Below are 110562 nucleotides of genomic sequence, written 5' to 3'. Positions count from 1 at the left end.
GCCCGCTCTTGGCTCGGCTCGTGACGAAGCCACCCCACCAACGCGCCCCACAAAGCAACGCGCCTCCGCCCAAAGCAACAGGCGTGCCATCTACCCACGCATGGCGTAGACCCCGGCTTTTGATCAGATTGGCGGGGTCTGGGGCGGAGCCCCAGGAATCAGCCGCCACATCCCCTCGCAGGGCGACCACCTACGAACTCGCAACGCGCAGCCGCCAACGCAACCGGGGGACGACCTACGGCCCCGGCGCGCGCACCAACGGCGGATACAACACCTCAGCATCCCCACGCCGAAACAAAGCAGCCGGCCGCCCCCCATCCCGAGAGGTGCTCTCCCCGGTAGCCACCAACAACCCACCCACCCCAGTCACCTTCCGATGAAAGTTCCGAGGATCCAACGAAACCCCCCAAACAATCTCGTAAACCCTCCTCAACTCGGCCACCGTGAACTCGTCTCCACAAAACGCAGTCCCCAACGCCGTGTACTCCAACTTGGCCCGGGCCCTCTCCACCCCGTCCCCCAAGATCCGGTCATGGTCGAAGGCCAGCGAAACAGCCTCCCCCACCGGAACCCAAGACGCAGCAGCAGCATCAGTCCCAGCCACCGGAACCGGCAAATCAGGCGCCAACGCCAGATAGGCCACAGAAACAACCCGCATCCGAGGATCCCGAAGAGGCTCCCCATAAGTCCCCAACTGCTCAAGATGCAGCCCGGACACCCCAGTCTCCTCAGCCAACTCCCGCCCAGCCGCGGCATCCACGGACTCGGCCGGCAACACGAACCCGCCAGGCAACGCCCACCGCCCCCGATAAGGCGCCTCCCCACGCCGAACCAGCAGGGCACACAACGCATCCCCCCGAACGGTCAACACCACCAGGTCGACCGTGACAGCAAAGGGAGGGAAATCACTTGGCGTGTACACCCCACGAAGTATAGGCTTATCGTCAGAACGACGACAAGCCGCAGAACGACCAGCCGAACGAACAGGGAGCCCCAACCGTGGCCGACATCAGCACCTACCCAGGACTCCGCCACCTCAGGGGCGCCCCCACCGTCCACATCCGACACGTGAGCAAGGGCAAGCTGATCCACGAGGGCACCGGCCTGAGCTTCTGGTTCCGCCCAAGATCGGCAGTCCTCAGCGAAGTCCCGGTGGACGACCGAGAACTCCCCATGCTCTTCCACGCCAGAACGAACGACTACCAGGACGTGACAGTCCAACTGACCGTCACCTACCGCTGCACCAACCCGGAAACGGCAACGAACAGGATCGACTTCTCGATCGACCCGGACACGGGAGTCTGGCGCCAGGACCCGCTGAGCCAGATCGCGAACACCCTCACCGAGAGCACCCAGCAACACGCTCTGAAAATCCTCGGCACCCTGCCCCTGGACACGGCCATCAAGACCGGCGTGGCACGCGTCAAGCAGGAGATCCAGGAGAACCTGACGGCAGACCACATCGGCCTGGAGATCATCGACATCCGCGTGGTCGCCATCCGCCCGGACGCGGACATGGAGAAGGCACTCCAGACCACGGTCAGGGAGAAGGTCCAGCAGGAGGCCGACAAGGCCACCTACGAACGCCGAGCCATGGCGGTAGAACGAGAACGCTCGATCAGCGAGAACGAACTCCAGAACCAGATCGAACTGGCGAAGCGAGAGGAACTCCTGGTTGTCCAACGAGGCGCGAACGCCCTGAAAACGGCTGAGGACCGCGCCAGGGCAAGCCGGGTCGCCGACGAGGCCAAGGCGGACGGCATCCGCAAACTGGCCGAAGCCGAAGCCGCAGGCGAGAAGGCCAGGCTGGACGCGTACAAGGAGATCCCACAAGAAACCCTCTACGCCCTGGCGGCAAAGGAACTGGCCGGCAACCTCCCGGAGATCGGCAGCATCACCCTGACCCCGGACATGCTCCAGCCCATCCTGCAGAGACTGGCCCGATGAGCCTCGCCCCGCGAATTGTGCTGGTGCACAGGCGCACCGAGCTGACAGAGTTGCTGGCACGACACGGGACGAGAGGACAGGTCGAGTTCTTCCTCAAGTCCCGCAACAGAACTCTGGACGAGGTGGTGGACCGTGACCAGCAGGCCCGCAGGGCGTTGGGAGACGTCAGCGCCGCCATCCCGCTCGACTGGCGCCGCGGCGTCGTCGAGCGGGAAGACCTGTCGCGGTTCCTGTTCGCGCCCGAGGACGTAGTCGTCATCGTCGGCCAGGACGGCCTGGTCGCGAACGTCGCGAAGTACCTCGACGGCCAACCGGTGATCGGCATCAACCCGGAACGGGGCGTGCTCGCCACGCACGCCCCCGCCCAAGCCGCCGAACTACTGCACAACACCACCAACACCGAAGACCGCACGATGGTCGAGGCCAGATCAGACGACGGCCAGACCCTCTACGCCCTCAACGAGATCTACGTCGGCCACCCGAGCCACCAGACCAGCCGCTACCGCATCCGCGACGAACGCCAGGCCTCGTCCGGCATCCTGATCGGCAGCGGCACCGGAGCAACGGGCTGGTGCAGCTCGGCCCATCGCGAACGAAAGAGCCCGCTGGCCCTCCCCACGCCGACCGAGCGCAAGCTCGTGTGGTTCGTAAGAGAAGCCTGGCCGTCACCAAGCACCGGAATCGAACACACCGAAGGCGAAATCACCGACGCACCACTGGACATCGACGTCGAATCCGACGGCCTGGTGGCCTTCGGCGACGGCATCGAAAGCGATGCGCTACGACTGGGCTGGGGCCAACGGCTGAGCATCGGACTCGCCACCCGCCGGCTCCGCCTCGTGCGCTGACCCGATCACCAGCAGACAAACCCCGGACAACACCGCACCCGCAACCAGATACAGCGCGATGGCCCAAGTCCCGGTGCGCAGCAACGACTGCGCCACCAACGGCGCCAGCCCACCACCCAGCACAGCACCGAGCTGGAAGCTCAACGCCACCCCGCTGTACCGCACCCGAGTCCGGAACAGCTCGGCAAAATAGGCAGCAGACGGCCCGAACAACGCGGCAGAGCCCACAAAGCCGAGCACCATCGCGAACGTGAACCAGCCGGAGTCCGTCAGCCAGAACAACGGAAACGCGAACGCGGCCTGGAAGATCGCCCCGCCGAACATCACCGGCAACCGTCCAACCCGGTCGGACAGCAGCGCGAACGCAGGCACAGCAACGACCTGCGCCACCGACCCCACCACGGTGGCGATCAGCAGATCGTCCGCGGAGATCTTCAACGCCGTGCGCCCGTACCCGATCATGAACACGCTCAGCACGTAGATGAAGATCGTGAACCCGAGGTTCACCCCGGCGCCCAGCAGCACCACGCGCCACCGGTCGCGCAGCACCTCCGCGATCGGCAACCGCGACTTCTCCACCCGCGCGAACTGCGGCGACTCCGAGACGCGCAGCCGGATGTAGAGGCCGATCCCGACCAGCACGATCGAGAACAGGAACGGCAACCTCCAGCCCCACGACAGGAAGTCCGGCCCGGAAGCCTTCGAGGACAGGTACATCGCGAGGTTCGCCAGCACGAGCCCGACCGGCGACCCGATGAACACCCAGCTCCCGTACCAGCCCCAGCGCCCCGGCGGCGCGTGCTCGACGGCCATCAGGGACGCGCCACCCTGCTCGCCGCCCATGAAGAACCCCTGGACGAGCCGCAACAGCACGAGCAGCAACGGCGCGAAGATGCCGACCTGGGCGTAGGTCGGCAGCAGACCGATCAACGCCGTCGACACACCCGTGACCGAAAGGGTGATCACGAGCATCGAACGGCGGCCGATCCGGTCGCCGAGGTGCCCGATCACCGCGCCGCCCAGCGGCCGGGCGAAGAAGCCCGCGCCGAACGTGGCGAACGCGAGCAGCACTCCCACGCGCGAGTCGAACTGCGGGAAGAAGATCTTGTCGAACACGAGCGCCGACGCCGTGCCGTAGAGCAGGAAGTCGTACAGCTCGATCGTGTTACCGACCGCCGATGCCACAGCTACTTTGCGTACCCCCGTCATCGTTCCAGCCTGGTCGAGGGATTGACACTGCGCAATGGTCCGGTCACCCTTCGTCCTACGTTCCTACTCTTCAGTAACGAGGTAGCAATGACGCGCCGAGTGACTGTTGTTTCCCTGCTCACGGCCCTGATAGCGGCATTGCTGGCCCCGCACGCCAGCGCCGCCCCGAAGTACCGGAACTACGTCTCGCTCGGAGATTCGTTCGTCTCCGGACCGTTCATCCCGCTGCAGCGGCTCGACCCGCTGAGCTGCTTCAAGTCCACTCAGAACTACCCGTCCGTCCTCGCGAAGAAGCTCGGCATCGCGAACTTCACCGACATCTCCTGCGGTGGCGCGCAGACCAAGGACATGGCGGGCGTCCAAAGCGGCATCCCCGGCCAGTCCGTGCCGCAGTTCTCCGCGCTCAAGGCCGACACGGACCTCGTCACGGTGTCCATCGGCGGCAACGACATCGGCTTCTCCGACATCATCCTGACCTGCGCCGGCAAGAGCCTGGCCGACCCGCACGGCTCGCCCTGCAAGGCGACCTACGGCGACTCGCTCGGCCAGCGCGTCGACGCCACCTCCGCCAAGGTGGCCGCCGTGCTCGCGGGCATCAAGCAGCGCAGCCCGAAGGCGAAGATCGTGGTCGTCGGCTACCTGCGGATCCTGCCGCCGTCGGGCGGCTGCTGGCCGGTCGTGCCGATCTCCCGCGGCGACGTGCCGTACCTCGACAACGTCCAGCAGCAGCTCAACGGAATGCTGGGCGCACAGGCGAAAGCCGCCGGTGCCACTTTCGTGAACCCCTACGACATCAGCACCGGTCGCGATACGTGTGCAGCGCCGTGGGACAAGTGGGTCGAGGGCATCATCCCGACGAGCCTCGCGTTCCCCGTTCACCCGAACGCCAAGGGCATGGCTGCGGTGGGTAAGCAGGTGGCCGCCGCTCTCGCCGGGACGGAACTCACCGGCGTCTAGTTGCACGCTCTTTCGGCGGTTTACACGATCTGGTGTTACCGCTCGGTTGAATGGAATTTCGGTTCCTGGCCCCGCCAGAGTGGTGGCATGGCCAGGAACCGAATTTTGTTTGCCTGTCTCGCGCTCGCCGCTCCGGCCATCCCCGCGACGGCGACCGCGGCGCCTCTGCTGCCGGAATCGACCCTGATCCTCTCCGTGCAGCAGGAGATGGGCTCGTTCGACAACACCCTGCTGAACTGCGACCCCGCCAGCGGGCCGCACAAGAACGCCAAGACCGCGTGCGACGACCTCGCTCCCGTCAGCGGCGACTTCACGAAGCTGCCGCAGGCCGAGGCCCTGTGCACGATGGAGCTGAACCCGACGAAGGCGAAGCTGCACGGCACGTGGCGCGGCAAGAAGGTCGACTTCGAGGAGACCTTCTCGAACCCGTGCGTCATGCGCGTGAACACCGCCAAGGTGTTCGACTTCTAAAAGACCGCGTTCGCCGGTGTCCCGCCGCACCGCCGTCGCGGCGGGGCACCGGCTGCGCCCTAACCAGGTAAACCCCATGAAGGCACCGGTGATCCGCCCACCGGTCCAACCTTCAGGTCAGGCTTGTCCCCGGCACGGTGGATGACCGCTTCCTCACCGCGCCGCAGGTCGATGCGCAGATCTCCGTTGCCCAGCACCGAGAACCGCTTGGGCCGACCACGAGAATCACGCACGACCGGATCCTTGATGTCCGTGCGCACAACGCAAGGCGCGCCGGCCTCACTGCGCAGCTTGATCCACCGCGTCACCCCGTTCTGCCGCGACGCCGAGAGCAGGAACGCGCCCTGCGTCCGGAAGTCGTCCAACGAGATGTCCGGCCACGGCACCGCGGGAAACACGCGGATCACGCCACCCCAGCTCTGGCAGAGCATGTCGTACATCGACTGCACGGCGCTCAACGGCGTCTCGATGACCGGACCGGACTCCTGGTACATCGTGTTCGGCTTGATGTACCGGCGCATCAGCTCACCGAGGTAGAAGTCGGCCTTGTCCCCGCGCGACATCTGCGCGCTGATCGACGCCGCTCCCGTGAACGTGTAGCCCTGCAACGCGCCTTCGAAGCTGACCCAGTGGTTCAACGACGTCTCGATGAGTTGCCGTGCCCCAGGATCCTCCCAAGTCACCTCGTACAGCGGATAGATCTGCAGCAGGTGCGAGTAGTGCCGGTGCGACTTCGCGAACGGCACCCCCGCGCCGATCATGTACCCGTTGGCGTCCACGGGATATGGCGTGAGGTTGGCGAGCGTGTCCTGCCACCGCGGGATCAGCGGATCGTTGACGCGCAACGACTTCGCGGACTCCAGCAACGTCCGGCAGCCCCACCGGATCAGCGCGAGGTCGTAGGTGCAGTCCGGCGCGTTCACCCCGTACTCGGGCGAGAACGTGATCGGCAGGTGCCACTTCCCGTCCGATCCCTTGGCCAGGAAGTGGAAGTAGTAGTTGATCGCCCTGCGCAGCAACGGGAACAGCACGCCCCGCAGCACGCGGTCGTCCATCGTGTGCCGGTAGGTGAGCCAGACGTTGTGCAGCGTCCAGGTCAGGTTGCCGACCTCGGGCGTCGGCACGTCCTTGCCGGGAATGCCCACGCCGTAACCGGAGTTGCCCACCCCGGCACCGTTGTTGAGCACGGTGTCGGTCGTGCGCGGGATGCCGGCGGAGTCGTGCCGGTACTCGGCAGGCACCTGTTCCACCAGCGCGTCCCGGTATCTGTCGACGGAGTAGGTGACGGCGTCGAACTCGACGTGGTTGGAACCGTGGATCAGCCAGTACTCCAGCTGCACGTTGAGATTCCACCAGGTGTTGGGCCACGGCGTGTTCTCGAGCCAGGGCCCGCAGGTCGCGATCGCGGGCGCCTCCTTCCGCGCCGCCGACGCGAACTTGTAGAGCTGGATCCAGTAGAACGCCTGCAACCGCTTGTCCGGAATGGACAGAAAGCTCCTGCGGTAGAAGTCGTGCCACCACAACCGGTGCTCAACGGCGAGCCCGTCGATCGAGCCGCACCGGACGTTCGCGATCGCCTTGCGCACCGCCGTTTTCGCCGGATGCGACCAGGCGACGCTCGTGAAGAGCGTCCGCCGCGTGCCGCGAGTGACCTCACGCCACGCCGTCACGTGCTCGCCGCCCGCGTTCAACGGCTGCACGGCCAGTTGCACGTCGCCTGCGCTGGTGAGCTGCATGGGCGGGTTGTCGGTGAACCCGGCCGGTGCCGGGCGGCCCCACTTCGGGTCGGTGCGCGGGCTGATCGCCTTGAGCGGGTGGAAGACCCATCGGAACGCCCGCTCGCCCTCGCTGGCCTGGACGTCGATCGCGTAGAGGTCGCGCCGGGTGTGGATGAACGCGCGCACCCGGAGACTTCCGGCGGCCGTGGTGATCGTGCCGGTCAGTTCGGCGTTCCAGAGGTCCAGCCGCAGGTCGACGCCGGTGATCGCGCCGACGGGTTCGAGCGTGAAGTACCCGATGGGCAGCCGGGCGAGGCCGAACAACGCCCCGAACTCCGGCCGGTGGTCCTGCACCTGGGAGTGCTGGACGTTGAACCTGACGGCGTTGGCGCCCGGCTCGGCGTAGATGCCGGAGCCGAGGTAGCCGTTGCCGAGGAACGGGCCCTCGAACCAGGTCGCGGGCATCTTCTTCCAGATTAGATCGGATGACCCGATGAAGTCCTTCCAACTGAACGCATCACCCGCCGATGCGCTCGTCGAGAGCAACGCACTACCCGCCATCCCTGCTAGAGCGCCTCCGAGCACCGTGCGCCGGTTGAGTTCGACCACTTCCAGGCACCTCACTTCGCTGTGCGGTCAGGTCAACGCGGGCGGCGATTCATCGGATCTTTCGTGACTCCTACGGTCTCAGTCAAGAGGCCCTAGGCTTCGATCATGGGGGATTTCCTCGTCTACACGATCGGCTTCCCGGTCACGTTCCTGCTGCTGGTCCTGGGCATGTCCCTGGCCGCGCGGCGCATCCTCGGCCTGCGCATCGGCCTGATCCGCACGGCGCTGGCGTGCCTGCTCTCGATCTCGATCGCGTCGAGCGCCTTCGGTGAGACCAGCGCGGAGCCGTCCGCGGGGCTGGTGACGCTCCAGCTGGGACTGTCGATCCTCGCGGTGATCGGCGTGCTGGCGTTCGCGGAGATCATCGTGCCGACCGGCTCGATCCCGCCGCCCACCGAGTGGTGGGGCATGGCGCGGCGCCGGATCGCGCGGACCCGGCGGTACTCGCGGATCACCAAGATCGCGTTCCGGCACGGCCTGGGGCCCTACCTGCGCGGCCGCGAGCGGACCTCCACCGGGCTCGCGCGGTCGCTGCGGCTCGCGTTGCAAGACGCGGGCGTGACGTTCGTGAAGCTCGGACAGGTGCTGTCGACGCGCGCGGACCTGTTGCCGCAGGACTTCGTCGACGAGCTGAGCCTGCTGCAGGACAAGGTGCCGGCGGCGAAGTGGGAGCAGGTCAGGGCCGTGCTCGACGCCGAGGTCGGGCTCGACGCGTTCCAGGAGGTCGATCCAGAACCCCTGGCCGCGGCCTCGATCGCGCAGGTGCACCGAGCCGTGTTGAAGTCCGGCGCCGAGGTGGTCGTGAAGGTGCAACGGCCGGACGTCCGGGCAACGGCCGAGGGCGATCTGGACATCGTCGCCCGCCTCGCCGAGACGCTGCAGCGCACGCGGTGGGGTGCCGCGCTGGGCGTCCGCGACCTGGCGGCGGGGTTCGCGGCGGCGTTGCGCGAGGAGCTCGACTTCAAGATCGAGGCACGCAACATCACGGCCGTGACGGCGGCGTCGGACTCGTCCGTGGGACTGCCTCATGTCCACCTGTCGACGTCCAGGGTGCTCGTCATGGACCGGCTCGACGGGGTGCCGTTGCGCGGCGCCTCGGAGGACGTGGGGCTCGCACGAACGCTGCTGCGGTTCGTGCTGCGTCAGGTGATGCTGGACGGCGTCTTCCACGCCGACCCGCACCCCGGCAACGTGCTGCTGCTGGCCGACGGACGCCTCGGCCTGCTCGACTTCGGCTCGGTCGGGCGGATCGACTCCGCGCTGCGCTCGGCGTTGCAACGGCTGCTGCTCGCCATCGACCGCAGCGACCCGGCGAGCCTCACGGACGCGTTGCTGGAGCTGACCTCACGACCGGAGGACATCGACGAGCAACGGCTGGAGCGCGCGCTCGGCCAGTTCATGGCCCGGCACCTCGGCGCGGGCATGCGGCCGGACGTGGAGATGTTCGGCGACCTGTTCCTGATCGTGTCGCGGTTCGGGCTGAGCATCCCGCCGGAGATCGCGGCGGTGTTCCGGGCCCTGGCGACGCTGGAGGGTACGCTGGCGGTGCTCGCGCCGGGCTTCAACATCGTCGTGGAGTCGCGGTCGTTCGCCGCGGAGCAGATCTCCGAACGGCTCACGCCGGAGTCGGTGAAGCGGACCATGACCGAGGAACTGCAGGCCGTGCTGCCGATGTTGCGCCGGTTGCCGCGGCGGATCGACCGGATCACCGGGGCGATGGAGCAGGGCCGGCTGAGCATGTCGATGAGGCTGTTCGCGGACGAACGCGACCGGTCGTTCATCACCAGCCTGTTGCACCAGGTCATGCTGACCGTGCTGGGCGCGACCGCCGGTGTGATGGCGGTGCTGCTGCTCGGCTCGGCCGGCGGGCCCGAGGTCTCGGCGGGCATCGGGCTGTACCAGGTGTTCGGCTACAACCTGCTGATCATCAGCGTGCTGCTGGGTTTGCGCGTGGTCGTGACGGTGTTCAGACCCCGTTGATCCTGTGGGTTCCTAGAACTGCCTGCGGTAGACCGAAACGTCGTCGCGCCACACGCCGAACTGGTCGGGTGCGGACTGGACGATCGTCATCTCGTTGAGGTGGCCGAGGATCCGCCACGAGCGCGCAACCGCTTGCGCGCCTGCGTAGGCGATCGTGCAGAACCGCCTGGGCTCCACCACCGTGCGCACGCGGTCGACCTTGCCGACGCTCATCGGCGTGTCGTGCCACAGGTCCAATGTGTACCCGGTGCGGATGGGGTCACCGGACCCCAGCACGCCCTCGATGCTCACGATCAGCCGGTCGCCCTCCAGCCTCAGGTCGTGGTGGCCGCTCCGGGGAGGATTGCCGCCGGTGTACGCGGAGCGTGCCGGGTCGAGCACCCAGTGCCCCAGAAAAGGCACGAGATCGTCACTCATGTGTGTCCCTTCGCGGAACCTGCGCCACTGGCGGATTGTCCGGCGGATCGACGTGGGCGACCATCACCCGATGAGTTATGAGACGGGCGTTCGGTGGAAGTGGATACCGGCCGTCGTGCTCGGCTTCGTCCTGCTGAGCTGGATCGTGTTCGAGGCACTGGACCTCATCGACTTCGAAGGGGTCGTGTCGTGGGTGCGCGGCATCGACCCGGTGTGGGCGGCGGCGGCGATCTTCGCCCTGCTCGTCGTGGACGTGCTGCTGCCCGTGCCGTCCACTCCGCTCATCGTGCTGGCGGGAACGGCACTCGGCCTGCCCTTCGGACTGGCACTCGCGATCATCGGATCCCTGGGTTCCTCTGCCGCAGGGTACGCCCTGGGGCGGTTCGCGGGCCCGTGGCTGGTGCGCCGGGTGGTCACCATCGAGGAGCTGACCGAGATGCGGCGATGGGGCCGTCAGTTCGGTCCCTGGTTCTTCGGAGTGGCACGCGGCATTCCGATGATGGCGGAGACCGTGTCGGTGTCCGCGGGGGTGTCCAGGGTGTCGTTCCGCCAGTTCATGTCGTTCACCCTCATCGGCACCATCCCCATTTGCGCCGCCTACGTGTTCGCGGGGTCGAAGGCCGACACGGTCGAGCAGATCGTGATGATCAGCGCCGTCGGGTTCCTGCTGACGGTCGGCCTCTTCTACCTGCTGCGCCGGCTCGTGAAGGCGGCGCCTTAGGAAAACCCTTTGCGCGGCGTGGTTGTATGAGTGTGCGCCCGGTGCGCAGCGGAGGGTTACTTCTGGTGATTCTCAGGTTCGACCCCTGAAGCCGGTTTCGGCCGGTCTTCGCCCACCTCGGTGGGCACGTCACCCCCCGCGATTTGATCTCGGGCGTCCACCAACTTCACATCGGCCGGAATTAAATCACTGGCGCGGCGTGGTTACATAAATGAGCACCCGGTGCGAAAGTCCACGGTTACTTCATTCGAGATGAAAACCCGACCGTGGGCGCGTTTGATCTCGGGAGCGCACAACTTCACACGTGTCCGGTGCGAAGCAGAGGGTTACTTCCACTGTTAATGGGCGGGTTGCGGGTTCGAGTCCCGCCAGACGGGAAACCGGCTGTAGCTCAACTGGCAGAGCAGCAACGTACCTTCCGCGACTTTGATCTCGGACACGTGTGGGGTTTGTGGGCTCCCCTTTGTTTTTTCCGAGGGGGAAAGAGCCGATGGCGAAGTTCAACATCTTCCGCGCACGTCCGGCGGGCACCAGCCCGGTCGCCACGGCGCCGGAACCGACCGGTCGCACCTACGAGGGTGGCGACGGCTACGCCCGTGACACGAAGTCCGAGCTGTTCCTGCTCGCCGTGTCGAACATGGGCGGCGAGGACACCTTCTACGAGTCCGGTGGTCAGCGCGACAACCGCTTCGCCCAGCTCGTCCACGAGGCGGCGCTGTCGGATCCCGAGTGGACCGCGCGCCTGCTCACGTGGCTGCGCAGCGAGGCGAACATGCGCACGGCGTCGCTCGTGGGCGCGGCCGAGTTCGTGCTGGCACGGCTCGTGTCCGAGTCCAGCGCGGGCGTCACCAACCGCGCCGTCGTGGACTCCGTGCTGCAGCGCGCCGACGAGCCGGGCGAACTCCTGGCCTACTGGACCAGCACGAACGGCCGGCGCGTGCCGAAGCCGATCAAGCGCGGCATCGCCGACGCCGTCGGGCGCCTCTACAACGAGCGCGCGGTCCTCAAGTGGGACAGCGACGCCCGTGGGTTCCGGATGGCCGACGTGCTGAACCTCGCCCACCCCTCGGCCGGCGCTCCGTGGCAGGGCGCGCTCTTCCAGTACGTGCTGGACCGCCGCCGTTCCGCGGAGGCGGACGTTCCCGCCGAGCTGCGCGTGATCGCGGCACGGCGTGAGCTGATGGCGTGGCCGGTCGAGCAGCGCCGTTCGCTGTTCCAGCGCCCTGACGCGGTCGACGTGCTGCGCCAGGCGGGGATGACGTGGGAGTCCGTGGCCGGTTGGCTGCAGGGACCGCTGACCCGTGAGGTGTGGGAAGCACTGGCGCCGTCGATGGGCTACATGGCTCTGCTTCGGAACCTGCGCAACTTCGACGAGGCCGGCATGTCCGACGAGGCAGCGGCGGCCGTCGCGGCACGTCTGGCCGATCCCGGCCAGGTCGCGCGCTCGCGGCAGTTCCCGTTCCGCTTCCTGTCCGCGTACGAGGCGGCGCCGAGCCTGCGCTGGGGCCACGCCCTGGACCAGGCACTGCAGGCGTCGCTGTCGAACCTGCCCGCCCTGGCGGGCCGGTCGCTGATCCTGATCGACACCTCGGCGTCGATGACGGGCGGCACGATCTCGGCTCGGTCGAAGGTCACCCCGGCCAAGGCCGCGGCGGTCTTCGGCGTCGCACTGGGCGCTAAGGGCGAGCAGGTCGACGTCGTCGGGTTCGCGGACGGCACGTTCCGGCACGACATCGCGCGGGGCGCTTCGGTGATCCGCGAGGTCGACCGGTTCCTCAAGCGGATCGGCGAGGTCGGGCACGGCACCGACATCGTCGGGTCGCTGAAGCGCACCTACAAGGGGCACGACCGCGTGTTCGTCATCTCGGACATGCAGACGATGTCCGGGCACTACGGGCAGGGCGCCTCGGACGTCGTGCCGCGGCACGTGCCGATCTACGGGTTCAACCTCGGCGGGTACCGGAACGCCGCGTACGCCACCGGCAAGGCCAACCGCCACGAATTCGGCGGCCTGACGGACGCGACCTTCCGCATGGTGCCGCTGCTCGAAGCAGGTCAGAACGCCACCTGGCCGTTCTGAGGTGTGAGGGCTCTCCTGACGCGGAGAGCTCTCACACTTACTTTCAGTTAGCGTTTTGACCAGGTATGATGCTGCTATGGACTACAACGTGTTCGCGAAAGCGTGCCCGTCGCGTCCCACGCTGGAGCACATCACCGGCAGGTGGGGCAGCCTGACGCTGACCGCGCTCGCCGACGGGCAACTGCGGTTCAACGAACTGCGCCGCCGCGTCGACGGGGTCAGCGAGAAGATGCTGTCGCAGACGTTGCAGGCACTGGAGCGCGACGGCCTCGTGCACCGGGAAGCCCAGAACACGAACCCGCCGCGCGTCGACTACAGCCTCACGCCGCTGGGCCGCGACACGGCCGAGCGGCTGCTGTCGTTGATCCACCTCCTCGAGGGCCGCATGCCCGAGGTGCTGGCCGCGCAGGCCGTGTACGACGCCCGCTGAGCACGTGAAGGGCTGCGGACTCTGCTGGACCTCGGCCGAGCTCGAGCTGCTCGACGGCGATCCCGCGCTGGTGCCCGACACCGTCGTGTGGCAGTTCGCCTGGGAGGTCGAGGACCACTTCGAGCCGGACGAGTACGAGCTCGCCTGGCGACGGCTCGCTCCCAGGGTGCTCGATCTGCTGGAACGGGACCCGGACAGCCGGCTCACCCAGGGTCTGACGTGGGCCAACCTGCCCGCCTGGCCGGAAGCCGAACGCATCGCGCTGCGCTCGAGACTCACCGAGATCATCGTCCGCGCGTCGGACAGCGCTGACCTGGACGAACTGGTCCAGGCCGCCGCGCAGATGGACGAGGACCTGACGCCGTGGCTGCCCGTCGTCGACGGTCTCCCGGACGCCGCCGTCGCGGAGCTCGCTCACAAGTGGTCGTACGACTTCCTGAGCGGCGGCGACCCGTGCGACGGGGGCTGGTTGCGCTGGGACGAACCGGCTGCGCCGATCCGGAGCTGGCTGCTCACCCCAGCGCTGCGCGACCGTCTGTCCGGAATGGACAACGAGGTCGCGCAGTACGCGGTGATGCAGATCGACGCGCTTGCCTGACGCTCTATTTCGCTTGCCGCAGCTGCTTAGGCTGAGTGCGTGAAGTGTTGTGGACGCGTCCTGACCGAGGCAGATCTGACGCTGCTCGACGGGGATCCCGAACTGGTTTCGGACGACCTCCTGCTGAACTTCGTCTGGCACCCTCCCGGCTGCTTCGACGAGGACGAGTACGAGGCCGCCTGGCGGCGGCTCGCGTACCGGGTGGTCCAGGTGATGGAGGACGATCCGCACGCCTCGCTCGCCGAGGGACTGGCGTTGGCGAGACCCTTCACCTGGCCGGAGAACGAGCGGGCGGCCCTGCGCGCGCAGCTGACCGGCGCCATCCGGCGTGCTGCCGGGGACGACGAGCGCTGGCCCGCGCTGGACGCGTTGTTCCAGACCGCCGCGCTTCTGGACGAGAGCCTGACCCCGTGGCTGCGCCTGGTCGACACGTTCCCCGACGAGGTGGTCGTGCACCTCGTCAGGGAGTGGACGTCCGCCGTTCAGTGCACCACCAAGGGCGACTACGGCAGCCTGCTCGTCTGGCAGAACCCCACGCCCGGTGAGGAGATGCGGGAGTGGCTGTTCCGCCCCGCCCTGCGCGACCGTCTGTCCGGAGTGGACAGCGAGGCCGCGCAGGACGCGTTCCTGCACGTCGACTGGTTCGCGGAGGAGTTCAGCACTCGATGACGTTCACGGCGAGTCCGCCGCGAGCCGTCTCCTTGTACTTCACCGACATGTCCTTGCCGGTGTCCCGCATAGTCTTGATGACCTTGTCCAACGACACGAAGTGCGAACCGTCACCGCGCAAAGCCATGCGCACAGCCGTGATGGCCTTGATGGACGCGACGGCGTTGCGTTCGATGCACGGAATCTGCACCAGACCGCCGATCGGGTCGCACGTCAGGCCGAGGTTGTGCTCCATGGCGATCTCGGCGGCGTTCTCGACCTGCTCGGGGGTGCCGCCGAGCACCTCGGCGAGGCCACCGGCGGCCATCGAGCAGGCCGAGCCGACCTCGCCCTGGCAGCCGACCTCGGCGCCGGAGATCGACGCGTTCTCCTTGAACAGCACCCCGATCGCGCCTGCCGTCAGCAGGAACCGGACCACGCCGTCGTCGGAGGCTCCCGGCACGAACTTCGTGTAGTAGTGCAGGACCGCCGGGACGATGCCGGCCGCGCCGTTGGTCGGCGCGGTGACCACACGGCCGCCTGCCGCGTTCTCCTCGTTGACGGCCAGCGCGAAGAGGGTCACCCAGTCCATGACCCGCAACGGGTCGGTGACGAAGTGCTCCTTCTCCAGCGTCTTGCGCATCTCGGCGGCACGGCGGCGGACCTTCAGGCCGCCGGGCAGGACGCCGTGCTCGTTGCAGCCGCGTTCGACGCACTCCTGCATGACGTGCCAGATGTGCAGAAGTCCTTGGCGGACCTCGGCTTCGGTGCGCCACGACAGCTCGTTGGCCATCATGATCTCGCTGATCGACAGGCCGGTCTCGCGGCACCGCGCGAGGAGCTCGTCGCCGGTCAGGAACGGGTGGGCCAACGGCGTCGAGTCCGGCTTGATCCGGTCGGTGCCCGATGCGTTCTCGTCGACGACGAACCCGCCGCCGATCGAGTAGTAGACGGCGTGCTCGACCGACTTGCCGTCCGCGAACGCCTCGAAGCTCATCCCGTTGGGGTGCAACGGGAGTGACTTGCGGCGGTGCATGACGAGGTCGCGGTCGTGCACGAAGTCGATCTCGTGCGCGCCGCCGAGCTTGAGCCGTTTGCTGGAGACGATCTCCTCGACGCGGTGGGCCGCGGCCGTGGGGTCGACTTCTTCCGGATGATTGCCTTCCAGGCCCAGGAACACGGCCTTGGGGCTGCCGTGGCCGTGGCCGGTCGCACCGAGCGAGCCGAACAGCTCGACGTGCACGCGGTCCACTTCGGACACGCTCGCGCCGAGCTTCTCGACGAACATCGCGGCCGCGCGCATCGGTCCGACCGTGTGTGAACTGGACGGTCCGATGCCGACGGAGAACAGGTCGAAAACGCTGATCGCCACTGATCAGTCCCTCGTGGTGGTGGAGCGGTCAGTCAGACTTGGTGAGTTCGGCGTACTTGGCCGCCGTGAGGAGGTTCTCGGCCGACTCGACGCGGACCTTGAACAACCAGCCGGCGCCGTACGGGTCGCTGTTCACGATCGCCGGGTCGTCCACGACAGCGCTGTTGACCTCGATCACCTCACCGGTGACGGGCGAGAACAGGTCGCTGACGGACTTGGTGGACTCCAGCTCGCCGCAGACCGCGTTGGTGACGACCTTGGCACCGACCTCTGGCAACTGGACGAAGACGATGTCGCCGAGCGCGTCAGCGGCGTACTCGGTGATTCCGCAGGTCAGCGGGTCCTGAGTGCCCGGCGTCCAGTCGACCCACTCGTGCTCGGCGGTGTAGAGCAGGTTCTCGGGGAACTCCACGGCGACGACTCCTCTGGCTGTGACGGGTCAGGAAACTTGCGCCCCCTCCGCCGTGCAGAGTTGCCTACCCCGAGCGGTCTTGCTGCCTGAGAGTGTGCGGGAGCTTGCCCCTTCGGCGCCCCGACCGGTTCGTCGAGGTCTCTCCCACTCGGGTTCTGACGCTTGCGCGCCGCGGCCGGTGTTCAGTTCTCGGCGCGAACGCTATGTGCGGCCCCCGCCGAGTGTCAACGCGGGACGGTCGAGCGGAACGCGAACGAGGCTCAGGTCGCTCTGTCCTAGATGAACAACCAGAGGGTTACCGGATAGTGCGATCCGCACAGTGACATGACCTTCCGACTGGCCCACATTATGAGATGTCGGCCCACCGAACGGAGGAGTCATCGTGCGGATCGCAGTTCCTCGCGAGATCAAGAACCACGAGTACCGCGTCGCTCTCACGCCTGCCGGTGCGCACGAACTGACCAGTCGCGGCCACGACGTGTACGTCGAGCAGGGCGCCGGTCTCGGTTCCGCGATCACCGACGAGGAGTACCTCGCCGCGGGCGCCAAGATCCTCCCGACCGCCGACGACGTGTGGGCGGAAGGTGACCTGGTTCTCAAGGTCAAGGAGCCGATCGCCGAGGAGTACCCCCGTCTCCGCGCCGGCCAGACCCTCTTCACGTACCTGCACCTCGCCGCCGACAAGCCGCTGACCGAGGCGCTGCTGGCGTCCGGCACCACGGCCATCGCCTACGAGACCGTGCAGCTCCCGAACCGCTCGCTGCCGCTGCTCGCCCCGATGTCCGAGGTCGCGGGCCGGCTGGCCCCGCAGGTCGGTGCGTTCGCGCTGATGAAGCCCTCCGGCGGCCGTGGCGTGCTGCCCGGCGGCGTCCCCGGTGTCGCCCCGGCCCGCGTGGTCGTCATCGGCGGTGGCGTGGCCGGCGTCAACGCCGCCACCATCGCCGTCGGCATGGGCGCGGACGTGCAGATCCTCGACACCAACGTCGACCGCCTGCGCCAGATCGACGCCCAGTTCCAGGGCCGCCTGCGCACGCTCGCCTCGAACTCGTTCGCCATCGAGCAGGCCGTCCGCGAGGCCGACCTGGTCATCGGCGCCGTGCTCGTCCCCGGTGCCGCTGCCCCGAAGCTCGTGTCGAACGCGCTCGTCGCCGACATGAAGCCGGGTTCGGTGCTCGTCGACATCGCCATCGACCAGGGCGGTTGCTTCGAGGACTCCCGCGCCACCACGCACGCCGACCCGACCTACGAGGTCCACAACTCGGTGTTCTACTGCGTGGCGAACATGCCGGGCGCCGTCCCGCGCACCTCGACCTACGCGCTGACCAACGTGACGCTGCCGTACGCGGTCGCGCTGGCCGACAAGGGCTGGGAGAAGGCGCTCAAGGACGACCGTTCGCTCGCCCTGGGCCTGAACGTCCACGCCGGCCTGCTGACCAACGGCCCGGTGGCCGAGGCGACCGGCCTCGCGCACACGCCGCTGGAGACCGTCGTCTAAAGCCAACTGAATGAATGAGGCCCCCGCACGCGTCAATCGCTGCGGGGGTTTCGCCTATCTGAGGGCGGCGACGCGCGCCTTGATGCCGTCGATCACGCAGTCCAGGCCGAACTCGAACTGCCCCTCCAGCGACCACACCGCCGGGTTGTCCAGCATCTCGACGTAGCGGGGGTGCTTCTCGCGGTACAGGTCGGCGATCTTGCCCAGGTCCGGCGGCGGCTTGTCCATCCTGCCCCGCCCGGCGAAGTTCACCTCGGCGATCGCGAACCCCATGACGTAGCTCGACACCGTGGACGCCGACAGCGCCGCCTCGGCCATCGACAGACCGGCCGCCCGCATGGGTTCGAGCAACGAGTCCGCCATCGCCACGGAGTTCGGGCCGATCGTGGTGTGCTCCCCGATGGCACGCACCCACCACGGGTGCTTCTGCGCGAGATGACGCAGCGTGTGCATCATCCCGCGCAGCGCGGGCTCCCACTCGGCGTCGGGTTCCGGCAGGTCGAACTCGCCGTAGATCTCGTCCAGGCAGAGCTCGATCAACGCGTCCTTCGTCGGCACGTGCCAGTACAGCGACATCGGCGCCGCGCCGAGCTGCGCGGCGAGGTTGCGCATGGACAGCTTCTGCATGCCGTGCTCGTCCAGCAGCTCCAGTGCCTTGCGGACGATCGCCTCACGGCTCAGACCGAGGGGCTGCCCGCTGCCGGGCCTGGGCTTGCTGAACCAGACGCTCTCCACAAGGCGATCCTAGGCACGCCGCAGCAGCACGCTGGCCACAACACCTCCCAGGAACACGGCGATCGCACCGATCACGAGGCTCACGCTCATGCCGTTGGAGAACGCCTCGCGCACGACCGTGATGTCCGCACCGCTGTGCAAGGCCTCACTCAGTGATCGCCCTGGAACGCCGTCCGGCAACGAGGCCACGAACCTTGCCGACAGCAACGCACCGAGCACCGCGATGCCGAACGAGGAACCCAGTTCCGTCAGCGTGCCGGACAGCCCGGACGCGATGCCGGCGCGTTCCGGCGGGATCGAGCCCATCAGCGCGTTGACCGCGACCGGTTGGGACACACCGACACCCACGCCGATGAGGATCAGCCCGGCCAGCGTCGGCGGGTAGGTCGTGCCGATCGACAGCAACGCCACGCCGCCCGCGACGATCGTCATGCCGAGCAGCATCGCCCTGCCCGCGCCGAGCTTCATCACAAGCTGTCCCAACGTGTTGCTGGTGACGAGCAACGCGATCGCCATCGGCGCCACACGCACGCCGGCCTCCAGCGGGCTGTAGCCGAGCACGCCCTGAAGGTGTTGCGTCAGCAGGAAGAGCGAGCCCGCCATGCCGAACGCCGCCAGCACTCCGGACGCCACCGCGCCGGTGAAACGGCGGTTCCGGAAGAACCCGAGGTCGAGCATCGGATCGGCGGTGTGCCGTTCCCACAACGCGAATCCGGTCATGGTGATGAGCCCGATCGCCACCGGAACGCCGAACTCGGCCGAGCCGAACCCGTGCTCCGGCACCTCGATCACCGCGTAGACGACCGACACCATGCCGATGATCGACAGGATCGAGCCGAGCACGTCCGGTTTGCGCACGGTCGGGTCCTTGGACTCCGGCACGAGCAGCGCGACGGCCGCGATCGCGAGGATCGCCACCGGCACGTTGATCAGGAACACCGAGCCCCACCAGAAGTGCTTGATCAGCGCGCCACCGATCACCGGCCCCGCCGCGAAGCCGAGACTCGTGACGGCGGCCCAGATGCCGATGGCCTTGGGGCGTTCCTTGTCGTCGAACAACTGCATCAACACGGCGAGCGTGCCGGGCATCAACACAGCGGCGCCGATCCCCATGAAGCCGCGGGCCGCGATCAACGCCTCGGACGAGCCCGCGTAGGCGGCGACCGCGCTACCGGTGCCGAACAGCGCCAGGCCCACCAGAAGCGCGCGCTTGCGGCCGAACCGGTCGCTCAGCGATCCGGTCGTGAGCAGCAGGCCCGCCAGCGCCAGCGAGTAGGCGTTGATCATCCACTGGATGTCCGCGGTGCTCGCGTCCAATCCCGTCGAGATGGACGGGATCGCCACGTTGAGCACGGTGTTGTCCAGCACCACGACCATCACGGACAGACAGAGCACGCCGAGCACGGCCCAGCGTTGGGGGTGCGGGTGCACCCCGACCTTCTCGGTCGTCGAAGTCATCGTTCCTCCCCCTTACGGTGTACGAGGAACTTACAGCGTACGAGAGGGCGGGGCGCAACGAATTTCGCGCAGAGGGTGCGCGAAGTACCTGCCAGGAAAGAAGGGGGAGAAATTAAAGGGCGGCCGCGCTCAACCAGCCTGGGGGTCACTGGGAGCGGGGCCGCCGTCACCAAATATAGCGGGCCTTGGCACACCGCGCCCAGCACCCCCACCGAAACGCGACCCAAAAGTTTCCCCGAGTGGACCACTGGCCGCGTCGTGCCCGTCCAGCAAACGAGTGAATTCGGTGTTTCCCTGTGCGGCGAGCAGGGGGTTCGGCCGATGAAGACGGAGTCGGGTGTCCCTCGAAGGGAGATTCCATGGCTGAACCACAGGGATGGATCCACTGCCACGACCCGTTCGGTCGGGACAGGTCGATGACCGTTCTGGTGGAGAACGACCGGGTTCTGCTGGTCACGCCTCCTGGCGAGACCGCTGTGATGTCCGCCACTCAGACGCGTCGGCTGGGCTCTTTGCTCGACCAGGCCACGGCGAAGATGTGATGGACGAGACCCTCCGCGACGCGGTGCTGCAACGCCTGGCACTGCTGGACAAAGTCGCAGAGCACGGAGAAGCGGAGGCGCTGGTTCCGTTGGCCCGTGCGGAGATCCACCGCCTGGCGGACGGCTGGCGGCTGTTGCTGACCGTGCACCAGCCCGACGAGGACGGCCGCTGCAAGGCCTGTCCCGGCTGGCTGCGCCGGCGTCGGTGGCCGTGCCAGATCTGGAACATGGCGCACCAGCACCTGATCGGCGAGGGCCTGCCTCACCGCGAGCGGCGCCGGCCGTTGCGCAACCCTTTCACTCGATCAGGTGTCATTGAACTGCCGGAGGAGACTCCGGCCGAGATGACCACCGAACTGCCGATCTTCCGCGACGATCCGTCGGTCGTGCACCGCGCGCCCGTCGTGTCTCGGCCCAAGCACGCCTTGCCGGACTGACGTTTCAGGCAGGATGGGCCGCATGCATGACGGCAGCGGCCTCATCGCGGTCCAGAACCTCTCCAAGCAGTTCGGTTCAGTGACCGCGGTGCAGAACCTGAGCTTCACCGTGTCCCCCGGCAGCGTGACGGGCTTCCTCGGCCCGAACGGCGCCGGCAAGACGACGACCCTGCGAATGTTGCTGGGTCTCGTCAAGCCGACGAGCGGCACGGCGACGATCAACGGACGACCGTTCCACCAACTCGGCCGGCCCGGCCGCGTGGTGGGCGCGGTGCTGGAGGCGCAGGGGTTCCACCCCGCCCGCTCCGCCCGCAACCACCTGCGCGTGTACGCGGCGGCCATCGGCGTGCCGGACGCGCAGGCCGACCAGGTCCTCGGCCTGGTCGGCCTGGGCACCGCCTCCGACCGCAAGGTGGGCGGGTTCTCGCTCGGCATGAAGCAGAGACTGGCGCTGGCCACGGCGTTGCTCGGCGATCCGCAGGTGCTCGTGCTGGACGAACCGGCGAACGGGCTCGACCCCGAGGGCATCGCGTGGCTGCGGACGTTCCTGCAGTCGTACGCGCGCATGGGTCGCACGGTGCTGATCTCCAGCCACCTGCTGGCGGAGGTCGAGCAGACCGTCGACCAGGTCGTGATCATTTCGCGCGGGCAGACCATGTTCTACGGGCCGCTGGACCAGTTGCGGCAGTCGCAGCAACGGCGCGTTCTCGTGCAGCCGTCGGACATCAACGCGCTCGCGAACGCTCTCCGCGCCGAAGGCGTGCAGGTGATCGAGCAGTTGCCGGACGGCAGGCTCGCGGTGTCCGGTGTGGACTCCAAGTACGTGGCGGACTGCGCGTTGAAGGCCGGTGTGTCGATCTACGGCATCCAGGAGGAGCAGGTCGACCTGGAGCGGTTGTTCTTCCAGCTCACCAGTGGCCAGTACGCCGGGCACGCGCCGGCGCCGTATCAGCAGCAACAGCAGGGTGGTTGGGCCTGATGGGCAACCTCGTACAGGCGGAGCTCCGCAAGACGACGACGACCGGCCTGTGGTGGGGTCTGCTGATCCCCACCGCGGTGCTGGCGCTCGGCTGGGGACTCGCGACCGGTCTGCTGGGACAGTTCTTCGTGGACTTCGCGTCGTCGAGCGATGTGGACGAGGTGTCCGACTTCCTCGGGGTCACGCCGGACCAGTGGAAGATCTCGCTGTTCGGCATGGCGCGGGCGATCAACATCTCCACGATCTTCCCGATGATCTTCGGCGCGATGGCGATCTCGGGTGAGATCAACCGCCGGACGATCACGACGACGTTCCTGACCGCGCCGTCGCGGATGCACTCGATGCTGGCGAAGATGCTGGTCTACGTGCTGTGGGGCGCGATCTACGGCCTCGCGATCATGCTGTTCCTCGGCATCGGCGTGGTGCTCACCAGCGAGTCGGGGCAGCTGCCGGACGCCGGTGGCTGGGCGATGCTGACGCTGGTCTGCGTGCTGTCGTCGATCCTGATGACGATGTTCGGCGTCGGCGTGGGCGCGCTCATCCCGAACGTCGCGGGGACGATCGTGTTGCTGCTGCTGTACTTCCTGGTGATCGAGAACGTGCTGCACTTCGTGCTCGCGTACCTGGAGGTGCCGGCCGTCATCGGCTTCCTGCCGAACGGGTCGATCAACGGGCTCACCGGGTCGGTCTCGGTCGACCTGTTCCTGTCGTCGGCGGGCGTGGTGCCACCGGAGATCGAGGACGTGCTGCGCGCGATCGCCGGTGCCGGCGGAGCGCTCGACTGGTGGTGGTCGGGCCTCGTGTTCCTCGCCTGGTCCGGGATCGTCTTCGCGGGCGGCTGGGCCGTCACGCAGTCCAAGGACATCACCTGACCTGCGGTTTCTGACGTCACACTTTTATGTCGGACCCCGAACGTACTGTGGGTCCCGTGACAAAGGGCTGGATCCGCCGACTGACCGCAGCGTGCTGGCAGCACCCCCGCCTGGTGGTGCTGTCGGTGGTCGCCGCGGTCGTCGGCGTGGGTCTGCAGGCGGCGGGGCCGTTGCTGCTCAAGACCGCGATCGACGACTCGACGGTGGGCCGCACCGATCGGCTGTGGCCGCTCATGGTGGCGCTGATCGTTCTCGAGGTGCTCACGTTCGGGTCGGCGTTCCTGCGGCGCTATCTGGGCGGGCGGCTGGCGCTGGGCGTGCAGCACGACCTGAGGCTCGGCGTGTTCTCGGCGGTGCAGCGGCTCGACGGCGCGAAGCAGGACGAGTTGCGGACCGGGCAGATCGTGTCGCGTTCGATCACCGACCTGCAGCTGGTGCAGTCGCTGCTGATGATGGCGCCGCTGGCCGTGGGCACGGTGGTGTTCGCGGTGGCAGCGCTGGCGGCGATGATCTACCTGTCAGTGCCTCTGACGATCATCGCGGTGATCGTGCTGCCGCTGGTGGCGTGGCTCGCGGGCCGCACCCGGCTGACGCTGTTCCCCGCCACCTGGTCGGCGCAGCAGCGGGCCGCGGATCTGGCGCAGCACGTCGAGGAGACCGTCACCGGTGTCCGCGTGGTGAAGGGCTTCGGCCAGGAGGCGCGCGAGGTCGCCCGGCTGGAGAAGCACGCCAAATCCCTGTTCGCGGAACGGATGCGGGCCGCCCGGCTGTCGTCGAAGCCGCTCGCGACCGTGACGGCGCTGCCGTTGCTCGGCCAGGTCGCGGTGCTGGGGCTGGGCGGCTGGCTCGCGTTGCACGGCCAGGTCACGCTGGGCACGTTCCTGGCCTTCACGACGTACGTGGCCAATCTCGTCGGGCCGACGCGGTTGCTGTCGAGCCTGATGGTGTCCGCGCAGCTCGCCCGCGCCGGGGTGGAGCGGGTCTACGAGCTGATCGACTCGCAGCCGGACGTGACGGACGGCCCCGGTGAGGTTCCCGACGGGTCGCTCGGGATCTCGTTCTCCGGCGTGACGTTCGGGTACGCCCGCAGCGAGCCGGTGTTGCAGGACTTCTCGATCTCCGTGGAGCCGGGCGAGACGCTGGCGCTGGTCGGCACGTCGGGTTCCGGCAAGTCGACGGTCTCCTTGCTGCTGCCCCGTTTCTACGACGTGCACGCGGGTGCCGTGCGGGTCGGCGGCGCGGACGTGCGGACGTTGAAGCTGGAGTCGTTGCGCGGCACGGTGGGTGTGGTGTTCGAGGAGGCTTTCCTCTTCTCCGACACGGTGTTCTCGAACATCGCGTACGGCCGCCCGGACGCGTCTCGTGCCGAGGTCGAACGCGCCGCGAAGGCCGCGGAGGCCCACGACTTCATCCAGGCACTGCCGCTCGGCTACGACACGGTGGTCGGCGAGCGTGGCCTCACGTTGTCCGGCGGCCAGCGCCAACGCGTGGCTCTGGCCCGTGCGCTGCTCTCCGATCCGCGCATCCTCGTGCTGGACGACGCGACGTCCGCCGTGGACAACGCGACCGAGGCGGCGATCCACGCGACGCTGGCCTCGGTGACGGCACACCGCACGACGTTGCTGGTGGCGCACCGGCGTTCCACCCTGTCGCTGGCCGACCGGATCGCGGTCCTCGACGCGGGCCGCGTGATCGACATAGGCACGCACGCCGAACTGCTCGCGCGTTGTGCCCTCTACCGCGACCTGCTGGCGGGCCCCGGTGATGCGATCGAGTCCGCCGCGCCGGTCCGCGCTGGTGAGCTGTGGCCGGCGCTGTCGCAGGAAGACCTCGACGAACGCCTGATCGCCGAGGCCAGGACCTCGTCTCCCGCTGCGTCCGGCCGCCGTGGTGGTGGCGGCGGGGGCGGTGCAGGCGGAGGCGGGATGTCCGCGCTGGCCGGTGGCCCGCCCACCCCGGAACTGCTGGCCCAGGTGCGGAAACTCCCGCCCGCCACCGAGATCCCGGTGCTGCACGGAGAAGACCCGCGCGCCCCCGATCCCGCCTTCCGCCTCGCCCGCCTGCTGCGCCCGGTCCGCTGGGCCCTGGGCGGTGTGGGCGCACTGGTGGTGCTGGACGCGCTGGTCGGCATGGGCATGCCGTCGCTGGTGCGCCTGGGCATCGACGGCGGTGTCGTGGGAGGCGCCGAGTCGTCGTTGTGGCAGGCCGTCGTCCTGGGCGTCGGCCTGGTCCTGGTCGGCTGGCTGACCACGGCGAGCAGCACGATCTTCGCCGCCCGCCTGGGCGAGCGCCTGCTCTACCTGCTGCGCGTCCGCAGCTACGCCCACCTGCAACGCCTCGGCCTCGACTACTACGAGCGCGAGATGGCCGGCCGCATCATGACGAGGATGACGACGGACGTCGACGCCCTCTCGACGTTCCTGCAGACCGGCCTGGTCACCGCCGTGATCAGCCTGATCACCGTCGTCGGCATCACCGCGGCGCTGGTGTTCACCGACGCGTCGCTGGCCCTGATCGCCCTGTCGGTGCTGCCGATCCTGGCCGTCGCCACGGTGCTCTTCCAACGCCTCTCGTCCACGGCGTACGCGGAAGCCCGCGAACGAGTCAGCGCGGTCAACGCCGACCTCCAGGAGAACGTCTCGGGCCTGCGCGTCTCCCAGGCCTACACGCGGGAACGCCGTTCGGCGGAGGCCTTCGCCGAACGCAGCGACGCCTACCGCCGTACCCGTCTGCGGGCCCAGCGCTACATCGCCACGTACTTCCCTTTCGTGGCAATGCTTTCCGGTGTGGCCCAGGCAGCGGTTCTCGCCGTGGGAGCCCACCGCGTGGCGACGGGCACGCTGACTCCGGGCGTCCTGCTGGCGTTCCTGCTCTACCTCGGGCTGTTCTTCAGCCCGATCCAGCAGCTCTCCGGTGTCTTCGACGGCTACCAGCAGGCCAGGGTGGGCCTGCGCAGGATCAGCGACCTCCTGCGCACGCCGAGCACGGTCGAACCGCCGTCGGCCCCGATCCCGGTCCCGCCGCGTCTGCGGGGCGAGGTGGAACTGCGCGACGTCTCCTTCACCTACGCGGGCGCCGACACCCCGGCGCTCGACCACGTGTCCCTCCACGTGACGCCGGGCGAAACCGTGGCCCTGGTGGGCGAGACGGGCGCGGGCAAGTCCACCCTCGTCAAGCTCATCGCCCGCTTCTACGACGCCACGACGGGCGCGGTCCTGGTGGACGGCGTGGACGTCCGCACCTACGACCTCTCCGCATACCGCCAACGCCTGGGCGTGGTCCCGCAGGAAGCCCACCTGTTCGGCGGCGACCTGGCCGAGAACGTCGCCTACGGCCGCCCCACGGCCACCGAACAGGAAATCCAGCAGGCCACCGAAGCCGTCGGTGCCTTGCCGATGGTCGCCACGCTCCAGAACGGCTTCCACCAACCGGTGGGCGAACGCGGCAACCACCTCTCCGCGGGCCAACGCCAGCTCGTCGCTCTGGCCAGAGCCGAACTCGTCAACCCGGACCTGCTGCTCCTCGACGAGGCGACCGCCGCCCTGGACCCAGCCACGGAGTCGGCGGTGCTCGCGGCCAGCGACCACCTGGCAGGAGCCAGAACCACCTTCGTGGTGGCCCACCGCTTAGCGACGGCGGCCAAGGCCGACCGAATCGTCGTCCTGGCGAACGGCAAGATCATCGAACAGGGCACCCACGCCGACCTCTTATCGGCCAACGGCACCTACGCCCGCCTCTGGCGCCACGGCGAAACCCCGGAAGCCGCCTGAACCCGGGCTCGCCCGCCGGGCGAGCAAGCGAGGTCGCCGAGGCGGGGGAACGACGAAGCCGAGAGCGGGCACCCCTGTCCGCCAAAGGCAACAGTCACCACCGGTCGCGAGCCTCTACAACCCAGGCGCCTGGAACGCAGGCACGGGGGACGCGGGCACCTACGGGTGGGACCGCTCATGGCGACCACCCGCACGAACTTCGGCAGCCCCACCAGCGCGAACCCCCGCAGTCCCCACCCGGCCCATGACGTGGAAACCAACTCCCCAGGCCGGCGAGGTCAAAGGAGCCCAAGCCATGCCCACCCGCCCCTCGATCCTCTACGTCTCCAACCTCGCCTACCCCGCCAGAGGCCGCCGCTACTGCGACGAGGACATCTACCTGACCTCGCACCTCAGACAGCACTTCGACGTGGCCGTCTGCCACCCAGAAGACGCCGCGGCCGTGATGGCGAACTTCGACGCGGTCGTCGTCCGCAACAGCGGCCCGGTGATCGACTACCTCCCCGCCTACGAGCACTTCCGAGAGCAGGCGCGAGCCACCGGCAAGCGCGTCTACAACCCGCTCACCGGCAAGGCCGACATGGCGGGCAAGCAGTACCTGGTCGACCTGACCGAGCAGGGCTACCCGGTCATCCCCACGATCGACCACCCGGACGCGCTGGATCGTCTCCCCGAGGCCGCCACTTATGTCGTGAAGCCCAAAGCCGGCGCCGACTCGCACGGTCTGGAATTCGTCAGTCGCGACGAGGTCCTCGGCAAAACCGGTGACCTGCTCATCCAGCCCAAGATCGATTTTCGGTACGAGGTTTCGTTCTACTTCGTGGACCACGACTTCCAGTACGCACTGCACGCGCCGGACCCGGCCCAGCGCTGGGAACTCACCCGGTACGCGCCCACACCGGAAGACCTGGAATTCGCGCAGCGATTCATCGACTGGAACGACCTCGGCCACGGCGTCCAGCGCGTCGACGCCTGCCGGACCCAGGACGGTGACCTGCTGCTGGTCGAACTGGAAGACCTGAACCCGTACCTGTCCCTGGACCGAACGTCCGACGAGACCAGAGCCGCCTTCACCGCGGCGTTCACGGCCTCGATCAGGCGTTCACTGACCTGAACAGATCGCGGTCAAGATCAATCCGCAGAGCGAGCACCTTGTACCTATCGTGAACTGATCACCGCACTCGGTGCGTATGCCCGTCCAACAGCTCAGTGAGCATTGCTCGAAAGAGAGGAGGCGTAGTGAGACGCACATCAAGAACTGCTCAACTGCGGGTGACGCCAGGGCCGTCCTGATCGATCCTGTGACAGAGCACTCCTTGCCATGTGCCTCCAGCGTGTGAAGGCCCGTGCCAGGGGGACTAACCTGACTACCGCATGAGTCAACACCAAGAGCGAGATGGATAGAGGCGAGCGACAGCCGTGTCCAGCAGCAGTCCTGCGTCACAGTTCGGGCCGAACGAATGGCTCGTCGAGGAGATGTACGAGCAGTTCCTCGCGGACCCGTCATCGGTAGACCCGGCGTGGCACGACTTCTTTGCCGACTACAAGCGCGCAGGCGGTAACGGCAGCGCCGCCACGGCCAGCGCGGGTGGCTCCACGGCCACCACGACCGCGACCGTGACGCCGCCGGCGGCCGACAACGGCAAGCCCGCGCCCGCCGCCGCACCCAAGCCTGCCGCGCAGTCGCAGCCGAAGCCGGCGGCCACGTTGCCGTCGACCGGCAAGCCCGCGCCGCAGCAGGCCGCGAAGGCCGCGCCGGTCAAGCCGAGCACGCAGCCCGAGCAGAAGCAGCTGCGTGGTGCCTCCGCCGCGATCGCGAAGAACATGGAGCTGTCGCTCACCGTTCCGACCGCGACCAGCGTGCGTGCCGTGCCCGCGAAGCTGCTGGCCGACAACCGCATCGTCATCAACAACCACCTGAAGCGGACGCGCGGCGGGAAGGTCTCCTTCACGCACGTCATCGGCTACGCGGTGGTCCGGGCGCTGCAGGCGTTCCCGAACATGAACCGGCACTACGCCGAGGTCGACGGCAAGCCGTTCGTCGTCACGCCGGAGCACGTCAACTTCGGCCTGGCGATCGACCTGCCGGCCAAGGACGGCAGCCGCACGCTGGTCGTCGCGTCGGTCAAGGGCTGCGAGAACATGACGTTCACGCAGTTCTGGCAGGCCTACGAGGACCTGATCCGCAAGGCCCGCGGCGGCTCGCTGACCGCGGACGACTTCTCCGGCACCACGATCTCGCTGACCAACCCCGGCACGATCGGCACGAACCACTCGGTGCCGCGGCTGCAGGCCGGTCAGGGCGCGATCATCGGCGTCGGCGCCATGGAGTACCCCGCGCACTTCCAGGGCACCAGCGAGCAGGCCCTCACCGACATGGGCGTCAGCAAGATCATCACGCTGACCTCCACGTACGACCACCGCATCATCCAGGGTGCGGAGTCGGGCGAGTTCCTCAAGCGCGTGCACCAGCTGCTGCTGGGCGAAGACGGCTTCTACGACGACATCTTCGCGTCGCTGCGGCTGCCCTACGAGCCGATCCGCTGGGTCGCCGACATCCCCGAGGGCGCAGTCGACAAGACCGCGCGCGTCATCGAGCTGATCGACGCGTTCCGCACGCGCGGCCACCTGATGGCCGACACGGACCCGCTGAACTACCGCCAGCGCTCCCACGCGGACCTGGACGTGCTCAGCCACGGCCTGACGCTGTGGGACCTCGACCGCGAGTTCCCGGTCGGCGGCTTCGCCGGCAAGGAGCGGATGAAGCTCCGCGACATCCTCGGTGTGCTGCGCAACTCGTACTGCCGCACCGTCGGCGTCGAGTACATGCACATCCTGGAGCCCGAAGAGCGCCGCTGGATCCAGGAGCGCGTCGAGGTTCCGCACGAGAAGCCGCCGGCCACCGTGCAGAAGTACATCCTCAGCAAGCTGAACGCCGCCGAGGCGTTCGAGACGTTCCTGCAGACGAAGTACGTCGGCCAGAAGCGCTTCTCGCTGGAGGGCGGCGAGACCGTCATCCCGCTGCTCGACGCGGTGCTCGACAAGGCCGCCGAACACGAGCTCGACGAGGTCGTCATCGGCATGCCGCACCGCGGCCGCCTGAACGTGCTCGCGAACATCGTCGGCAAGCCGATCTCGCAGATCTTCCGCGAGTTCGAGGGCAACCTCGACCCCGGTCAGGCGCACGGCTCCGGCGACGTGAAGTACCACCTCGGTGCCGAGGGCAAGTACTTCCGCATGTTCGGCGACGGCGAGACCAAGGTGTCGCTGACGGCGAACCCGTCCCACCTCGAAGCGGTCGACCCGGTGCTCGAGGGCATCGTGCGCGCCAAGCAGGACCTGCTCGACAAGGGCGGCGACTTCTTCCCGGTGCTGCCGGTCGCCATGCACGGTGACGCGGCGTTCGCCGGTCAGGGTGTCGTGGCCGAGACGCTGAACCTGGCGCTGGTCCGCGGTTACCGCACCGGTGGCACGGTCCACATCGTCGTGAACAACCAGGTCGGCTTCACCACCGCGCCGGAGAACTCGCGGTCCTCGAAGTACTCGACCGACGTCGCGAAGATGATCGGCTCGCCGGTCTTCCACGTGAACGGCGACGACCCCGAGGCCTGCTACTGGGTCGCGAAGCTGGCCGTCGAGTACCGCCAGGCGTTCGCCAAGGACGTCGTGATCGACATGGTCTGCTACCGCCGCCGCGGCCACAACGAGGGCGACGACCCCTCGATGACGCAGCCGGCGATGTACGACGTGATCGACCAGAAGCGCTCGGTGCGCAAGACCTACACCGAGTCCCTGATCGGCCGCGGCGACATCACGGTCGAAGAGGCCGAGAAGGCGCTGCAGGACTTCTCCAGCCAGCTGGAGCACGTCTTCAACGAGGTCCGCGAGCTCGAGAAGCACCCCGTGACGGTCAGCCCGTCCGTGGAGGCAGAGCAGCAGATCCCGGCGAAGCTGCCCACGGGCATCTCCCGCGAGACGCTGGAGCACATCGCCGACTCGCACGTGAACCTGCCGGAGGGCTTCACGCCGCACGCCCGCGTCAAGCCGGTGCTCGAGCGCCGCGCGAAGATGGCGCGCGAAGGCGGCATCGACTGGGCGTTCGCGGAGCTGCTCGCGTTCGGCTCGCTCGCGATCGAGGGCCGCAACATCCGCCTGGCCGGCCAGGACTCGCGCCGCGGCACGTTCGTGCAGCGCCACGCGACCCTGATCGACCGCAAGAGCGGCGACGAGTACACGCCGCTGCAGCACCTGTCGGACGACCAGGGCAAGTTCATGGTCTACGACTCGGTGCTGTCGGAGTTCGCGGCCGTCGGCTTCGAGTACGGCTACTCGGTGGCGAACCCGCAGGCGCTGGTGCTGTGGGAGGCGCAGTTCGGCGACTTCGTCAACGGCGCCCAGCCGATCATCGACGAGTTCATCTCGTCCGGTGAGGCGAAGTGGGGTCAGCGTTCCGACGTCGTGATCCTGCTGCCGCACGGCCACGAGGGCCAGGGCCCCGACCACACGTCGGGCCGCATCGAGCGCTGGCTGCAGCTGTGCGCCGAGGGCTCCATGACCGTCGCGGTGCCGTCGACCCCGGCGAACTACTTCCACCTGCTGCGTCGCCACGCCCTCGACGGCGTCGACCGGCCGCTGATCGTGTTCACGCCGAAGTCGATGCTGCGCCTCAAGGCCGCGGTGTCCGGCACGGACGAGTTCATCAACGACCGCTTCCACTCGGTGATGGACGACCCGACGATCAAGGACCCGAACGCGGTCACGAAGGTCCTGCTGTGCAGCGGCAAGATCTCCTACGAGCTGCACGCCGAGCGCGAGAAGCGCGGCGGCGGCGACGTGGCGATCGTGCGCGTCGAGCAGCTCTACCCGGTCCCGGCCCGCAAGCTGACCGAGACCCTGGAGCGCTACCCGAACGCGAAGGACGTCCGCTGGGTCCAGGAGGAGCCGGCGAACCAGGGTGCCTGGCCGTTCTACGGCCTGGCCCTGCCGGAACTGCTGCCGGAGCACCTCGGCGTCATCCGCCGGGTGTCGCGCCGCCCGATGGCCGCCCCGTCGGCCGGTTCGAGCAAGGTGCACGAGGTCGAGCAGCGCGAGATCATCACCCGCGCGTTCGAGTAAGCCAGTCCTGAACGAACGAGCCGCCGGATTCCTTTGGGGTCCGGCGGCTCGTTTTCTAAGCCCTCACAGGAGTTCTGCCATGTACCACACCGATCGCGGCATCGAAGAGCTGGAGAAGCGGCGCGGCGAGGAGGAGATCACCTTCGCGTGGCTCGCCGACAAGCTCCGCGAGTTCGTCGACGCCAACCCGGACTTCGAGACGCCCATCGAGCGCTTCGCCACGTTCCTGGCGCGCGATGACGACGACTTCGAGGACTGAGCGGCTGATCCGAGCGACCTACCAGGCGTAGGCCTCCGGGGCCGGCTTCGACCCGTTCGGCGCCGGCGCCGGGAACAGCTCGTCGAGCTTCCCCAACACCTCCGCGTCCAGCTTCAACTCCGCGGCACGCAACGAGTTGTCGAGCTGCTCGGCGGTGCGCGGCCCGATGATCGGCGCGGTCACGCCGTCCTGGTGCAGCAGCCAGGCAAGACCGACGTTGGCCGGGTCCTCCCCGATCTCCGCGCAGAGCTTCTCGTAGGCGTCGATCGTGTCGCGGTACTTCTCCAACGCGTCCGCGGAACGCCCGGACGAAGAACGGGAAGCGCCGCCCTCGCGCTGCTTGCGCAACACACCGCCCAGCAGACCGCCGTGCAGCGGCGACCACGGGATCACGCCGAGGCCGTAGTGCCGAGCGGCCGGCAGGACCTCCAGCTCGACCCAGCGCGTCATCAGGTTGTAGATCGACTGCTCGGACACCAGGCCGAGGAAGCCTCGGGTGCGCGCGGCCTCCTGTGCCTGGGCGATGTGCCAGCCGGCGAAGTTCGACGAGCCGAAGTAGATGACCTTGCCCTGCTGGCGCAGCACGGAGAAGGCTTCCCAGATCTCGTCCCACGGCGTTTCGCGGTCGACGTGGTGCATCTGGTAGAGGTCGATGTAGTCGGTCTGCAGGCGCTTCAGGGACGCGTCCGCGGCGCGGCGAATGTTCAGCGCCGACAGCTTGGTCTCGTTCGGCCAGTCGCCCATGCTGCCGTAGAGCTTGGTGGCGATGACGGTTCGCTCGCGGCGGGTGCCGCCCTTCGCGAACCAGTTGCCGATGATGTTCTCGGTGACGCCCTCGCCCTTCTTCCAGCCGTAGACGTTGGCCGTGTCGAAGAAGTTCAGGCCGTGCTCGTGGGCGCGATCCATGATCGCGTGGCTGTCGGCCTCGGAGGTCTCGGGACCGAAGTTCATCGTGCCGAGGCACAGGCGGGAGACGGACAGGCCGCTGCGACCGAGGTTCGTGTACTCCATGGCTCTTACCCTGCCTCGCGAACAGCCCGTGTGCCACGTGGAGTTGCTCCAGCTACTCCCATTCCCACTTGATGCCGTGGACGTAACCGGCCTGGGCCTCGTGCACCACGATGTGCGCGGAGGCGGTGGTGCCGATCCAGAGTTCGCCGGTGTCCACGTCCGGCGCGCCCGGCTCGGTTCGGTAGAAGCTGTTGCACCGCACGGGAACCGCGTCCGGGTGGAACTCGACCTCCAGCACGTACTCGCGCAGTGCGCGGACGAACGTGCGGTCCGCCGAGACGCTGTCCGCACCGGGGTCCGCGGTCATCCGCAGGTCCACGAGAGCGGTGTCGCCCGACCGCAGCACGCGGTCGAGGATGACCTCGGCGACGACCAGCTTGTTCACCTCGTCGCGGCGCACGCGGCCGATGCGGCACGACTTCGACGCGATGATCTCGCCCGGTGAGTGGTCGGTGTCGTCGGCGGTCTTCGAGACGAGGATCCGGTCGACGCCGTCCTCGAACGCCTCGATCACCGCGCTGGACCGCATCTCGACCTCACGCCGGTCCGCGCCGATCACCGTCAGGTCCCGCACGACGAGGTACTTCGCCGGTGCGGCGGTGAGGTGGTCGACGCGGGCGATGGCGCGGCCCAGGTCGAGGGCGGCCTCCTGCCAGATCCCCTCCAGGGCGGCGACGCGCTCGGTCCACCGGCCGCGCGGGCGCCGGTCGCCGAGTTGCCCGGTCAGCGTGCCGGGCTCCAGCCGCAGGACCTCTTCGAGCACTGCGACGGCGTGCAACGACTCCGGGCGTTCCGGGCGACTGCGGCCCCGCCGCCAGTACGAGAGCGTCGACAGGCTCACCTGGACGCCGCGTGACTCCAGGTGGCGCTGGATCCGCTCCAGGCTGAGGCCGCTCGCCTCCACGGCCCGCGTCAGAGCGTCACCGAATTCCGCCACCTCCGAATACTACGGCCAGTGATCAAATCCGGCCCGCCCAAGCACGGCGAGTGCTTGAAAACGGTATCGCCACAGTTTTGACAGTATTGAGAACTGAAGTTTCGAACCTGTTATCCGAAGCACAACTCGCGTTAGTTTCTTGGTGTTCCCCAGTTCATTCCCTGCCAGGAGGAACCCCATGGCACTTCGGCGTCACGTCGCCTTCGCGGCGGCATTGGGCATCGCTTCCACGGCGATGTGGACGCCTACCGCGATCGCCGAAGAAGCAGTGCTCCCCGGTGCGGGCGCACAGGCGGTCGAGGGCAGCTACATCGTGGTGCTGAAGGACGGCGCGCGCACCCCTGCCAGCGCGTTGGCGTCCCGCTACCAGGGCAATGTCAAGCACACCTACAGCGCCGCGCTGAACGGGTTCTCGGTCACCGGAATGTCCGAACGACAGGCACGCAGGCTCGCGGCCGACCCGGACGTGCAATTCGTCGAGCGCAACACGTTCGCCATGATCCAGGCCACGCAGTCGAACCCGGTCTGGGGTCTGGACAGGATCGACCAGGCGAATCTGCCACTCAACCAGTCCTACACGTACCCGAACACCGCGTCGAACGTGACGGCGTACGTTCTTGACACCGGAATCAGGAAAACGCATTCCGAATTCGAGGGCCGCGCTTCCGACGGTTACGACTTCATCGACAACGATGCCGTCGCACAGGACTGCCAGGGCCACGGCACGCACGTCGCCGGCACGGTCGCGGGCAAGACCTACGGCGTCGCGAAGAAGGCCAAGCTCGTCGGCGTCCGCGTGCTCGACTGCAACGGCAGCGGTGCGTGGGACGGCATCATCCGCGGCATCGACTGGGTGACGGCCAACGGCAAGAAGCCCGCCGTCGTCAACATGAGCCTCGGTGGCAGTGGCACGAACGCCTCGCTGGAGAACGCCGTCAAGCGCTCGATCAGCGCGGGCTTCACCTACGTGCTGGCGGGCGGCAACAGCGGCCAGGACTCGTGCAACTTCACCCCGGCCCGCACGCCGGAGGCGATCACGGTCGGAGCGTCGGACCGCGCGGACAAGCGTTCGATCTGGAGCGCCGGCTCGTCGAACTACGGCAAGTGCCTCGACATCTGGGCACCGGGCAGCGACATCGTGAGTGCATCCCACAGCAACGACACCGGCACGCGGTCCATGGGCGGCACGTCGATGGCCTCCCCGCACGTCGCCGGAGCGGCGGCGCTCTACCTGAGCGCGAACCCGTCCGCGACGCCCGCCCAGGTGCGCAACGCCCTGGTCGGAGCGGCGACGCCGAACAAGCTGACCGACATCAAGACGGGTTCCCCGAACCTGTTGCTGAAGGTCTAGGTACCTGCCGTCGTCGCCTCCCTGCGGCGGCGACGGCCATCCTGGGCGCCCTCGATGCCCACGGCCGAATGCGGCTCGGCCGAAGCATCATCTCAACTGGGGGGCGCTTGCGGTGGGAGTGGGAGTAGCGGCTACTCCCACTCCCACCGCACTCCATAGATTCCGGGCTTCGAGTTCCGCACGTGGATGTGCGTCGATGCCGTCGTCCCGATCCACAGGTCGTTCAGAGCGGTCTCCGGCTCGTGCAGCGAAGGCCTGGCGAACTGGAAGCAGCGCGCCGGCACCGCGTCCGGGTGGAAGTCGATCTGCAGCGTGTACTCGTTCACCGGACGCAGGAACCGCCGGTCGCAGACCTCGCTGTCCGCGCCGGGTCTCATCCGGACCGTGTAGTCGACAAGGGCCGTCTCGCCCGCCCTGAGCATCCGGTCGAAGAGGATCTCCGCGACGAGGAACCCGGTGGAGTCCTCGCTGCGCACCCTCCCCAGCCGGCACGGCGGTCCCGCCTCGATCGACGGCACGCCGAGGTCCGTGGCATCGGCCAGCTGGATCGCGAGGAACCTGTCGACGCCGTCCTCCAGCGCCTGGACCACGCCGGTGCAGTGGTTCGAGACCTCACGGCGGTCCGGCCCGATCACCTGCCGGTCCTGCACGCTCAGGTAGGTCGTCGCCGTCGGCTGCAGCCGGTCGATCCGCGACATGACCTCACCGAGGTCGGTGGCCCGCGAGTCCCACATGTCCTCAAGGGACAGTGACTGGTCCACCCAGCGCCCGCGCGGCCGCTTGTCGCCCAGCCGGTCGGTGAGGAAGCCCTCGCCGAGGTCGAGGAGTTCCTCCAGCGCCGCGACGACCTTCAGCGACTCGGGACGTTCCGGCCGGCTGCGGCCGCGGCGCCAGTAGCTCAGGGTAGAGATGCTCACCTGCATGCCGCGCGCGGCGAGGTGGTGCTGGATGCGTTCGAGACTGAGGCCGCTGTTGTCGACGGCTTTCGTCAGGGCCTCCGCGAAATCCACCACGAGGACACCGTACGGCCCCGCACCTTCCGCCAATAGGCCCACACGGAGGGTAATGAGACGCCGGTCTCAAATGGCTCGTACGCCCCGACGCCACACTGAGTGCGTCAACGGGACGCCTGGGCGGTACGCCAGATGCGTGATCGAGGGCGCGTCCAGCACGTGGAGATCAGCCCGCGCACCAGGCCTGATGACCCCGACGTCGTCCCGGCGCAACGCCTGCGCGCCTCCCGCCGTCGCCGCCCAGACCGCTTCCTCGACGCTCATCCGCATCTGCAGGACCGCTGTCGTCACGCAGAACGCCATCGACGACGTGTACGACGAGCCGGGATTGCAGTTGCTGGCGAGCGCGACCGTCGCACCGGCGTCCAGCAGGGCGCGGGCGGGCGGCAGCGACTGGCGGGTCGACAGGTCGCACGCCGGGAGCAGCGTGGCGACGGTGTCCGACGACGCCAGCGCGTCGACGTCGGCTGCCGACAGGTACGTGCAGTGGTCCACCGAGGCGGCACCGAGTTCCACGGCCAGCCGCACGCCGGGGCCCTCGCCGAGCTGGTTGCCGTGAACCCGCAGGCCCAGGCCCTTCTCCTGGGCCGCGACGAGCACCGCCTTCGACTGGTCGTAGTCGAAGGCGCCCTTCTCGCAGAACACGTCCGCCCAGCGCACGAGGGGTGCGACGGCGTCGAGCATCTCGCCGCGGACCAGCTCGACGTACTCGTCCGCGTCCTCGCCGGGCGGCACCAGGTGGGCGCCGAGGAACGTGACCTCGTCGGCGTGCTCGGCGGCGATGCGCGCCGACCGCACCTCGTCGGCCACGTTGAGGCCGTAGCCGGTCTTGGTCTCGACGAACGTCGTGCCCTGACGCAAAGCCTCGGCGATGTGCTTGCGCACCACCGCGGCCAGCTCCTCGTCGGTCGCGGCACGGGTCGCGTTGACGGTGACGGCGATGCCGCCCGCGGTGTACGGCTTGCCGGCCATGCGCGCGCCGAACTCTGCGGTGCGGTCGCCCGCGAAGACCAGGTGGGTGTGGCTGTCGACCCAGCCCGGCAGCACCGCGCGGCCCTCGACGTCGACCCTTTCGTCGGCTGCGGGGGCGTCGCCCGCGTTGCCGACCCAGGCGATCTCCGCGCCGTCGACGACCAGCGCGTCGCCGCTGACCTCGGTGTTCGTGGTCAGCTCACCGATGCCGGTGATCAGCACGCTCATGCCCACAGCTCCTCGATCGCGTCCGTCAGCAGCCTGCCGACGTCTCCCAGAGTCTCGTGCACGCCACCTGCGGCGACCACGCGGCCGCCGACGACCACGGTGTCCACATCGGACGCCGTCGCGGACAGGAGAACCTGCTGCGGCAACGAACCCGCGGTGCGCGGCGTCGAGCAGCTGATCGCCACGAGGTCGCAGGGCGCGCCGACCTCGATGCGTCCACCGTCCCAGCCGAGCGCGGAGTGGCGGGTGGCGGCGTCGAGCAGTTCGGCCGGCGAGAAACGGCCTCGCTGACCGGTGCGGAGGCGTTCGTTGTGTTCCAGGGCCCTGGTTTCCAGCAGCGGGTCGATCACCGCGTGCTGGTCGCTGCCCAGCGACAACGGGCTGCCCGCGTCGGCCAGTTCGCGGGCAGGGCCGATGCCGTCGGCCAGGTCCGCCTCGGTCGTCGGGCAGAAGCACGCGCCGGTGCCGGAACCGCCCAGCAGCGCGATGTCCTCGGCCGTCAGGTGCGTGGCGTGCACGGCGGTCGTTCGTGGCGACAACGCGCCGGCCTCGTGCAGGAGCCCGGTCGGCGTGAGGCCGTAGGCGGCGAGGCAGGCCTCGTTCTCGGCGGGCTGCTCGGAGAGGTGGACGTGCAGCGGTGCGTCCGGAAAGGCCTGCGCCACCACGGAAAGCTCGGCTCGCGGGACCGCACGGACCGAGTGGATCGCCGCACCGACGCGCATCACGTCGTCCGACTTCAGCTCGCCGACCCTGGACGCCCACGCCTCGGCGGTGCCGTCGGAGAAGCGCTGCTGCACCTCGTTGACGGGCTGGTCGATGCCACCCGCGAGGTAACAGGTGTCGAGCAACGTCAGCCGGATCCCGGCGTCGGAAGCCGCTTCCCGCAACGCGTACCCGAACTCGTTCGACCTGTCGTGGACGTAGTGGAACTCGCCCACCGCCGACACACCCGCGAGCGCCATCTCGCCGTAGACCGCGCGAGCCAGGCGGTAGTAGGACTGCGGGGTCAGCTTGGAGGCAAGCGCGTACATGCCTTCGCGCCACGTCCAGAACGTGCCGCCGCCGTCGTGCGTGCGGCCGCGGAGAGCCCGGTGGAACGCGTGCGAATGGGCGTTCGCGAAGCCCGGCACGACAACGCCGTGCAGGCGGCGAACGCCCAGCGGAATCGTGTCCACTGTGGACACATTTGCGATCACGCCGTTCTCGACCCTGACCAGCACGCGGTCGGCGAGCCCGGTGGGCAACCAGGCCCGCTCGCACCAGAAGTTCATGAGCCGAGGTGTTCGATGGTCGCGGCCAGCGCCTTGACGCCCTCGTCGACGTCGGCCTGCTCGGCGAACTCCTCCGGCGCGTGGCTGACGCCGGTCGGGTTGCGCACGAACAACATCGCGGTCGGCACGTGCTCGGCGAGGATGCCCGCGTCGTGGCCGGCACCGGTCGGCAGCGCCGGAACGCCACCGAGCGCCCCCGCGATGTCGTCCCGCAACGCGGAGTCGAAGTACACCGTGTCGCCGTACGACTCCTCGGTGATCCTCAACTCGCAGCCTTCCTCCTTGGCGGCCTGGTGAGCCGCCTCGGAGATCTCCGCGACCATCGCACGGGTGCGCGCGTCGTCGCTGTCCCGCGCGTCCAGCCAGACGTCCACGGTGGACGCGATGACGTTGGTGCCACCGGGGTTGGGGACGAGCCTTCCCACGGTGGCACGCCCGCCACCCCTGGCCGCCTTCCTGGCGGCGAGGACGAGCTGGGACGCCGGAAGCATCGGGTCGCGGCGATCTTCGATCAACGTCGCGCCGGCGTGGTTGCCCTCGCCGGAGAACGTGAAGCGCCACCGGCCGTGCGCGAGGATGCTGCTCGCCACACCGACCGGAACCGTGAGGCCACGACCCTGTTCGACGTGCAGCTCGACGAACTGCCCGATGCGCTTGAGCGCCCGTTCATCGCGGCCGGCCAGTTCGGGGTCGTACCCCGCGGCCTTCATGGCCTCGGCCAGCGTGATGCCGTCGGGATCCTTGAGCGCCAACGCCTTCTCCGGCGAGATGGCACCGGTCAGCAACCGCGAACCGAGGCACGCGACGCCGAACCGGCCGCCCTCCTCCTCGGCGAAGACCGTGATCGCGAACGGCCGCGCGGGCGTGAACCCCTTGGCCTGCAGGAGATCCACGGCCTCCAGAGCCGACGTCACCCCCAGCGGACCGTCGAACGCGCCGCCACCGGGCACCGAGTCCAGGTGGCTGCCGGTGATGAGCGCGTTGTCGCCGCGCTCGCCCCACCACGCCCAGAGGTTGCCGTTCTGGTCGGTCTCCACGTTGAGACCGCGCCGGACCGCCTGCTCGACGAACCAGTGCCGCAGCTCGAGTTCAGGCTTGTTGTAACCGTGGCGCGAGTAACCGCCGCGCTTCAGGTCCTTGCCGACGTCCGCGATCTGGTCGAGCATCAGCCCTCCATCGGGATGTGGACACCCTTGTCCGCTGCCACGGTCTTGGCCTCGTCGTAGCCTGCGTCCACGTGCCGGATGACGCCCATGCCGGGGTCGTTGGTCAGCACGCGCTCGATCTTCTGCGCCGCCAACGGAGTGCCGTCCGCGACCGTCACCTGACCGGCGTGGATCGAGCGGCCGATGCCGACGCCGCCGCCGTGGTGGATCGACACCCAGGTGGCGCCGGAGGCCGTGTTGACCAGGGCGTTGAGCAGTGGCCAGTCCGCGATCGCGTCGGAACCGTCGGCCATCGCCTCGGTCTCGCGGTACGGGGAGGCCACCGAGCCGCAGTCGAGGTGGTCGCGGCCGATGACGATCGGCGCGGACAGCTCGCCGGACGCCACCATCTCGTTGAACTTGAGGCCCGCGAGGTGCCGTTCGCCGTAGCCGAGCCAGCAGATGCGGGCGGGCAGGCCCTGGAACTCGACGCGCTCCCCCGCCATCTTGATCCACCGGTGCAGCTGCTCGTTCTCCGGGAACAGCTCGAGGATCGCGGCGTCGGTCTTGGCGATGTCGGCCGGGTCGCCGGACAGCGCCGCCCAGCGGAACGGGCCCTTGCCCTCGCAGAACAACGGGCGGATGTAGGCGGGCACGAAGCCGGGGAACGCGAACGCGCGCTCGTAGCCGCCGAGCTGCGCCTCACCGCGGATCGAGTTGCCGTAGTCGAACACCTCGGCGCCGCGGTCCATGAACCCGACCATGGCCTCGACGTGCGCGGCCATGGACTTGCGGGCGCGCTCGGTGAACTCCTCCGGCTTCGCGGCGGCGTAGTCCTGCCACTCCTCCAGCGAGACACCGACAGGCAGGTAGGCCAACGGGTCGTGCGCCGAAGTCTGGTCCGTGACGATGTCGATAGCGACCTCGCGGCGCAGCAGCTCGGGCAGGATCTCCGCCGCGTTGCCCACGACACCAACGGAAACGGCCTCACCGGCGGCCTTCGCGGCCAGCACGCGCTCGATCGCCGAGTCCAGGTCCGCGGCCACCTCGTCGAGGTAGCGGGTCTCCAGGCGGCGCTGGGCGCGGTGCGGGTCGACCTCGATGCAGAGCGCGACGCCCTCGTTCATCGTCACGGCGAGCGGCTGCGCGCCACCCATGCCGCCGAGGCCCGCGGTGACCGTGAGCGTGCCACGCAGCGTGCCGTTGAAGCGCTTGGTGGCGACGGCGGCGAACGTCTCGAACGTGCCCTGCAGGATGCCCTGGGTGCCGATGTAGATCCACGAACCGGCGGTCATCTGCCCGTACATCGTGAGGCCCTCGGCCTCCAGGCGACGGAACTCCGGCCAGTTCGCCCAGTCCGGCACGAGGTTCGAGTTCGCGATGAGCACGCGCGGCGCCCACTCGTTCGTGCGCATGACACCGACCGGGCGGCCCGACTGCACGAGCAGGGTCTCGTCGGCTTCCAGGTTCTTGAGCTCGCGGGTGATCGCGTCGAACGACGGCCAGTCGCGCGCGGCCTTGCCCGTGCCGCCGTAGACGACGAGGTCCTCGGGACGCTCGGCGACGTCCGGGTCGAGGTTGTTGTGGAACATCCGCAGCGCGGCCTCGGTGGACCAGTTCTTCGCGGTCAGCTCGGTGCCGCGGTCAGCGCGAACAACCATTACAGGGCTCCACTTCGAATCAGGGCCTCGGCGGCGGCGATCTCGGGGGCGAGGTGGCGGTCGGGACCAGGACCCAGGACGGTCTCGCGCAACTTCGCCACGGCGGCGGCCGTCGCGGGGGCGGGCTTGAGGGGCGCGCGCAGGTCGAGAGCCCGTGCGGCGGTGAGCAGTTCGATGGCCAGCACGGTCGTGAGACCGTCGACGGCCTTGCGCAGCTTGCGAGCAGCGGACCAGCCCATCGACACGTGGTCCTCCTGCATCGCGGAGGACGGGATCGAGTCGACCGACGCCGGCACGGCGAGGCGCTTGAGCTCGGACACGATCGCCGCCTGCGTGTACTGGGCGATCATGTGGCCGGAGTCGACGCCGGGGTCGTCGGCGAGGAACGGCGGCAGGCCGTGCGACCGCGACACGTCGAGCATCCGGTCGGTGCGGCGCTCGGCGATCGAGGCGACGTCCGCGAGCGGGATGGCCAGGAAGTCCAGCACGTAAGCGACCGGGGCGCCGTGGAAGTTGCCGTTGGACTCGACGCGGCCGTCCGCCAGCACGACGGGGTTGTCGATCACCGACGACAGCTCGCGGTCCGCCACCGTGGCCGCGTAGGCGACCGTGTCACGTGCCGCGCCGTGCACCTGCGGCGAGCAGCGCAGCGAGTACGCGTCCTGCACGCGGGTGCAGTCCGGGCCGCGGTGCGAGGCGACGATCTCGGAGTTCTTCAGGAACGCGAGCATCCGCGCGGCGCTGACGTTCTGACCGGGGTGCGGGCGCAGCGCGTGCAGTTCGGGCTCGAAGACGCGGTCGGTGCCCAGCAGGGCCTCGACGCTCATCGCGGCGGTGAGGTCCGCGATGTCCAGCAACCTGGTGAAGTCGGCGATCGCCAGCGACAGCATGCCGAGCATGCCGTCGGTGCCGTTGATCAGCGCGAGGCCTTCCTTCTCGGCCAGTTGCACCGGTTCGATGCCCGCTTCGGCGAGTGCCTCGGCGGCGGGCACGAGCTCGTCGCGGGAGTTGCGGACCATGCCCTCGCCCATCAACGCGAGCGCGTTGGCCGAGAGAGGCGCGAGGTCGCCGGAGCAGCCCAACGAGCCGTACTCGTGCACGATCGGGGTGATGCCGGCGTTCAGCATCCCGGCCATGGCGTCCACAGTGGACAGCCGGACGCCGGTGTGGCCGGTCGAGAGCGTGCGCAGCCGCAGCAGCATCAACGCCCGCACGACCTCGCGTTCGACCTCGGGACCGGAACCGGCTGCGTGCGAGCGGATCAGCGACCGCTGCAGCTGGGCACGGCGGTCCGGCGGGATGTGCCGGACGGCGAGCGCGCCGAACCCGGTCGAGACGCCGTAGGTGGGGCGTTCGGCCGTGGCGAGCTGTTCGATGTGGCCACGGGCGGCGGTGACCGCCTCACGGGCCGCCGCGGTGATCTCCACCGGGGCGCCGTCGCGGGCGACGGCATGAACGTCCTCGAGGGTCAGAGGCTTCGGACCCAGCTCCACCGGTTGTCGCATGGAGACATCACAGCGCTCCGGAGCCGAGTCAGCGACCCCGGAGCGCCCGATGGTGTCTGGGACTCCAGACAGCGTGCCTAGAGGCCCTTGCCGATCCAACCCATGTCAGGAGAGGACGCGAGCTGGACCTCGTTCGCGGTCTTCACCAGGTCGTCCGTCGAGGCCCCTCCGCGGACGGTGACCCACACGGGTCCGTCCAGCACCGCGACCACCCCGTCCACCAGCACGCCCTGCTTGCCGCGCACGGCGATCGGCGAGCCACCGGTGAGGCCGGGCGAGCGGGTCGTCACCTGGACGACGAGCGGGTCGGCCATCAGCTGCGCGCCCCAGTCGCCGGGCGAACTGCCCCACACCTCGGTGGCCTCCTGGCCCTTGGAGGTGAACGGTGCCTGGTGCGTGACCTTCGAGTCGGCTCGTACCGACTCCGCGACCCGCAGCGCGGTCTGCTTGACGTCGTCCGTGCCACGCACGGTGACGCTCAGCCAGTCCTGCGCCTGCCAGACCAGTTCGGCGGTGAGGCCCGCCGACTGACCCTGCTTGGTGTGGATCCACGCCTTCAGCCCGCGCACGGTGGTCTGTTCCCACCCCGACGTGTCCGGCTGGCTCTTCGACTTGAACAGCCTGGTCAGCGGGCCGCCGTCGGTGAACGGGTAGCCCTGGGCGCCGGCGGGCACGTAGGCGCGCTCGCCGTTCAGCACGCCCCGGTAGACCTCGCCGTACCCCTCGGGCAGCCAGTGCGGTGAGTACTTGAGTGCCCCGGTCGCGCCGCCCGGCACGAGCGCCGCGGCGGCGTCGTTGGGGTTCGGCGGCGTGTACCTGTCGCTGGCGATGACGCCCGCGAAGATCAGGACGACGACCGCGGCCATGCCGGCCGTGGCGATCAGGAAGACGTTGTTCCGCTGCCTCTTCCGCTTGCGCCGCAGGGCGTTCAGCGTCGGCCCCGGATGCGGGGTGCGTTCGGCGAGCTGGCCGAGCGCATCCTTGATCAGCTGTTCGGTGTCGTTCACGACAGGCCCTCCCCGAGCCGCAACCCGACTCCTGCGGGCTCCGGCGTGTGGTCCAGGCGGAGTGTGGCCAGCGCACGCGAGATGTGGCTGCGCACGGTTCCCTCGGCACAACCGAGCATCTGTGCGATCTCCGAGTCCTCGTAGTTCTCGTAGTAGCGGAGCACGACGGCGGCCCGCTGTTTGCGGGGCAGCTTCGCGATCCGCTGCAACATTGCTTCCCGCTCGTCGTAGTGGTGCGTCTTGTCCGCGACGGGCGGGGTGACGGACTCCAGCGTCGTCATGCAGAGAGCGACGTCCTTGGCGGCCCTGCGCCTGCGCCACGAGAGGTACTCGTTGGTCACCATGCGCTTGACGTAGGCGTTGGGGAGGTCGACTGAACCGATGCGATCCCATTTCTGCTGCGCACGCAGCAGGACTTCCTGGACCACGTCCTGGGCCAGGTGCGGGTCGCACGTGAGCACGGTGGCATAGCGCAGCAACGGGGTCACCTGTTCTGCCACGAAGTCATCGAAACTCGGTGTCAATCCCGACCCCCTTCAAAACCGTCACGCCCCTCCAACGCTCCCCGGGCGTGTTCTGTTGAGTGTGCCCTGATGTAGTAACGGCGTGGGCTGCATCACGTGGGAAAATCACTTTTGTGGGCAGCAGCAGTGACGTTCCCGCGCTGCGGCGAGGGTTGGCGGTCCTCCGGCTGCTGGCGGGCAGACCGGGGCCCGTCTCCGCGGCGTCGGTGGCGCGCGAGCTGAATCTGCCCAGGTCAACGACCTATCACCTGCTGTCGGAGCTGACCGAGGCCGGCTTCGCGACGCACTTCCCCGAGGAGAAGCGCTACGGCCTGGGCGTCGCGGCGTTCGAACTCGGCTCCGCCTACCTGCGGCACGACCCGCTGGAACGCCTGGCCCGCCCGTTGCTCCGCAAGCTCGCCGACCGGATGGAGAAGGTCGCGCATCTGGGCGTGCTGCACGGCGCCGAGGCCCTCTACCTCGTGCGCGAGCAGCCCAGGCAGCCGCAGTCGATCGTGTCCGACGTCGGCGTCCGGCTCCCCGCCCACCTGACCGCCTCCGGCCGCGCGATGCTGGCCCACCTGCCTCCCGCGCAGGTCAGGGCACTGCTGCCGTCCGTGGCCGCGTTCGTCGACCGGACCGGCCGGGGCCCGCACAACCTGCCGGCGCTGCGCCGGCTGCTGACGCTCGAACGCCGTCAGGGCTGGTCGGTCGAGGACGGGTTCGTGACCGCCGGGTTCGCCTCGGTGGCCGCACCGGTGTTCGACCACGGCGAGCGGCCGATCGCGGCCATCACGCTGACGTTCCGGCACCTGTGCGACACGCCGTGCGGCTCCACCTGGCCCGAACTGGCCAAAGAGGTCCGCAAGGCGGCCGAGGAACTGACGGTCCGGATCGGCGGGCACGTGGCTTCGGGTTAGTAGCCATGTACATAGTAGCCATGTACCGTATCTGCCATGAGCAGCACGGGACCGACGCCTGGACACCTCGTGTGGCGTTTGGCGATGAAGTGGCGGACGGCCGTTGACCGCGCGTTGGACCCCCTCGGGCTGACGCACGCCCAGTACGTGGTGCTGTCGTCGCTGGTCGCGCTCGACCGGCCGTCGCAACGCGAACTGGCCGACCACACCGGTCTCGAACCGCTGTACGTCTCGAAGCTGGCGCGCGCCCTGGAGGCCTCGGGCTTCATCGCCCGCACCCGCGACACCGTCGACACCCGGACCGTCCGGCTGACGCTGACCCCGCACGGCCACTCGACGGTCGAGCCCGCCATCGAGGTCGTCCGGTCACTGCTGGACCGGCTCCTGAAGCCCCTGGGCGGCCGCTCCGGCGACCGCACCGAGGCGCTCTCCCGCGAACTGACGGCGCTGCTCGACGTCCCACTCGACTAGGAGCCCTCCGATGCCCGTCGTCCCCGTCCTCGACTCGACCATCCACCACCTGGAGTCCGGTTCCGCGCCGTTCGTGTTCCTGCACGGCAATCCCGCCTCGTCGCACATCTGGCGGAACGTCCTGCCCGAACTGGGAGGACTCGCGCCCGACCTGATCGGCATGGGCAGATCCGGCAAGCCGCCCGTCGACTACTCGTTCGCCGACCACGCCCGCTACCTGGACGCGTGGTTCGACGCCGTCGGCCTGGACCGCGTGATCCTGGTCGGCCACGACTGGGGCGGCACGCTGGCGTTCGACTGGGCGGCCCGGCACCCGTCGCGCGTCGCGGGCATCGCCTTCTTCGAGCCGATGCTGAAGCCGTTGCGCAGCGACGAACTGCAACCAGCCGCCCGCGAACGCACGCGCAGGCTCCGCACCCCGGGCCTGGGCGAGGAACTGGTGCTGGACCAGGACACCCTCGTGCGCCAGGCGTTCACCGGCGGGGTGCTGAACCCGGTCCCGGACGAGGACACGGCGGCGTACCTGGCGCCCTACCCCGACCGCGAGAGCCGCCGCCCGCTGCTGGCGTGGGTGCGGCAGCTTCCGGTCGACGGCGAGCCTCCCGCCCTGATCCCCCGCATGGAGGCCTACAGCGAGTGGCTGAGTGCGTCACCGGTGCCGAAGCTGTTGCTGACCTTCGAGAACTCGCCGACGCTGGCCATCGGGCCGGCGCTGACGGCCTGGTGTCAGGAGAACATCGCCGCGCTGGAGGTCGTCGGCTGCGGTGAGGCCGGGCACCACGCGCAGGAGGACCGGCCGAAGGAGATCGCGGCGGCGATCGCAGGTTGGGCGGAGCGCAACGACCTGCTTGCATAGAGCGCATGGGGGAAATCCACGTCGAGGAACTCGACTTCGTCCACGCAGTCGAAGCCGATCAACGCGCTCTGTTCGACATCCAGGTGGCCTGGTGGACGAACGCTTTGCCGACACGTGCACTGCCGGACTTCAGCGGGTGGGTGCGGCGGCGGCAGACGCTCGAAATCGGCTGGGGCCGGCCGCGGTTCGCCGTCGCCAGGGAGAACGGGCGCATCGTCGGGTACGCGGACGGGTATCTGCCGACGAGCGACAACGCGCACCTCGTCGCGGGCAACGTCCTGGTGGACCCGCGGTGGCGACGCCGGGGCATCGGTACCGCGCTGCTCCGGTTCGCCCTGCGTCAGGCGAACCGGGAATCAGCGGAAGCGTCGTGGGTTCCCGAAGGCAGCGTGGGCGTGCGGTGGGCTATCAATCGCGGATTCGCCGTCGCCAGCTCGCTCACCCTGCAGGAACTGGTGCTCACCGACCCGTTGCCCGAGGTGGGCGAGGTGCCGTCCGGGTACCGCCTGACCCAGTGGACGGGACGGGCACCGGACGACCTGCTCGTCGCCTACGCCGACGCGCTCAACGCGGCGAACGACCAGCCCATGGGCGGCAGTGCGATCGAACTGGCCACGCACACACCAGAAACCGTGCGGCAGGAAGAAGACGCCCTGTCAGCCGCTGGTGTCGACGAGTGGGTCGTTCTCGCGACGCACGACGGCGAGGCTGCCGCAGTGACCGTGCTGCAAAGGACTCTCTCGCGGCCTTCTGTTGGCCACCAACGACACACCAGCGTGGTTCCCGCGCACCGCGGCAAAGGCCTCGGCCGGCTCGTCAAAGCGCACCAGCTCCGCCAGTTGACCGGCATCGAGATCATCGAGACCGAGACGAACAGCACCAACGAGCACATGCGGCGGATCAACCACTCGCTCGGCTTCACCGACCGAATCACCACGGTCGACCTGAGCGCCCGCGTCGCCGACCTGAAGCTCTAGCAACGACAGCGGGGCGGACACCCGAAGGTGCCCGCCCCGCTCAGTTCGTCCAGGTCAGATGCCCGCCGAGGCGAGCCACTCCTTGGCGACCTTCTCCGGTTCCGGCTTGTCCGGCGACGACAGCTTCTGGTTCAGCTCCAGCAGCGTCTTCGTGTCGAGCTTCTTCGCGATGGCGTTGAGGGTGTCGCGGACCTGCTGCGACGCCTTCTTCTCGTTGATGAGCGGCAGCACGTTCTGCGCGGCGAAGACGTTCTTCGGGTCTTCCAGCACCACGAACTCGTTGGCCTTGATGGCCGCGTCCGTCGTGAACAGGTCGGCCGCCTGCACCGTGTTGTCCTTCAGGCCGGCGACGGTCAGCGGGCCGCCGACGTCGAGGGCCTTGAACTCCTTGAACTCACAGGCGTACTTGGCCTTGAGGCCCGGCAGGCCGTCCGGGCGGTTCTGGAACTCCGGCGGGCCGCCGAAGACCAGGTCCTTGCAGTACGGCACGAGGTCGTCGATCGACTTCAGGCTGTACTGGGCCGCGATCTGCTTGGTGACGACGACGGCGTCCTTGTCCTCGGCGGAGGACTTGTCGAGCACGATGAGGCCCGCCGGCAGCGCCTTCTTCAGCGCCGCGTAGACCTCGTCCGAGCCGACCTCGGGCGCTTCCTTGTTGACGTGCTTGAGAAGCACGCCGGTGTACTCGGGGATCAGGTCGATCGAGCCGTCCTGCACGCCCTTGAAGTACAGCTCCCGGTTGCCGATGTTCGGCTTCTTCGAGACCTTGACGCCCTTGGCGGACAACGCTTCCGCGTAGATCTCCGAGAGCAGTCGCGACTCCGGGAAGTTCGCGGAGCCCACGACGATGGTGTCCGTCGGGGCCGGGTCGGTCTTGCCGTCTCCGGTCAGCGGATCGCCACCGCACGCAGACAGAAGCATGACCGCAGCGACGGCTGTCGCGATGCGCTTCATCTCTTTCCTCCGGTTCCCACTGGACGCAGCCCTGGCGAGACCGTCAGCCGTTGCAGGCCGGCGAACCCCAGGTCGACGAGAACGGCGAGCAGTGCCACGAGCACCGCGCCGGCGAGCATCTGTCCGAACTCCTGCAGGGCGAGGCCGTCGAAGACGAGCCTGCCCAGTCCACCGGCGCCCGTGTAGGCGGCGATGGTGGCGGTCGCGACCACTTGCAGCGCGGCGCCGCGGAAACCGCCGTAGATCAACGGAAGCGCGTTCGGGATCTCCACCTGGAGCAGCACACCCGACTCGCGCATGCCGACACCCCGTGCGGCGTCGACGGTCACCGGGTCGACCGCGCGGACGCCCGCGTACGTGCCCGCCATGATCGGCGGGATCGCGAGCAGCACCAGCGCGACGTACACCGGGAAGTCACCCAGACCCGCCCACAGCACGACGAGGATCAGCACCGCCGTGGTCGGCAACGCCCGCAGAGCGTTGGAGAGTCCGACGATCACGAACCCGCCCTTGCCGGTGTGACCGACGAACGCGCCCAGCGGGATCGCGATGACCGCGGCGATGAGCAACGTCAGCAGCGTGTAGCCGAGGTGTTCGGCCAACCGCACCGGAATCCCGGTCGTGCCGGACCAGTGCGCGGGATCGAAGAGCCAGCCACCCATTCAGCTCACCTCCCCGCCCGTGCCCACGGCGTGAGCAGCCGTCCGATCAGCAACAGCAGGGCGTCCGCGAGCACCGCCAGCACGACCGTCCCGATGAGACCCGCGAGGACCTTCTCGGTGTGGTCGGTCTGGTAGCCCTCGGTGAAGAGCTGGCCGTAGCCGCCCAGTCCGACGAGGGCGCCGACGCTCACCATGCTGATGTTCGACATGGTCGCGACCCGCAGGCCCGCGATCGTGACCGGCAACGCCAGCGGGAAGTCGACGGTGAGGAAACGGCGCAGCGGCCGGAACCCCATCGCGTTCGCCGCGGCGACGACGTTGCCCGGCACCGCGGACAGCGCGTCCGCGACCGACCTGATCATCAGCGCGAGCGTGTAGACCGCCAGCGGCACGATGACGTTGATCTCGTCGAGGATCTTCACGCCGAGCAGCACCGGCGTGATCACGATCAGCGCGATGGACGGGATCGTGAACAGGATGTTGGCGAACGGGAAGAGGATCGCGCGCGCCGTCTGCGACCGACTCGCCCACCACCCGAGCGGGATGGCGAGCACGAAACCGATCAGCACCGGCACGACGGAGAGCCGCAGGTGCACCTCGGTGACTTCCCAGAACCTTTCCCAGTTCTCGAAAATCCAGGTCACTTCGGGACCTCACCCGCCGCGCGGGCCTTCGCGAGGGCCTTGATGACGTCGTCGGCCTTGACCACACCGGTGACCGCGCCGGCGTCGTCGACGACCACACCGAGCGCCGACGGCGAGCTGAGCGCCGCGTCGAGCGCGCCGCGCAACGTCGAGCCGTCGTACAGCGAACCACCGGAGATCAGGTCCTTCTCGGCGACCTCGACCTCACCGTCCACACCGGACAGCCAGCCCTTGGGCCGGTTCCCCTCGTCGACGACGAGCGTCCAGTCGCTGACCGTGATCCGCTCGCCGAGCTTGGCCGTGGTGACGGCGTGCACGGGCACGTCCGCGTGCAGGAACGTGAGCGTGCGGTAGCCGCGGTCACGTCCGACGAACGAGGCCACGAAGTCGTTGGCGGGCGCGGCCAGCAGCTCGGTGGGCCGCGCGTACTGCGCGAGGTGCCCGCCCGTCTGGAACACCGCGACGCGCTCGCCGAGCTTCAACGCCTCGTCGATGTCGTGCGTGACGAACACGATCGTCTTGTCGAGTTCCGCTTGCAGACGAAGGAGTTCGTTCTGCAGGTCCTCGCGCACAACTGGGTCGACAGCGCTGAACGGCTCGTCCATCAGCAACACCGGCGGATCCGCGGCGAGCGCGCGGGCGACACCCACGCGTTGCTGCTGGCCACCGGAGAGCTGGGCCGGGTAGCGCTTGCCGAAGTTCGCGTCGAGCCCGACGATCTCGAGCAGCTCGGCCGCACGCGTGCGCGCCTTGCGTTTGTCCCAACCGGACAGAAGAGGGACGGTCGCGATGTTGTCGAGCACGGTCCGATGCGGGAACAACCCCGCCTGCTGGATGACGTAGCCGATGCCACGCCGCAGCGTGGGCGGATCCACGGTGAGGACGTCCTTGCCGTCCACCAGGATCGTGCCCGACGTCGGGTCGATCATGCGGTTGACCATGCGCAGCGACGTCGTCTTGCCACAGCCGGAAGGACCGACGAACACCGTGATGGTGCCCGCCTCGACCGTGAGGTCGAGCTCGTCGACAGCGATGGTCCCGTCCTCGAACCGCTTGGTTACGGCCCGGAACTCGATCACCCTTCGGATCCCTCCGGTCGTGACGACCACCCCGATTGGGCCGCCCTGGATGTAGATCCCAAAGACCTTAACTCGTTCGGCGTACCCCGGCACAGCGTTCCACGATGTGACAGGCCGTATGGTTTAGCGCTTGTGACGATCGATCAGGTTCGACAGTTGGTGGCGGAGCGCGGCGTGCACGCCCGCAAGCTCCGCGAAGTGTTGTCCCTGCTCAGCGAGGACTGGCACCCGCTGGCTGAACTCGTGCGCCTGCCCGCGGTTCCCCGCCGCACCGTTCAGGACCTGCTCAAGGCCCTGGGCGACGACGCGGAATCTTCAGACGATCGTTACCGCATCGCACCCGGTCTGGTGGCCTCGTACCGCTCGGAGTTCGGTGTTTCCGGTGTCCGCGACCACACCGACGTGCTGCGCCAGATCCTCGTGGACATTGCGGACGTGCCGTCGCCTTTGTCCTCGTTGGACCATGTGCAGGCGACGGCCGAGACGGCGCTGAACCGCGCGGTGTGGCTGAACTCCACCTACGACCTGACGGGCAAACGCCTGCTGTGTCTGGGCGACCACGACCTGACCTCACTCGCCGTCGCCGCCGTCAATCCGAACGTGTCGATCACGGTCGTGGACCTCGACGAGCGCCTGCTGGAGTTCATCGACTCACGGGCCCTCGCCCGCGGGCACGACATCCGGACGTTGCACTGCGACATGCGTTTCGGCCTGCCCGCGGCCGCGCTGGAATCCTTCGACCTGGTGTTCAGCGACCCGCCCTACACGCCGGAGGGCATGGGCCTGTTCGCCGGCCGCGGCATCGAGGCGTTGGCGGACATCGCGTCCGGCCGCCTGCTGCTGGCCTACGGCTTCTCCGACCGGACACCTGCTCTGGGCCTGAAGGTCCAGCAGGAACTGCAGAAGCTCGGCCTGGTCTTCGAGGCCATCCTGCCCGCGTTCCACCGCTTCGACGGCGCGCAGGCCATCGGGTCCGCCGCCGACTTGTACGTGTGCCGCCCCACCGGTCGCCGCGCGGTGTCCGGTGGCACGCGGATCTACACGCACGGCGCGCAGTCCGTGGAGTCGTCAGGGCCTTCGTCCGAAGCGCTGGCCGCTCTGTCGGAACTGGCTCCGCGCCCGGAGTCCTCGCCGCCGCCGAAGCCCCGTTCCGCGGGGTGGGCCGAGCCCGTCGGGAAGGGCGCGGCGTCGCTGGCCGTCGACCTGTCGGCGGATCCGGGGCCGTGGCTGCTGCGCACGTTGCTGGCCTCGTCGCCCGCGCGGCTGGCCTGCCTGGTGCCGAACAATCACCCGGCGGTGTCCTCGGAGGCCGGGCAGAAGGAACTGCAGTCGATCGTGCGGACGCGGTTCTCGTTGAAATTCCTGCGCAACAACCCAGATGCCAAGACGACGATCGTCGTTGCCGATCAGGTGCTGACCGGCACGCTGTCCGCCGGCGACCGGGTGGTGCGCGAGGTATTGATGAAGGCGCACGGGAAGCTGCGCAACGTGTGGCGGGAGGCGTTGATCGGCGGGTCCTCCGGGTTGCTGACGAAGAACCAGGCTCGGGAGATCGTCGAGAGCGCCGGGGTGGTGGAGGAGGATCTGGAGCTGCGGCTGATCGACCTGCCCAAGCACCGGATCGCCGCGGTGCTGGCGGCGGTGGAGGACAGCGCGAAGTACCTGGAGCCGCCCGCCTGACGTCAGATCGTGCCGAGATCGACGGGGAACTTGAACATCGCGGAGTCGAAGGAAGCCGGCTGGGCGAAGGCAGCCTTGTCGAAGTCGGCCCTGCCCTCGAACGAGGTGGCCGCGAAGCTGGCCGGCCCGTGGAAAGCCGCGCCGTTGAAGAAGCAGGCACCAGCGAACAAGGCGTCGCCGAACTCGGTGCTCTTGTCGAATCTCGCCCGGGCGAACCAGGCGCCGCTGCTCCACTGGGTCTTGAAAAAGTCGACGTGGTCCTGGAAACGCGCGTAGTCGAGTTCGGCCAGCTCGCGGAATCCGGTTCTCTCGAAGCTGGCCTCCCGGAGGAACACGGCGGCGGTGAAATCGACCTCGCCGGTGAACTCGGCACGCGCGAAGGTCGTCTCGCCGCGGAATTCGGTCTTCTCGAACGTCGCCGTGCCGACGAACGTGGCGCTGGTGAAATCGGCCTTCCCGAGCCTGCACCCGCTCAGGTCGAAGTCGATCAGCCTGGCTCTGCTCAAGTTGAACTCGTGGATCTCGCTCCACCAAGCGAGGCTTCTCGGCACGCCGGTCACAGGGTCGAGATCCGGCCGAGCCCTTTTGGCCAGCATCCGCTGGGCGGCCAGCCGGACCTCGCGTTCCTCTGCTTCGGCATCCGGCTTCACGTCGTCCGACGAGTGCGGCATGCGCAGGTACGCGCACACCAGATCGATCACCATCTGCCGATGCCGGGGATTGTCGTCAGCAAGCCGGTCCAACCCGAACAACCCCGCCAACCGGACGGGTGCCTTGTCCGAATCCAACTGGTCCGCCGCTTTCGCGTAGAGCTCGGTGACCCGCCGCTCCGCCGCGTCCAAATCCCGCCCGTGCAACTCCTCGCGCCGCAATTCCAGCTCAAGCTCCTGCGTCCGCTGCCGCCGAGCCGCCAGGTACAACGCGAACAACCCACCACCACCCACGGCGATGGCCGAAGCGACCTTCACCGCCTCGAGGTGCGCAGTGGCCCGCTTGTCCAGATCGGCAAAGCGCAGCGAGTCGATCCACACCCACAACACGACCAGAGCGGCCGCCGACACCAGCAGAACCGCCACCGCCACAACCGGAACGGTCCAGCGCGGCAACGGCGAACGGCTATCCGGCACGGGGAATGTGCAAAGGACCGAGGGCCAGCACCGCGCGGAACTCCTTGGGCGGCACCGGACGCGAGAACAGCCACCCCTGGTAGGCGTCCACCCCGACCCCGCGCAGCACGTGGAACTGGGTAGCGGTCTCCACGCCCTCCGCGACGCACTTGCGCCCCATCGCCCTGGCCATGTCGACGACGGCACGGGCGACGGCGAAGTCCGAGGAGTCGTTGCCCACGCCGGAAACGAAGCGCCGGTCCACCTTGATGATCTGCGCGGGCAGGTCCTTCAGCCGGGCCAGTGACGAGTAGCCGGTGCCGAAGTCGTCCACGGCGAACTGCACGCCGCGCTTCACCAGTTCGTCCATCGACTGGCGGACTCGGGAGGGCAGGTCGACGAACGCCGTCTCGACCAGTTCGAGCACCACGCGTTCCCACGGGACGCCGGACTCCATGATCGCGGTCGACACGATGTCGACGAACTCGGGATCGCCCGGCACCAGGCCCGCGAGGTTCACGGCCACCGACACCGGACGGCCGTCGGGTGCGGGCCAGGTCGCGGCCTCCTTCAACGCCGTCCGCAGCACCCAGCGGTCGAGTTCGCGCATCAGGTCGCCCTGTTCGGCGACCGGCAGGAACACGTCCGGCGGGAGCATGCCGCGGTCGGGGTGCGGCCAGCGCACCAGGGCCTCGGCGGTCAGGACGGCGCCGTCGACGCCGACGACGGGCTGGTAGTGCAGCACGAGGCCGTCGTGCTGCAACGCGTCGCGCAGCTGGCCCTCGAGGTGCACCTGGCGGTCGGCGGACGCGATCAGCGCGGCCGAGGCCAGCGAGACACGTCCGGCTCCGGCGCGCTTCGCCTCGAACATCGCGGCGTCGGCGAACCGCAGCAGGTCGGCACCGTTGGCGCGCGAGCCGTTCGGGACGGCGGCGCCGATCGAGGCCGAGACGCGGACGAGTTGGCCGTGCACCGGAACGGCCGTGCGCAGCAGCGAGGCGACGCGGGTGGCCAGGGCGTCGACGCCGCCGACCGAGTCGATGTCCTCGCAGATGATCACGTACTCGTCGCCGGACAGGCGGGCGGCGGTGCAGCCGTCGGGCAGGCCGCCTTCGAGCCGTCGTGCGAGAGCGACCAGCAGCTCGTCGCCGGCGTCGTGGCCGAGGGAGTCGTTGACGCGCTTGAAGTTGTCGATGTCGCAGAAGAACACGGCGACCTTCGAACGGCCGGGGCCCTCCAGCAGCTTGCCGAGGATCTCCTTCACCAGCGCGCGGTTCGGGAGGCCGGTCAGCTCGTCGTGGGTCGCCTGGTGGCGCAACGCCTCGGCGGCGCGGCGGCGTTCGGTGATGTCCAGGAACACGATCAGCCAGAAGCGGCGGCCGTCGTCCTGCACGGACAGAGCGATGTGGAGCTCGCAGTAGACCTTCTCGCCGTCCGGGCGGACGAGGATGCGCTGCGGGATCTTCTGCGTGCGTTCGGCGGCCCACTGCAGGCCCGGCGAGGTGTCCTCGGGGTGGGTGAGCTGCTCGGCGGTCATGCCACGCAGCTGTTCCAGCTCCATGCCGAGCAGGTCGCACAACGCGTCGTTGGCGTCGACCAGCCGCTCGCCCTCGTCGAACAGGCCGATGCCGACCGGCGTCACGGACACGAGGTCGGTGAAGCGCTGCGAGGAACGCTTCATGCGTGCCTCGGCGGCACGCTGCTCGGTGACGTCCTGGGCGGTGCCGACGGCCAGCTGCTTGCCGCGCGCGTCGTGGACGATCATGCCGTGGCAGCGGAAGATGCGCGGCGAGCCGTCCGGGCGCACCACGCGGTGCTCGAACTGCGACGCGACCTCGTCCACCACCAGCTGACGGCACAGGTCGTCGACCCAGCCGCGGTCCTCGGGGTGTACGAGGTCCAGGTACGCCTGGTAGCTGCCGGGAAGTTCCGCGGGCAGGCCGAAGAGCTCGCGCAGCATGTCCGACCAGACGACCTCGCCGGTGCTCGGGTTCCACTCCCACATGCCGAGGCGCGCGGCCTGCTGCGCGTCCGCCAGCCGTCTGCGGTCCTCGCGCATCTGACGTTCCAGGGCACGCGCTTCGGTGACGTCCTGGATGGTGCCGTGGTAGCGCTCGATGCGGCCGGACGGCGCGATCTCCGCGCGGGCCCGGCACATGTAGACGCGCTCGCCGACCTCGCTGCGGACCTCCACCTCGACCGGCGCGTTGTCCTGGGTGTGCAGCAGCTGGTGCCGCAACGCCTTGACGGCCTCGCGGTCGTCCGGGTGCACGCCGCTGAGCAGGTCCTCGTCCGGCGTCATGCCGAGCTCGGCGAACATCTCCATCAGCACTTCGCTGCGGTGCACGGCGCGTGTGCCGGTCTCGTACGCCCAGCTGCCGATGCGGGCGATGCGCTGCGCCTCCAGCAGCCGCGCCCGTTCCTGCGCGAGCTCGGTGGCCGCGCGCTTGGACTCGGTCATGTCGCGGATGTAGCCGGTGATCTTGTCCAGGCTGCCGGCGTCGTCCAGTCTCGCCTCGGCGACGCCGCGGATCCACCGCAGCTGGCCGTCCGGGCGGACGATCCGGTACTCGATGTCGATCGGGTCGCCGGTGATCTCGCGACCGTGCCAGTACGTCTCGACCATGTGGTAGTCGTCCGGGTGGACGACGTCCAGTACGGCCTGCGCACCGGGCACGACGGCGCCGCGTTCGAGGCCGAGGAGTTCGTAGTGCGTGTCCGACCAGACGGTCAGGCCGGTCCCGGGGTCGAACTCCCAGGAGCCGAGCTCCGCGACCCGCTGCACCTTGCGCAGCCGGCGTTGTTCGTCGCGCAGTTCGTCCGCGGCGGCGGCGAGGTCGGAGACGTCGATCAGCAGGACGGCCTGCAGGCCCGTTCCCGGAACGGCGTGGCGGGCGACGCGCACCGGCAGTTCGGTGCCGTCCACGCGCAACAGCCGCAGGTCGGAGGTGTTGCCGAGGAGCAGCTCACCGAGCGGGTGCCCGACGAGGTCGTCGGCTCCCTGCGCGGCCGCGAGCTCCACGGCGGCGGGGTTCGCCTGCATGACGACACCCTTGGCGTCCACGAGCAACGACGGCGCGTCGGGCAGGGTCAGCCCGTCCAGCGTCATCGGAGGTTTCCCGGACGTCGGGACAGCCGTCCGTGCACGGCCGTTCACCACCGTCGCGCGTCCCACCCACTTGGGCACCGGCCCACCCTCTCCCGCATCCACCGCCCGCGGCAATTCGGGTGGGCACGACAACGGCACCCGAACGGCGGCAAACACGAACCCTCTCCCCGAGTGAACACCCGAGGAGAGGGACGGTAGCGCTTCAGAGCGTCATCGCCCACCCCTGCACGGGTTAACGAAAAGCCACGGTCGTGGTTCCGGTACCCGTGAAGATGCAAATGAGTGGCGAATACAAGTGCCGGATCAGGCGACTCCGTCGGCCTTCGCCGCGAGGGCCACAGCCGCCGCGACCTCGGGTCCGACGCGCGGGTCCAATGCCGAGGGAACAATTCGGTCTGGGCCCAAATCATCCTTCGCGACGGCGAGAATGGCATCCGCGGCCGCGAGTTTCATGCCTTCCGTGATCCGTCGCGCACCCGAGTCGAGAGCCCCGCGGAAAATGCCGGGGAACGCGAGCACGTTGTTGATCTGGTTCGGGAAGTCGCTGCGGCCGGTCGCCACGATCGCGGCGTGGCGGGCGGCGACCTCCGGGTGCACCTCGGGGTCCGGGTTCGACAGCGCGAAGACGATCGAGTCGCTCGCCATGCTCGCGATGAGGTCCTCGGACACCTTGGAGGACGAGACGCCGATGAAGACGTCCGCGCCGCGCAGCGCCACGTCGATGCCGCCGTCGAGGTTGTTCTTGTTCGTGACGGCCGCGATCTGTTCCTTGACCGGGTTGAGCCCGGCCCTGCCCGTGCGGACGATGCCGCGCGAGTCCAGCAGCGTGATGTCGCCGGCGCCGGCGGCGATGAGGATCTTGGCGATCGCGATGCCCGCGGCGCCCGCACCGGAGATGACCACCCGCTGGTCGCCGATGTTCTTGCTGAGCACCGTGTTCGCGCCGTTGAGGGCGGCGAGCGACACGACCGCCGTGCCGTGCTGGTCGTCGTGCATGACCGGGCAGTCGAGCGCCTCGATCAGCTTCTGCTCCAGCTCGAAGCAGCGCGGCGCGGAGACGTCCTCCAGGTTGACCGCGCCGAACGACGGGCGCAGCCGGACGAGCGTCTCGACGATCTCGTCCACGTCCGTCGTGTTGAGCACGAGCGGGATGGAGTCGAGGCCGCCGAACGTCTTGAACAGCGCGGACTTGCCCTCCATGACGGGCAGCGACGCGCTCGGGCCGATGTCACCGAGACCGAGCACCGCGGTGCCGTCGCTGACGACGACGACCAGGCGGTGCGCCCACGTGTACTTCGCGGCGAGGCTCGCGTCCTCCGCGATGGCCTTGCTCACTCGTGCGACACCAGGGGTGTACGCGATCGACAGCGCCTTCGGGTCAGCGAGCGAGGCGGTCGCGCCGACCTCGAGCTTCCCGCCCAGGTGCGCGGTGAAGATCTCCTCGTCCGTCAACTGCGTCGGATCGGAGTTCTCGGTACGGGCTTCGTTCACTGCTGTCACGGCGTCCCTCCTGCGGTGCGGGCGGCGTATTGGCCCCAACTGGGCTCATCACCAAACGGCGCACCGGCCCAGCGTTGTCACGCCGGGTACACGGGGCCTGGAAACTCGGTCAACGACCTCCGACGAGTTGCGTCGGAGAAGTGCCCGAGTGTTGCGGGTGACGGGAAGTGTGGCAGGGTCCCGCGTCGCTGTCTGCGGCGGGGATCACACTTTTTCCGCAGGTCAGAGGGCATGTAGCAAGACGTCCGTCCGGTTTTCTGCACCGACCGGTCAGTTTCTGCAGGCAGGAAGCACCCGATCGGTCAAGAAAGATTGACGCCTTAGAGTGACGGCATGCAGGCGAGTTCGCTGAAAATTGACGGCGCGTTCGAGTTCACCCCTCGGACATTTCCCGACGACCGCGGCGTGTTCGTCTCGCCGTACCAGGAGGCCGCCTTCACCGAGGCGGTCGGCCACCCCCTCCGGGTCGCCCAGACCAACCACAGCGTCTCCCGCGCGGGGACGATCCGCGGCATCCACTACGCGGACGTCCCGCCGTCCCAGGCGAAGTACGTCTTCTGCCCGCGCGGCTCGTTCATCGACGTGATCGTGGACATCCGCGTCGGCTCCCCCACGTTCGGGCAGTGGGACGCCGTGCTGGTGAACGCCGAGAAGTGCAACGCGGTCTACCTGGCGGAGGGCCTCGGCCACGCCATGATCGCGCTGGAAGACGACACGACGATGAACTACCTCTGCTCCACCGTCTACAACCCGTCCGGCGAACACGGCCTGACGCCGCTCGACCCCGCTCTCGACCTCCCGTGGCCGCGCGAGCTCGAGTTCCGGTTGTCGGAGAAGGACACCTCGGCCCCCACCCTCGCCGAGGCCTACGAGGCCGGCGTGCTGCCGCGCTACGACGACTGCCTGGCCCTGTACGCGTCGCTCAAAGCCTGAAAGCAGGCCTCGGCCATAGTCGAGCTTTGACGACTCCGAGCACCTCCGCAGGTCCGAGGTGCTCGGAGTCCGTGCTCGCGTACGGGTTGTCGCCCACCACGTGCCACCCGCCGTCCACTTCGTGAGAGACGCGCTTCACCGACAACTGCCCGGGCCGACTCGCCCACGTGACGAGCACGACCTGCCCGGGCTTGGGCCTCACACCCCACCTGACCAGCACGATGTCCTCGTCCCTGAGGGCGGGCACCATCGACGGACCCCGCACGAGCACGGTGGAAAGACGCGGTCTCAACGATCACCCTTCGATCAGCCGGAGTAGGGTTCTCCCCGTCGGAGCATCCACTGTTTTTCATTCTGGGAGGAACGATGCGACTCGTGTCGCGCATTCTCCGCCCACGCGTTGAGGCGACCGCGCACTGCGATCTCCCCTGCGGCGTGTACGACCCGGCCCAGGCCCGGATCGAGGCCGAGTCGGTCAAGGCGGTCCAGGAGAAGTACCAGGCGAACGAGGACCCGGAGTTCCGGGAGCGCGCCATCCTGATCAAGGAGCAGCGCAGCGAGCTCGTCAAGCACCACCTGTGGGTGCTGTGGACGGACTACTTCAAGCCGCCTCACTTCGAGAAGTACCCCGAGCTGCACGACCTGTTCAACCGCGCCACCAAGGCCGCGGGCGCGGGCGGCACGAAGGCGTCCATGGACCCGGCCTCGGGTCAGGCGCTTCTCGACCTGATCGCGCAGATCGACAAGATCTTCTGGGAGACCAAGCAGGGCTGAGCCCAAAGCCTTGCAGAACGACGCTGACCCGCGAGATCGCTTTCGCAGGTCAGCGTCGTTCGTCGTCTCCGGGGGTCGTTCAACGGCCCCCAGACGGCCCACGTTCGTCCTCTGTGGACCTACAGCCGATTCCGGCCCTACGCGCTCGGGCTAGCCCTCCAGCTTCCCGATCTGGAGCGTCCCCGCCTCCGCGTCGGTCACCACGACCCGTACGTTCTTGAGCTTCTGGTTGTGCACGACCGAGCACCCGAACGCGTTGCCCGACCTGATCGCCACGTGCTCAGGGCAGCTCATCTGGCTGCTCGACCCCGGTAGCTCACCCCGTTCGCCCAGCACCCGCTGCACCCGACTGGCGAGCTCAGCGCTGTTGAACGTCATCTCCTGCTGCGCCACGACCGGCAGCCCCGAGGACGACAGGACCTTCGCCGTCAGCACGACGGCACAAATGGCGACCACCACGGCAGACGCGGCCACCGCGAACTGTGCGCTCCGACTCATCACGGCCATTTCATAGCCGATCAGGTCCGGGGGCGGAGGGCGATCGGACGAACACCGCGAAGGTCAGGCCGGGACGACGTCGGTCGACCGGGAGAGGTCCTGCCACGCCTCCAGGTCCGCGCCGACGGCCGCGAGCTTGGTGCGGATGTCGGCCAGCGTGGAGGTGCCGAGCGGGAGCCGCGCCGGCATCTCGGCCAGGTCGGCAAGGGTCAGCAGAGCCGCCGCGGCCTTCACCGGGTCTCCCTCCTGCAGGCCGTGGTTCTCGCCGGCCCACACCCTGGAGGCGCCGCCGGTGGTGGCGTAGTCGTCGATGACCCGTTCCACCTGTCCCAGGGACGACGAGGCGAGGAAGTCGGTGCGCAGCGGGCCCGGCTGCACCGAGGTGACCTGGATGCCGAGAGGGGCCAGTTCGAGGCGCAGTGCCTCGGTGATGCCTTCCAGTGCGAACTTCGTCGCGCTGTAGACGCCCCAGCCCGCCCACGCGACCACGCCGCCGGTCGAGCTGATGTTGAGGATGCGGCCGCGGTGTGCGGCGCGCATGGCCGGGACCACGGCCCTGATGACGGTCAGCAGGCCGAAGACGTTGATGTCGAAGACCGCTCGGGCCTCGGCGTCGCTGGTCTCCTCGACCGCGCCGACGAGACCACGGCCGGCGTTGTTGACCAGGACGTCGATGCCGCCGAACCGGGCGATGGCGGCTTGCACGGCCGCGTCGGCCTGGTCCTGGGCGGTGACGTCCAGGGGCAGGGCGAGCAGGTTCCCGGAGTGGCCGGGCAGCGCACGCTCGATCGCTTTCGGGTCGCGAGCGGTCGCCACCACCGAGTCGCCCCGCGTCAGCGCGGCCTTCACGATCTCCAGACCCAGGCCGCGCGACGCACCGGTGACGAACCAGACAGACACGATGTTCTCCTTGCGAGGACGTTGTTGACGCTTTCCATTACGTCCCAGCAGAACGCCGATTCGAAGGGGAAAACTGGTACCCCTCGTCGTGGCTCTGGCAGTACCACCCAGGAACTGCCGGACCTCCCGCAAGACGGCCATAATCGAGGGCATGACCAGCGGTGACGAACTGCGCGACTTCCTCACCTCGCGCCGTGCTGCGCTGTCCCCCGAGGAGGTGGGACTGCCCGCCGCCACCACGCCCCGCCGGGTCAAGGGGCTGCGCCGCGCGGAGGTCGCGATCCTCGCCGGGGTCAGCGTCGACTACTACGTCAAGCTCGAACAAGGCCGCGCTCGCAACGTGTCCGAGCAGGTGGCCGAGGCGGTCGCGCGGGCGCTGCGGCTCGACGACGTCGAGAGCCGCTACTTCTCCTCGCTGCTCCAGCCGGAAGCGGCGCGCCCGGCCACGACGCCCAGGGCCAGGCCCGCGCTGCAGTCCATGATCCGCGCCATCGACGTGCCCGCCGTCATCCTCGGGCCGTACCTGGAGGTGCTCGGCATCAACCACGCCGGCAAGGCGCTGCTGGACGACTTCGAGGCCATGCCTGCCGCGGACCGCACCCTGGCCAAGTGGATGTTCCTGAGCCCGCGCGCTCGCGTCGTGTACCGCGACTGGGCCGAGGTCGCCGCCGACATCGTCGCCCTGCTGCGCGCCTCGGTCATCCCCGGCCGCGACAACGAGGCCCTGTCGCGGATCGTCGGCGACCTGAGCACTCGTTCGGAGGAGTTCGCGAGCATGTGGGCGGACTACCGGCTTTCCGAACACCAGCACGGCGTCAAGCGCTTCTTCCACGAGACCGTCGGCGACCTGCGGCTCAACTGGCAGACGCTGCGCCTGCCGGACGCCGGGGGCCAGACCGTCGTCATCTACAGCGCCGACACCGGCTCGCCGTCGGAGGAGAAGCTCCGCCTGCTGAACAGCTGGACGGCGGAGAACGCGGGTGGCCGCCGCAGCGACCACCCGCGTGCGGTCACGCCCCCTCCGTGACCTTGCCCGTCACCTCGAAGTCGGTGCCGGTCGGCGAGATCCCCTCGAACTTCAGCCGGACCTGCTCCTCACCCTCGGTCTCGGTGTCGGCGATGGTCGGCACCTCGAACTCGAACGTGGTCGCGCCCGTCTGGATGAAGGCGTAGACCCCGAGCTGCGTCGACGACAGCGGTCGCGAGGGCAGCGCTTCCTCGCCCGAGTTCTGGAGCAGCCACTCGGCGTTGACGTCCGTTGTGGACAGTTCGGTGCCGGAGGCCGGTGCGACCGGTGTGCCGAAGAGCGCGGCCGGCGAGTCGACGGCCTCGGACAGGGTCAGCCTCCACTTCAGGACGCCGCCCTCCACGACGCTGCCGGCCACGGGGGTGACCGTCACCTTGGGCGCGGGGTCGTCGTTGCGGACCAGCAGTCCACCGGTCGCGGAGCCGACGACCGCGTTGGAGATCGCCAGAACCGACACCGGGTAGCGGACGTCGCCGCTCCACCTGGTGTTGCCGGTGTAGGTCACCGGCACCTCGGTGCGGCTCTCGCCCGGCTTCAGCGTCACGAGCTTGGTCGTGGGCTGTTTGGTCGCCGGGCCGGTGTAGAAGAGCCGGATCACGCGGGTACCGTTGCCGGTCGCCGTGACGACGATGTTGTGCGTCTGCGTGCCGGAGTCGCCCTCGTCGACCGCCGTGACCGCGGCGTCGACCCGGGCCAGTCGCGTCGGAACCACGGGGACGAGGCCCTTGTCCCAGCCGTAGGCGTCGATCAGCCACGCCTCGCCGGACGCGGACTCGGGAACCAGTTCCAGCGAAGCGATGCGGCCGACGCCCTTGGGCAGCGGCACGCGGACTTCCTGAGCCCACAACGAACTCGTGCGGTCCGAGCCGGGCAGACCGGTCACCGAGACGGCACCCAAAGAGTTCTTCTGTCCATTGTGGTCGGTCACCGAGACACCGAAGCGGGAGGCCGCGGCGTTCGGCGGAACGGCCAGGCGCAACGCCAGGTCGCTCGAACCGTGCAGCGACACCGGCGCGGAAGGCGTGACGACGCCGGCCTGACCTGCGGCCGACCACTTGAACGCGACCGAAAGGCGTTCGGGCTGCGCCACCGCGCCGCGGAAACCGACGAAGTGCGGCGAACGCGAAGTGCTGCACCCGACCGCGGCGTCACGGGACGTCTGCTGGCAGACGCGGGCACTGCCGGACACGCCGGTAGAAGCGTCCGGCACGACGAGCGACTTGCGGTCCGCGCCGATCGCGTGCGAGAGAACGCGGGCCGGGTCGGCGGACGGGGCGCGGACGCCGGAGCCGTCGAGCAGCGGCAGCACGGACTGGTCGCGGCCGAGGAACAGCCGCGTGGACGCCGCGACGTAGGTGGCGCCCATGGTCTGCTGCTGGTCGGCGGTCAGGCGGGTGGCGGTGCCGGGCGTGCACAGCGGGTCCGGCTGCTGGCCGGGCCAGAAGTCGTCGGACGCCGGTGCCTCGGCCTGGCCGGGGGTCCACTCGCTGTTGAAGTAGTTGTGGTTCGCGCCGATCATGTACAGGGCGCTGTGCACGGCGTCGCCACGGCTCAGGCCGCGCGTCTGGTCCACGAACATCTGGCCCTGCAGGTCGGACACGTCACCGTCGCAACCGGGCAGGAACGTCACCGAGGGCACGTCCGGCGCCGGGTTGTGGCCGAAGATCGTGGGGCCGATCAGCACGTCACCGCGGATGTTCCAGCGCACCGGGCCGGAGAAACCCGTGTCGCCGGGCGGCGGGGTGAGGCTGTCGGTGGCGGCGCGGTTGACGCCCTCACCACCGCGCGAGTGGCCCACCAGCAGCACCTTCGACATGTCGGCTGCCGGCGCGGACTTCACGGCGGCAGGTGCGGAACCGCGGCCGGAGGAGGCCCAGTCCGCCCACTTCGCCAGGTGGTGGCGCACCAGCGACGAACGGCCCTGCGCACCCGCGTCAGCGGTCATCGCGTCCTGGGCGTTGATGCCGTTGGCGGAGATCGACACCGTCAGATATCCCTGCGACGCCAGCAACTGCTGCGCCTTCAGGTAGCCCTTGTGGCTCGGCACGGCCGTCAACCCGCTGGGGCACGGCCAGTTCATCGCGATCCGGTTCGGATCCGACTTGCTGTAGCAGGTGTAGTGCCTGCCGTGCAGGAAGAGCACGAGCGGCCGCTTGCCGGGTGCGCCCTTGGGCGCGACGACGACGCCCTCCATCTCGATCGGCGCCGCGTACTCGGGCAACTTGATCGAGTCGAGCGCGTACTCAGCGGAGCTGGTGGCGTACGGCCCCGGCGTGCCCGGATCCACGGCGGCCTCGGGCTGCAACGCCGGCAGCTCGGGCACGGACAGACCGGCCGCCGGAGGCTCCGGCACGTCCAGCCGCTTCCCGGCCGACCGCACCTGGAGCGCGGCGGGGTCCTTCAGAGCGGCCTTCAACGTGTAGGTCCGCAGGTCGGCCGACTCCTGGGCACGCCCGACGAACCGGTCGCCCTCCCAGAACTCGACACCCGCGTCGAGCAACGGCATCGACGTGGCGGTGGTCCACCGGATCTCGTCACCGGAGACGGTCAGGCCAGGTGAAGAAGGTGGTTCGGGCGCGGCCGACGCGGGCAGCGCCGGTAGTACCGCGGCCAGCAGAACAGGTAGAAAAAGCGCGATTGCAGAACGCATGAGTGGGTCCCCCTCAAAGGACGATCCACTCCGTTCTAGCCACGCCGCACAGCACAGGGCTCGTGATTCCGCCCGGAATCCGCCAATCAAAACGACAACCAGACGGGAGTATTACGCCATTCAGCCCAAAGCCGGGTGTTTTACCTCATCCGACAATGCGTTCGCATTTCGAGGACAGCCGAAACGTCACCGGTCCCTGGCGTCGTTGTCGCGCTCGTTCTGACTCAGCTTGTTCCACGTCGAGGTCAGTTCCGCCCGGATGCGTGCGACGCGAACCCCGAAGGCCTCGCGGATCTTCCGGGCGTCGACCTCGTCGGGGGCGCCGTGGTCGTGATGCTCGCCGCTCATGGCGGTCGGGGTACCTCGACGGTGTACTACTCCAAACGTGCTCCCCGTCACTCCTTAGGATCAACCAGGTGAGCACCCACCTCTACCTGCTGCGTCACGGCCAGACCGAGTGGTCCGAGAGCGGCAGGCACACGGGACGCACTGACATCGAGCTGACGCCTGAGGGCGAGCAGCAGGCACGCCGCGCGGGCGCCACGCTCGCCCGGCTGAGGGGCACGGACCAGGCACCAGCGCTGGTGCTGACCAGTCCGCGGCAGCGCGCCACCAGAACGGCCGCGCTGGCCGGGCTGGAGGTCAACGCGACGACCGAGAACCTCGCCGAGTGGAACTACGGCGACTACGAGGGCATCACCACGCCGCAGATCCGCGAGCGCGTGCCCGGCTGGACGGTCTGGTCGCACCCCATGCCGGGCGGCGAATCGCACGCGGAGGTGCAGGAACGGGCCCGCAAGGTGCTCGGCGAGGTGCGCAAGATCCTGCCCGGCGGTGACGTGGTGCTGGTCGGCCACGGGCACTTCAGCCGGGTGCTGATCGCAGCGTGGCTGGGCCTCGCGCCCGACCAGGGCGTCCACTTCGGACTGGACCCGGCCGGCATCTGCCAGCTGGGCGACGAGCGGGGCGACCCGCAGGTGCGCAGGCTCAACGTGCCTGCCTGGGAGGTGTGATGATCCGGCGGGTGGAACCGCGTGACGTCGACGCGGCCGTGGGGCTGGTGCACGAGCTGGCGCTGTACGAGAAGGCGCCGGAGCAGTGCCACCTCACGTCGGAACAGCTGCACACCGCGCTGTTCGGCGAGAACCCCGCGCTGTTCGGTCACGTGGCCGAAGTGGACGGTCGGGTCGTCGGGATCGCGTTGTGGTTCCTCAACTTCTCGACGTGGGACGGCGTCCACGGCATCTACCTCGAAGACCTCTACGTCACGCCGGACCAGCGCGGCAACGGGTTGGGCAAGCAACTCCTGGAAGCGCTTGCCAGGGAGTGCGTCGCCAAGGGGTACACCCGTCTGCAGTGGTGGGTGCTCAACTGGAACGAGCCGAGCATCGGCTTCTACAAGTCGTTGGGCGCCATCCCGATGGACGAGTGGACGACCATGCGCGTCGCGGACGAGGCCCTGGTCAAACTCGGCTCGTCACTCTGAAGGTTGACGGAAGGTCTCGAAACGCTCACGAAACGGGGATTCCACTGAGGACGGGTGCGCTGTGCTGGCAGCGTCCCCGCTCGCCGATCCCCCGGCACAAAGTAAGCGTGGAAAGAAGGAAAGACCGTGGGTACTGACCCGACTACGATCGACCCCGCCGTCTCGACCGGCATCGGTGTCTTCGGAACGATCATCTACCTGGCGTTCGCCGTCTTCGGCGTCGTCGTCTTCTGGAAGACCTTCACCAAGGCTGGTCAGCCGGGCTGGGCCGCGATCATCCCGATCTACAACATCTACGTCCTGCTGAAGGTCGCGGGCCGTCCGGGCTGGTGGCTGATCCTGCTGCTGATCCCGATCGTCAACATCGTCATCCTGGCGATCGTCTCGATCGACGTCGCGAAGTCCTTCGGCAAGGACACCGTCTTCGGTGTCGTCGGCCTGTGGCTGTTCAGCATCATCGGCTACGCGATCCTCGCGTTCGGTGGCGCGCAGTACCGCGGCCCGGCCGCGCTGGCGACCCCGCAGGGCGCATACAAGGGCTGAGCAAGACCACGAAGGCCGGCCCGCGAAGTCACCCTGGACTTCGCGGGCCGGCCTTCAGCTCATCCGGCGGTACTGGGCACCGTGACGAGCTCGACGTCGTCCGCTCCGGCTGCCAGCACCACCGTCACGACGACGTCCCCGTGCTCGACCACGAGCGCCTGACGGTCGCCGATCTCCAGCGCCACGCAGTCGACGGACACGCCGTCGACCCGCAGCGCGGCCGGACGCGCCACAGCGGCGCGCACCAGGGCGCGGACCTCGTCCGCCACTCGCCGGTGGTCCTCGGCCGAACGCACGTCGGCCGCGTTCGCGAGAAAGTACGAAAAGGCGCTGCGCAACAAGCTGACCGGATCACGATCGACCATCCGCGACTCCACCGGACGATGAGTGCGCACGAGCGCCACTCGCCCCATTCCGGACCCGGCCTGATCCAGATAATCGGCGTCCAGCGTCCACGGCTTTCCGTCTACGCCGCCGGTGCCGAACATGCAGACCGAACCCACCTCAGGACGCGCCAGCACGAGAACGGGGCGGCCGAACTCGGCGAAGACCTGAGGCAGGCCCGGAAAGTGGAACGACCTTCCGGGCTCCGCGTACTCCATGAAACCCAAGCTACCGGCGCGCACAAGCGCTGCTCACGCGGAAATCCACCCCTGTACTTCACGTCCGGCCTTCACTACGATTCCTCGTGAAAACGTTTTCAGAACGTTTCACACGCCGAGCAGCCGCCGCCCTCGACACAAGAGGAAGGACCTCTCAACGATGAAGCGTCGACTGACCGGCGCGTTCGTCGCACTAGCGGTGGTCGTGGCACCGGTGGGCGTGGCGAAAGCGGCGAGCTTCAACGTCAAGGACTACGGCGCGAAGGGCGACGGCAAGGCGATCGACTCGGTCGCCATCGACAAGGCCATCACGGCGGCCAGCGCGGCCGGCAACGGCACCGTCGAAATTCCGCCGGGCACGTACCTCTCGCGCTCGATCCACCTCAAGAGCAACGTCACGATCAACATCCAGCAGGGCGCGCGCATCGTGGCGTCCGGCAGCGGCATCGACGCGCCGGAGTCCAACCCCAACTCCCAGTACCAGGACTTCGGGCACAGCCACTTCCGCAACGCCCTGCTGTGGGGCGAGAACGTCGAGAACGTCAGCTTCACCGGCAAGGGCGTCATCGACGGCGCCAACAAGCTGGAGACCGGCGAGAACATCCCCGCCGGCAAGGGCGACAAGATGCTGTCGCTCAAGTTCTGCAAGAACGTCACCATCACCGACGTGACCTTCCGCGAGGCCGGTCACTTCGCGATCATCACCAACGGCTGCAACGGGATGAAGCTCGACCGCGTCACCGTCGACACCCCGGACGACCGCGACGGCATCAACTTCATCAACAGCTCCAACGTCGAGCTGTCGAACTCCACCGTCATCTCCAGCGACGACGCCGTGGCGTTCAAGAGCGACTACGCCACCGGCAAGACGTTCCTGAGCGAGAACAACGTCGTCCGCGACTCCACCATCCAGTCGACGGAGAACAACGCGATCCAGTTCGGCTCGGAGACCTGCGGCAGCTTCAAGAACATCCAGTTCCGCAACCTCAAGGTCACCGGCGCCTCGAAGGCGGGCCTCGGCATCGTGTCCATGGACGGCGCGGTCATCGAAGACGTCCTCTACGACAACATCCAGCTCTCCAAAACCGCCTCACCGATCTACCTGCACGTCGGCAAGCGCGGCCGCTGCCCGAACAGCCCGCCCACCGGCAAGATCCGCAACATCACCTACCGCAACATCACCGGCACGAACCTGACCGCGCCGCGCGACATCCCCGGCGACCCCGAGTACGCGTCGACCGTCTCCGGCCGGTCCGACTCGAAGATCACCGGGCTGACGTTCGACAACGTGAAGCTGACGGTTCCGGGCAACCACAAGGAGTCCGACGCCTCGAAGAGCCCGCCCGAGGTGTCCGGCGAGTACCCGCCGCGGATCTTCGGCGTGCGGCCGGCGTTCGGGTTCTGGCTCCGCAACGCGACCGACGTGAAGTTCCTGAACAGCACCGTCGAGTTCGAGAAGAACGACGGGCGCCCGGCCATCACCACCGACAGCGTCCAGAACATCTCGCTGAACGGCGTGCAGGTGGAGCGCAGCACCGGCGCGAACGACCTGCAGTGGCGCAAGAGCAGCGGAACGTCGGTCACCGACAGCACGACCACGAACGGTCAGGCGCTGCGAGCGAAGAACGGCTAGACCATCCCCACTGCGCCGTACGTCGACGCGTCGGCGGCGGCCGAGGTACCGGGAAGCTCGCCGTCCGCGCGCCAGTGGGCGGCGAGCACCAGGCCGGGTTCCAGCAGCTTCAGGCCGCAGAGGAACTCCTCCACGTCCTGTTTGGACCGCGGCACCAGTGTGGAGTCCATGTGGTCCGCGAGGTCGACCAGCCGGCCGACCAACTGCGGCTCCACGTCCTTCGTGAGGTGCGTCAGAGCGAGGATGCTGCCCTCGGCCAGCGCGGCCCGGTAGCGCGCGACGACACCGGCGGGCTCGTCGAGGACGTACGGGAGGATGCCGACCATCAGCACGGCGGTCGGCTGGGTGAAGTCGATGAGACGGCGTGTCTCCGGGTGGCGCAGCACGGCGCCCACGTCGGAGATGTCGGACTGCACGATGGCGGCGCTGAGGTTGTCGCGCAGCATGGTGCGGGCGTGGGCCACGGTCACCGGGTCGTGGTCGACGTAGACGACGTTGCACGACGGGTCGAGGGACTGGGCGACCTCGTGGACGTTGCCGGCGGTCGGGATACCGCTGCCCAGGTCGAGGAACTGGCGGATGCCGTACTCCTCGACGCACAGGCGCACCACGCGACGGGAGAAGGACCTGATCGTGCGCGCGATCTCGGCGACGGGGAACTGCTTGATGCTCTCCTCGGCCAACGTGCGGTCAACCGCGAAGTTGTGCGCTCCGCCGAGGTAGTAGTCGAACAGGCGGGCCATGTTCGGGCGTTCGGAATCGCCGTTTGTCGTCACCCGCTGCGGGCCGTCCTGCACTGCGCACCTCACCATGCTCCCGAGCGGCGCGAACGCTGGAGGCACGGTAGCTGGCTACTCCGTTCGTGTCCATCCACCATTAGTGAACACGCAGGGTGATGGCCCCCGGCCGGAGCCGAGGGCCATCGCAGGGTTACCGCTGGTCAAGCTGTGTGTCAGACGCCCGCGTTCTGGGTGATCCAGGAGCGATAGGTGGCGATGCGGGTGTAGTTGGACCGCGTCGCGCGGTCCGACGTGGACGCGACGCCGACCTGACGACCGGCCGCGAACATCGGGCCGCCCGAGTCACCGCCCGCGGCGATGCCGTTGACCTTCGAGACGGCGATCGCACGGCCGCCGCGGTAGTCGGAACCGTTGGGGTTCGTGACCCGCGTGTCCGCGACCTTCAGGTAGCGCGACTGGCAGTTGATCTCCGGCTGGTTGGTGCAGGTGGCACCCCAGCCGTAGAGCTGCACGGTCTGGCCGGTGGCCACGCCGTCGCTGCTGGAGGCCAGCGGCGAGAACGGTGCCGACATCGACGTGCTGACGCGCACGAGCGCCAGGTCGGCCGACGGGTGCTTGATGATCTGGTTACCGGTGACGACCTGGCCGCCGGAGGTCTGGTCCAGACTGCCCGCGCGGAACGTGTACGTGCCGCTGCCTGCGACGCAGTGCTCAGCGGTCAGGATCCACTGAGGTGCGATCTTCGTGGCGGAGCAGTTCTCGCGTCCGTTGAAGAACAGGCGAGCGGCGTACGGGAAGTTCGACGCGTAGCCGCCGCCGATGATCATCGGCGACATGTCCGGGTTCTCCGGAGCAGCCGTGGCGGTGGCAGGGGCGAGGGAGAGAGCCGCCAGGACGGCGCCCGCGATCGCAGTAGTGAAACGCATGGTTGGTCACCTCGTGAGTGCAGGGAGTGGTTAAGCAACCACGCACAGCTTCACCCGGCCGTGTGACTGTGACCACCCTCCGTTAGTCGGCTTTGTCGCCTTCCGATACGTCGTCGAGGCCCATCGCCCACTTGCGGCCGTCGTTGGTGAACAGGAACACCAGCACCACGACGCAGTAGATGCCGCCCAACGAGCCGAGCAGGGGCTGCTCCGACGGCCCGTAGGCGTACCAGGCGCAGCCGAGCAACAGCAGCTGCGTGACGATCACGGGCGTGCGAGCGCCGTGGTGACCGCGGAACAACATGACCGTGGCGAAGAGCGCCCCGCCGAACCAGAGCACGAGCACGCCGGCGGCGCCGAGGATCGGGCCCGCGGGCGTCGAGCCCCCGATCACCCGGATGACGAGCGCGACGGCCAGCGCGATACCGCCCAGACCCTGCACGAAGGTGAGCGCGGACGCGATGCGCACCGGGCGCGGCGGCGCCGGGGTCTGAGTGGTCACGGGAGACCTTTCCTCACGTTCTGTACTGGTCACGGATCGTAGGCCACCCGGTTGGAGGGCTCTCCCGGCACGTCCAGCGCGGGAAGATCAAGGGGCCTTCAGCGAGCCGGCGGTCGTCCGGGGTGCACTCGGCTGCGAGGTGAACGCGGTGCTGACGGAAAGGAGATTTACGCCACTTTCGTGAGGCTGCAGCCACCCTGAGGGAGGACATGCGAGCCGCGGACGGTCACGCACTGTCTTACTCTCAAGTAGTGCGCGCTCTTCTCGTGGTGAACCCGCAGGCGACTACAACGACGCCGGCGGGCCGTGACGTGTTGGCGCACGCACTGGCCAGTGACGTGAAACTGGAGGTCATCGAGACCTCCTATCGCGGCCACGCGGCGGACGCCGCCCACCAGGCGGCGGCGGACGGATTCGACCTGGTCATCGCCCACGGCGGCGACGGCACGGTCAACGAGGTCGTCAACGGCATCCTGCGCGGCGGCCCCCGTCCCGAGAAGCCGATGCTGGGCGTCGTGCCCGGCGGTTCGGCCAACGTCTTCGCGGGCGCGCTCGGCATTCCGCGCGACCCCGTCGAGGCGACGCACGTCCTCCTGCAGGCGATCGAGCACGGCACCCGGCGCCGCATCGGGCTCGGCCAGGTCTTCGCGGACGTCATCGAAGGCGGTCGCTGGTTCACCTTCAACGCGGGCATGGGCCTCGACGCGGACGTCGTCGCGGGCGTGGAACGCAAGCGCGCCAAGGGCCGCAACGCCAGCCCCGCTCTTTATCTGTCGGTCGCCCTCAAGGCGTACGCGCAGATCGTGCGCAAGCCGCAGCACTTCGTCGTCGAGGTGCCGGACGAGGCGCCGTTCGACCACGTCGGCATGGTGTTCGTGTCGAACACCGACCCGTGGACGTACTTCGGTGACAAGGCGATCCAGCTCAACCCCAGCACGTCGTTCGACGGCGGCCTCGGTTTGAGTGCGTTGCGGACGATGCGGGTACCCACGGTCGGGCGCTACATCGCTCAGATCCTCGCGACGGGGAATCCGAAGGGCGGGAATCTCGTTCGGCGTGACGACGTGGGTTATGTCAGAGTGAAGTGCGAGGAGCCCGCGAACCTCCAGGTTGACGGAGACTTCCTCGGGATGACCACAGCGGTGGAGTTCCGGGCGGTTCCCGATGCGTTGACTGTTGCCCTGTAAGGAACTTGACAGTCCGTGATCGGTTCGTGACCGTCTCGGTACCTTCCCGGGATGTACTGCAGTCGAGTGACAGCAGAGCGTGAAACCCCAGGTGAACGCTGTCGATCTTTTGGGTGAGTTCACTCACCGGGTCAGTGCTTACCCCTTGACATCCCAGCCGTTCGTGAAAGCATTCACAAGCACCCCAAAAACGACCGCTGACAACCGGCGTGCCCTTGTGCGCGCCTATCGCTGAGGAGTAGTTCCAATGGACTGGCGCCACCGCGCGATCTGCCGCGACGAGGACCCCGAGCTGTTCTTCCCCGTTGGGAACAGTGGTCCCGCGCTGCTTCAGATCGCCGAGGCGAAGACCGTCTGTCGCCGCTGCCCCGTCGTCTCCGACTGCCTCGCGTGGGCTCTCGAGAGCGGCCAGGACGCCGGCGTCTGGGGCGGGATGAGCGAAGACGAGCGCCGCGCTCTCAAGCGCCGCAACGCCCGTACGCGGGCCCGCAGCAACGCCTGAGCAGGCAGTTAGCCGCGAACAGCCTCTAAAGAAGAAGCCCGACACCGTGCCAGGTGTCGGGCTTTTTCTTTTGTTTGCACACCCTCCCGCATGACCACGTGAGACCGCTGAGGCTGGCCGTCACGTGTGCACGGCGTTAGTTTAGCGCCGCCCTCTGAGCGGCACGCGCAGGACCGCCTCAGTACCGCCTCGGGGCCGTCGCCGCAAGCTCAAAGAGCCTCTCAATTCGGAATCGACGAGGGTCCGAACGATCTGCAGACCCAGCCGATCGGTGCGTTCCAGGGAGAAACCCTGCGGAAGGCCCTTGCCGTCGTCGGTGATCGTCACGTCGAGCCACTTCGCGGACCGCTCGGAGTGCACGACGACCTCTCCGCGCTGGCCAGGGGCGTAGGCGTGCTCGAACGCGTTCTGCACGAGCTCGGTCAGCACCATCACCAGCGGGGTGGCGATCTCGGCCGGCACGATGCCGAACCCGCCCTCGCGACGCACGCTGACCTGGGTCTCCGTGACCGCCACGTCGCTCATCATCGGGATGACCTTGTCGACCACGTCGTCGAGGTCGACCCGCTCGTCGACGGACATCGACAACGTCTCGTGAACCAGTGCGATGGAAGTCACACGGCGAACGGACTCGGCGAGTGCCTCCTTCGCCTCCGGGTTGCTCAGCCTGCGGCTTTGCAGCCTCAGCAGGGCCGCGACGGTCTGCAGGTTGTTCTTCACCCGGTGGTGGATCTCGCGGATCGTGGCGTCCTTCGACATCAACGCACGGTCACGGCGGCGCACCTCGGTCACGTCGCGGCACAGCACGATGGCGCCCGCGGCCTGCCCGCGTGGCCTTAGAGGCAAAGAACGGAACAGCACCGCGGCACCGCGCCGTGACTCGGCCTCCATGCGCATCGACGGCTGGCCGTCCAGCGCCTGCCTGATCCGCTGGGCGACCTCGGTGGCGTCGAACGGGTCGCCGATCAGGCTGCGCGTGAGCGGTGCGAGATGCACGCCTACGAGGTCTGAAGCGTGCCCCATGCGGTGATACGCCGACAGCGCGTTCGGCGACGCGAACACCACCGCGCCGGACGGATCGAGCCTGATCAGGCCGTCGCCGACGCGCGGACTGGTGTGCACGTCCGGTGAGGGTTCGGGCGCGGGGAACGTGCCGTCCGCGATCATCTGGCACAGGTCGGCGGCGCTGCCGAGGTACGAGATCTCCAACGGCGACGGCACGCGCGGCACCGCCAGGTTGGTGCTGCGGCTCAGCACCGCGATGACCTGCGTGCCCAGCCGCACCGGGATGGTCTCGCGCCGCACCGGCACGCCCAGGTGCCAGCGCGGGTCCTCCTCGCGGCAGATCCGCGACTCGTCGATGGCCCTGCGCAGCTGCGGGTGCTCGTCCGTGTCGACCTCGCTGCCGACGACGTCCTCGGGGTGGGCCGTCGGCGCCGTCGTGGGACGGGCCTGGGCCACGCAGAGGAACTTGGCGTCGTCGAGCGGGACCCACATGACGAAGTCCGCGAACGACAGGTCGGAGAGGAGTTGCCACTCCGCGACGACCAGCTGGAGGTGGTCGACGGCGGCGCCGGAGAGCTTCGTGTGCTCGGCCAAGAGGTCCGTGAGCGTGCTCAGAACTCCTCCATGAGAAACTGGTGGGTGAAGCAGTTCTGATCCTAGGAGACACCCATGTCGAAGCGTGCTCGCAAGCGCCGCGACCGCAAAAAGGGCGGCGCCAACCGAGGCAAGCGCCCCAACGCCTGAGTCGTGCGAAAGGCCCTGGACACCATCACGGTGACCAGGGCCTTTTGTCTTGCTGGAGGACTTTCAGTCCTCGGTGCGGATCGTCACGATCGTGGCGCGGATGCGCGCCTTCAGATCCGCGGGGGCGTAGTCCCCACCACACTTGCGGGCGAGCAGCGCCTTGAGGTGCTCCTCCAGCCCGAACTGCTCGAGGCACGGATGGCACTCGTCGAGGTGCGTCTGCAGTGCCGCGCGCCGCCCCTGGTCGCATTCCTGGTCCAGGAACAGCCAGACCTCGGACAGCACCTCTGAGCAGTCGGTGTCGTGGGGTTCGCCGCAGTTCATGACGCGTCTCCGTTGCTGCCGTTGCCGCCTCGGAGGAAGCCACGGTCGCGGGCGACGTCCGCCAGCATGTCGCGGAGCTGGCGACGGCCCCGGTGCAACCGGGACATCACCGTGCCGATCGGGGTGCCCATGATGTCTGCGATCTCCTTGTACGCGAAGCCTTCGACATCGGCGAGGTAGACCGCGATCCGGAACTCCTCCGGCAACCGCTGCAATGCTTCCTTGACGTCGCTGTCGGGCAGGTTGTCGAGTGCCTCGACCTCGGCGCTGCGCAGCCCGGACGAGGTGTGGCTCTCCGCCTGCGCCAGCTGCCAGTCCGTGATCTCTTCGGTCGGCTGCTGAATCGGCTGGCGCTGCTTCTTGCGGTAGCCGTTGATGTAGGTGTTCGTCAGGATTCGGTAGAGCCAGGCCTTGAGGTTCGTGCCCTCCGAGAAGGACGCGAACGCCGAGTAGGCCTTGAGGAACGTCTCCTGCACCAGGTCCTCGGCGTCCGCCGGATTGCGCGTCATGCGCAGGGCAGCCGAGTACAGCTGGTCGAGCATGGGCATCGCGTCGCGCTCGAAACGTGCAGCGCGCTCCGCCGTCGTCTCTGTCGTGCCGGTGGCGGGCACCGCGCTCCCTTCCCACAGGTTCTGGGTCGGGACTGACTTTACGCGTGACCGCTCAAGCATGTTCGTTGCCACGTTCTGGGTAACAACGGAGGGGCTGGTAGTAATTCCGCATGGCCGGACGTGGGACCCCCGCCACAGCGCTGCTGGACAAGCAGCGGGTGGCGCACACCTTGCACTCGTACGAGCACGACCCCAGGCACGAGTCCTACGGGCTGGAGGCGGCCGAGGCGCTCGGGCTGGTGCCGGGCCGTGTCTTCAAGACGCTCGTGGCCGAGGTGGACGGCAAGCTCGCGGTCGGCGTGGTGCCGGTGACCGGGCAGCTCGACCTGAAGGGCCTCGCCGCCGCTTTGAAGGGCAAGAAGGCGAAGATGGCGGTCGTCGCCGACGCCGAACGCGCGACGGGTTATGTCGCCGGGGGTATTTCCCCTCTTGGCCAGAAGAAGCGCCTTCCGGTCGTGCTCGACGAGTCGGCGATGCAATTCGAGACGGTTTTCTGCAGCGCGGGCAGGCGTGGTCTCGAAGTCGAGATCACGCCTGCCGACCTGGTGCGACTCACCAATGCGGTGGTCGCCGGAATCAGTGCTTAACCGACCGGCGCCACGATGCCGCCGCTCCGGACGTATTCAGCACCGATACCGGACGCCGGCCACGCGACGGTGACCAAAGCGCCCAGCTCGCCCTGGCCGGGCAGGTTGAAGCGGACGAAGGCGGGGAACTGCTGGGGGCCCTCGCTGTTCGATGCCACGTACTTGGCGGCATAGCTGTCCCCGCCGACCAGCGTCTCGCTGTACGGAGGTTGGCCTCCGTTCAGGGCGGCGTGGATGTCGTTGCCTTTCCAGTCGAGGAAGCGCAGGTTGCTCACGGTGCCACCGATCCTGCAGGAGACACCCTCCGCGGCGACGAAACGGATCACGTGCGCCTTGTCCTTGACCGACGGAGAGCGCATGTCGTCGACGCGGATCGCCAGATCGTCGCCGGTGCACCACGGGGCCGCCGCCGGGTCGGAGGCCTGAGCGGCAGAGGACGCCACGACGGCCAATGCGGCAGTGCCGGCCGATGCGACTGCGGTCGCGATCGTGCGGAAACGGCTCACGTGTTTCTCCCGAATTCGTCTCGACAGGCGTTCGCCTTACACACTGATCGACGACTCGGAGATACGCCCGGTTGTCACGAACATCGGATTTCGTACTTTCGGCCGACCTATTCCTCCATTCGGAAGAGCTCGCCCTACTCGCCGGTCTGGCCGTCGACTGCTTCCCTGATGAGATCGGCGTGGCCGTTGTGTCGTGAGTATTCCTCGACCATGTGGGTCAGGATCCAGCGCAGGCTCACCTTGCGGCCGTCCGGCCACGGCGCGCGCTGGGAGAGCTGACCGAGGTCACCGGTCTTCAGAGCCTCTTCCACGGCCTTGCGGGCGCGGTCGACCTCGTTCTGCCAGAGAGCCTGGAGCTGCTCCGGGGTGTCCTGGGCCGCCGAGTGCCAGTCCCAGTCGTTGTCGGCCTTCCAGTCGACGCTCGCCCAGGGCTCCAGCGGCTCGCGGTCGTGCAGGACGGTGTGGAACCACTGCTGCTCGACGTACGCGATGTGCTTGATCAGGCCGCCGAGGGTCATCGTGGACTTGGCGGCGGTCTGGTCGAGCTGCTCGGCGGTGAGGCCGGCGGTCTTCCACGCGAGGGTGGCGCGCTGGAACTCGAGGAAGCCGTTCAGGGTCGCGAGCTCGTCGCCGTCCAGCGGCGGTTCGGGGCGGCCCTGCTCGTCGAAGTCGGTCATGGGCGTGATCTCAGTCGAAGACGTACAGTGCCACCACATGGTCTAGACCACAGCAGGAGGCAGACGTGCGCATCCTCGACCTCGACCGCACCGGGCTCGCCGCGCTCCACGGGCAGGAACTCTCCCGCGCCGTGGCGGCGTCCGAGGGCAGGACCATGGTCGCCGAGGTGTTCGCCGACCGCGCCGCGTTGTCGTTCGACGGGCAGACCGGCGTGCACAACGCCGAACTGATGGCCGCGTTCGGCGCCGACGTCATCGTGCTCAACATGATCGACCGGGTCTGGGACGGCACCACGTTCCGCTTCCCCGGCCTCGGCGAGCTGCCCAGCCTGACCGCGCTGGCCGAGCGGATCGGACGGCCGATCGGCGTCAACCTGGAGCCCGGAACCGTTCCCGAGCTGCGCAAAGCCACGCACGACAACGCTCAGAGGCTCGCCGACGCCGGTGCCGCGCTCATCGTGCTGACCGCGAACCCCAGCACCGACGGCTCGCTGGACGGCATGGCCGCCGCCACCGGGAAGATCCGCACGCAGGCCGCGCTCTGGGTCGGCAAGATGCACCACGCCGGCCATCCCGAACCGATCACCGCGGAGAAGCTCGTCGCCCTCGTCGAGGCGGGTGCGGACGGGGTGATCCTCCCGATTCCCGGCACGCTGCCCGGCATCACCAAGGAGGCCGCGGCCGTCGCCGTCCAGGCCGTGCACGAGGCCGGGGCGGTCGTCATGGGCGCGATCGGCACGTCGCAGGAGGGCTCGCACGCCAACGTGGTGCCGCAGCTGGCCCTCACCGCCAAGGAGATCGGGGTCGACGCCCACCACATCGGCGACTGCTTCCTGCCGGGCATGGGCGACCCCGAACTGCTCTACGCCTACTCGGTCGCGGTCCGGGGCCGCAGGCACACCTGGACCCGCATGGCGCGCTAGTCGAGCGGTCGCAGCACCCGGTCCATCCACTCGCCGACGTAGCGGCCGACGTCCGCGACGGACGCCTTCAGCGAGTGGTCGCCTTTGAGCAGCACGACCTCGCGGTGGTTGGCCACCTCCGGCTGGCCGAACGGGTCGTTCTCGCCCTGCACGACCAGCGTGGCGACCTCGACGCCGTCCAGCTCGGCCATCCGGGACTTCTCCGGCTTGCCGGGCGGGTGCACCGGGAACGCCAGGCACAGCACCGCGACGGCCTGGCCCTCGACCGAGGTGCGGCAGGCCACGCGCGCGCCCGACGACCGGCCCCCGAACACCAGGGGCAGGCCGTCGAACCAGCGTTCGCCCAGGTCCTCGACCACGGACAACCAGGCGGTGTCGAGCTGACCCGCCGGCGCCGGGGCACGACGGCCCGCGACGCGGTAGGGCTGTTCGATCAACGCCACGTGCACGCCGACGGAGTTCGCGGCGCGGCACGCGGCGACCAGGTCCGGGGCCTCGACGCCGCCACCGGCGCCGTGCCCCAGGAGCAGAGCGGCACGCGGTTCGTGGGCACAGTGCAGTGAGGCCCTCGCGGGGCCGTGCGGCGTGTCCACCAACAGCGTGGTCACGGCAGCTCTGCGCGTTCGATGAGAGAGGCGTTGTTGTTCTTCACGCTGTTCACATCGGTCGACACCGGGCGCAACTCCAGTGCCTCGACGATCGACAGGTCCGGGGTCAGCAGTTCGGACGGGTCCAGCGACGTCGGGTCGAGCCACGCCGACCACCGGTCCTGGGGCAGCAGCAACGGCATGCGGTTGTGCACCTCGGTCAACGCGCCCATGGACTCAGTGGTGAGCACAGCGCACGTGACGGTCGGAACGTCGTCCTTCCACCACACGGACCACAGGCCCGCCATCGCCAGGGACGTGTCGTCCCCGAGCGTCATGAAGTACGGCTGCTTGCGCCCCTCGGCCGGCTGCCACTCGTACCACCCGGCGGCGGGGATGATGCAGCGCCGTTTGATCGCCGACTGCTTGTACGCGGGCTTGGTCAGCACGGTCTCCGCGCGGGCGTTGATCATCTTGGCCGCGCCGGAGAGGTCCTTGGCCCAGTGCGGGACGAGACCCCAGCGCATGACGCGGATGCTGCGTTCCAGCTCCGCGTCCTCGTCGGGCTTGCGCTCGACCACGGCCATGACGTGCTTGGTGGGAGCGACGTTGTAGTCCGCCCCCGGCGCCTCGTCGCCGGTCCCGTCCACCGCGTCGAACTCGGCCGCCAGCAACGCCGGGTCCTTGGTGGAGGCGTACCTACCGCACAAAACCGATCACCTCCGAAGTTGCGATAATCCCACGTCCCGCACACCAGTGCGAACTGTCCCAGGACGGATGCGGGATCATCTGTGCATGACTCAGCACTGGTCAGCCCCCAGCGCGTCCGGCCCAGTCCACTCGACGGTGCCGGTGCCCGGCTCGAAGTCGATCACGAACCGCGTTCTGGTGCTCGCGGCACTGGCCGACGGGCCGTCCACGGTCCACGCGCCGTTGCGCAGCCGCGACACGGTGCTGATGGCCGCCGCGCTGTCGTCCCTCGGCGTCGGGATCACCGATCGCGAGGACGGCGGCTGGGACGTCATGCCCGGTCTGCTGCGCGGGCCGGCCGACGTCGACTGCGGTCTGGCGGGCACGGTCATGCGCTTCCTGCCGCCCGCCGCCGCGCTGGCCGAGGGCGGCATCCGGTTCGACGGCGACCCGCACGCCCGCACGCGACCGATGAGCACCGTGCTGGGTGCGTTGCGGTCGCTGGGCGTGGAGATCGAGGGCGACGCACTGCCGTTCACGTTGCACGGCACGGGGTCGGTGCCCGGCGGCGAGGTGACGATCGACGCGTCGGGTTCGTCGCAGTTCGTGTCCGGGCTGCTGCTGTCCGCCGCCCGCTTCGACAAGGGCGTGACGATCCGGCACGACGGCAAGCCCGTGCCCTCGTTGCCGCACATCGAGATGACGGTCCAGACGCTGCGTTCGGTCGGTGTTCAGGTCGACACCAGCGTTCCGAACGTGTGGCACGTCGAGCCCGGCGTGATCGGCGCGCGCACGTGGCACGTGGAGCCGGACCTGTCGAACGCGACGGTGTTCCTCGCGGCGGCCGCGGTGACCGGCGGCGAGGTGACGATCCCGCACTGGCCTTCCACCACGACCCAGCCCGGTGACGCGGTGCGCGGCATCCTGGAGCGCATGGGCTGTGCGGTCGAGGTGTCGGACGAGGGCCTGACGGTTCGCGGACCGGCGAAGCTGTCCGGTGTGGACATCGACCTGCGCGACGAGAGCGAACTGACGCCGACCGTCGCCGCACTGGCCGCGGTGGCCGAGGGCCGCACGATCATCCGGGGCGTGGCGCACATCCGCGGCCACGAGACCGACCGGATCGCGGCACTCGTCAACGAGATCAACGCGGTGGGCGGCGACGCGACCGAGACCGAGGACGGCCTGATCATCGACCCGCGGCCGTTGCACGGCGGCGTGTGGAAGGCCTACGCCGACCACCGGATGGCCACCGCGGGCGCGATCATCGGCCTGGTGGTGCCGGGCATGTCGGTCGACGACATCGGCAGCACGACCAAGACGATTCCCGACTTCCCAGGGATGTGGAACGCCATGCTCACCGGGGGCGCGTAGAAGTGGCCAAGCAGGACTGGCGCAAGCTCGACGAGTCCGACGTGCGCGTGCGCCCCGGCAGGGGAACGCGGCCGCGCAGCAAGATCAGGCCGGAACACGCCGACGCCGAGACCGCGATGGTGATCGGCGTGGACCGCGGCCGCTGGACGTGCGCGATGGAGTCCGGCGCCGTCGTCACGGCGATGCGTGCGCGCGAACTGGGCCGCAAGCCCGTGGTGGTCGGCGACCAGGTCGGCATCGTCGGAGACACGTCCGGCCTGCCGGACACGCTGGCCCGCATCGTGCGCATCGGGGAACGGACCTCGGTGCTGCGCCGGACCGCGGACGACACGGACCCGTTCGAACGCGTCGTCGTCGCGAACGCCTCCCAGCTCATCATGGTCGTCGCACTGGCGGATCCCCCGCCGCGCACGGGTTTCATCGACCGGTGCCTGGTCGCCTCGTACGCGGGCGGCCTGGAACCGGTGCTGTGCCTGACGAAGTCGGACCTCGCGTCGCCGGACTCGCTGCTGGCGCTCTACACCGAGCTCGACGTGCCGGTGATCGTGACGCGCTCCGACGAGGAACCGGCCGCGTTGCGCGCGAGGCTCGCGAACACGGTGTCGTGCCTGATCGGCCACTCCGGCGTCGGCAAGTCCACTCTGGTCAACAAGCTCGTGCCGGACGCGAACCGCGCGGTGGGCGTGGTGTCCGGCGTCGGCAAGGGCCGGCACACCTCCACTCAGGCCGTGGCACTGCGCCTGCCGGAGGGCGGCTGGGTCGTGGACACGCCGGGCATCCGCTCGTTCGGCCTCGCGCACATCACGCCGGACGACATCGTGAAGGCCTTCCCGGACTTCGCCGAGGCGGCCGAGGAGTGTCCGCCCGGCTGCGGTCACCTGGGCTCGCCCGAGGATCCCGGCTGCATGCTGGACGAACTCGTACCGGACGCGCCGGGCCGCCTCACGTCGTTGCGGCGGCTGCTCGCGTCCCGGGCCGGAATGGACGATTACACGGATTGAGGTTGCGCCGGTCGTTCACACTCTCCCCATGAGGAGACTTCTGGGGGTCGCCGTGCTGTGCGCTGCCCTGACCGCGTGCACGGCCGAGATCCCCGGACCACCGCCGAAGCCGGTGCCGACCACGTCACCGCGCATCGACAAGCCCCGCGACGTGTCCGCGTTCGACGCGTGCAAGTCGCTGCCGACGGACGGCGCGAACTGGTACCTGAACGCGGCCACCGCTCCACCCGCGCCCGACGAGAAGAACCCGAGGTTCTGCAGGTACTCCTTCGGTTATCCGAAGGGCCCGCTGACCGTCCAGGTCGGACTGGAGGAGTTCGAGTACGACGAGGCGAAGCGGAACAACCCGAGCGGCCACCAGGGCGAGATCGACGGGCACACCGTGTGGTTCGCGTGCGACACGGACGCGTCGACGCTGGATTGCGGCGTGTGGGCAGCGGTCGGCTACGCGCGCACGCTGACCATCAGGACGCAGTCCCCCGGTGCGAACGAGGCCTGGTTGCTGAGCCACCGCACCACGTTGGTGCAGTACGTGCTCGACCGTCTCCCGAAATCGTCATGAGTCACACTTCCCACATGAACACACGCCTGGGGGCTGTGGCACTGCTGGTTGCGCTGACCGCGTGTTCGACGCCCGCGCCACCACCCGCTCCCGCACCCGCACCGAAACTGCGTGACCTGGCCACGGTCGACGCCTGCACGTTGCTCGTCGAGTCGGACTTCGCGAAGCCGTTCACCAAGGCACCGGAACCGCTCAACGAGCCGACCACCTGCCGGTGGACCATCGAGAGCCAGTCCGTCTGGATGAGTGTCGAGAACGAGTCGCTGGACCAGGCGAAGGTCCGCGTGCGCGACGGCTCCGAACTCACGGTCGAAGGCCACAAGGCGTGGTGGGGCGTGACGCACGACCGTTCCAGCGTGCCGCAGACGAGCCTGGGTGTCGTCGTGACCGAACTGGCCGCGGACCGCGTGCTGGTGATGACCGCGGAGCGAACCCCGCCGAACTACGACATCGGGATGGTCGCCCGCACCCGGTCCGTCGCGGTGGTGCAAAGGTTGTTCTCATGATCCGACTGGTTCCGGTACTGCTCCTCGCCCTGACCGCGTGCTCGACCGGGCAGCCGTCCGGCCCGAAGTTCGAGGACGCCGACCCCTGCGCGCTGCTCGCGTCCGGTGACGCCGGGCAGCTCAGCGGCTCCCCCACCAGGACCGACCGGTCGTGCGACTTCCCGTTCGACTCGCTGACCGTGCGGCTGACGCTGCAGAGCGCGAAGTACGCGGACGAGTCGCAGAAGCTGCTGTCCGACGGCGGCTACGGCGGTGTGGTCGACGGCGGCCAGGTCGGCGAGAGCGACGACCGCCCGGTGACCACCAGGTGCGTCGACTCGTCGAGCGAGGTGACGTGCGACGCCGTCGTCGAGGTGCGGGACGGGCAGCTCATCGGGCTGAAGGTCCTGCAGCGCAGCCACGACCTCAACGTGGTCGGGCAGGTCACGCAGGGACTGGCGGCGAAGGCCTTCGGACGGCTGCCGAAGTGACCGCTACCCCATGTGCGGATACCGGTGATCGGTCGGCGGCACCAGGGTTTCCTTGATGGCGCGCGGGCTCGTCCACCGCTGCAGGTTGTAGATCGAGCCCGCCTTGTCGTTGGTGCCGGACCCGCGCGACCCGCCGAACGGCTGCTGCCCGACGACGGCCCCGGTCGGCTTGTCGTTGACGTAGAAGTTGCCCGCGGCGAACCGCAGGGCGCGATGTGCCTGGTCGATGGCCACTCGGTCGCGCGCGAAGATGGCGCCGGTCAGCGCGTACGGCGTGGAGGTGTCGATGGTCTCCATCATCTTCGGGAAGTCCGCGTCCTCGTAGACGTGCACGGCGAGGATCGGGCCGAAGTACTCCGTGGTGAAGATGTCGTGGTGCGGGTCGGTGCCGAGCAGCACCGCGGGGTCGACGAAGTAGCCCACCGAGTCGTCGCACGAGCCGCCGGCCAGCACCTCGACCGAAGTGGACGCGGACGCCATCAGCAACGCTTCCTTGTGCTTGGCGAACGCGCGGTGGTCGATCACGGCGCCGCCGAACGCCGACAGGTCCGTGACATCGCCGTAGGACAACGACTTCGTGACGTCGAGCAGCTGTTCGCGGACGCCGCCCTCCCACAACGAACGCGCGATGTACGCGCGTGAGGCCGCAGAGCACTTCTGGCCCTGGTACTCGAAAGCACCGCGCACCAGCCCCGTGACGAGCGCACGTGGGTCGGCGGACGCGTGTGCCAGCACGAAGTCCTTGCCGCCGGTCTCCCCGACGACGCGCGGGTAGGCGCGGTAGTTGTCGAGATTGCCCGCCATGGTCTGCCACAACGCCTTGAACGTGCGCGTGGAACCGGTGAAGTGCAGGCCGGCGAAGAACCTGTCCCGCAACGCCACCTGGCTCACCGCCTGGCCGTCACCGGTGACGAGGTTGATCACGCCCGGTGGCAGGCCGGCCTCCTCCAGCAGCCGCATGGTGAAGTGCGCGGCCAGCTGCTGCGTCGGCGACGGCTTCCACACCACGGCGTTGCCCATCAGGGCGGGCGCGAGCGGCAGGTTTCCCGCGATGGCGGTGAAGTTGAACGGCGTGATCGCCACGACGAACCCGTCGAGCGGCCGGTGGTCCATCCGGTTCCACCCGCCCGGCGACGAGATCGGCTGCTCCTGCAGGATCCGTCGGCCGAAGTGGACGTTGAACCGCAGGAAGTCGATCAGCTCGCACGCCGCGTCGATCTCGGCCTGCTGCACGGACTTCGACTGGCCGAGGATCGTGGCGGCGTTGAGCGTGTCGCGCCACGGACCGGCGAGCAGATCGGCCGCCCGCAGCATCACCGCGGCCCGTTCGTCGAACGGCAGCTCCTGCCAGCCCGGCGCGGCGTGCTGGGCGGCGCGCATGGCGTCCGCGACGTCGGAGTTCGTGGCCTGCGCCGTCACACCGAGAACGTGCTTGTGGTCGTGCGGCTGAACGACGTTGATGTGGTCGCCACCGCCCATGCGCTGCTGACCGCCGATGGTCATCGTCAGCTCGTGCGACGTGCCTTCGAGCTCGGCGATGCGCACCTGCAGACTCGCCCGTTCGGCGCTGCCGGGTGCATAGGAGCGCACGGGCTCGTTGACCGGTTCGGGTGCAGACGTGACGGCGTCCATTCCCCCATCGTGGCACGCGGTAGTAGGGTCCGTCGGGTGGCGCGGGTGACTGGCATCGGCGGGGTTTTCCTGCGTTCAAGGGACCCTGTGCGTTTGGCGGCCTGGTACCGCGACAACCTGGGCGTGCCGATGAGCGAGAAGGGCACCGTCACCTTCCACTGGCTCGACACGGCGACGAACGAGTTCCCGGGCACCACGACGATGGCGTTGTTCGCCCAGGACACGCCCTACATCGGCGAACCCCACCAGCGCACGATGCTGAACCTGCGCGTGGACGACCTGGTGTCGTTGATGGCGAAGCTGAAGGCGCGCGGCGTCGAGGTGCTGCCCGACACCGAGGACTCGGAGTTCGGCCGGTTCGGGTGGTGCGTCGACCCCGAGGGCAACCGGATCGAGCTGTGGGAGCCCGCGGAGGGAATGTGACCGTGTTCGACGAGGCCGTGCGGGCCCTGCGCGAGTGGCAGCACGACGACCTGCCGTTCCAGCTGCATCCGGGAGATCTGGGCTGGTACCGGCGTTTCGGCAACCAGGAGGCGAACGCGGCGGTCCGGATCTGGCGCGCTGACGGGCAGATCGTCGCCGTCGGGCTGCTGGACGGCGCCGACCTGCTGCGGTTCACGATCGCGCCGGACGCCCGGCAGGACGAGGAACTGGCGCGGCGCCTGGCCGACGACGTCTGCGCTCCCGAACGCGGTGTCCTTCCCGCCGGGACGGTGTACGTCGAGTCCCCGCGGGGCACGCGGTTCCAGGAGCTGATGTTCGAGCGCGGCTGGCAGTCCGACGAGCCGTGGACGCCGCTGCGCCTTCGTCTCGGCGCCCAGCTGCTGGATCCCGATGTGTCGATCGAGGTCATCGGACATGACCAGGCCGATGTGCACGCGGCCGTGATCCGCGCGTCGTTCGAGAAGTCGACGTTCACCGAGGAACGCTGGCACGCGATGGCGGTCGGCTCGCCGTACGCCGACGCCCGGAGCCTGGTCGCGTTGGACCGGGGCGTCGCGGTGGCGGCGATCACCGTCTGGTCGGCTGGTCCTGGCAGGCCCGGGTTGATCGAACCGATGGGCGTGCACCGCGACCACCGCGGCAAGGGGTTCGGCACGGCGATCACCATCGCCGGAGCGGCGGCGTTGCGCGAACTCGGCTCGTCGAGCGCGCTCGTCTGCACGCCGAGCTCGAACGTCGGCGCCGTCGCCACCTATCGGGCAGCCGGTTTCGAAGCACTGCCCGAGGTGCACGACCAGCGCCGGGACTAGAGCAGCTCCAGCACGAACGGGAGTTCCTGCGCCGCGTACCAGGCCAGTTCGTGGTCCTCGGCGCTGCCCAGGGCGAACTCCGCGTCCGGGTCGCCGAGGTCGGCGGCGTCGATGACGTCCGCGGCCGCGCGCACGTCCTGCTCGGCCTCCGCGGTGTCGAGGTGGACGGCGGCGACGTCCTTCATCGTGAACGAACCCCCGACCTTCACGACCGAGAAGTCGAGGTCCGGACGCAGCGTCACGTCGTCCATGTCCACCGCGAGCACCGCACGACGCGGCTCCGCCTTCTCGTCGGCGGCCAGCAGCCGCAGGGAAGCCCGTGCGGCGTCGAGCATGGCCGCGTACTCCAGCTCCTCCGTGTCGCCCGCCGCGTAGGACTCGCGCAGCGCCGGCGTCAGCGCGAAGGCCGTGCCGGTGACCGGAGCCAGTTCGCCGCTGTCGACGAACGCGCGCAGCATCGGCACCGTCGCCGGGATGTAGACCCTCATGCGCTCGCCGTCCCCATCAGTTCCTCCACCGACTCCTCGACCATGGTCGCGAGAACGTCCACATCGGACATGGCGTCGCGGTCGCCGTTCAACCCGAAGTAAACACCGCCGTCGTACGACGTCACCCCGATGGCCAGCGCCTGGTTCTTGGCGAGCGGGACGACCGGGAAGATCTCGGTCATTCTCGCGCCTGCCGCGTACAGGGGAACCTGCGGGCCGGGAACGTTGGTGACGATCACGTTGAACAGCCGGCGGCTGAACGAACTGGCGGCGCGTGCGCCGAGTGCGTGCAGCGTAGGCGGTGCGAAGCCGGAGACCTTCACCAGCGCGTCGGCGGCGACGGACTGGCCGGACTCCTGGTGCGCGCGCATCGCGTGGCTCACGTGGTGCAGGCGCACGACCGGGTTCGGTTCGCCGACCGGCAGATCGACCAGGTAGGCGCTCACGTTGTTGCCCGAGTCCGGGTCGGCCTCGCGGACGGACAGCGGCGCCATCGCACGGATCGTGGTGCTGCCGGTGACGTTCTCGCCACGGCTGAGCAGCCAGTTGCGCAGGGCCCCGCTCAGCGCCGCGAGCACCACGTCGTTGACCGTGCCGCCGTGCTGCTTGCGGATGGCGCGCAGGTCGTCGAGCTGGGCGCGGGCGACGGCGAACCGGCGCTGCGGCGAGGTGATCCGGACGTTCAGCGGACTGCCGGACGCGGGCGTCGCGACGGTGCGGACGGCACTCGCGAGCACGCCGAACGCGTTGAAGACCTTCTCGACCGTGTTGACGGTGTCGAGAGCCGCGCTGCGGACGTTCTCCACGAGCTCGCCGGGGCGCTGCACGATGTCGGTGACGGCGTCGGCCACGAGCTGCAGCGAGCTGGGCTCCGGCTGCGGCATCCAGAGGTTCTCGACGTTCGTGCGCGGCGTCGGCGACACGTCCAGCATGACCTGGCCGATCTCCAGCGACGCGATGCCGTCGATCATGGCCTGGTGGGTCTTGGTGATGACCGCGGTCTGGTTCTTCTCCAGGCCCTCGACCAGGTAGATCTCCCACAGCGGGCGGGAGTGGTCGAGCGGGCGCGACATCAGGCGCGCGACCAGGTCGTCGAGCTGCGTCTCGTTGCCCGGCTTGGGCAGCGCGGACCGGCGCACGTGGTAGGTGACGTCGAAGTCCGGGTCGTCCACCCATACGGGGCGCGCGATGCGTCCAGGGACCTGCACGACCTTCTGCCGGTAGCGCGGCACGAGGCTGAGGCGTTGCTCGATGAGGTCGACGAGCTTGTCGTAGTCGAAACCGGCCTTGGGCCGGCGGAACACCGCCACGCCGCCGACGTGCATCGGCGTCGTGGAGTCCTCCAGGTACAGGAACGAGGCGTCCAGCGCTGACAGTCGGTCCGGCATACGACCTAGCCTAGTGGCGTTCGCGGTCCATCAACTTCTGAAGCGCGGCACGTTCGCGCGGATCACGGTCGTGCCGCTCCAGCCGGATGCGCGCGGCCTCCGGGATCGCGTTCTTCGCCTCCGGGTCCACGTTGGCCATGAACGACCGCAGGAACCGCCAGCGCGTGACCTTCATGACCGGTGCGAGGTGGGCGACGGCGAGCGAGACCCAGCTCAGCGCGACGTCGAGCCTGCGGTCACCCTTGGTCGCACTCGCCCAGTCCAGGACGACGGGCCCTTCCGGGCCGAGCACGACGTTGCCGGGGTGCAGGTCGAGGTGCAGAAGGTTGCCCTCGCCGCTCAGGAAGTCCGGTGCCGGGATGACGTCGAGGCGGTGGTGCAGGTCCGCGAGCTCCGCGCCGAGGCTGCCCGCGAGCCACGGCTTGCGGCCGATCTCCTCGGACATCCGCGGGCCGGGCACGTACTGCATCACGAGTTCGTCGGCGGTGGCGTCGTGCACGCGCGGCACGGGGATGCCGAAGCCGCTCAGGTACGACATCATCTCGGCCTCGCGCCGCAGGTCACGGCCAGTGCGCGTGCGTTTGACGAGCAGCCCGTCCGACCGGATGAACACATCCGAGTCCTGACCGCTCGCGAGATGTTGACGTTGCGCGACGCTGCGCATACCTGCCGTCATGTGACGATCATCATCGATATGATCCGAAACACAAGGGCCGAACGGCTCTAGTGGAGCTCTTCACCCGTTTGAGCCCCGTGTGCCGGGCTCTGGCACTCTCTTCCAGTGGAGATCTCGCCCAAGGACCGCTTCGTCACCGTCTACGGCCGCAAGCCAGTGCTGGAAGCGCTGGACGACCCGGCGCTCACGGTGGACAAGGTGGTGCTCGCCGACACGGCCCGAGGCGCGGCCGCGCACGAGATCATCGACGCGGCCCGCACGCGTGGGGTCCAGGTGCAGCGGGCGACCGCTCAGCGCGTGAAGGTGCTGGCCGGCAACGGCAAGCAGGACCAGGGCGTGCTCGCCGACGTCGTGGCGCCGCGCATGAAGCCGTTGGCGCTGGCACTCGAAGAGGGCGGGCTGAAGTCCGTGCTGGTGCTGGACGGCATCACCACGCCCGCGAACGTCGGCATGATCCTGCGCACCGCGACCGCCGCGGGCATCGACGGCATCGTGGTGCCGCGCCGGGGCGTCGCCTCGATCGACCCGCTCGTGGTGAAGGCCTCCGCCGGAGTGGCTTTCCGCGCGCCCGTGCTGCGCTGCGGCACCTCGGCGGAGGCCTCGGCTTTGTTGCGCGCGTCCGGCTTTCCGCTTTACGCGCTGGATTCCCACGCGTCCGACACGATTTATTCCGCCTCTTTTTCGTCGCGCTCCGCATTCGTGCTCGGCAGCGAAACGTCCGGAATCACCGACGACGTGCGTCCACACATCACGTCGTGGCTCTCGATTCCGATGGCGGCGGGCGTGGAATCCCTGAATGTCGCGTCAGCGGCGGCCGTGCTCTGCTTCGAACTCGTGCGCCGGGCCCAGTGACCCGCTCAGAGCCAGTCGACGTGGTACCCGTTGACCCGCGGGTAGCCCAGCAGTGACGTGCAGGCCGCGACCGACGGCTCGCCCCTGACCCGGCCGATCGTCCCGTACTGGTCCCAGACGCCCAGGCCGTTCGTGCAGTGCGCGACGGCCCGGAAGCGGCCCGGCCTGCCCTCGTCGCAGAAGACCTCGACGGTGCGCCCGTCTCGCAGGTAATCCTCGTAGCAACCGCGTTCCTGCGCCTGCGCGGGTGATGCAATTGCCGTGGCTGCAATGGCGACTGCAACACAAGCGACAATTCTTCGCATTTTCTCCCCTAAGCATTCCGACTGCTGACCAAATCGACGGTAGTGCGTTGCCGAATATGGGGCAATGCGCTGCGGGGTGAACCCTCAATCGCGGAGCGCGATCGCTAGCAGGATTTCCAGCTCCTCGAGGGTGGACCGTGTCGACCGATGGTGGACGCCGACCATGCCCGCCTCGGCGGCACCGTGGATGTTGACCGCGAGGTCGTCCACGAAGACGCACTCTTCCGGCTGGAGACCCAGCTTCCGGGCTGTGAGCAGGTAGATCTCGACGTCCGGCTTCGCGAGCCCGACCTCACCGGAGACGATCGCGGCGTCGAACAGGCCGGTGTAGACGGTCGGCGGATGCCACCAGCCGTCCGCGTTGGACAGCAGCGCGGTCTTGAGGCCGTGCGCCTTCGCTTTGCGCAGCGCGGTGAGCAGCGGAGGTTCGGCGGGGTTGTCCTCGCCGGGGTCGGTCAGGACGCCGCCGTAGTCGAGCACCAGGGCTTTCAGCACCTTGAGACGGTACCCACTTTCGGGTGCCCGGTGTCCTGAAGTCGTTGTCGGCGCGCCAGGTTCGGCATGCCCCCAGTTGTTCGTCGCCTGCCCGCCTACGAGCCTCCGGTCGGAGTCTCCGGTGGCTTCGTGATTCCCCGGCCGCGGCCCAAGCCCGTCTGGGTGCCGGTGCCGGAACCGCCCTCGCCCGCCTTCGACGCCTCCCGGCTCGTCGCGGTCGTGCTCGAGGTGCTGGACGGGCGGCGTGCCACCCGGCTGCTGCGGGAGGTGGCGGTGCCCGCGCTGGCCGCACGGCTGGGCGGGCTGGTTCGTCCTCGGACCACGCGGATGGTTCGCGCGCCCAGGATCTGCCATCCGTCCCGGTTCGCGGCCGAGGTCTCGGTGACCGTGCGCAGGGAGGGGCGGGTGCTGGCCGTGGCGGGCCGGGCCGAGCACCGGGACGGGAGGTGGCGGTTCACCTCGTTCACGGTGCTGGAGTGAGGGTCCGGAAAGCCGCGTGGGCCGTGTCCCCTGAGGAACACGGCCCACGCGGTGGTGGTGCGGTCAGCGCTTGCGCTGGTTCTTCGCGGCCTGACGGGCCGCCTCGCGGCGCTCCTTGCGGGTGCCGCCCTGCTGGCCGGCCGCGCCGTTCGCCTCGGCGTGCTCTTCGACGCCGCCGTCCTCGGCAGGGCCGCTGTAGTTCAGGTTCTGCTGGCCGGGGCCACCGAGACCCTTGCCGCGCAGGGCGGGCGGGATCGCGTTGCCACTGGCCAGCTGGGCCATGGCCGGACCGGCGGGAGCCTCGGGCTCCCGCTGCGCCTGCGCCTGTGCGGCCGCCGCGGCGCGGGCACGAGCGCGGGCACCGCCGCCACCGCCGTTGCCGGAGACCTGCGGGAGAGCCTGCGGGGCCGCACCCAGGGCCACGGGGACCTGGGGCTCGGCGACGGGTTCCGGCTCTGCCGCCTCGACCTGGAGGTTGAACAGGAAGCCGACGGTCTCCTCGCGCAACGCGTCGAGCATCGCGTTGAACATCTCGAAGCCCTCGCGCTGGTACTCGATGAGGGGGTCGCGCTGCGCCATCGCGCGCAGGCCGATGCCCTCCTTCAAGTAGTCCATCTCGTACAGGTGCTCACGCCACTTGCGGTCCAGGACGGACAGCAGGACGCGACGCTCCAGTTCGCGGATGGCGCCTTCGCCGACCCGGCTGTCGATGTCGGCCTCGCGGGCGCGGTAGGCGTTCATCGCGTCCTCGACGAGGAGGTCGCGCAGGTACTCGCGCGTCACGTCCTCATCGGACTCGAGGATCTCCTTCGCGTCCAGCGAGACCGGGTAGAGGGTCTTGAGGGCGGTCCAGAGCTTCTCGAAGTCCCAGTCCTCGGCGTACCCGTCGGCGGTGGCGCCGTTGACGTACTCCTCGACGACGCTCACGATCATGTGCTCGACCTGGTCACGCAGGTCCTCACCGGCGAGAACGCGGTGGCGCTCGGCGTAGATCACCGTGCGCTGGCGGTTCATGACCTCGTCGTACTTGAGGACGTTCTTGCGGATCTCGAAGTTCTGCTGCTCGACCTGGGTCTGCGCGCTGCGGATCGCGCGGGTGACCATCTTGTGCTCGATCGGCACGTCGTCCGGCACGTTCAGGCGCGTCATGACCATCTCGACCATGGACGCGTTGAAGCGGCGCATCAGTTCGTCCTGCAGGGACAGGTAGAAGCGCGACTCACCGGGGTCGCCCTGACGGCCGGTGCGGCCGCGGAGCTGGTTGTCGATGCGGCGCGACTCGTGGCGCTCGGTGCCGAGCACGTAGAGACCGCCGGCCTCGCGGACCTCGTCGGCCTCGGCCTTGCCCTGGGTCGTCAGTTCCTCGACGACCTTGGCCCACTCGGCCTCGTACTCCTCCGGCGTCTCCACCGGGTCGAGGCCGCGGTCGCGCAGCTCGTGGTCGGCGATGATGTCCGGGTTGCCGCCCAGCACGATGTCCGTACCGCGACCGGCCATGTTCGTCGCGACGGTGACGGCGCCCTTGCGGCCCGCCTTCGCGATGATCAGCGCCTCGCGGTCGTGGTGCTTCGCGTTCAGCACCTCGTGCGGGATGCCCTTGCGCACCAGCAGCTTCGACAGGTACTCGGAGCGCTCGACGCTCGTCGTGCCGATCAGGACCGGCTGGCCGTTCTCGTGCTTCTCGGCGATGTCGTCGGCGACGGCCTCGAACTTCGCCTCCTCGCTCTTGTAGACGAGGTCGGGCTGGTCCTTGCGCTGCGGCGGGCGGTTCGTCGGGATCGGGACGACGCCCAGCTTGTAGGTCTGGTGGAACTCGGCCGCCTCGGTCTCGGCGGTACCGGTCATGCCGCCGAGCTTCTCGTAGAGGCGGAAGTAGTTCTGCAGCGTGATCGTGGCGAGGGTCTGGTTCTCCGCCTTGATCTCGACGTTCTCCTTGGCCTCGATGGCCTGGTGCATGCCCTCGTTGTAACGGCGACCGGAGAGCACACGACCCGTGAACTCGTCGACGATCATGACTTCACCGTTGCGGAGGATGTAGTCCTTGTCGCGGTTGTAGAGCTCCTTCGCCTTGAGGGCGTTGTTCAGGTAGCCCACCAACGGCGTGTTCGCCGCCTCGTACAGGTTCTCGATGCCGAGCTGGTCCTCGATGAACTCCACACCGAGCTCGGTGACGGCGACCGTGCGCTTCTTCTCGTCGTACTGGTAGTGGAACGACTTCGACTTCTCCTCGATGACCTCGATGCGGTCCTTCTGGGAGAGCTGGGTGACGTCGATGCCGCGCATCCGCGGGGCCAGCCGCGCGAACTCCGTGTACCAGCGGGCCGACTGCTCGGCGGGGCCGGAGATGATCAGCGGCGTGCGGGCCTCGTCGATGAGGATCGAGTCGACCTCGTCGACGATCGCGAAGTAGTGGCCGCGCTGCACGCACTCGTCCAGGCTCCACGCCATGTTGTCGCGCAGGTAGTCGAAGCCGAACTCGTTGTTCGTGCCGTAGGTGATGTCCGAGTTGTACGACGCGCGCCGCTGCTCCGGAGTCATCTCGGAGAGGATCGCGCCGACGGACATGCCCAGGAAGCGGTGAACGCGGCCCATCCAGTCCGCGTCGCGCTTGGCCAGGTAGTCGTTCGTGGTGATGACGTGGACGCCCTTGCCGGCGATGGCGTTGAGGTAGACGGGCATGACCGAGGTCAGCGTCTTGCCCTCACCCGTGCGCATCTCGGAGATCTGACCGAGGTGCAGCGCCGCGCCACCCATGAGCTGAACGTCGTAGGGGCGCTGGCCGAGGGTGCGCTTCGCGGCCTCACGGGCCACGGCGAACGTCTCCGGCAGCAGCTCGTCCAGCGACTCGCCCTCGGCGTAGCGCTTCCGGAACTCCTCGGTCTTGCCCCGCAACTCGGCGTCGGAGAGGTCCACCACCTCGTCTTCCAGGTGGTTGATGTGCTGTGCGATGTTGCGGAGGCGCTTGAGCATCTTGCCCTCGCCGGAGCGGAGCAGTCGGGACAGCACCATCTGGATAGACCTCATCACCTGTATCGCGGCGCGCCCACGTCGGACGCCTTTCCCCTGCCCATCGTAGGCAAGTCGCCAAGATGTGTGCACGGACACAGGCGGATTGACTGGCCCGACCTGTTCTGCGCAGGTCAGGTGCCGTTTCGGCGATCTTCCCAAGCCACCTGTCGCCGGTGCCCCCACCTCGGCTACTGATGTGGAGAACGCATGAGGGCGGCGTAAAGGTTCCTGGTCCGGCGTATTTCACCTTGACGTTGACTTCTCCCTGCCCCGAAAGACGGAGATTCCCACCCGCCTCGTGGCGGAGAGCGTTCAACCGCTGTGCCTCGCGACACGGACTTCCTGTTTCGTCGCCGACAGCGGCAGGGAGGGCCCTCGCCGTCTGACATCAGCTCCGCAGGCATCGCCGGGGGTACCCCGGACCACGGCTAGACCAGCCGCAAGGATGTTCTTCGCCGCATTGACGTCCCGGTCGTGCCGGGTGCGACAACCCGGACACGTCCAGTGCCGGGTGGACAGGGCCAGATCCGCCAGCCGCCGGCCGCAGGTGGAGCAGGTCTTGCTCGACGGAAACCAGCGGTCGATCACGGCCAGTGTGCGGCCCGCGCGGTCGCACTTGTACTCCAACTGCCGCCGGAACTCACCCCAGCTCGCGTCCGAGATCGCGCGGGCGAGGTGGCGACTGCGGACCATCCCCGCGACGTTGAGATCTTCGATCGCGATCGTTTGCGCCGAGCGAACCAACGCCGTGGTTGTGCGGTGCAGGAAGTCACGCCGCGCGTTGCGGACCTTGCGGTGAGCGCGAGCGACCTTGAGCTTGGCCTTGCGGCGATTTCGGCTCCCTGGCCTGCATCGGGCCAGCCGTCGCTGGTAGCGAGCCAGGTTCCGCGCCTTGCGAGCCAGGTGCCGCGGGTTGGCGATCCGCTCCCCACTGCTGGTCACCAGGAGGTGGGTCAACCCGAGATCCACACCGACGGCATTGGACGTGGTGTCGAGCGGCGCGGTTGCCGTGACGTCGACGGCGAACGTCACGTACCAACGGCCGTCGGGCTCACGGGAGATCACAACCATCGTGGGATCCAACGTCAGGAGGCCGGCCTCGTCGAACGACCACACGAACCTCAGAGGCTCGGTGGTCCTGGCGAGAGTCAACACTCCGTCGCGCACCCGAAACGCCGAACGCGTGTAGTGCGCGCTCTGGCGACTCGCTCGCGTCTTGAACCTCGGATATCGCGCACGTCCGGCGAAGAAGTTCCGAAACGCCGTGTGCTGGTGACGCAGCGTCTGCTGCAACGGCACAGACGACACCTCGGACAGAAACCCGAGTTCCTCAGACCGCTTCCAACCGGTCAGCGCGGCGTCGGTTTCGCGATACGAGGTGCGGACGCCCTCGACGCGGTAGCGGTGACCCCGCTCGGCCAGGGTCTTGTTCCACACCAGACGCACGCACCCGAACGTGCGGTTGAGAAGCTCAACCTGGTCGGGAGTCGGGTAAGCCCGACACTTGTACGCCGTTCGCACAACCCCGACCGTAGCGGGGATTCCGACTGCCAAAAGGGGCCGAGATCCGCACCGCCCGGAGTGACCGGCGAGAACCACAGACGCACGCCGCCGCCCCGCACGCGAGGGGTGCGGGGCGGCGGCGGTTCGAAGGAACGGGGTGGGCGGTCAGGCCAGCCTGATCACGCCGTAGTCGAATCCCTTCCGGCGGTAGACGACACTCGGGCGTCCGCACTCGGTGTCGGCGAACAGGTAGAAGTCGTGTCCGACCAGTTCCATCTCGTAGAGGGCCTGGTCGACGGTCATCGGTTTGGCGGCGTGCTCCTTCTCGCGTACGACGCGTCCGGGCAACTTGTCATCGAGGCCGTCGTCCCAACGCTGCGTGGGCACTTCCGCCATGCCCTCGTAGTCGGCCTCGGGTGCGTCGAGCACCGCGGTCTTGGCGCGGCGCGACGTCATGCTTTCGCCGGCGGACTGGTCAGCCAGTCCGCTTGTCGCTTCGGCCACCGAGATCGGGGCGCGGGCCCCGTGGTGGACGCGCCTGCGGTCGTGTGACCGACGCAGACGGTTCTCGAGCTTCGCGACCGCAGAATCGAGCGCGGCGTAGAAGTCACCCGCGCAGGCTTCGGAACGGACCACTGGTCCACGTCCCTTGCCGGTGATTTCGACCCGCTGGCAGTTCTTCGACTGGCGGCGGTTCGGTTCGTGGAAAAGCTCCACGTCGAAGCGGATGACCTTGCGGTCGTAGCGCTCAAGCCGGGCCAGCTTTTCGGCGACGTGAACCCTGTAGTGCTCGGGCACCTCGACGTTGCGGCCCTTAACGACGATGTCCATACACGACCTCCCTCGCTTTGCTGCGAGCTATGGCTGGACTGCTTTAAAGCGCCGTGGCGATCTTGGATCGCAGATGTGTCGCAGAGGGTCGTCTCCCTCAGCTCTCACGGCGCCAGGATCATGGGCTGTTCGCCTCCTCCCCGCGGGCCGGGAACGCTGATAGCGGTGCACGTTAGCTTGGGATTCACCGTCGCGTAAGCCCCCTTGCCGGGGGAACGACGAGATTTTTCGGTGACTACGCAGCGCGACGACAGTGCGTTGCCAAGCGTTTCCCGAGCGTGCTCCGAACCAAACCCGACCGCATCTCGCTCACCCGAACGGCGCACAGCCGGACCGGCACTCGACGGCAGTCTCGCTGCGTCGAACGGGTCCAGTCGCGGCCTCATACCCAGCCAACGGGCGACCCCCGCGTCATGTTCCCGAAACCTGGAAGAGATCGATTCCGAACCACTCCGTGGACGCCTGCCGCACTTCTTCCAAGCGAACTGAGGGGCCCCGATACCCGATCACGGGCCAGTCACGCCCGGCTGAACGGCGGATTTCGCCCAATGCCGGACAAGGCAGTCGATCACCATCGCGACGGGACGTACCGGCATTCCAATGAATAACCGCTGGTCAGCTCCATACGTGAATAATCGTTAACTAACGGCGGGTGTGGCGGGCCCGTCTCGGGGTCGCCAGGGGAGGTGACCGCCGCCGCGCTCGAGGCCTTGATCAACGCCGCGAGGTGCGGACTCCTCAGTTCTGAAACGTCCGCTCAACAGAGGTTGGGACAAACGGGGCGAAACGAGTTACAAGATCTTGGGACGTCGTCACAGAACGCGCGCCGAGCTGGGGGTTTTCGTCCGCCACGACCGTGCCGGAGATCGACATCGCCACCGCAACTTCACCCTTGTGGGCGGTGCCGAAAGTCCCCGCCGACCCCGTTCCGGATCTCATTTCGCGGTTCCCCGGTCCCAGCCGCGATTTTCTGTCAGACCCCGCCGCCATCCTGATCCCATGACAGCTCTCGATCTGCTCCTGCCGATGGCCTGCTCCGGCTGCGGCCGCCCCGGCACCCCTTGCTGCGTCACGTGCCTCGACGGCTTCGGCCCGCCGACACGACTCCAGGTGCCCGGTGTGGGGCCGCCTGTGTGGACGCTGGCGGCCTATCACGGCACCGCGAGGGAACTGGTGCTCGCCTTCAAGGAACGCGGCGCACGGGCCCTTGCAGCGTGGTTCGGCGCCCTAGTGGCCGTCACCCTGACCGCGATCGGCCCTCCACCGTGGACGCTCATCCCCGCGCCCTCCCGCCGCAGCGCCGCACGGGACCGCGGCGGCGACCACATGCTCCGCATCGCCAGGGAGACGGACATCGCCACCGTCGCACCGGTCCTCCGCCTCGCGCCGGGCGTGGCCGATTCCGTGGGCCTGACCGCGATCGCACGCAGACGCAACCTCGCGGGCCGGGTGGAGGTCTGCGGTCCGTCGCCGCCGGGCACCACGGTGCTGCTGGACGACGTGATCACCACCGGCGCCACGGCGTCGGCTTGCGTACGCGCCTTGCGGCAGGCGGGCGTCCGCACGAACGCAGTCCTCGCGCTGACCTCGGCCCGGCCACCGCGGCCGAGCCAGTAGGGGCCACACGCCTCCGCAGGACTGGGCAACGCGCACGAACTCGTCACGGCAGCCCGGCCGGGGCAGTTCGTGCCGCGACAGCGCGGGCCGATCGAAGGGTAAGTCAATCGGGTCGGTCGACGACCCGACCTCAACAACCCGCTGTCGCCAGGCAGGCCACACCAATTCGCTGCCGCCAGTCCGACCGCATCGAGCAGCCCACGCCACCCCTGACCACGTCGCCCAACCTCGCCGACCCAGCCCAGCCGAATCTGATCGCCGTCAACGCGACCGCCGCCAACCTGACCGTGTCAGCTCGCCGGCTTCAGGCCCGACCACCTGATCCCGGCCGGCAACAGTCCGGCAACCTGACCCCAACCGGTGTCAGCCCAACCGCGCGAACCCGCAACCCTGCCCGGCTCAGCCCGGGTAGAACACCAGCGCGCCCGACGGCACCCGGATCGCGCTCGACTTCCACACATCGGTGATGTCCGATGCCGACCACAGCCCGGAAGGGTCGATCACCTGCACCTGACGCGCCGCGGCCGCCGCCACCGAACCCACCGGCACGGTGAGGTTCGACTGGCTGTAGCGGTCCATCTTGTAGCCGTCGCTGTAGACCTTCGTGACCGGCCAAGCGGGCAGCGAGGAGGAGACCACCAGCACGTCCTGGGAGAGCCAGTCGATCGACTGCACGGACCCGTCCAGGATCGACGGCTGCAGTTGCCGGGGTGAGCGCAGGGCCACGTCCTGGTTGTTGCGCACCACCGACGCGATGTAGAGCTTGCCGGCGATCACCAGCGCGGCCCTCGTGCCGTCGCGGGAGAGGCGCAGTTCGCTGATCGAGCCGAACGGCACGATGTCGGTGATGTTGACGCCCTTGGCGGTCCAGCTGCCGTTGTCGGAGCGGGTCACGCGGGCCACCGAGGTGCCGTCGACGGCCGTCCAGACCTCGGTGCCCTGGCCGGTCGAGAGCTGCCAGGTCGGTCTGGAGAGCGTGGTCGCGCGCTGGTCCACTTCGGACAGGTCCTGTTCCAGCTCGCCCACGCGCAGACGCATTCCGCCGCCCGCACGCGACACGACGGCCAGCCGTGAGCCGTCGAGGGACTGTGCGGCCGACACGGCGCCATAAGCACCCGCGCCGGCGGGGCCCTTGATCGGGTTGCCGTCGGTGAGGGAGCGGATCGCCCCGTCCGTCACGAGCATGCCCTGGAGGTTCGCGTTCAGCGCCAGCAACTCCTCACCCGCGGTCGCCGACACGTCGGACGGCCGGTAGTCGCGCTGGTCCGGCAGGATCTGCTGGCCGTCGACGAGCACGCGCACCCGCGACGAGGTGACACCCGAGTACGACTTCACGACCTGCGCCACGATCTGCTTGCGCTTCTCCGGCGTCAGGTCCTTGCCCACGTTGGTGAGGTTCACCTCCAACGCGCCGTCGTCGGACTCCTTGGTGTCCGAGAACTTCTCGGTCTCCGTGCCGAGCGCGCTCACCAGCGTGTCGCGCACCGCGTCACCGGGGCCCGCGATCAGCAGCTCGGTCACGCGCGTCGGGATGCTCGTCGCCGGCGGGATCACGACGTAGCGCGGATCCGGCACCAGCACGGTGAACTCGGGGTTGTAGAAGTACAGCGTCACCCGGCGGTAGGTGGTGTTGAACAGGTTCTGCGGCATGTAGACGCCGAGCGGCGGCTCGGAGATCCGCCACTGGTTGTCGTTGGTGCGCTCGACCTTCACCGGGATGCGGAACTCGCCGAGCTGCGGCACGAACGCGTTGTCGCTGCCCAGCCGGCCGACGTAGTTGCCCTGCAGGAGAACGGTCTGCGTCTTGTCCTGCGGCGCCTGCGAGGTCGGCACGGTGGAGAAGCCGGTCTCGATGATCGTGGGGTTCTTGGTGTCCCAGTTCTTGTTGGCCTCGGGCGTCATGAACGCACGGGCCGCCGCGTAGTCGCTGTCCGGGTTCGCCGTCGCGTTCAAGAAGTCGCGCACGAGCATGAACGGGTCGATGTTCTGGCGCGGTTCGGGCGCGGCGGGGGTGTTGGACGCCTTGCTGTCCTTCGACCCGATCGGTTTCGGCTGGGTGTTCGTCGGGATCGCGGCGCACCCGGCCAGGGTCACGAGGACGAGCACCAGCAACGACAGCCGCTTCACCGCACTTCCTCCGAAACCTCGTCCGACGCCTTGTCCGCGGGAGTCCCGTCCACGGGCTCCGCGGGCTGCCAGGTGATCTCCTCGGGCCGCAGCTCGATCTCACCCGGCTCGTCGTCGGCGATCGGCTCCTCCACCACCAGGACGGGCTCCAGCTCGATCGCGGGCGCCAGCGGCAACGGGCTCTCGCGCAGTTCCTCGCCGTGCCTGCGGGGCAACGTCAACCGGAACACGGCACCGTGGCCGGGCTCGCCCCACGCCTCCAGCCAGCCGCCGTGCAGCCGGGCGTCCTCCAGCGAGATCGACAGACCGAGACCGGTGCCGCCGGTGCGGCGGTTGCGCGACGGGTCGGCGCGCCAGAAGCGGCTGAACACCAGGTCGGCCTCGCCCTGGCGCAGGCCGACGCCGTGGTCCCGCACGGTGATCGCGACGGCGTCGGCGTTGCCGCGCATGGTGAGTTCGACCGGCTGGCCCTCGCCGTGGTCGATGGCGTTCGCGAGCAGGTTGCGCAGAATCCGTTCCACGCGGCGGGAATCGAGCTCGGCGACGAGTTCGTCGTCCGGCAGGTCCAGCACCACCGGCGAACCGGCGCTCGTCGAGATCGCGCGCACCGAGTCGTGCGCCCGGCGCGCCAGCACGCGGATGTCGACCTGGTCGGCGGTGAGTTCCTCGACGCCTGCGTCCAGACGGGAGATCTCCAGCAGGTCGCCCAGCAGCGACTCGAACCGGTCGAGCTCGTCGACCAGGAGTTCGGTGGAACGGGCGAGCCCCGCGGGGAACTGTTCACGCGAGGCGTGCAGGACGTCCGCGGCCATGCGCACCGTCGTCAACGGCGTGCGCAACTCGTGCGAGACGTCCGAGGTGAACCGGCGCTGCAACTGGCCGAACTCCTCCAGCTGCTTGAACTGCGCCTGGATCGACTCGGCCATCTCGTTGAACGACTCGGCCAGGCGCGCCACGTCGTCCTCACCGACGACGTGCATGCGTTCGTGCAAGGTGCCGTCCGCGAACCGTTCCGCGACCTCGGCTGCCTGCCGCACCGGCCGCACCACCTGGCGCGTCACCAGGTTCGCGATGAGCGCGAGCAGGACCAGAAGGACGATGCCGCCGACCGCGAGCGTCGACTGCACGACCTCGGCCGTGCGCTGCTCCGCGGTCAGCGGGAAGATCAGGTACAGCTGCATCGACCGCGCGGACGTGCTGATCGGCAGGCCCACGACGAACAACGTGGTCTGCGCGCCGTCGCGCTGCACGGTGTGGATCTGGGTGCCGGAACCGCCGTCCTCGACCATCTCGCGCAGGCCGCGCGGCACGTCGTCGAGCTTGCCGACGGAAGGCACTCGCCCGGCGCCGGCGGAACCCAGCCCGTCGGCCAGAACCGGTTCGAACGCGCCGGCACCCGCCGTGGTGGCGTCCGTACCGGCGCCACCGACAGCGAGCTTGTTGATCGCGCTGGTGAACCGCGTCTGCACGCTGTCCGGCCCCGGATTCAGACCGACCAGATCGGACTGGATCAGGTTGCGCGAGGCCATGGCCTGGCGCACCGCGGCCTCGTCCTTGGTGTTCAGCAGCTGGTTGGTGATCTGCATCTGCAGAACCATTCCCAGCACGAACACCACGGCCGACGAGAGCGCGAGCGTCGACACGACGACGCGCAGCTGCAGCGAACGACGCCAGAGGTCACCAAACGCGGACCATCGCTTACGCGCTTCCTCGACGAGGAACTGCGCCTTCGCGATGGCCGGCCGAACGAACTTCATACGCCACCTGTCACGGAGGGCCGGCCTTGTACCCGACACCGCGGACAGTCAACACCACCTCGGGGTGTTCCGGGTCCCGTTCGACCTTGGAACGCAGCCGCTGCACGTGGACGTTCACCAGGCGCGTGTCGGCGGCGTGGCGGTAGCCCCACACCTGCTCGAGCAGCACCTCGCGGGTGAACACCTGGCGCGGCTTGCGGGCCAGCGCGACGAGGAGGTCGAACTCCAGCGGCGTGAGCTGGATCGGCCTGCCCTCGCGCAGCACCTCGTGGCCGGGGACGTCGATCGTGAGGTCGCCGATCTGCAGCACCTCGGACGGCTCGGCCTCGGTGCGCCGCAGGCGAGCCCGGATGCGGGCCACCAGCTCCTTGGGCTTGAACGGCTTGACGACGTAGTCGTCCGCGCCGGACTCGAGACCCAGCACCACGTCGACCGTGTCGCTCTTCGCCGTGAGCATCACGATCGGCACGCCCGACTCGGACCTGATCGCCTTGCAGACGTCGATGCCGTTCATTCCCGGCAACATCAGGTCGAGCAGCACGAGGTCGGGCTTGAGCTCGCGCAGCGCGGGCAGGGCACGGGCACCGTCGGCGACCACCGCGGTGTCGAAGCCCTCCCCGCGCAACACGATCGTCAGCATCTCCGCCAGGGCGGGGTCGTCATCGACGACGAGCACGCGTGCCTTCATGCTCAACATCGTCGCACTCCCGGTCGCACGTTCGCGCACCGCCCACGTTCCGTTGCTGCTGGTGGCGATGTGCGCTCGTTCGGTAACCGGCCGGAACTGTCGTTCCACGTACCCCACCTCGCCCCGTTTGACCTGTTCGTCGCGGGAGTATCCGCGCGAGGATCACCTTTTGTTACCAGGTGTTCTCAGGTTGTGCGAACGGCCGAAGCCAACCAGATGCGCGCGTCACCGACTTTTCGCGGGTCGGTGATCGCCGGCACCGCGCGGTCGTGCCGCGCGGCGAGGTCGACCTGGTGCGTCACGGTGGCGTGCCAGCCGTAGCCGCCGAGCCACTCGACGGGGTCCTCCACGTCGGAGTGCCAGCGGGCGTCCAGCGCGTCGAACCGCTGATGCACGGCCTTCATCTGCGGCAACTCGCGGAAGGCGCGGTTGACGTGTTCGAGCGCGAGCGTGCTGCCGCGGGCGGACATCGCGCTCACCCAGTACAGGATCTGCTCACCGGCGTCCGGCGGCAGAAACATGAAGAGGCCCTCCAGCAACCACGCCGTGGGCCTATTCGGGTCGAACCCGGCACGTATGAGCGCTGTCGCCCAGTCGTCCCGCAGGTCGCACGGCACGACGACGCGTTCGCACGCGGGCCGGGCGAGCTGGTCGCGCAGCGCGTCCTCCTTGAACTCGATCAGCTCGGGCAGATCGAGTTCGAAGAGTGTCGTGCCCGGCGGCCACCGCAGCCGGAACGCTCTTGTGTCGAGGCCCGCCGCCATGATCACCACCTGGGGAGCGGCCGAGGCGAGGAGCTCGTCGTCGAAGTACCGGGTGCGCAGGACGAAGTGATCGCCCGCGAGGGTGCGCACGCCGTTCAGGTCGCTCGCGGAGCCGGCGGCCTCCACGAGTCCTGCGGCCAGCGGGTCGTCGAAGAGCGGGCGGAGCTGACGTCGCTCGTTGGCGCGGGCGGCGGCGATCAGGACCGCCGTCCGGGCGACACCGACGGGTGGGCGCTGCAGGACACGCTTCAAATTGCAATCTCCTATGCACTCAGAGTGACGTACCGGACACTCGATCGTGTCAATCGGTACGCACGTGAGCGACCACTCAAGGAGTGAAGAGTGGTTCCAGAAGCGAATGAAAGTTCACGTTTGACCGCCCGTCGACCACTTGCCACGGGGCGAGCCAGCCGATGTTCGCCAATCCGTCGTAAACGACACCGCACCGGGCCTGCAGGGAGCCATCGGATTCGTAAATGTCGCGGGCCCGCGAGTCGTCGTCCTGTTCGCGCTTGGCCGCCCGCTCGGCCGCGACCTCGACGGGCACGCGCAGGAGCAGGTGGAGGTCGGGAACGGGGAGCCCGAAGCGGTCGATCTCCAACTCGCGCACCCACCGCACGAACTCGCCGTGCTCGTCCTGGTGCAGGCGCGCGGCGCTGTACGCGGCGCTCGACGCCACGTACCGGTCGAGCAACACGACGTCGTGCTCTTCGAGGTCCTTGCGGATCTGGTCGGCCGCACCGCGCCGATCCAGTGCGTAGAGGACAGCCATCCCGTAGACCGAGTCGCTGAGGTCGCCGAGCCGGCCGTAGAGGCCGTCGCGGACGAGGTCCGCGTGCACGCTCTGGCCGTAGCGCGGGAACGCGTGGCCGGCCACGGTCCTGCCCTGAGCGGCCAACGCCTCGGTCAATCCGTTGGCGAGAGTGCGCTTGCCGGCGCCGTCCAGACCTTCGATCACTACGAGCTTTCCCACGCCAAAACCCTAACGGGAGCGGTCCCAGCCACTCACACGGCCGCAGCACGTCCCCCACACGGGCGAAATCCGTGCTTTCGATCACCAGAACGAGTGACTACGGTGAACAGTCACACGGCGCGTGTGAAGGGTAGGTGCCGCGGTGGCCGCGGATTCCGGGCACGCCGGGTCGGTCGACGAACCGATCGGGCTCCCGACCGGGGGTTTACCGACCCCTCTCGCCGAGACGCTGCGCTACGGGCCGTTCCACCGCGCTTTGCGCGAGGCGATCGCCCACCGTGGCCTCTCGCTCGCACGGCTGCGTGCTCATCTTGAGCAACTGGGTGTCCAAGTGGGCCAGTCGACACTCTCGTACTGGCAACGCGGCCTGCGTCATCCCGAGGTACCTCGCGCCATCAGCACAGTGCGCGCGCTGGAGACCGTGCTGCGCCTGCCGCCATCGTCCTTGTTGGACCTCATCGGCCCGCGCAACGCGAACACCTACGCGCCGCGTCCTGTCGCGACCTGGCCGGAGCCCGCGCCGTTGCTCGCGACGTTCGACTCCGTACCGGAGGCGGCACGAGGCAACGCGGACCTCGAAGTGCTCTCCGTGCACGACACCGTCCAGATAGGCATGCACCGCGAGCAGCGCTCCATCACCACACGGCTGGTCGTGCGCGCGGTGCGGCAGGGACCGGACCGGTACCTGGCGATGCACCACGGCGACGAAGGCTCGTTGATCGAGAACGCGCTGGTGAGATCCGGCGAAGGCTGCCGGCAGGGGCGGCTGCGCCGGGAAAGCGCTTCCCGCAACCTCGCCGTGGAGATGCTGTTCGACCGGCGGCTTGCGGCGGGCGAGGAGCACGTCTTCAGCTTCACGATCGCCGACGACACCGGCAGCGCGACGCCGGGCCACCACCGGACGTTCCGCGACACGTGCGGCTCGTACCTCGTGCAGCTCTCGTTCCACCGACGAGCGATGCCCGCGCGCTGCATGAAGCAGTTCCTGGCCTCCGCCGACGCCACGCCGGTCGACGTCGACGAGCTCGTGTGCGGGCTCGGCGGCGTCGTCAGCGCGTACTTCGGCGACGTCGGGCCGGGAATCGCGGGCATCGCCGTCGAGTGGAGCTAGGGCGAGGAGAGCGAGGGGGCTAAAGACCGGCGGTCCGAGGACCAGACCGGTTCCGGATTTAGAAGGAAGCTCCCTCATGGCCTCGCTTTTGCCACGTTAGCAGCGAAGCGGGTCAGTCCGACAGAAGTTTTCCGAGTTCTGCCACGGTCGTGACGCTTCCGGTCTCGTCCTGCGTCAACCCGATGCGGATCGCAGGAGCGTCCTTTGTGGACCCCTTGCGCGCGAACAGATCCCGCAGGCGTGCCACGGTGAAGTACTTGCGCCGCAAAGCAGCCGCCGCGATCAGCTTCACGACGTCGCGGTTCTCCTCGACCCGGTTGCCCCACGACGAGCCGCGCAAGTAAAGGTGCAGCCAGGTGCCGAACCAGGAGTCACCCTCCCGTTCGAACATCACCGGCAGCGCGACCTTTCCCTTGCCACGCATGGAAGAACGCGCGTGAACCGTGCTCGGCTCGAACGGCTTGCCCATCTGGTCGAGGTCACGGCTCATGAACCCGAACATCGACTCGGCGACCTCGTCGAACCCCTCCCCCGAGTAGATGTTCACCTGCGGCACCACGTACTTCGCCTTCATCGCGTCGCGGTGCAGGTCGATGAACTCCGTCGCGCCGTCCGAGGCGTCCGTGAGGTCACCCGAGTAGTAGGCACCGGCCTGTTTGAGGTTCGTCCACGAGACCTGGCCCTTGTACTCGAAGTTCTCGTTCAGCAGCACCGCGGACAGGTCGTAGTCGGTCCGCTTGACGTGCTGCCGCCAGTGCACGAAGAACCGCAGCACGTCGCCGCCGAACCAGAGCTTCGACCCGCGCGGAAGCACGCCGAAGCCTTCCTCGGTACCGGAAACCGGCACCACGACGTCGAGCACCTCGTCGTCCACGGCCAGTTCGGAGTACTCCGGCAGCCTGCGGATCAGCTCGTTCTCGACCACCTCGACGATCGCCCCGACGGCCTGCGGATCGAGCGCCTCGCGGTCGTCGTCGGCGATCCACACCCTGCGGGCACGACTGGCGAAGACCCGCGCGGTGTCCGGCGTCGTGCGGTTCGACAGGTGCTCCAGCACCGAGATGAGGACCCTGCTCGACACCTCGGGCACGGCGACTTCAACGTGCTCGGCGAGGTTCTCCGCACCGTGCCGGAGCAGCCTGTCGAGCTGCCGCAACAACATGCCCGGCGCCTTGGCCAGAACGCCGATGGCACGCTCGGTGTCGTTCTCGGCGAACGCCATCTCGACCTGCCCGGCGAACGACCGCGCGACCTTCTCCCCACGCGCCACCGCGAACACGTCCTGCGCGCGCTCGAACGGGTACTCGTGCGGGTGCAACCGCTCGCCAAGACGCTTCCACGCCTCACGGTTGGCGTTGACGTCACCGAGCTTGCTCTCCGCCACCTCGTTCAACGCGCCGAGCAACGCCCTGCGCTCAGGCCGGCGAAACGACCGAAAGCGCGTCGCTTCCTTGAGCGTGACGTCTCCCCCGGACGCCTCCGCCGCAAGGCGCAGCACGTCGGTGACGGTGTCGACGTCCCGGAGCGGCCGCTGCGCGACGAGCCGCGCGGCGTTGAGGATCGCGCGGTTCTCCCGAACAGGAACATCCACCTCGGCGTCGACACAGAGCACGGCCAACTCACCGAGCAACGCCCTGTCGTTCTCCGCCAACGGAATCGGGCTCGAGGCGAGTTCCTCGAACAGGCGCCGCACCTCGTCGTCGAGCGTCCCACCGAGGTGCACGAGCGTGATGCGGTCCTTCAACGACGGGATCAACTCGTCGTGCGCCCGCAGCATCTCCTCGTACGAGTGCTGGACCCGGCCGTACTTCGGCAGGTCGAGAAGGTTGGACGTCGGCGCGACGCCCTGCTCCAACGCGTCCCGCAGACACTCCCACCAGAACGCGAGGGTGTCCGGCACGTTGTGCGGGAACTCCTTGAAGTACGGGTTGTGCTGCCCGCGCGCACCGATGAGCTCCTTGACCGCGCGCACGATCTCCGCAGCGAAGTCCTCGGCCTCGGCAAGCCCGCCGACGTGCTCCAGCAGCTCCCGCGAAGCCTTGAAACCCGAACTGATCAGCGCGGCGTCCAACTGCCTCGCGACCGCGGCACCGTCACCCGGCGCACCGTCCGAGGCCGGCACGCGCAGGGTCTTCTTGATGATGGTCGTCCGCACCACGTCAGTAAAACCCGCACGTCAACCGAGTTCCAGCAGCACTTTCCCGTACTGCGCCCGGTCGAACCGGAACGGCCCGAACGCGCTGTAGTCGCGCCCCTTGCGCCGGGGCCGGCTCCAGTTGCGGCTTCTTGCCGGGTTGGAACGGCTTGGCGCCCAGGTAGTCCTGGGAGAGGCCGCCGTACATCTCGCCGGCGGGTTCCATGTCTTCGATCGTCTCGAAGATGTCGACCCACTCGGTGTTCACGGTCGAAGCGCAATTCCACCCGTTTGGGCACGCTGTTGTTTTTCCTCCATCGCCTAACGTCGATTCTCATGAACGGCGATCCGTCCACTCCATACAGCCGTGACCTGGGCGATGAACTGCGTCAGGTGCGCGAGCGCTTCACGACCTTCCGCGCCCGCCGGATCGCCCGAATGCTCGGGTGGGACCCCGGCAAGGTCTCGAACATCGAGCACGGCAAGGTGCGCGCCACCGAGATCGACATCATCCAGTACCTGGGGCGGTGCGGACGTCCCCAGAACTTCATCGAGGACTTCCTGAACCGCTACCGATCCGCTTTCAACCCCTATTTCGTGCAGGTGCCCGACAACCTGCGCACGATGTCGATGGCCGAGTCGTCGGCGGACAAGATCACCAGCTACGACCTAACGTCCATACCCGGCCTTGTGCAGTCGGAGGAGTACGCGGCCGCGCTGTTCGAGGCACGCCTGGCCGCTCCGGACGTGATCGAGAGGAACGTCCGCTTCCGCACGGAGCGGCAGGCGATCCTCCGGCGGCACGACCGCCCGCAGTGCACCTTCTACATCCACGAGCACGCGCTGAGGTTCAAGGTCGGCAGCGACGAGATCATGGAGGACCAGCTCATGCGGCTGCTCTTCCACACACACGTCATCCGGATCGTGCCCGCGGCGATTGGCATGTCAGGAGTCTTCGCGGCCAACTACGTGCTGTGGGAGTGGGAGAAGCGCGGCAGCACGGCCTACACGGAGTCGGATCTCGCGCAGGTGTTCGTGCAGGACCTGGCCGGGATCAAGCACTGCAAGCTGATCTTCGCGCACCTGGATGCGCTCGCGCTCGATGAGGAACAATCGCGGTCGATGGTGGCGGATCTCGCCAGCCGATCGCGGGAGGACCTCAGTGGCCGGAAACTGCACCTGGCGTAAGAGCAGCTACAGCGGTGGCACCGACGGGAGCAACTGCGTCGAGGTGGCGTTCACCCACGCTGTGCGCGTGCGTGACTCCAAGAACACCGCAGGCCCCGAGCTGAAGTTCAGCGTCGAGGCCTGGCAGGCGTTCATCCGCTGAGCCCGTCGGGCAACGGCAGATCCAGCGCAGCGAGGAACCGCCGAGTCTTGACCTCGACGAACACCTCCCCGTCGTCGATCTCGTCGACATCCTCCGACTCGTCCCACTCGAACCCGTTCGGATCCTCGTCCTCGGCGAGGAACGCCAGGAGCTCAGCCTGCTTGGCCGGAGCGTCCCCGGAGTTCGACAGCGCCCACCACGCGGCCAGTCCGGCGGCCTCGCGCAGGACGTCGGTCGGGTCGGACGCGTTGGGGTTCTCGAAGTAGGTGCGCGGCGTCAGTCCCAGGTAGGCGACGCCGGCGCCAGGTCCGGCCGGGGCGTAGACGACCGAGGTGATGTCGCTGTCGTGGATGTCGATCCACAGGAACGGCTCCGCGAGCGGCGGCAGCTCGCCCTCGGACAGCGTCTTCCACGAACCGTGCTCGTAGGCGTAGGTGCCGAAGAATCCCACTACTGCTCCTGGTCCACGTGCGGCGACTTGATCGCCTGAATTATGGAAGACGCCTCGGCTCGTGCCGCTGCGGCTTCCTCGCTCGCCCTCTGCCGGTCTGCGGGAAGCGGGAGAACGCCAGCCAGTGACTCCAGCGCCACCGCCATGTTGATGCGCCACTCCGCGTACTGCCGCGTGGTGGACGGGCCCTGCGGCCGGCAGGCGCGGACCGCGCGCATCTCGTTCAACGCGGACTTCAGTTCGGCGGAGATCGCCATGCGACTTCTTCCGGAAAGCGAAAGGGGCGCCCCTGGCCGGAGCGCCCCTCACAAGCAGCGATCAGTAGCGGTAGTGGTCCGCCTTGAACGGGCCCTCGACGTCCACGTCGATGTACTCGGCCTGGTCCTTGGTGAGCTTGGTCAGCTCGCCGCCCAGTGCCTCGAGGTGGATGCGCGCGACCTTCTCGTCCAGCACCTTCGGGAGGCGGTAGACCTCGTTGTCGTACTCCTTGAACTTGGTGAACAGCTCGATCTGCGCGATCACCTGGTTGGAGAAGGAGTTCGACATGACGAACGACGGGTGGCCCGTCGCGTTGCCCAGGTTCATCA

The 110562-nt window shown here is 68.6% G+C and carries 110 protein-coding genes and 1 riboswitch; of the genes, 50 read left to right on the top strand and 60 right to left on the bottom strand.

Annotation, left to right across the window (positions count from 1 at the left end):
- Window positions 1-235: 235 nt before the first annotated feature.
- The gene (locus ACH413_RS42775) at window positions 236-922 is read right to left on the bottom strand and encodes an NUDIX domain-containing protein (RefSeq protein ID WP_360047296.1); all 687 of its coding nucleotides are present in this window, start codon (window positions 920-922) and stop codon (window positions 236-238) included.
- 77 nt (window positions 923-999) lie between these two features.
- On the opposite strand from ACH413_RS42775, the gene ACH413_RS42770 reads away from it, so the two are divergent.
- Both ACH413_RS42770 and ACH413_RS42765 read left to right on the top strand, forming a co-directional pair.
- Window positions 1000-1947: an SPFH domain-containing protein gene (locus tag ACH413_RS42770; protein WP_360047295.1), complete on the top strand. Its 948-nt coding sequence runs from the start codon at window positions 1000-1002 to the stop codon at window positions 1945-1947.
- Window positions 1944-2795 carry a hypothetical protein gene (locus tag ACH413_RS42765; RefSeq protein ID WP_360047294.1) on the top strand — a complete coding sequence of 284 codons (852 nt, stop codon included), beginning with the start codon at window positions 1944-1946 and terminating at the stop codon, window positions 2793-2795. Before ACH413_RS42770 ends, ACH413_RS42765 begins: the two co-directional genes overlap by 4 nt.
- Here the strand turns inward: ACH413_RS42765 and ACH413_RS42760 are convergent.
- A complete protein-coding gene (locus ACH413_RS42760) occupies window positions 2727-4004 on the bottom strand; it encodes an MFS transporter (RefSeq protein WP_360047293.1) in 1278 nt (425 codons plus the stop codon). The two genes, ACH413_RS42765 and ACH413_RS42760, sit on opposite strands and share 69 nt — an antisense overlap.
- 87 nt (window positions 4005-4091) lie before the next feature.
- Here ACH413_RS42760 and ACH413_RS42755 point away from each other — a divergent pair, with 87 nt between their 5' ends.
- Window positions 4092-4961, top strand: a complete 870-nt coding sequence (locus tag ACH413_RS42755; RefSeq protein ID WP_360047292.1) for an SGNH/GDSL hydrolase family protein — start codon at window positions 4092-4094, stop codon at window positions 4959-4961.
- Window positions 4962-5048: 87 nt separating this feature from the next.
- Complete coding sequence (locus ACH413_RS42750; RefSeq protein WP_360047291.1) at window positions 5049-5432, top strand: SSI family serine proteinase inhibitor; 384 nt, start codon at window positions 5049-5051, stop codon at window positions 5430-5432.
- Between the two features lie 59 nt (window positions 5433-5491).
- On the opposite strand, the gene ACH413_RS42745 is transcribed toward ACH413_RS42750, so the two are convergent.
- Window positions 5492-7711 carry a glycosyl hydrolase family 95 catalytic domain-containing protein gene (locus ACH413_RS42745; protein WP_360047299.1) on the bottom strand — a complete coding sequence of 740 codons (2220 nt, stop codon included), beginning with the start codon at window positions 7709-7711 and terminating at the stop codon, window positions 5492-5494.
- Between the two features lie 153 nt (window positions 7712-7864).
- Between ACH413_RS42745 and ACH413_RS42740 the strand changes: the two genes are divergently transcribed.
- A complete protein-coding gene (locus tag ACH413_RS42740; RefSeq protein WP_360047290.1) occupies window positions 7865-9739 on the top strand; it encodes an AarF/UbiB family protein in 1875 nt (624 codons plus the stop codon).
- A gap of 12 nt (window positions 9740-9751) precedes the next feature.
- Here ACH413_RS42740 and ACH413_RS42735 read toward each other — a convergent pair whose 3' ends face one another.
- Window positions 9752-10156, bottom strand: a complete 405-nt coding sequence (locus tag ACH413_RS42735; RefSeq protein ID WP_093592189.1) for a hypothetical protein — start codon at window positions 10154-10156, stop codon at window positions 9752-9754.
- Between the two features lie 70 nt (window positions 10157-10226).
- Here ACH413_RS42735 and ACH413_RS42730 point away from each other — a divergent pair, with 70 nt between their 5' ends.
- From ACH413_RS42730 to ACH413_RS42710, 5 genes are all read left to right on the top strand, one after another.
- On the top strand, window positions 10227-10877 hold the full coding sequence (locus tag ACH413_RS42730) for a VTT domain-containing protein (RefSeq protein ID WP_319975282.1): 651 nt from the start codon (window positions 10227-10229) through the stop codon (window positions 10875-10877).
- A gap of 490 nt (window positions 10878-11367) precedes the next feature.
- Window positions 11368-12957, top strand: coding sequence for a TROVE domain-containing protein (locus ACH413_RS42725; RefSeq protein ID WP_360047289.1), 1590 nt, complete (start codon window positions 11368-11370; stop codon window positions 12955-12957).
- Window positions 12958-13033: 76 nt separating this feature from the next.
- Window positions 13034-13387, top strand: coding sequence for a helix-turn-helix domain-containing protein (locus ACH413_RS42720; protein ID WP_360047288.1), 354 nt, complete (start codon window positions 13034-13036; stop codon window positions 13385-13387).
- 4 nt (window positions 13388-13391) lie between these two features.
- Window positions 13392-13985: a hypothetical protein gene (locus ACH413_RS42715; protein ID WP_360047287.1), complete on the top strand. Its 594-nt coding sequence runs from the start codon at window positions 13392-13394 to the stop codon at window positions 13983-13985.
- 39 nt (window positions 13986-14024) lie between these two features.
- A complete protein-coding gene (locus ACH413_RS42710) occupies window positions 14025-14654 on the top strand; it encodes a hypothetical protein (RefSeq protein WP_360047286.1) in 630 nt (209 codons plus the stop codon).
- On the opposite strand, the gene ACH413_RS42705 is transcribed toward ACH413_RS42710, so the two are convergent.
- Together ACH413_RS42705 and gcvH are read right to left on the bottom strand one after the other, a co-directional pair.
- Window positions 14641-16005 carry an L-serine ammonia-lyase gene (locus ACH413_RS42705; RefSeq protein WP_360047285.1) on the bottom strand — a complete coding sequence of 455 codons (1365 nt, stop codon included), beginning with the start codon at window positions 16003-16005 and terminating at the stop codon, window positions 14641-14643. The genes ACH413_RS42710 and ACH413_RS42705 overlap by 14 nt on opposite strands.
- A gap of 28 nt (window positions 16006-16033) precedes the next feature.
- Entirely contained in the window at window positions 16034-16417 is a 384-nt protein-coding gene (gene gcvH / locus ACH413_RS42700; RefSeq protein ID WP_360047284.1) for a glycine cleavage system protein GcvH, read from the bottom strand.
- 64 nt (window positions 16418-16481) lie between these two features.
- Window positions 16482-16574: riboswitch (glycine riboswitch) on the bottom strand.
- Window positions 16575-16799: 225 nt separating this feature from the next.
- Here gcvH and ald point away from each other — a divergent pair.
- On the top strand, window positions 16800-17912 hold the full coding sequence (gene ald / locus ACH413_RS42695) for an alanine dehydrogenase (RefSeq protein ID WP_360047283.1): 1113 nt from the start codon (window positions 16800-16802) through the stop codon (window positions 17910-17912).
- Between the two features lie 54 nt (window positions 17913-17966).
- Here ald and ACH413_RS42690 read toward each other — a convergent pair whose 3' ends face one another.
- Complete coding sequence (locus ACH413_RS42690) at window positions 17967-18647, bottom strand: TetR/AcrR family transcriptional regulator (RefSeq protein ID WP_360047282.1); 681 nt, start codon at window positions 18645-18647, stop codon at window positions 17967-17969.
- A 9-nt stretch (window positions 18648-18656) separates the two neighbouring features.
- A complete protein-coding gene (locus ACH413_RS42685) occupies window positions 18657-20105 on the bottom strand; it encodes an MFS transporter (protein WP_360047281.1) in 1449 nt (482 codons plus the stop codon).
- Between the two features lie 359 nt (window positions 20106-20464).
- Between ACH413_RS42685 and ACH413_RS42680 the strand changes: the two genes are divergently transcribed.
- The 8 genes from ACH413_RS42680 to ACH413_RS42645 all read left to right on the top strand — a co-directional run bounded on the left by ACH413_RS42680 (window position 20465) and on the right by ACH413_RS42645 (window position 32079).
- On the top strand, window positions 20465-20647 hold the full coding sequence (locus tag ACH413_RS42680) for a hypothetical protein (RefSeq protein WP_045312139.1): 183 nt from the start codon (window positions 20465-20467) through the stop codon (window positions 20645-20647).
- A complete protein-coding gene (locus tag ACH413_RS42675; protein WP_360047280.1) occupies window positions 20647-21084 on the top strand; it encodes a hypothetical protein in 438 nt (145 codons plus the stop codon). The genes ACH413_RS42680 and ACH413_RS42675 overlap by 1 nt, the downstream gene beginning before the upstream one ends.
- 22 nt (window positions 21085-21106) lie before the next feature.
- Window positions 21107-22063 carry an ABC transporter ATP-binding protein gene (locus ACH413_RS42670; protein ID WP_360047279.1) on the top strand — a complete coding sequence of 319 codons (957 nt, stop codon included), beginning with the start codon at window positions 21107-21109 and terminating at the stop codon, window positions 22061-22063.
- Entirely contained in the window at window positions 22063-22935 is an 873-nt protein-coding gene (locus ACH413_RS42665; RefSeq protein ID WP_360047278.1) for a hypothetical protein, read from the top strand. The genes ACH413_RS42670 and ACH413_RS42665 overlap by 1 nt, the downstream gene beginning before the upstream one ends.
- 26 nt (window positions 22936-22961) lie before the next feature.
- Complete coding sequence (locus tag ACH413_RS42660; RefSeq protein ID WP_360047277.1) at window positions 22962-26705, top strand: ABC transporter ATP-binding protein; 3744 nt, start codon at window positions 22962-22964, stop codon at window positions 26703-26705.
- A gap of 295 nt (window positions 26706-27000) precedes the next feature.
- Entirely contained in the window at window positions 27001-27819 is an 819-nt protein-coding gene (locus tag ACH413_RS42655) for a hypothetical protein (protein WP_360047276.1), read from the top strand.
- Window positions 27820-28124: 305 nt separating this feature from the next.
- Window positions 28125-31820 (top strand): multifunctional oxoglutarate decarboxylase/oxoglutarate dehydrogenase thiamine pyrophosphate-binding subunit/dihydrolipoyllysine-residue succinyltransferase subunit, encoded by a 3696-nt coding sequence (locus ACH413_RS42650; RefSeq protein WP_360047275.1) that lies wholly within the window; start codon window positions 28125-28127, stop codon window positions 31818-31820.
- 79 nt (window positions 31821-31899) lie between these two features.
- On the top strand, window positions 31900-32079 hold the full coding sequence (locus tag ACH413_RS42645; protein WP_360047274.1) for a DUF6104 family protein: 180 nt from the start codon (window positions 31900-31902) through the stop codon (window positions 32077-32079).
- An 18-nt stretch (window positions 32080-32097) separates the two neighbouring features.
- Here ACH413_RS42645 and ACH413_RS42640 read toward each other — a convergent pair whose 3' ends face one another.
- Window positions 32098-33090: an aldo/keto reductase gene (locus ACH413_RS42640; protein ID WP_360047273.1), complete on the bottom strand. Its 993-nt coding sequence runs from the start codon at window positions 33088-33090 to the stop codon at window positions 32098-32100.
- Between the two features lie 52 nt (window positions 33091-33142).
- On the bottom strand, window positions 33143-34027 hold the full coding sequence (locus tag ACH413_RS42635) for a hypothetical protein (protein WP_360047272.1): 885 nt from the start codon (window positions 34025-34027) through the stop codon (window positions 33143-33145).
- A gap of 178 nt (window positions 34028-34205) precedes the next feature.
- Here ACH413_RS42635 and ACH413_RS42630 point away from each other — a divergent pair, with 178 nt between their 5' ends.
- Window positions 34206-35378 (top strand): S8 family peptidase, encoded by a 1173-nt coding sequence (locus ACH413_RS42630; RefSeq protein WP_360047271.1) that lies wholly within the window; start codon window positions 34206-34208, stop codon window positions 35376-35378.
- A 131-nt stretch (window positions 35379-35509) separates the two neighbouring features.
- Here the strand turns inward: ACH413_RS42630 and ACH413_RS42625 are convergent, their stop codons facing one another.
- From ACH413_RS42625 to ACH413_RS42590, 8 genes are all read right to left on the bottom strand, one after another.
- Window positions 35510-36391, bottom strand: coding sequence for a hypothetical protein (locus tag ACH413_RS42625; protein ID WP_360047270.1), 882 nt, complete (start codon window positions 36389-36391; stop codon window positions 35510-35512).
- Between the two features lie 66 nt (window positions 36392-36457).
- Window positions 36458-37591, bottom strand: coding sequence for an imidazolonepropionase (gene hutI, locus ACH413_RS42620; protein ID WP_360047269.1), 1134 nt, complete (start codon window positions 37589-37591; stop codon window positions 36458-36460).
- A complete protein-coding gene (locus tag ACH413_RS42615; RefSeq protein WP_360047268.1) occupies window positions 37588-38862 on the bottom strand; it encodes a formimidoylglutamate deiminase in 1275 nt (424 codons plus the stop codon). Before ACH413_RS42615 ends, hutI begins: the two co-directional genes overlap by 4 nt.
- Complete coding sequence (locus ACH413_RS42610) at window positions 38859-40028, bottom strand: allantoate amidohydrolase (protein ID WP_360047267.1); 1170 nt, start codon at window positions 40026-40028, stop codon at window positions 38859-38861. Before ACH413_RS42610 ends, ACH413_RS42615 begins: the two co-directional genes overlap by 4 nt.
- On the bottom strand, window positions 40028-41668 hold the full coding sequence (gene hutU / locus ACH413_RS42605) for a urocanate hydratase (protein WP_360047266.1): 1641 nt from the start codon (window positions 41666-41668) through the stop codon (window positions 40028-40030). Before hutU ends, ACH413_RS42610 begins: the two co-directional genes overlap by 1 nt.
- Window positions 41668-43173, bottom strand: coding sequence for a histidine ammonia-lyase (hutH, locus tag ACH413_RS42600; protein ID WP_360047265.1), 1506 nt, complete (start codon window positions 43171-43173; stop codon window positions 41668-41670). The genes hutU and hutH overlap by 1 nt, the downstream gene beginning before the upstream one ends.
- A 77-nt stretch (window positions 43174-43250) precedes the next feature.
- Window positions 43251-44180 (bottom strand): hypothetical protein, encoded by a 930-nt coding sequence (locus ACH413_RS42595; RefSeq protein WP_360047264.1) that lies wholly within the window; start codon window positions 44178-44180, stop codon window positions 43251-43253.
- Window positions 44177-44704: a SigE family RNA polymerase sigma factor gene (locus tag ACH413_RS42590; protein WP_093592114.1), complete on the bottom strand. Its 528-nt coding sequence runs from the start codon at window positions 44702-44704 to the stop codon at window positions 44177-44179. Before ACH413_RS42590 ends, ACH413_RS42595 begins: the two co-directional genes overlap by 4 nt.
- A 113-nt stretch (window positions 44705-44817) precedes the next feature.
- Here ACH413_RS42590 and ACH413_RS42585 point away from each other — a divergent pair, with 113 nt between their 5' ends.
- Genes ACH413_RS42585 through ACH413_RS42570 form a run of 4 tightly spaced genes read left to right on the top strand, consistent with a single transcriptional unit; the run spans window position 44818 to window position 47907 of the window.
- On the top strand, window positions 44818-45603 hold the full coding sequence (locus ACH413_RS42585; RefSeq protein ID WP_360047263.1) for an IclR family transcriptional regulator: 786 nt from the start codon (window positions 44818-44820) through the stop codon (window positions 45601-45603).
- 36 nt (window positions 45604-45639) lie between these two features.
- Complete coding sequence (locus tag ACH413_RS42580) at window positions 45640-46074, top strand: MarR family transcriptional regulator (RefSeq protein WP_360047262.1); 435 nt, start codon at window positions 45640-45642, stop codon at window positions 46072-46074.
- A gap of 10 nt (window positions 46075-46084) precedes the next feature.
- Window positions 46085-46930, top strand: coding sequence for a haloalkane dehalogenase (locus ACH413_RS42575; RefSeq protein WP_360047261.1), 846 nt, complete (start codon window positions 46085-46087; stop codon window positions 46928-46930).
- A gap of 5 nt (window positions 46931-46935) precedes the next feature.
- Entirely contained in the window at window positions 46936-47907 is a 972-nt protein-coding gene (locus ACH413_RS42570; RefSeq protein WP_360047260.1) for a GNAT family N-acetyltransferase, read from the top strand.
- A gap of 54 nt (window positions 47908-47961) precedes the next feature.
- On the opposite strand, the gene ACH413_RS42565 is transcribed toward ACH413_RS42570, so the two are convergent.
- From ACH413_RS42565 to ACH413_RS42550, 4 genes are read right to left on the bottom strand one after another with little or no spacing between them, the layout of a single operon-like run.
- Window positions 47962-48828, bottom strand: coding sequence for an ABC transporter substrate-binding protein (locus tag ACH413_RS42565; RefSeq protein ID WP_360047259.1), 867 nt, complete (start codon window positions 48826-48828; stop codon window positions 47962-47964).
- A 29-nt stretch (window positions 48829-48857) separates the two neighbouring features.
- On the bottom strand, window positions 48858-49523 hold the full coding sequence (locus tag ACH413_RS42560; protein WP_093592096.1) for an ABC transporter permease: 666 nt from the start codon (window positions 49521-49523) through the stop codon (window positions 48858-48860).
- 5 nt (window positions 49524-49528) lie between these two features.
- A complete protein-coding gene (locus ACH413_RS42555; protein WP_360047258.1) occupies window positions 49529-50167 on the bottom strand; it encodes an ABC transporter permease in 639 nt (212 codons plus the stop codon).
- Complete coding sequence (locus ACH413_RS42550) at window positions 50164-51246, bottom strand: ABC transporter ATP-binding protein (RefSeq protein ID WP_360047257.1); 1083 nt, start codon at window positions 51244-51246, stop codon at window positions 50164-50166. Before ACH413_RS42550 ends, ACH413_RS42555 begins: the two co-directional genes overlap by 4 nt.
- A 132-nt stretch (window positions 51247-51378) precedes the next feature.
- Here ACH413_RS42550 and ACH413_RS42545 point away from each other — a divergent pair, with 132 nt between their 5' ends.
- Complete coding sequence (locus ACH413_RS42545) at window positions 51379-52926, top strand: bis-aminopropyl spermidine synthase family protein (protein WP_360047256.1); 1548 nt, start codon at window positions 51379-51381, stop codon at window positions 52924-52926.
- Between the two features lie 2 nt (window positions 52927-52928).
- On the opposite strand, the gene ACH413_RS42540 is transcribed toward ACH413_RS42545, so the two are convergent.
- The 3 genes from ACH413_RS42540 to ACH413_RS42530 form a co-directional block, all read right to left on the bottom strand.
- Window positions 52929-54008 carry a pentapeptide repeat-containing protein gene (locus ACH413_RS42540; RefSeq protein ID WP_360047255.1) on the bottom strand — a complete coding sequence of 360 codons (1080 nt, stop codon included), beginning with the start codon at window positions 54006-54008 and terminating at the stop codon, window positions 52929-52931.
- 34 nt (window positions 54009-54042) lie between these two features.
- On the bottom strand, window positions 54043-57219 hold the full coding sequence (locus ACH413_RS42535) for an EAL domain-containing protein (RefSeq protein WP_360047254.1): 3177 nt from the start codon (window positions 57217-57219) through the stop codon (window positions 54043-54045).
- Between the two features lie 225 nt (window positions 57220-57444).
- Window positions 57445-58641 (bottom strand): NADP-dependent malic enzyme, encoded by a 1197-nt coding sequence (locus ACH413_RS42530; protein WP_396425864.1) that lies wholly within the window; start codon window positions 58639-58641, stop codon window positions 57445-57447.
- Between the two features lie 333 nt (window positions 58642-58974).
- Here ACH413_RS42530 and ACH413_RS42525 point away from each other — a divergent pair, with 333 nt between their 5' ends.
- Complete coding sequence (locus ACH413_RS42525) at window positions 58975-59574, top strand: dTDP-4-dehydrorhamnose 3,5-epimerase (protein ID WP_360047253.1); 600 nt, start codon at window positions 58975-58977, stop codon at window positions 59572-59574.
- Here the strand turns inward: ACH413_RS42525 and ACH413_RS42520 are convergent.
- A complete protein-coding gene (locus ACH413_RS42520) occupies window positions 59564-59866 on the bottom strand; it encodes a S24 family peptidase (RefSeq protein WP_360047252.1) in 303 nt (100 codons plus the stop codon). The genes ACH413_RS42525 and ACH413_RS42520 overlap by 11 nt on opposite strands.
- Before the next feature lie 74 nt (window positions 59867-59940).
- Between ACH413_RS42520 and sodN the strand changes: the two genes are divergently transcribed.
- Window positions 59941-60348, top strand: a complete 408-nt coding sequence (sodN, locus tag ACH413_RS42515) for a superoxide dismutase, Ni (RefSeq protein ID WP_093592081.1) — start codon at window positions 59941-59943, stop codon at window positions 60346-60348.
- Between the two features lie 150 nt (window positions 60349-60498).
- Here the strand turns inward: sodN and ACH413_RS42510 are convergent, their stop codons facing one another.
- Together ACH413_RS42510 and ACH413_RS42505 are read right to left on the bottom strand one after the other, a co-directional pair.
- Window positions 60499-60846, bottom strand: coding sequence for a DUF4333 domain-containing protein (locus ACH413_RS42510; protein WP_360047251.1), 348 nt, complete (start codon window positions 60844-60846; stop codon window positions 60499-60501).
- Between the two features lie 63 nt (window positions 60847-60909).
- Window positions 60910-61746 (bottom strand): oxidoreductase, encoded by an 837-nt coding sequence (locus ACH413_RS42505; protein ID WP_360047250.1) that lies wholly within the window; start codon window positions 61744-61746, stop codon window positions 60910-60912.
- Between the two features lie 151 nt (window positions 61747-61897).
- Between ACH413_RS42505 and ACH413_RS42500 the strand changes: the two genes are divergently transcribed.
- Window positions 61898-62773, top strand: coding sequence for a helix-turn-helix transcriptional regulator (locus ACH413_RS42500; protein ID WP_360047249.1), 876 nt, complete (start codon window positions 61898-61900; stop codon window positions 62771-62773).
- Here ACH413_RS42500 and ACH413_RS42495 read toward each other — a convergent pair.
- Together ACH413_RS42495 and ACH413_RS42490 are read right to left on the bottom strand one after the other, a co-directional pair.
- Entirely contained in the window at window positions 62757-65423 is a 2667-nt protein-coding gene (locus tag ACH413_RS42495) for a hypothetical protein (RefSeq protein WP_360047248.1), read from the bottom strand. The two genes, ACH413_RS42500 and ACH413_RS42495, sit on opposite strands and share 17 nt — an antisense overlap.
- Window positions 65424-65609: 186 nt before the next feature.
- Window positions 65610-65771, bottom strand: coding sequence for a hypothetical protein (locus ACH413_RS42490; protein WP_360047247.1), 162 nt, complete (start codon window positions 65769-65771; stop codon window positions 65610-65612).
- Window positions 65772-65839: 68 nt separating this feature from the next.
- Between ACH413_RS42490 and ACH413_RS42485 the strand changes: the two genes are divergently transcribed.
- The 3 genes from ACH413_RS42485 (at window position 65840) to ACH413_RS42475 (ending at window position 67452) form a co-directional block, all read left to right on the top strand.
- The gene (locus ACH413_RS42485) at window positions 65840-66436 is read left to right on the top strand and encodes a histidine phosphatase family protein (RefSeq protein WP_360047246.1); all 597 of its coding nucleotides are present in this window, start codon (window positions 65840-65842) and stop codon (window positions 66434-66436) included.
- Complete coding sequence (locus ACH413_RS42480; protein WP_360047245.1) at window positions 66436-66909, top strand: GNAT family N-acetyltransferase; 474 nt, start codon at window positions 66436-66438, stop codon at window positions 66907-66909. The genes ACH413_RS42485 and ACH413_RS42480 overlap by 1 nt, the downstream gene beginning before the upstream one ends.
- Before the next feature lie 126 nt (window positions 66910-67035).
- Window positions 67036-67452 carry a DUF5684 domain-containing protein gene (locus tag ACH413_RS42475; RefSeq protein WP_360047244.1) on the top strand — a complete coding sequence of 139 codons (417 nt, stop codon included), beginning with the start codon at window positions 67036-67038 and terminating at the stop codon, window positions 67450-67452.
- Window positions 67453-67511: 59 nt separating this feature from the next.
- On the opposite strand, the gene ACH413_RS42470 is transcribed toward ACH413_RS42475, so the two are convergent.
- Window positions 67512-68054, bottom strand: coding sequence for a hypothetical protein (locus tag ACH413_RS42470; RefSeq protein WP_360047243.1), 543 nt, complete (start codon window positions 68052-68054; stop codon window positions 67512-67514).
- 160 nt (window positions 68055-68214) lie between these two features.
- Here ACH413_RS42470 and ACH413_RS42465 point away from each other — a divergent pair, with 160 nt between their 5' ends.
- The gene (locus ACH413_RS42465; protein ID WP_360047242.1) at window positions 68215-69687 is read left to right on the top strand and encodes a glycosyl hydrolase family 28 protein; all 1473 of its coding nucleotides are present in this window, start codon (window positions 68215-68217) and stop codon (window positions 69685-69687) included.
- Here the strand turns inward: ACH413_RS42465 and ACH413_RS42460 are convergent.
- From ACH413_RS42460 to ACH413_RS42450, 3 genes are all read right to left on the bottom strand, one after another.
- The gene (locus tag ACH413_RS42460) at window positions 69684-70496 is read right to left on the bottom strand and encodes an SAM-dependent methyltransferase (RefSeq protein WP_396425858.1); all 813 of its coding nucleotides are present in this window, start codon (window positions 70494-70496) and stop codon (window positions 69684-69686) included. The two genes, ACH413_RS42465 and ACH413_RS42460, sit on opposite strands and share 4 nt — an antisense overlap.
- A 143-nt stretch (window positions 70497-70639) precedes the next feature.
- The gene (locus ACH413_RS42455) at window positions 70640-71353 is read right to left on the bottom strand and encodes a trypsin-like serine protease (protein WP_360047240.1); all 714 of its coding nucleotides are present in this window, start codon (window positions 71351-71353) and stop codon (window positions 70640-70642) included.
- 82 nt (window positions 71354-71435) lie between these two features.
- The gene (locus ACH413_RS42450; protein ID WP_360047239.1) at window positions 71436-71855 is read right to left on the bottom strand and encodes a hypothetical protein; all 420 of its coding nucleotides are present in this window, start codon (window positions 71853-71855) and stop codon (window positions 71436-71438) included.
- Between the two features lie 251 nt (window positions 71856-72106).
- Between ACH413_RS42450 and ACH413_RS42445 the strand changes: the two genes are divergently transcribed.
- Window positions 72107-73042: a diacylglycerol kinase family protein gene (locus tag ACH413_RS42445; RefSeq protein ID WP_360047238.1), complete on the top strand. Its 936-nt coding sequence runs from the start codon at window positions 72107-72109 to the stop codon at window positions 73040-73042.
- A gap of 247 nt (window positions 73043-73289) precedes the next feature.
- Window positions 73290-73544, top strand: coding sequence for a WhiB family transcriptional regulator (locus ACH413_RS42440; RefSeq protein ID WP_015104912.1), 255 nt, complete (start codon window positions 73290-73292; stop codon window positions 73542-73544).
- A gap of 141 nt (window positions 73545-73685) precedes the next feature.
- On the opposite strand, the gene ACH413_RS42435 is transcribed toward ACH413_RS42440, so the two are convergent.
- Window positions 73686-75164, bottom strand: a complete 1479-nt coding sequence (locus tag ACH413_RS42435; protein ID WP_360047297.1) for a histidine kinase N-terminal domain-containing protein — start codon at window positions 75162-75164, stop codon at window positions 73686-73688.
- A gap of 54 nt (window positions 75165-75218) precedes the next feature.
- Between ACH413_RS42435 and ACH413_RS42430 the strand changes: the two genes are divergently transcribed.
- The gene (locus ACH413_RS42430) at window positions 75219-75293 is read left to right on the top strand and encodes a 50S ribosomal protein bL37 (RefSeq protein WP_369809028.1); all 75 of its coding nucleotides are present in this window, start codon (window positions 75219-75221) and stop codon (window positions 75291-75293) included.
- A 63-nt stretch (window positions 75294-75356) separates the two neighbouring features.
- On the opposite strand, the gene rsrA is transcribed toward ACH413_RS42430, so the two are convergent.
- On the bottom strand, window positions 75357-75617 hold the full coding sequence (gene rsrA, locus ACH413_RS42425; RefSeq protein ID WP_360047237.1) for a mycothiol system anti-sigma-R factor: 261 nt from the start codon (window positions 75615-75617) through the stop codon (window positions 75357-75359).
- Window positions 75614-76288, bottom strand: a complete 675-nt coding sequence (locus ACH413_RS42420; protein ID WP_360047236.1) for a sigma-70 family RNA polymerase sigma factor — start codon at window positions 76286-76288, stop codon at window positions 75614-75616. The genes rsrA and ACH413_RS42420 overlap by 4 nt, the downstream gene beginning before the upstream one ends.
- 50 nt (window positions 76289-76338) lie before the next feature.
- On the opposite strand from ACH413_RS42420, the gene ybaK reads away from it, so the two are divergent.
- Window positions 76339-76815 carry a Cys-tRNA(Pro) deacylase gene (gene ybaK, locus ACH413_RS42415; protein WP_360047235.1) on the top strand — a complete coding sequence of 159 codons (477 nt, stop codon included), beginning with the start codon at window positions 76339-76341 and terminating at the stop codon, window positions 76813-76815.
- On the opposite strand, the gene ACH413_RS42410 is transcribed toward ybaK, so the two are convergent.
- The gene (locus tag ACH413_RS42410) at window positions 76812-77321 is read right to left on the bottom strand and encodes a hypothetical protein (protein WP_360047234.1); all 510 of its coding nucleotides are present in this window, start codon (window positions 77319-77321) and stop codon (window positions 76812-76814) included. The two genes, ybaK and ACH413_RS42410, sit on opposite strands and share 4 nt — an antisense overlap.
- Before the next feature lie 134 nt (window positions 77322-77455).
- A complete protein-coding gene (locus ACH413_RS42405) occupies window positions 77456-77998 on the bottom strand; it encodes a DinB family protein (protein WP_360047233.1) in 543 nt (180 codons plus the stop codon).
- 65 nt (window positions 77999-78063) lie between these two features.
- Between ACH413_RS42405 and ACH413_RS42400 the strand changes: the two genes are divergently transcribed.
- Complete coding sequence (locus tag ACH413_RS42400) at window positions 78064-78921, top strand: hypothetical protein (protein WP_360047232.1); 858 nt, start codon at window positions 78064-78066, stop codon at window positions 78919-78921.
- On the opposite strand, the gene ACH413_RS42395 is transcribed toward ACH413_RS42400, so the two are convergent.
- Together ACH413_RS42395 and ACH413_RS42390 are read right to left on the bottom strand one after the other, a co-directional pair.
- A complete protein-coding gene (locus ACH413_RS42395; protein WP_360047231.1) occupies window positions 78918-79529 on the bottom strand; it encodes an alpha/beta family hydrolase in 612 nt (203 codons plus the stop codon). The two genes, ACH413_RS42400 and ACH413_RS42395, sit on opposite strands and share 4 nt — an antisense overlap.
- Window positions 79526-80218: an SOS response-associated peptidase gene (locus ACH413_RS42390; protein WP_360047230.1), complete on the bottom strand. Its 693-nt coding sequence runs from the start codon at window positions 80216-80218 to the stop codon at window positions 79526-79528. The genes ACH413_RS42395 and ACH413_RS42390 overlap by 4 nt, the downstream gene beginning before the upstream one ends.
- Before the next feature lie 85 nt (window positions 80219-80303).
- Between ACH413_RS42390 and aroA the strand changes: the two genes are divergently transcribed.
- The 5 genes from aroA to ACH413_RS42365 are packed head-to-tail and all read left to right on the top strand — an operon-like array spanning window position 80304 to window position 84111.
- Entirely contained in the window at window positions 80304-81572 is a 1269-nt protein-coding gene (gene aroA, locus ACH413_RS42385; RefSeq protein ID WP_360047229.1) for a 3-phosphoshikimate 1-carboxyvinyltransferase, read from the top strand.
- 2 nt (window positions 81573-81574) lie between these two features.
- Window positions 81575-82573, top strand: a complete 999-nt coding sequence (gene rsgA, locus ACH413_RS42380) for a ribosome small subunit-dependent GTPase A (RefSeq protein WP_360047228.1) — start codon at window positions 81575-81577, stop codon at window positions 82571-82573.
- Between the two features lie 28 nt (window positions 82574-82601).
- A complete protein-coding gene (locus ACH413_RS42375; protein WP_360047227.1) occupies window positions 82602-83135 on the top strand; it encodes a DUF3558 family protein in 534 nt (177 codons plus the stop codon).
- Window positions 83136-83149: 14 nt separating this feature from the next.
- Window positions 83150-83641, top strand: coding sequence for a hypothetical protein (locus tag ACH413_RS42370; RefSeq protein ID WP_360047226.1), 492 nt, complete (start codon window positions 83150-83152; stop codon window positions 83639-83641).
- Entirely contained in the window at window positions 83638-84111 is a 474-nt protein-coding gene (locus ACH413_RS42365) for a hypothetical protein (protein WP_360047225.1), read from the top strand. The genes ACH413_RS42370 and ACH413_RS42365 overlap by 4 nt, the downstream gene beginning before the upstream one ends.
- A gap of 3 nt (window positions 84112-84114) precedes the next feature.
- Here ACH413_RS42365 and pruA read toward each other — a convergent pair whose 3' ends face one another.
- The gene (gene pruA, locus ACH413_RS42360; protein WP_360047224.1) at window positions 84115-85743 is read right to left on the bottom strand and encodes an L-glutamate gamma-semialdehyde dehydrogenase; all 1629 of its coding nucleotides are present in this window, start codon (window positions 85741-85743) and stop codon (window positions 84115-84117) included.
- A gap of 9 nt (window positions 85744-85752) precedes the next feature.
- Between pruA and ACH413_RS42355 the strand changes: the two genes are divergently transcribed.
- Both ACH413_RS42355 and ACH413_RS42350 read left to right on the top strand, forming a co-directional pair.
- Window positions 85753-86166: a VOC family protein gene (locus tag ACH413_RS42355; RefSeq protein ID WP_330272610.1), complete on the top strand. Its 414-nt coding sequence runs from the start codon at window positions 85753-85755 to the stop codon at window positions 86164-86166.
- Window positions 86163-86996, top strand: a complete 834-nt coding sequence (locus ACH413_RS42350; RefSeq protein WP_360047222.1) for a GNAT family N-acetyltransferase — start codon at window positions 86163-86165, stop codon at window positions 86994-86996. The genes ACH413_RS42355 and ACH413_RS42350 overlap by 4 nt, the downstream gene beginning before the upstream one ends.
- Here the strand turns inward: ACH413_RS42350 and ACH413_RS42345 are convergent.
- From ACH413_RS42345 to ACH413_RS42335, 3 genes are read right to left on the bottom strand one after another with little or no spacing between them, the layout of a single operon-like run.
- Entirely contained in the window at window positions 86993-87484 is a 492-nt protein-coding gene (locus ACH413_RS42345; RefSeq protein WP_360047221.1) for a DUF6912 family protein, read from the bottom strand. The two genes, ACH413_RS42350 and ACH413_RS42345, sit on opposite strands and share 4 nt — an antisense overlap.
- Complete coding sequence (locus ACH413_RS42340; protein ID WP_319975217.1) at window positions 87481-88872, bottom strand: wax ester/triacylglycerol synthase family O-acyltransferase; 1392 nt, start codon at window positions 88870-88872, stop codon at window positions 87481-87483. The genes ACH413_RS42345 and ACH413_RS42340 overlap by 4 nt, the downstream gene beginning before the upstream one ends.
- Window positions 88873-88882: 10 nt before the next feature.
- Window positions 88883-89548: a phosphotransferase gene (locus ACH413_RS42335; protein ID WP_360047220.1), complete on the bottom strand. Its 666-nt coding sequence runs from the start codon at window positions 89546-89548 to the stop codon at window positions 88883-88885.
- Window positions 89549-89653: 105 nt separating this feature from the next.
- Here ACH413_RS42335 and ACH413_RS42330 point away from each other — a divergent pair, with 105 nt between their 5' ends.
- Window positions 89654-90400, top strand: coding sequence for an RNA methyltransferase (locus tag ACH413_RS42330; RefSeq protein ID WP_360047219.1), 747 nt, complete (start codon window positions 89654-89656; stop codon window positions 90398-90400).
- A gap of 5 nt (window positions 90401-90405) precedes the next feature.
- Here the strand turns inward: ACH413_RS42330 and ACH413_RS42325 are convergent, their stop codons facing one another.
- Both ACH413_RS42325 and ACH413_RS42320 read right to left on the bottom strand, forming a co-directional pair.
- Window positions 90406-90705, bottom strand: coding sequence for a hypothetical protein (locus ACH413_RS42325; protein ID WP_360047218.1), 300 nt, complete (start codon window positions 90703-90705; stop codon window positions 90406-90408).
- A gap of 84 nt (window positions 90706-90789) precedes the next feature.
- Window positions 90790-91200: an HAD-IA family hydrolase gene (locus ACH413_RS42320; RefSeq protein ID WP_360047217.1), complete on the bottom strand. Its 411-nt coding sequence runs from the start codon at window positions 91198-91200 to the stop codon at window positions 90790-90792.
- Between the two features lie 66 nt (window positions 91201-91266).
- Between ACH413_RS42320 and ACH413_RS42315 the strand changes: the two genes are divergently transcribed.
- Window positions 91267-91680 (top strand): Rv3235 family protein, encoded by a 414-nt coding sequence (locus ACH413_RS42315; RefSeq protein ID WP_360047216.1) that lies wholly within the window; start codon window positions 91267-91269, stop codon window positions 91678-91680.
- 63 nt (window positions 91681-91743) lie between these two features.
- Here the strand turns inward: ACH413_RS42315 and secA are convergent, their stop codons facing one another.
- The 3 genes from secA to hpf all read right to left on the bottom strand — a co-directional run bounded on the left by secA (window position 91744) and on the right by hpf (window position 97023).
- Window positions 91744-94689 (bottom strand): preprotein translocase subunit SecA, encoded by a 2946-nt coding sequence (gene secA / locus ACH413_RS42310; protein WP_360047215.1) that lies wholly within the window; start codon window positions 94687-94689, stop codon window positions 91744-91746.
- 312 nt (window positions 94690-95001) lie between these two features.
- Complete coding sequence (locus ACH413_RS42305) at window positions 95002-96210, bottom strand: RNA-guided endonuclease TnpB family protein (protein ID WP_360047214.1); 1209 nt, start codon at window positions 96208-96210, stop codon at window positions 95002-95004.
- A gap of 147 nt (window positions 96211-96357) precedes the next feature.
- Window positions 96358-97023: a ribosome hibernation-promoting factor, HPF/YfiA family gene (hpf, locus tag ACH413_RS42300; protein ID WP_360047213.1), complete on the bottom strand. Its 666-nt coding sequence runs from the start codon at window positions 97021-97023 to the stop codon at window positions 96358-96360.
- A 999-nt stretch (window positions 97024-98022) separates the two neighbouring features.
- Between hpf and ACH413_RS42295 the strand changes: the two genes are divergently transcribed.
- Complete coding sequence (locus ACH413_RS42295; protein ID WP_360047212.1) at window positions 98023-98640, top strand: phosphoribosyltransferase; 618 nt, start codon at window positions 98023-98025, stop codon at window positions 98638-98640.
- A gap of 399 nt (window positions 98641-99039) precedes the next feature.
- Here ACH413_RS42295 and ACH413_RS42290 read toward each other — a convergent pair whose 3' ends face one another.
- The 5 genes from ACH413_RS42290 to ACH413_RS42270 all read right to left on the bottom strand — a co-directional run bounded on the left by ACH413_RS42290 (window position 99040) and on the right by ACH413_RS42270 (window position 104949).
- Entirely contained in the window at window positions 99040-100767 is a 1728-nt protein-coding gene (locus tag ACH413_RS42290) for an LpqB family beta-propeller domain-containing protein (RefSeq protein WP_360047211.1), read from the bottom strand.
- A complete protein-coding gene (mtrB, locus tag ACH413_RS42285) occupies window positions 100764-102524 on the bottom strand; it encodes an MtrAB system histidine kinase MtrB (protein ID WP_360047210.1) in 1761 nt (586 codons plus the stop codon). The genes ACH413_RS42290 and mtrB overlap by 4 nt, the downstream gene beginning before the upstream one ends.
- A 10-nt stretch (window positions 102525-102534) precedes the next feature.
- Window positions 102535-103212, bottom strand: coding sequence for an MtrAB system response regulator MtrA (gene mtrA, locus ACH413_RS42280; protein ID WP_030471262.1), 678 nt, complete (start codon window positions 103210-103212; stop codon window positions 102535-102537).
- Between the two features lie 185 nt (window positions 103213-103397).
- Entirely contained in the window at window positions 103398-104228 is an 831-nt protein-coding gene (locus tag ACH413_RS42275; RefSeq protein WP_360047209.1) for an SAM-dependent methyltransferase, read from the bottom strand.
- 76 nt (window positions 104229-104304) lie between these two features.
- Window positions 104305-104949 carry a dTMP kinase gene (locus tag ACH413_RS42270; protein WP_360047208.1) on the bottom strand — a complete coding sequence of 215 codons (645 nt, stop codon included), beginning with the start codon at window positions 104947-104949 and terminating at the stop codon, window positions 104305-104307.
- Window positions 104950-105091: 142 nt separating this feature from the next.
- Here ACH413_RS42270 and ACH413_RS42265 point away from each other — a divergent pair, with 142 nt between their 5' ends.
- Entirely contained in the window at window positions 105092-106060 is a 969-nt protein-coding gene (locus tag ACH413_RS42265; RefSeq protein ID WP_360047207.1) for a hypothetical protein, read from the top strand.
- Between the two features lie 112 nt (window positions 106061-106172).
- Here the strand turns inward: ACH413_RS42265 and ACH413_RS42260 are convergent, their stop codons facing one another.
- A complete protein-coding gene (locus ACH413_RS42260) occupies window positions 106173-108215 on the bottom strand; it encodes a hypothetical protein (RefSeq protein WP_360047206.1) in 2043 nt (680 codons plus the stop codon).
- A 4-nt stretch (window positions 108216-108219) separates the two neighbouring features.
- A complete protein-coding gene (locus tag ACH413_RS42255; protein ID WP_360047205.1) occupies window positions 108220-108462 on the bottom strand; it encodes a hypothetical protein in 243 nt (80 codons plus the stop codon).
- Between the two features lie 68 nt (window positions 108463-108530).
- Between ACH413_RS42255 and ACH413_RS42250 the strand changes: the two genes are divergently transcribed.
- A complete protein-coding gene (locus ACH413_RS42250) occupies window positions 108531-109382 on the top strand; it encodes a helix-turn-helix transcriptional regulator (RefSeq protein ID WP_360047204.1) in 852 nt (283 codons plus the stop codon).
- Entirely contained in the window at window positions 109357-109524 is a 168-nt protein-coding gene (locus ACH413_RS42245; protein WP_360047203.1) for a DUF397 domain-containing protein, read from the top strand. The genes ACH413_RS42250 and ACH413_RS42245 overlap by 26 nt, the downstream gene beginning before the upstream one ends.
- On the opposite strand, the gene ACH413_RS42240 is transcribed toward ACH413_RS42245, so the two are convergent.
- From ACH413_RS42240 to ACH413_RS42230, 3 genes are all read right to left on the bottom strand, one after another.
- A complete protein-coding gene (locus ACH413_RS42240) occupies window positions 109514-109975 on the bottom strand; it encodes a hypothetical protein (RefSeq protein ID WP_360047202.1) in 462 nt (153 codons plus the stop codon). The genes ACH413_RS42245 and ACH413_RS42240 overlap by 11 nt on opposite strands.
- The gene (locus ACH413_RS42235; RefSeq protein WP_360047201.1) at window positions 109975-110232 is read right to left on the bottom strand and encodes a hypothetical protein; all 258 of its coding nucleotides are present in this window, start codon (window positions 110230-110232) and stop codon (window positions 109975-109977) included. Before ACH413_RS42235 ends, ACH413_RS42240 begins: the two co-directional genes overlap by 1 nt.
- 61 nt (window positions 110233-110293) lie before the next feature.
- Window positions 110294-110562, bottom strand: a 269-nt coding sequence (locus tag ACH413_RS42230) for an adenosylhomocysteinase (RefSeq protein ID WP_396425843.1), incomplete at its 5' end; no start/stop codon positions are given.

This window comes from Lentzea sp. NPDC020367, from assembly GCF_044387305.1.
Taxonomy (GTDB): domain Bacteria; phylum Actinomycetota; class Actinomycetes; order Mycobacteriales; family Pseudonocardiaceae; genus Lentzea.
This window is presented reverse-complemented; position numbering and strand designations above follow the sequence as displayed.

Excerpts from the sequence above, each read along its gene's own strand:
- ACH413_RS42765 (WP_360047294.1), top strand. The coding sequence starts at position 1,944 with ATGAGCCTCGCCCCGCGAATTGTGCTGGTGCACAGGCGCACCGAGCTG.
- ACH413_RS42760 (WP_360047293.1), bottom strand. The coding sequence starts at position 4,004 with ATGACGGGGGTACGCAAAGTAGCTGTGGCATCGGCGGTCGGTAACACG.
- ACH413_RS42755 (WP_360047292.1), top strand. The coding sequence starts at position 4,092 with ATGACGCGCCGAGTGACTGTTGTTTCCCTGCTCACGGCCCTGATAGCG.
- ACH413_RS42750 (WP_360047291.1), top strand. The coding sequence starts at position 5,049 with ATGGCCAGGAACCGAATTTTGTTTGCCTGTCTCGCGCTCGCCGCTCCG.
- ACH413_RS42745 (WP_360047299.1), bottom strand. The coding sequence starts at position 7,711 with ATGGCGGGTAGTGCGTTGCTCTCGACGAGCGCATCGGCGGGTGATGCG.
- ACH413_RS42740 (WP_360047290.1), top strand. The coding sequence starts at position 7,865 with ATGGGGGATTTCCTCGTCTACACGATCGGCTTCCCGGTCACGTTCCTG.
- ACH413_RS42735 (WP_093592189.1), bottom strand. The coding sequence starts at position 10,156 with ATGAGTGACGATCTCGTGCCTTTTCTGGGGCACTGGGTGCTCGACCCG.
- ACH413_RS42730 (WP_319975282.1), top strand. The coding sequence starts at position 10,227 with ATGAGTTATGAGACGGGCGTTCGGTGGAAGTGGATACCGGCCGTCGTG.
- ACH413_RS42725 (WP_360047289.1), top strand. The coding sequence starts at position 11,368 with ATGGCGAAGTTCAACATCTTCCGCGCACGTCCGGCGGGCACCAGCCCG.
- ACH413_RS42720 (WP_360047288.1), top strand. The coding sequence starts at position 13,034 with ATGGACTACAACGTGTTCGCGAAAGCGTGCCCGTCGCGTCCCACGCTG.
- ACH413_RS42685 (WP_360047281.1), bottom strand. The coding sequence starts at position 20,105 with ATGACTTCGACGACCGAGAAGGTCGGGGTGCACCCGCACCCCCAACGC.
- ACH413_RS42680 (WP_045312139.1), top strand. The coding sequence starts at position 20,465 with ATGGCTGAACCACAGGGATGGATCCACTGCCACGACCCGTTCGGTCGG.
- ACH413_RS42675 (WP_360047280.1), top strand. The coding sequence starts at position 20,647 with ATGGACGAGACCCTCCGCGACGCGGTGCTGCAACGCCTGGCACTGCTG.
- ACH413_RS42670 (WP_360047279.1), top strand. The coding sequence starts at position 21,107 with ATGCATGACGGCAGCGGCCTCATCGCGGTCCAGAACCTCTCCAAGCAG.
- ACH413_RS42665 (WP_360047278.1), top strand. The coding sequence starts at position 22,063 with ATGGGCAACCTCGTACAGGCGGAGCTCCGCAAGACGACGACGACCGGC.
- ACH413_RS42660 (WP_360047277.1), top strand. The coding sequence starts at position 22,962 with ATGTCGGACCCCGAACGTACTGTGGGTCCCGTGACAAAGGGCTGGATC.
- ACH413_RS42655 (WP_360047276.1), top strand. The coding sequence starts at position 27,001 with ATGCCCACCCGCCCCTCGATCCTCTACGTCTCCAACCTCGCCTACCCC.
- ACH413_RS42645 (WP_360047274.1), top strand. The coding sequence starts at position 31,900 with ATGTACCACACCGATCGCGGCATCGAAGAGCTGGAGAAGCGGCGCGGC.
- ACH413_RS42640 (WP_360047273.1), bottom strand. The coding sequence starts at position 33,090 with ATGGAGTACACGAACCTCGGTCGCAGCGGCCTGTCCGTCTCCCGCCTG.
- ACH413_RS42630 (WP_360047271.1), top strand. The coding sequence starts at position 34,206 with ATGGCACTTCGGCGTCACGTCGCCTTCGCGGCGGCATTGGGCATCGCT.
- hutI (WP_360047269.1), bottom strand. The coding sequence starts at position 37,591 with ATGAGCGTGCTGATCACCGGCATCGGTGAGCTGACCACGAACACCGAG.
- ACH413_RS42615 (WP_360047268.1), bottom strand. The coding sequence starts at position 38,862 with ATGAACTTCTGGTGCGAGCGGGCCTGGTTGCCCACCGGGCTCGCCGAC.
- ACH413_RS42610 (WP_360047267.1), bottom strand. The coding sequence starts at position 40,028 with ATGCTCGACCAGATCGCGGACGTCGGCAAGGACCTGAAGCGCGGCGGT.
- hutU (WP_360047266.1), bottom strand. The coding sequence starts at position 41,668 with ATGGTTGTTCGCGCTGACCGCGGCACCGAGCTGACCGCGAAGAACTGG.
- hutH (WP_360047265.1), bottom strand. The coding sequence starts at position 43,173 with ATGCGACAACCGGTGGAGCTGGGTCCGAAGCCTCTGACCCTCGAGGAC.
- ACH413_RS42580 (WP_360047262.1), top strand. The coding sequence starts at position 45,640 with ATGAGCAGCACGGGACCGACGCCTGGACACCTCGTGTGGCGTTTGGCG.
- ACH413_RS42575 (WP_360047261.1), top strand. The coding sequence starts at position 46,085 with ATGCCCGTCGTCCCCGTCCTCGACTCGACCATCCACCACCTGGAGTCC.
- ACH413_RS42570 (WP_360047260.1), top strand. The coding sequence starts at position 46,936 with ATGGGGGAAATCCACGTCGAGGAACTCGACTTCGTCCACGCAGTCGAA.
- ACH413_RS42565 (WP_360047259.1), bottom strand. The coding sequence starts at position 48,828 with ATGCTTCTGTCTGCGTGCGGTGGCGATCCGCTGACCGGAGACGGCAAG.
- ACH413_RS42560 (WP_093592096.1), bottom strand. The coding sequence starts at position 49,523 with ATGGGTGGCTGGCTCTTCGATCCCGCGCACTGGTCCGGCACGACCGGG.
- ACH413_RS42525 (WP_360047253.1), top strand. The coding sequence starts at position 58,975 with ATGCAGGCGAGTTCGCTGAAAATTGACGGCGCGTTCGAGTTCACCCCT.
- sodN (WP_093592081.1), top strand. The coding sequence starts at position 59,941 with ATGCGACTCGTGTCGCGCATTCTCCGCCCACGCGTTGAGGCGACCGCG.
- ACH413_RS42510 (WP_360047251.1), bottom strand. The coding sequence starts at position 60,846 with ATGAGTCGGAGCGCACAGTTCGCGGTGGCCGCGTCTGCCGTGGTGGTC.
- ACH413_RS42500 (WP_360047249.1), top strand. The coding sequence starts at position 61,898 with ATGACCAGCGGTGACGAACTGCGCGACTTCCTCACCTCGCGCCGTGCT.
- ACH413_RS42495 (WP_360047248.1), bottom strand. The coding sequence starts at position 65,423 with ATGCGTTCTGCAATCGCGCTTTTTCTACCTGTTCTGCTGGCCGCGGTA.
- ACH413_RS42490 (WP_360047247.1), bottom strand. The coding sequence starts at position 65,771 with ATGAGCGGCGAGCATCACGACCACGGCGCCCCCGACGAGGTCGACGCC.
- ACH413_RS42480 (WP_360047245.1), top strand. The coding sequence starts at position 66,436 with ATGATCCGGCGGGTGGAACCGCGTGACGTCGACGCGGCCGTGGGGCTG.
- ACH413_RS42470 (WP_360047243.1), bottom strand. The coding sequence starts at position 68,054 with ATGGAGTACGCGGAGCCCGGAAGGTCGTTCCACTTTCCGGGCCTGCCT.
- ACH413_RS42465 (WP_360047242.1), top strand. The coding sequence starts at position 68,215 with ATGAAGCGTCGACTGACCGGCGCGTTCGTCGCACTAGCGGTGGTCGTG.
- ACH413_RS42455 (WP_360047240.1), bottom strand. The coding sequence starts at position 71,353 with ATGCGTTTCACTACTGCGATCGCGGGCGCCGTCCTGGCGGCTCTCTCC.
- ACH413_RS42440 (WP_015104912.1), top strand. The coding sequence starts at position 73,290 with ATGGACTGGCGCCACCGCGCGATCTGCCGCGACGAGGACCCCGAGCTG.
- rsrA (WP_360047237.1), bottom strand. The coding sequence starts at position 75,617 with ATGAACTGCGGCGAACCCCACGACACCGACTGCTCAGAGGTGCTGTCC.
- ACH413_RS42420 (WP_360047236.1), bottom strand. The coding sequence starts at position 76,288 with ATGCTTGAGCGGTCACGCGTAAAGTCAGTCCCGACCCAGAACCTGTGG.
- ybaK (WP_360047235.1), top strand. The coding sequence starts at position 76,339 with ATGGCCGGACGTGGGACCCCCGCCACAGCGCTGCTGGACAAGCAGCGG.
- ACH413_RS42405 (WP_360047233.1), bottom strand. The coding sequence starts at position 77,998 with ATGACCGACTTCGACGAGCAGGGCCGCCCCGAACCGCCGCTGGACGGC.
- aroA (WP_360047229.1), top strand. The coding sequence starts at position 80,304 with ATGACTCAGCACTGGTCAGCCCCCAGCGCGTCCGGCCCAGTCCACTCG.
- ACH413_RS42375 (WP_360047227.1), top strand. The coding sequence starts at position 82,602 with ATGAGGAGACTTCTGGGGGTCGCCGTGCTGTGCGCTGCCCTGACCGCG.
- ACH413_RS42370 (WP_360047226.1), top strand. The coding sequence starts at position 83,150 with ATGAACACACGCCTGGGGGCTGTGGCACTGCTGGTTGCGCTGACCGCG.
- ACH413_RS42365 (WP_360047225.1), top strand. The coding sequence starts at position 83,638 with ATGATCCGACTGGTTCCGGTACTGCTCCTCGCCCTGACCGCGTGCTCG.
- pruA (WP_360047224.1), bottom strand. The coding sequence starts at position 85,743 with ATGGACGCCGTCACGTCTGCACCCGAACCGGTCAACGAGCCCGTGCGC.
- ACH413_RS42345 (WP_360047221.1), bottom strand. The coding sequence starts at position 87,484 with ATGAGGGTCTACATCCCGGCGACGGTGCCGATGCTGCGCGCGTTCGTC.
- ACH413_RS42340 (WP_319975217.1), bottom strand. The coding sequence starts at position 88,872 with ATGCCGGACCGACTGTCAGCGCTGGACGCCTCGTTCCTGTACCTGGAG.
- ACH413_RS42335 (WP_360047220.1), bottom strand. The coding sequence starts at position 89,548 with ATGACGGCAGGTATGCGCAGCGTCGCGCAACGTCAACATCTCGCGAGC.
- ACH413_RS42325 (WP_360047218.1), bottom strand. The coding sequence starts at position 90,705 with ATGCGAAGAATTGTCGCTTGTGTTGCAGTCGCCATTGCAGCCACGGCA.
- ACH413_RS42315 (WP_360047216.1), top strand. The coding sequence starts at position 91,267 with ATGCCCCCAGTTGTTCGTCGCCTGCCCGCCTACGAGCCTCCGGTCGGA.
- secA (WP_360047215.1), bottom strand. The coding sequence starts at position 94,689 with ATGGTGCTGTCCCGACTGCTCCGCTCCGGCGAGGGCAAGATGCTCAAG.
- hpf (WP_360047213.1), bottom strand. The coding sequence starts at position 97,023 with ATGGACATCGTCGTTAAGGGCCGCAACGTCGAGGTGCCCGAGCACTAC.
- ACH413_RS42295 (WP_360047212.1), top strand. The coding sequence starts at position 98,023 with ATGACAGCTCTCGATCTGCTCCTGCCGATGGCCTGCTCCGGCTGCGGC.
- mtrB (WP_360047210.1), bottom strand. The coding sequence starts at position 102,524 with ATGAAGTTCGTTCGGCCGGCCATCGCGAAGGCGCAGTTCCTCGTCGAG.
- mtrA (WP_030471262.1), bottom strand. The coding sequence starts at position 103,212 with ATGAAGGCACGCGTGCTCGTCGTCGATGACGACCCCGCCCTGGCGGAG.
- ACH413_RS42250 (WP_360047204.1), top strand. The coding sequence starts at position 108,531 with ATGAACGGCGATCCGTCCACTCCATACAGCCGTGACCTGGGCGATGAA.
- ACH413_RS42235 (WP_360047201.1), bottom strand. The coding sequence starts at position 110,232 with ATGGCGATCTCCGCCGAACTGAAGTCCGCGTTGAACGAGATGCGCGCG.